The sequence below is a fragment of the Micromonospora parva genome (genome assembly GCF_040649675.1).
Lineage (GTDB): Bacteria > Actinomycetota > Actinomycetes > Mycobacteriales > Micromonosporaceae > Micromonospora > Micromonospora parva.
Genome location: NZ_JBEZFX010000012.1, coordinates 56,052 through 170,184 on the forward strand (window position 1 = coordinate 56,052; position 114,133 = coordinate 170,184).

Annotated in this window: 105 protein-coding genes and 1 riboswitch (2 of these 106 only partly in view); of the genes, 48 read left to right on the forward strand and 57 right to left on the reverse strand. The window is 72.3% G+C overall.

All coding sequences use genetic code 11. The annotated features are described in order from the left end of the window. The 8 genes from AB0C03_RS26700 to AB0C03_RS26735 form a co-directional block, all read right to left on the reverse strand. Positions 1 to 140 carry the 5' end (the start) of a CE1 family esterase gene (locus tag AB0C03_RS26700; protein WP_030329401.1) on the reverse strand. The gene continues 1,150 nt to the left of window position 1, outside the view, so the window shows 140 of its 1,290 coding nt (coding positions 1-140); it begins with the start codon at positions 138 to 140; its stop codon lies off the left edge, out of view. Positions 141 to 465: 325 nt separating this feature from the next. Continuing rightward, the gene (locus tag AB0C03_RS26705) at positions 466 to 1,611 is read right to left on the reverse strand and encodes an alanine racemase (protein ID WP_030329403.1); all 1,146 of its coding nucleotides are present in this window, start codon (positions 1,609 to 1,611) and stop codon (positions 466 to 468) included. Next, positions 1,608 to 3,206: an IucA/IucC family protein gene (locus AB0C03_RS26710; protein WP_357639606.1), complete on the reverse strand. Its 1,599-nt coding sequence runs from the start codon at positions 3,204 to 3,206 to the stop codon at positions 1,608 to 1,610. Before AB0C03_RS26710 ends, AB0C03_RS26705 begins: the two co-directional genes overlap by 4 nt. Continuing rightward, the gene (locus AB0C03_RS26715) at positions 3,203 to 4,831 is read right to left on the reverse strand and encodes an IucA/IucC family siderophore biosynthesis protein (RefSeq protein ID WP_357639609.1); all 1,629 of its coding nucleotides are present in this window, start codon (positions 4,829 to 4,831) and stop codon (positions 3,203 to 3,205) included. Before AB0C03_RS26715 ends, AB0C03_RS26710 begins: the two co-directional genes overlap by 4 nt. Continuing rightward, on the reverse strand, positions 4,828 to 5,997 hold the full coding sequence (locus AB0C03_RS26720; RefSeq protein WP_357639766.1) for an ATP-grasp domain-containing protein: 1,170 nt from the start codon (positions 5,995 to 5,997) through the stop codon (positions 4,828 to 4,830). The genes AB0C03_RS26715 and AB0C03_RS26720 overlap by 4 nt, the downstream gene beginning before the upstream one ends. A gap of 50 nt (positions 5,998 to 6,047) precedes the next feature. After that, on the reverse strand, positions 6,048 to 7,547 hold the full coding sequence (locus tag AB0C03_RS26725) for an MFS transporter (protein WP_357639612.1): 1,500 nt from the start codon (positions 7,545 to 7,547) through the stop codon (positions 6,048 to 6,050). Beyond that, positions 7,544 to 8,830 (reverse strand): MFS transporter, encoded by a 1,287-nt coding sequence (locus AB0C03_RS26730; RefSeq protein ID WP_357639615.1) that lies wholly within the window; start codon positions 8,828 to 8,830, stop codon positions 7,544 to 7,546. The genes AB0C03_RS26725 and AB0C03_RS26730 overlap by 4 nt, the downstream gene beginning before the upstream one ends. Further along, positions 8,827 to 9,537, reverse strand: coding sequence for a siderophore-interacting protein (locus tag AB0C03_RS26735; RefSeq protein WP_357639618.1), 711 nt, complete (start codon positions 9,535 to 9,537; stop codon positions 8,827 to 8,829). Before AB0C03_RS26735 ends, AB0C03_RS26730 begins: the two co-directional genes overlap by 4 nt. Positions 9,538 to 9,618: 81 nt before the next feature. Between AB0C03_RS26735 and AB0C03_RS26740 the strand changes: the two genes are divergently transcribed. Beyond that, entirely contained in the window at positions 9,619 to 10,179 is a 561-nt protein-coding gene (locus AB0C03_RS26740) for a GNAT family N-acetyltransferase (RefSeq protein WP_030329417.1), read from the forward strand. Positions 10,180 to 10,196: 17 nt separating this feature from the next. Here AB0C03_RS26740 and AB0C03_RS26745 read toward each other — a convergent pair whose 3' ends face one another. Next, positions 10,197 to 10,847: a DUF305 domain-containing protein gene (locus tag AB0C03_RS26745; protein WP_357639621.1), complete on the reverse strand. Its 651-nt coding sequence runs from the start codon at positions 10,845 to 10,847 to the stop codon at positions 10,197 to 10,199. A gap of 29 nt (positions 10,848 to 10,876) precedes the next feature. Continuing rightward, the gene (locus AB0C03_RS26750; RefSeq protein ID WP_357639624.1) at positions 10,877 to 12,748 is read right to left on the reverse strand and encodes a sigma-70 family RNA polymerase sigma factor; all 1,872 of its coding nucleotides are present in this window, start codon (positions 12,746 to 12,748) and stop codon (positions 10,877 to 10,879) included. 320 nt (positions 12,749 to 13,068) lie between these two features. On the opposite strand from AB0C03_RS26750, the gene AB0C03_RS26755 reads away from it, so the two are divergent. Both AB0C03_RS26755 and AB0C03_RS26760 read left to right on the forward strand, forming a co-directional pair. Next, entirely contained in the window at positions 13,069 to 13,254 is a 186-nt protein-coding gene (locus AB0C03_RS26755; protein WP_210857400.1) for a hypothetical protein, read from the forward strand. 232 nt (positions 13,255 to 13,486) lie between these two features. Then, on the forward strand, positions 13,487 to 14,284 hold the full coding sequence (locus AB0C03_RS26760; protein ID WP_051708235.1) for a SigB/SigF/SigG family RNA polymerase sigma factor: 798 nt from the start codon (positions 13,487 to 13,489) through the stop codon (positions 14,282 to 14,284). Between the two features lie 6 nt (positions 14,285 to 14,290). On the opposite strand, the gene AB0C03_RS26765 is transcribed toward AB0C03_RS26760, so the two are convergent. After that, positions 14,291 to 15,358: a DUF2855 family protein gene (locus tag AB0C03_RS26765; protein ID WP_357639627.1), complete on the reverse strand. Its 1,068-nt coding sequence runs from the start codon at positions 15,356 to 15,358 to the stop codon at positions 14,291 to 14,293. Between the two features lie 67 nt (positions 15,359 to 15,425). Further along, complete coding sequence (locus AB0C03_RS26770; protein ID WP_307857938.1) at positions 15,426 to 16,640, reverse strand: PP2C family protein-serine/threonine phosphatase; 1,215 nt, start codon at positions 16,638 to 16,640, stop codon at positions 15,426 to 15,428. A gap of 269 nt (positions 16,641 to 16,909) precedes the next feature. Here AB0C03_RS26770 and AB0C03_RS26775 point away from each other — a divergent pair, with 269 nt between their 5' ends. Next, positions 16,910 to 17,929 carry an ice-binding family protein gene (locus AB0C03_RS26775; protein WP_245233542.1) on the forward strand — a complete coding sequence of 340 codons (1,020 nt, stop codon included), beginning with the start codon at positions 16,910 to 16,912 and terminating at the stop codon, positions 17,927 to 17,929. Positions 17,930 to 17,984: 55 nt separating this feature from the next. Here AB0C03_RS26775 and AB0C03_RS26780 read toward each other — a convergent pair whose 3' ends face one another. From AB0C03_RS26780 to AB0C03_RS26800, 5 genes are all read right to left on the reverse strand, one after another. Beyond that, a complete protein-coding gene (locus AB0C03_RS26780) occupies positions 17,985 to 19,475 on the reverse strand; it encodes a glycoside hydrolase family 130 protein (protein WP_357639631.1) in 1,491 nt (496 codons plus the stop codon). After that, the gene (locus tag AB0C03_RS26785) at positions 19,472 to 20,476 is read right to left on the reverse strand and encodes a glycosyltransferase (RefSeq protein WP_357639634.1); all 1,005 of its coding nucleotides are present in this window, start codon (positions 20,474 to 20,476) and stop codon (positions 19,472 to 19,474) included. The genes AB0C03_RS26780 and AB0C03_RS26785 overlap by 4 nt, the downstream gene beginning before the upstream one ends. 44 nt (positions 20,477 to 20,520) lie before the next feature. Next, the gene (locus AB0C03_RS26790; protein WP_030329436.1) at positions 20,521 to 21,657 is read right to left on the reverse strand and encodes a glycosyltransferase; all 1,137 of its coding nucleotides are present in this window, start codon (positions 21,655 to 21,657) and stop codon (positions 20,521 to 20,523) included. Between the two features lie 116 nt (positions 21,658 to 21,773). After that, a complete protein-coding gene (locus tag AB0C03_RS26795) occupies positions 21,774 to 22,778 on the reverse strand; it encodes a glycosyltransferase family 4 protein (protein WP_030329437.1) in 1,005 nt (334 codons plus the stop codon). After that, positions 22,775 to 22,948, reverse strand: a complete 174-nt coding sequence (locus AB0C03_RS26800) for a hypothetical protein (RefSeq protein ID WP_167337273.1) — start codon at positions 22,946 to 22,948, stop codon at positions 22,775 to 22,777. Before AB0C03_RS26800 ends, AB0C03_RS26795 begins: the two co-directional genes overlap by 4 nt. Before the next feature lie 418 nt (positions 22,949 to 23,366). Here AB0C03_RS26800 and AB0C03_RS26805 point away from each other — a divergent pair, with 418 nt between their 5' ends. Beyond that, a complete protein-coding gene (locus AB0C03_RS26805) occupies positions 23,367 to 24,548 on the forward strand; it encodes a low temperature requirement protein A (protein WP_030329438.1) in 1,182 nt (393 codons plus the stop codon). Positions 24,549 to 24,555: 7 nt separating this feature from the next. Here AB0C03_RS26805 and AB0C03_RS26810 read toward each other — a convergent pair whose 3' ends face one another. The 3 genes from AB0C03_RS26810 to AB0C03_RS26820 form a co-directional block, all read right to left on the reverse strand. Beyond that, positions 24,556 to 25,587: a medium chain dehydrogenase/reductase family protein gene (locus AB0C03_RS26810; protein WP_357639638.1), complete on the reverse strand. Its 1,032-nt coding sequence runs from the start codon at positions 25,585 to 25,587 to the stop codon at positions 24,556 to 24,558. Between the two features lie 86 nt (positions 25,588 to 25,673). Continuing rightward, positions 25,674 to 26,216, reverse strand: a complete 543-nt coding sequence (locus tag AB0C03_RS26815; protein WP_357639641.1) for a TetR/AcrR family transcriptional regulator — start codon at positions 26,214 to 26,216, stop codon at positions 25,674 to 25,676. Positions 26,217 to 26,268: 52 nt separating this feature from the next. Next, positions 26,269 to 26,601: a nuclear transport factor 2 family protein gene (locus AB0C03_RS26820; RefSeq protein WP_210866923.1), complete on the reverse strand. Its 333-nt coding sequence runs from the start codon at positions 26,599 to 26,601 to the stop codon at positions 26,269 to 26,271. A gap of 145 nt (positions 26,602 to 26,746) precedes the next feature. On the opposite strand from AB0C03_RS26820, the gene AB0C03_RS26825 reads away from it, so the two are divergent. Further along, positions 26,747 to 27,217, forward strand: a complete 471-nt coding sequence (locus tag AB0C03_RS26825; RefSeq protein ID WP_209444498.1) for a winged helix-turn-helix transcriptional regulator — start codon at positions 26,747 to 26,749, stop codon at positions 27,215 to 27,217. 35 nt (positions 27,218 to 27,252) lie between these two features. On the opposite strand, the gene AB0C03_RS26830 is transcribed toward AB0C03_RS26825, so the two are convergent. After that, complete coding sequence (locus AB0C03_RS26830; RefSeq protein WP_210866924.1) at positions 27,253 to 28,815, reverse strand: MFS transporter; 1,563 nt, start codon at positions 28,813 to 28,815, stop codon at positions 27,253 to 27,255. A 103-nt stretch (positions 28,816 to 28,918) separates the two neighbouring features. Between AB0C03_RS26830 and AB0C03_RS26835 the strand changes: the two genes are divergently transcribed. The 4 genes from AB0C03_RS26835 (at position 28,919) to AB0C03_RS26850 (ending at position 36,964) form a co-directional block, all read left to right on the forward strand. Beyond that, entirely contained in the window at positions 28,919 to 29,398 is a 480-nt protein-coding gene (locus tag AB0C03_RS26835) for a winged helix-turn-helix transcriptional regulator (protein ID WP_030329449.1), read from the forward strand. A 210-nt stretch (positions 29,399 to 29,608) separates the two neighbouring features. Continuing rightward, complete coding sequence (locus tag AB0C03_RS26840) at positions 29,609 to 30,859, forward strand: HNH endonuclease signature motif containing protein (RefSeq protein ID WP_030329451.1); 1,251 nt, start codon at positions 29,609 to 29,611, stop codon at positions 30,857 to 30,859. Between the two features lie 495 nt (positions 30,860 to 31,354). Beyond that, a complete protein-coding gene (locus tag AB0C03_RS26845) occupies positions 31,355 to 34,381 on the forward strand; it encodes a S8 family serine peptidase (protein WP_357639647.1) in 3,027 nt (1,008 codons plus the stop codon). A 99-nt stretch (positions 34,382 to 34,480) separates the two neighbouring features. After that, on the forward strand, positions 34,481 to 36,964 hold the full coding sequence (locus tag AB0C03_RS26850; RefSeq protein WP_357639650.1) for an ATP-binding protein: 2,484 nt from the start codon (positions 34,481 to 34,483) through the stop codon (positions 36,962 to 36,964). A gap of 38 nt (positions 36,965 to 37,002) precedes the next feature. Here the strand turns inward: AB0C03_RS26850 and AB0C03_RS26855 are convergent, their stop codons facing one another. The 5 genes from AB0C03_RS26855 to AB0C03_RS26875 are packed head-to-tail and all read right to left on the reverse strand — an operon-like array spanning position 37,003 to position 44,382. Next, positions 37,003 to 39,216, reverse strand: coding sequence for a DUF8189 domain-containing protein (locus AB0C03_RS26855; RefSeq protein ID WP_357639652.1), 2,214 nt, complete (start codon positions 39,214 to 39,216; stop codon positions 37,003 to 37,005). Positions 39,217 to 39,262: 46 nt separating this feature from the next. Continuing rightward, positions 39,263 to 41,350, reverse strand: a complete 2,088-nt coding sequence (locus AB0C03_RS26860) for an alpha-galactosidase (RefSeq protein ID WP_357639655.1) — start codon at positions 41,348 to 41,350, stop codon at positions 39,263 to 39,265. Further along, positions 41,347 to 42,168, reverse strand: coding sequence for a carbohydrate ABC transporter permease (locus tag AB0C03_RS26865; RefSeq protein WP_030329461.1), 822 nt, complete (start codon positions 42,166 to 42,168; stop codon positions 41,347 to 41,349). The genes AB0C03_RS26860 and AB0C03_RS26865 overlap by 4 nt, the downstream gene beginning before the upstream one ends. Next, positions 42,168 to 43,085, reverse strand: coding sequence for a carbohydrate ABC transporter permease (locus AB0C03_RS26870; protein ID WP_051708219.1), 918 nt, complete (start codon positions 43,083 to 43,085; stop codon positions 42,168 to 42,170). The genes AB0C03_RS26865 and AB0C03_RS26870 overlap by 1 nt, the downstream gene beginning before the upstream one ends. 1 nt (position 43,086) lies before the next feature. Then, positions 43,087 to 44,382, reverse strand: a complete 1,296-nt coding sequence (locus AB0C03_RS26875) for an ABC transporter substrate-binding protein (protein WP_030329465.1) — start codon at positions 44,380 to 44,382, stop codon at positions 43,087 to 43,089. Between the two features lie 160 nt (positions 44,383 to 44,542). On the opposite strand from AB0C03_RS26875, the gene AB0C03_RS26880 reads away from it, so the two are divergent. From AB0C03_RS26880 to AB0C03_RS26915, 8 genes are all read left to right on the forward strand, one after another. Further along, on the forward strand, positions 44,543 to 45,289 hold the full coding sequence (locus AB0C03_RS26880; protein WP_357639660.1) for an SDR family NAD(P)-dependent oxidoreductase: 747 nt from the start codon (positions 44,543 to 44,545) through the stop codon (positions 45,287 to 45,289). A gap of 35 nt (positions 45,290 to 45,324) precedes the next feature. Beyond that, positions 45,325 to 46,035 (forward strand): FadR/GntR family transcriptional regulator, encoded by a 711-nt coding sequence (locus tag AB0C03_RS26885; protein WP_030329469.1) that lies wholly within the window; start codon positions 45,325 to 45,327, stop codon positions 46,033 to 46,035. Further along, entirely contained in the window at positions 46,032 to 47,177 is a 1,146-nt protein-coding gene (gene dgoD / locus AB0C03_RS26890) for a galactonate dehydratase (protein ID WP_357639663.1), read from the forward strand. Before AB0C03_RS26885 ends, dgoD begins: the two co-directional genes overlap by 4 nt. Further along, a complete protein-coding gene (locus tag AB0C03_RS26895) occupies positions 47,171 to 48,010 on the forward strand; it encodes an aldose epimerase family protein (RefSeq protein ID WP_357639666.1) in 840 nt (279 codons plus the stop codon). The genes dgoD and AB0C03_RS26895 overlap by 7 nt, the downstream gene beginning before the upstream one ends. Before the next feature lie 10 nt (positions 48,011 to 48,020). Beyond that, on the forward strand, positions 48,021 to 48,641 hold the full coding sequence (locus AB0C03_RS26900; protein WP_210866934.1) for a bifunctional 4-hydroxy-2-oxoglutarate aldolase/2-dehydro-3-deoxy-phosphogluconate aldolase: 621 nt from the start codon (positions 48,021 to 48,023) through the stop codon (positions 48,639 to 48,641). Next, entirely contained in the window at positions 48,638 to 49,579 is a 942-nt protein-coding gene (locus AB0C03_RS26905) for a sugar kinase (RefSeq protein WP_357639668.1), read from the forward strand. The genes AB0C03_RS26900 and AB0C03_RS26905 overlap by 4 nt, the downstream gene beginning before the upstream one ends. Before the next feature lie 20 nt (positions 49,580 to 49,599). Next, the gene (locus AB0C03_RS26910) at positions 49,600 to 50,481 is read left to right on the forward strand and encodes an SMP-30/gluconolactonase/LRE family protein (RefSeq protein WP_030329479.1); all 882 of its coding nucleotides are present in this window, start codon (positions 49,600 to 49,602) and stop codon (positions 50,479 to 50,481) included. Positions 50,482 to 50,580: 99 nt separating this feature from the next. Then, on the forward strand, positions 50,581 to 51,684 hold the full coding sequence (locus AB0C03_RS26915) for an L-dopachrome tautomerase-related protein (protein ID WP_030329481.1): 1,104 nt from the start codon (positions 50,581 to 50,583) through the stop codon (positions 51,682 to 51,684). A 117-nt stretch (positions 51,685 to 51,801) separates the two neighbouring features. Here the strand turns inward: AB0C03_RS26915 and AB0C03_RS26920 are convergent, their stop codons facing one another. Next, positions 51,802 to 52,557 (reverse strand): dienelactone hydrolase family protein, encoded by a 756-nt coding sequence (locus tag AB0C03_RS26920; RefSeq protein ID WP_030329483.1) that lies wholly within the window; start codon positions 52,555 to 52,557, stop codon positions 51,802 to 51,804. Between the two features lie 164 nt (positions 52,558 to 52,721). On the opposite strand from AB0C03_RS26920, the gene AB0C03_RS26925 reads away from it, so the two are divergent. From AB0C03_RS26925 to AB0C03_RS26935, 3 genes are all read left to right on the forward strand, one after another. Beyond that, positions 52,722 to 53,132, forward strand: coding sequence for a hypothetical protein (locus tag AB0C03_RS26925; protein ID WP_156057350.1), 411 nt, complete (start codon positions 52,722 to 52,724; stop codon positions 53,130 to 53,132). Further along, positions 53,129 to 53,269 (forward strand): hypothetical protein, encoded by a 141-nt coding sequence (locus AB0C03_RS26930; RefSeq protein ID WP_156057352.1) that lies wholly within the window; start codon positions 53,129 to 53,131, stop codon positions 53,267 to 53,269. Before AB0C03_RS26925 ends, AB0C03_RS26930 begins: the two co-directional genes overlap by 4 nt. Before the next feature lie 74 nt (positions 53,270 to 53,343). Next, positions 53,344 to 53,712 (forward strand): SAV_915 family protein, encoded by a 369-nt coding sequence (locus AB0C03_RS26935; RefSeq protein ID WP_209444499.1) that lies wholly within the window; start codon positions 53,344 to 53,346, stop codon positions 53,710 to 53,712. On the opposite strand, the gene AB0C03_RS26940 is transcribed toward AB0C03_RS26935, so the two are convergent. The 8 genes from AB0C03_RS26940 to AB0C03_RS26975 form a co-directional block, all read right to left on the reverse strand. Then, positions 53,613 to 55,622, reverse strand: coding sequence for an FAD-dependent oxidoreductase (locus AB0C03_RS26940; RefSeq protein ID WP_357639674.1), 2,010 nt, complete (start codon positions 55,620 to 55,622; stop codon positions 53,613 to 53,615). The two genes, AB0C03_RS26935 and AB0C03_RS26940, sit on opposite strands and share 100 nt — an antisense overlap. A gap of 99 nt (positions 55,623 to 55,721) precedes the next feature. Then, the gene (locus AB0C03_RS26945) at positions 55,722 to 56,402 is read right to left on the reverse strand and encodes a response regulator (RefSeq protein ID WP_030329491.1); all 681 of its coding nucleotides are present in this window, start codon (positions 56,400 to 56,402) and stop codon (positions 55,722 to 55,724) included. Next, positions 56,399 to 58,951, reverse strand: coding sequence for a sensor histidine kinase (locus AB0C03_RS26950; protein ID WP_030329492.1), 2,553 nt, complete (start codon positions 58,949 to 58,951; stop codon positions 56,399 to 56,401). Before AB0C03_RS26950 ends, AB0C03_RS26945 begins: the two co-directional genes overlap by 4 nt. A gap of 73 nt (positions 58,952 to 59,024) precedes the next feature. Beyond that, a complete protein-coding gene (locus AB0C03_RS26955) occupies positions 59,025 to 59,906 on the reverse strand; it encodes a potassium-transporting ATPase subunit C (protein ID WP_030329494.1) in 882 nt (293 codons plus the stop codon). Continuing rightward, positions 59,906 to 62,101, reverse strand: coding sequence for a potassium-transporting ATPase subunit KdpB (gene kdpB / locus AB0C03_RS26960; protein WP_357639678.1), 2,196 nt, complete (start codon positions 62,099 to 62,101; stop codon positions 59,906 to 59,908). The genes AB0C03_RS26955 and kdpB overlap by 1 nt, the downstream gene beginning before the upstream one ends. Before the next feature lie 20 nt (positions 62,102 to 62,121). After that, positions 62,122 to 63,777 carry a potassium-transporting ATPase subunit KdpA gene (gene kdpA / locus AB0C03_RS26965; protein WP_030329498.1) on the reverse strand — a complete coding sequence of 552 codons (1,656 nt, stop codon included), beginning with the start codon at positions 63,775 to 63,777 and terminating at the stop codon, positions 62,122 to 62,124. Continuing rightward, entirely contained in the window at positions 63,777 to 63,866 is a 90-nt protein-coding gene (kdpF, locus tag AB0C03_RS26970; RefSeq protein WP_036410889.1) for a K(+)-transporting ATPase subunit F, read from the reverse strand. Before kdpF ends, kdpA begins: the two co-directional genes overlap by 1 nt. A gap of 290 nt (positions 63,867 to 64,156) precedes the next feature. Beyond that, positions 64,157 to 65,197, reverse strand: coding sequence for a TRM11 family SAM-dependent methyltransferase (locus AB0C03_RS26975; RefSeq protein ID WP_357639681.1), 1,041 nt, complete (start codon positions 65,195 to 65,197; stop codon positions 64,157 to 64,159). A 72-nt stretch (positions 65,198 to 65,269) separates the two neighbouring features. Here AB0C03_RS26975 and AB0C03_RS26980 point away from each other — a divergent pair, with 72 nt between their 5' ends. Further along, the gene (locus AB0C03_RS26980) at positions 65,270 to 66,133 is read left to right on the forward strand and encodes a zf-HC2 domain-containing protein (protein WP_051708220.1); all 864 of its coding nucleotides are present in this window, start codon (positions 65,270 to 65,272) and stop codon (positions 66,131 to 66,133) included. Between the two features lie 9 nt (positions 66,134 to 66,142). On the opposite strand, the gene AB0C03_RS26985 is transcribed toward AB0C03_RS26980, so the two are convergent. The 4 genes from AB0C03_RS26985 to AB0C03_RS27000 all read right to left on the reverse strand — a co-directional run bounded on the left by AB0C03_RS26985 (position 66,143) and on the right by AB0C03_RS27000 (position 68,848). After that, positions 66,143 to 66,763, reverse strand: coding sequence for a CGNR zinc finger domain-containing protein (locus AB0C03_RS26985; RefSeq protein WP_030329503.1), 621 nt, complete (start codon positions 66,761 to 66,763; stop codon positions 66,143 to 66,145). A 7-nt stretch (positions 66,764 to 66,770) separates the two neighbouring features. Then, on the reverse strand, positions 66,771 to 67,619 hold the full coding sequence (locus AB0C03_RS26990; protein WP_030329505.1) for an MBL fold metallo-hydrolase: 849 nt from the start codon (positions 67,617 to 67,619) through the stop codon (positions 66,771 to 66,773). A gap of 77 nt (positions 67,620 to 67,696) precedes the next feature. Then, a complete protein-coding gene (locus tag AB0C03_RS26995; protein ID WP_030329507.1) occupies positions 67,697 to 68,353 on the reverse strand; it encodes a TetR/AcrR family transcriptional regulator in 657 nt (218 codons plus the stop codon). 96 nt (positions 68,354 to 68,449) lie between these two features. After that, positions 68,450 to 68,848 (reverse strand): VOC family protein, encoded by a 399-nt coding sequence (locus AB0C03_RS27000; protein WP_210864941.1) that lies wholly within the window; start codon positions 68,846 to 68,848, stop codon positions 68,450 to 68,452. Between the two features lie 100 nt (positions 68,849 to 68,948). Here AB0C03_RS27000 and AB0C03_RS27005 point away from each other — a divergent pair, with 100 nt between their 5' ends. From AB0C03_RS27005 to AB0C03_RS27030, 6 genes are all read left to right on the forward strand, one after another. Beyond that, positions 68,949 to 69,926 carry a helix-turn-helix transcriptional regulator gene (locus tag AB0C03_RS27005; RefSeq protein WP_357639688.1) on the forward strand — a complete coding sequence of 326 codons (978 nt, stop codon included), beginning with the start codon at positions 68,949 to 68,951 and terminating at the stop codon, positions 69,924 to 69,926. A gap of 179 nt (positions 69,927 to 70,105) precedes the next feature. After that, positions 70,106 to 71,272: an acyl-CoA dehydrogenase family protein gene (locus AB0C03_RS27010; RefSeq protein WP_030329512.1), complete on the forward strand. Its 1,167-nt coding sequence runs from the start codon at positions 70,106 to 70,108 to the stop codon at positions 71,270 to 71,272. Further along, positions 71,262 to 72,476, forward strand: coding sequence for an acetyl-CoA C-acetyltransferase (locus AB0C03_RS27015; RefSeq protein WP_210858283.1), 1,215 nt, complete (start codon positions 71,262 to 71,264; stop codon positions 72,474 to 72,476). Before AB0C03_RS27010 ends, AB0C03_RS27015 begins: the two co-directional genes overlap by 11 nt. Positions 72,477 to 72,490: 14 nt before the next feature. Further along, entirely contained in the window at positions 72,491 to 74,656 is a 2,166-nt protein-coding gene (locus AB0C03_RS27020) for a 3-hydroxyacyl-CoA dehydrogenase NAD-binding domain-containing protein (protein WP_210864945.1), read from the forward strand. Continuing rightward, positions 74,653 to 75,870, forward strand: a complete 1,218-nt coding sequence (locus tag AB0C03_RS27025; protein ID WP_307857757.1) for a CaiB/BaiF CoA transferase family protein — start codon at positions 74,653 to 74,655, stop codon at positions 75,868 to 75,870. Before AB0C03_RS27020 ends, AB0C03_RS27025 begins: the two co-directional genes overlap by 4 nt. A 165-nt stretch (positions 75,871 to 76,035) precedes the next feature. After that, the gene (locus AB0C03_RS27030) at positions 76,036 to 76,296 is read left to right on the forward strand and encodes a hypothetical protein (protein ID WP_209444500.1); all 261 of its coding nucleotides are present in this window, start codon (positions 76,036 to 76,038) and stop codon (positions 76,294 to 76,296) included. Between the two features lie 116 nt (positions 76,297 to 76,412). On the opposite strand, the gene AB0C03_RS27035 is transcribed toward AB0C03_RS27030, so the two are convergent. After that, on the reverse strand, positions 76,413 to 77,249 hold the full coding sequence (locus tag AB0C03_RS27035) for a cytochrome c oxidase assembly protein (RefSeq protein ID WP_307857758.1): 837 nt from the start codon (positions 77,247 to 77,249) through the stop codon (positions 76,413 to 76,415). Beyond that, positions 77,246 to 77,728 (reverse strand): DUF2243 domain-containing protein, encoded by a 483-nt coding sequence (locus AB0C03_RS27040; RefSeq protein ID WP_210864947.1) that lies wholly within the window; start codon positions 77,726 to 77,728, stop codon positions 77,246 to 77,248. The genes AB0C03_RS27035 and AB0C03_RS27040 overlap by 4 nt, the downstream gene beginning before the upstream one ends. A 316-nt stretch (positions 77,729 to 78,044) precedes the next feature. Between AB0C03_RS27040 and AB0C03_RS27045 the strand changes: the two genes are divergently transcribed. From AB0C03_RS27045 to AB0C03_RS27060, 4 genes are all read left to right on the forward strand, one after another. Next, entirely contained in the window at positions 78,045 to 79,304 is a 1,260-nt protein-coding gene (locus AB0C03_RS27045) for a DUF2786 domain-containing protein (RefSeq protein WP_036410967.1), read from the forward strand. Between the two features lie 147 nt (positions 79,305 to 79,451). Further along, positions 79,452 to 79,808 (forward strand): YciI family protein, encoded by a 357-nt coding sequence (locus tag AB0C03_RS27050; protein WP_245233552.1) that lies wholly within the window; start codon positions 79,452 to 79,454, stop codon positions 79,806 to 79,808. Continuing rightward, complete coding sequence (locus AB0C03_RS27055; RefSeq protein WP_030329526.1) at positions 79,805 to 81,058, forward strand: RNA polymerase sigma factor; 1,254 nt, start codon at positions 79,805 to 79,807, stop codon at positions 81,056 to 81,058. Before AB0C03_RS27050 ends, AB0C03_RS27055 begins: the two co-directional genes overlap by 4 nt. A gap of 92 nt (positions 81,059 to 81,150) precedes the next feature. Beyond that, positions 81,151 to 81,795: a class I SAM-dependent methyltransferase gene (locus tag AB0C03_RS27060; RefSeq protein ID WP_357639697.1), complete on the forward strand. Its 645-nt coding sequence runs from the start codon at positions 81,151 to 81,153 to the stop codon at positions 81,793 to 81,795. Between the two features lie 42 nt (positions 81,796 to 81,837). Here the strand turns inward: AB0C03_RS27060 and AB0C03_RS27065 are convergent, their stop codons facing one another. The 7 genes from AB0C03_RS27065 to AB0C03_RS27095 all read right to left on the reverse strand — a co-directional run bounded on the left by AB0C03_RS27065 (position 81,838) and on the right by AB0C03_RS27095 (position 87,875). Then, positions 81,838 to 83,298 (reverse strand): alpha/beta hydrolase, encoded by a 1,461-nt coding sequence (locus tag AB0C03_RS27065; RefSeq protein ID WP_030329530.1) that lies wholly within the window; start codon positions 83,296 to 83,298, stop codon positions 81,838 to 81,840. A gap of 123 nt (positions 83,299 to 83,421) precedes the next feature. Further along, positions 83,422 to 83,691, reverse strand: coding sequence for a hypothetical protein (locus tag AB0C03_RS27070; RefSeq protein ID WP_030329531.1), 270 nt, complete (start codon positions 83,689 to 83,691; stop codon positions 83,422 to 83,424). Continuing rightward, positions 83,688 to 84,035, reverse strand: coding sequence for an ArsR/SmtB family transcription factor (locus AB0C03_RS27075; protein WP_030329532.1), 348 nt, complete (start codon positions 84,033 to 84,035; stop codon positions 83,688 to 83,690). Before AB0C03_RS27075 ends, AB0C03_RS27070 begins: the two co-directional genes overlap by 4 nt. A gap of 162 nt (positions 84,036 to 84,197) precedes the next feature. After that, positions 84,198 to 84,371 carry a CsbD family protein gene (locus tag AB0C03_RS27080; RefSeq protein ID WP_036410891.1) on the reverse strand — a complete coding sequence of 58 codons (174 nt, stop codon included), beginning with the start codon at positions 84,369 to 84,371 and terminating at the stop codon, positions 84,198 to 84,200. A gap of 74 nt (positions 84,372 to 84,445) precedes the next feature. Then, positions 84,446 to 86,692 carry a heavy metal translocating P-type ATPase gene (locus tag AB0C03_RS27085; RefSeq protein WP_030329534.1) on the reverse strand — a complete coding sequence of 749 codons (2,247 nt, stop codon included), beginning with the start codon at positions 86,690 to 86,692 and terminating at the stop codon, positions 84,446 to 84,448. Between the two features lie 12 nt (positions 86,693 to 86,704). Further along, positions 86,705 to 87,652: a DUF8832 domain-containing protein gene (locus AB0C03_RS27090; RefSeq protein ID WP_210864950.1), complete on the reverse strand. Its 948-nt coding sequence runs from the start codon at positions 87,650 to 87,652 to the stop codon at positions 86,705 to 86,707. Between the two features lie 13 nt (positions 87,653 to 87,665). After that, positions 87,666 to 87,875: a heavy-metal-associated domain-containing protein gene (locus AB0C03_RS27095; RefSeq protein WP_030329539.1), complete on the reverse strand. Its 210-nt coding sequence runs from the start codon at positions 87,873 to 87,875 to the stop codon at positions 87,666 to 87,668. 95 nt (positions 87,876 to 87,970) lie between these two features. Between AB0C03_RS27095 and AB0C03_RS27100 the strand changes: the two genes are divergently transcribed. Then, a complete protein-coding gene (locus tag AB0C03_RS27100) occupies positions 87,971 to 88,267 on the forward strand; it encodes a metal-sensitive transcriptional regulator (RefSeq protein ID WP_030329541.1) in 297 nt (98 codons plus the stop codon). Positions 88,268 to 88,273: 6 nt separating this feature from the next. On the opposite strand, the gene AB0C03_RS27105 is transcribed toward AB0C03_RS27100, so the two are convergent. Then, on the reverse strand, positions 88,274 to 90,310 hold the full coding sequence (locus AB0C03_RS27105; RefSeq protein ID WP_357639704.1) for a copper-translocating P-type ATPase: 2,037 nt from the start codon (positions 90,308 to 90,310) through the stop codon (positions 88,274 to 88,276). A gap of 358 nt (positions 90,311 to 90,668) precedes the next feature. Here AB0C03_RS27105 and AB0C03_RS27110 point away from each other — a divergent pair, with 358 nt between their 5' ends. Both AB0C03_RS27110 and AB0C03_RS27115 read left to right on the forward strand, forming a co-directional pair. Continuing rightward, a complete protein-coding gene (locus AB0C03_RS27110) occupies positions 90,669 to 92,039 on the forward strand; it encodes a YibE/F family protein (RefSeq protein ID WP_357639707.1) in 1,371 nt (456 codons plus the stop codon). Between the two features lie 166 nt (positions 92,040 to 92,205). Then, a riboswitch (cyclic di-AMP (ydaO/yuaA leader) is annotated at positions 92,206 to 92,336 on the forward strand. A gap of 4 nt (positions 92,337 to 92,340) precedes the next feature. Beyond that, the gene (locus tag AB0C03_RS27115) at positions 92,341 to 93,360 is read left to right on the forward strand and encodes a coiled-coil domain-containing protein (RefSeq protein ID WP_030329547.1); all 1,020 of its coding nucleotides are present in this window, start codon (positions 92,341 to 92,343) and stop codon (positions 93,358 to 93,360) included. Positions 93,361 to 93,416: 56 nt separating this feature from the next. Here AB0C03_RS27115 and AB0C03_RS27120 read toward each other — a convergent pair whose 3' ends face one another. After that, positions 93,417 to 94,136 (reverse strand): carbonic anhydrase, encoded by a 720-nt coding sequence (locus AB0C03_RS27120; protein WP_210864952.1) that lies wholly within the window; start codon positions 94,134 to 94,136, stop codon positions 93,417 to 93,419. A 224-nt stretch (positions 94,137 to 94,360) separates the two neighbouring features. On the opposite strand from AB0C03_RS27120, the gene AB0C03_RS27125 reads away from it, so the two are divergent. Further along, a complete protein-coding gene (locus AB0C03_RS27125) occupies positions 94,361 to 94,696 on the forward strand; it encodes a helix-turn-helix transcriptional regulator (protein ID WP_357639710.1) in 336 nt (111 codons plus the stop codon). Positions 94,697 to 94,746: 50 nt separating this feature from the next. Then, entirely contained in the window at positions 94,747 to 95,976 is a 1,230-nt protein-coding gene (gene mycP, locus AB0C03_RS27130; protein ID WP_357639713.1) for a type VII secretion-associated serine protease mycosin, read from the forward strand. 87 nt (positions 95,977 to 96,063) lie between these two features. Here the strand turns inward: mycP and AB0C03_RS27135 are convergent, their stop codons facing one another. From AB0C03_RS27135 to AB0C03_RS27145, 3 genes are all read right to left on the reverse strand, one after another. Further along, on the reverse strand, positions 96,064 to 96,342 hold the full coding sequence (locus AB0C03_RS27135) for a WXG100 family type VII secretion target (protein WP_030329555.1): 279 nt from the start codon (positions 96,340 to 96,342) through the stop codon (positions 96,064 to 96,066). A gap of 25 nt (positions 96,343 to 96,367) precedes the next feature. After that, positions 96,368 to 96,676, reverse strand: a complete 309-nt coding sequence (locus tag AB0C03_RS27140; protein ID WP_030329557.1) for a WXG100 family type VII secretion target — start codon at positions 96,674 to 96,676, stop codon at positions 96,368 to 96,370. Positions 96,677 to 96,881: 205 nt separating this feature from the next. Next, on the reverse strand, positions 96,882 to 100,847 hold the full coding sequence (locus tag AB0C03_RS27145) for a type VII secretion protein EccC (protein WP_030329559.1): 3,966 nt from the start codon (positions 100,845 to 100,847) through the stop codon (positions 96,882 to 96,884). Between the two features lie 164 nt (positions 100,848 to 101,011). On the opposite strand from AB0C03_RS27145, the gene eccD reads away from it, so the two are divergent. Next, positions 101,012 to 102,409 (forward strand): type VII secretion integral membrane protein EccD, encoded by a 1,398-nt coding sequence (eccD, locus tag AB0C03_RS27150; RefSeq protein WP_030329561.1) that lies wholly within the window; start codon positions 101,012 to 101,014, stop codon positions 102,407 to 102,409. A 22-nt stretch (positions 102,410 to 102,431) separates the two neighbouring features. On the opposite strand, the gene AB0C03_RS27155 is transcribed toward eccD, so the two are convergent. Further along, entirely contained in the window at positions 102,432 to 103,619 is a 1,188-nt protein-coding gene (locus AB0C03_RS27155; RefSeq protein WP_210864953.1) for a type VII secretion protein EccE, read from the reverse strand. A 163-nt stretch (positions 103,620 to 103,782) separates the two neighbouring features. Between AB0C03_RS27155 and eccB the strand changes: the two genes are divergently transcribed. The 8 genes from eccB (at position 103,783) to AB0C03_RS27195 (ending at position 110,384) form a co-directional block, all read left to right on the forward strand. Beyond that, the gene (eccB, locus tag AB0C03_RS27160) at positions 103,783 to 105,405 is read left to right on the forward strand and encodes a type VII secretion protein EccB (protein ID WP_357639716.1); all 1,623 of its coding nucleotides are present in this window, start codon (positions 103,783 to 103,785) and stop codon (positions 105,403 to 105,405) included. Positions 105,406 to 105,451: 46 nt separating this feature from the next. Then, positions 105,452 to 105,862 carry a hypothetical protein gene (locus AB0C03_RS27165; protein WP_245233545.1) on the forward strand — a complete coding sequence of 137 codons (411 nt, stop codon included), beginning with the start codon at positions 105,452 to 105,454 and terminating at the stop codon, positions 105,860 to 105,862. Further along, on the forward strand, positions 105,855 to 107,150 hold the full coding sequence (locus tag AB0C03_RS27170) for a WXG100 family type VII secretion target (protein WP_357639718.1): 1,296 nt from the start codon (positions 105,855 to 105,857) through the stop codon (positions 107,148 to 107,150). Before AB0C03_RS27165 ends, AB0C03_RS27170 begins: the two co-directional genes overlap by 8 nt. A gap of 205 nt (positions 107,151 to 107,355) precedes the next feature. Further along, positions 107,356 to 107,730 (forward strand): hypothetical protein, encoded by a 375-nt coding sequence (locus AB0C03_RS27175; RefSeq protein WP_357639721.1) that lies wholly within the window; start codon positions 107,356 to 107,358, stop codon positions 107,728 to 107,730. Positions 107,731 to 107,884: 154 nt separating this feature from the next. After that, a complete protein-coding gene (locus AB0C03_RS27180; protein ID WP_357639724.1) occupies positions 107,885 to 108,703 on the forward strand; it encodes a hypothetical protein in 819 nt (272 codons plus the stop codon). A 33-nt stretch (positions 108,704 to 108,736) separates the two neighbouring features. After that, complete coding sequence (locus AB0C03_RS27185) at positions 108,737 to 109,078, forward strand: YkvA family protein (RefSeq protein ID WP_030329572.1); 342 nt, start codon at positions 108,737 to 108,739, stop codon at positions 109,076 to 109,078. Positions 109,079 to 109,108: 30 nt separating this feature from the next. After that, positions 109,109 to 109,516, forward strand: a complete 408-nt coding sequence (locus AB0C03_RS27190) for a pyridoxamine 5'-phosphate oxidase family protein (RefSeq protein WP_030329574.1) — start codon at positions 109,109 to 109,111, stop codon at positions 109,514 to 109,516. Positions 109,517 to 109,739: 223 nt separating this feature from the next. Further along, a complete protein-coding gene (locus AB0C03_RS27195; protein ID WP_030329576.1) occupies positions 109,740 to 110,384 on the forward strand; it encodes a C39 family peptidase in 645 nt (214 codons plus the stop codon). A gap of 10 nt (positions 110,385 to 110,394) precedes the next feature. Here the strand turns inward: AB0C03_RS27195 and AB0C03_RS27200 are convergent, their stop codons facing one another. Further along, positions 110,395 to 111,711 (reverse strand): FUSC family protein, encoded by a 1,317-nt coding sequence (locus AB0C03_RS27200; RefSeq protein WP_030329578.1) that lies wholly within the window; start codon positions 111,709 to 111,711, stop codon positions 110,395 to 110,397. 172 nt (positions 111,712 to 111,883) lie between these two features. On the opposite strand from AB0C03_RS27200, the gene AB0C03_RS27205 reads away from it, so the two are divergent. Then, positions 111,884 to 112,489 (forward strand): hemerythrin domain-containing protein, encoded by a 606-nt coding sequence (locus AB0C03_RS27205; RefSeq protein ID WP_030329580.1) that lies wholly within the window; start codon positions 111,884 to 111,886, stop codon positions 112,487 to 112,489. 61 nt (positions 112,490 to 112,550) lie between these two features. On the opposite strand, the gene AB0C03_RS27210 is transcribed toward AB0C03_RS27205, so the two are convergent. Continuing rightward, the gene (locus AB0C03_RS27210) at positions 112,551 to 112,721 is read right to left on the reverse strand and encodes an antitoxin (protein ID WP_247675748.1); all 171 of its coding nucleotides are present in this window, start codon (positions 112,719 to 112,721) and stop codon (positions 112,551 to 112,553) included. Positions 112,722 to 112,934: 213 nt separating this feature from the next. Here AB0C03_RS27210 and AB0C03_RS27215 point away from each other — a divergent pair, with 213 nt between their 5' ends. After that, positions 112,935 to 114,035 carry an AI-2E family transporter gene (locus tag AB0C03_RS27215; RefSeq protein ID WP_051708223.1) on the forward strand — a complete coding sequence of 367 codons (1,101 nt, stop codon included), beginning with the start codon at positions 112,935 to 112,937 and terminating at the stop codon, positions 114,033 to 114,035. On the opposite strand, the gene AB0C03_RS27220 is transcribed toward AB0C03_RS27215, so the two are convergent. Next, positions 114,036 to 114,133 carry the end of a dienelactone hydrolase family protein gene (locus AB0C03_RS27220; protein WP_030329583.1) on the reverse strand. It continues 556 nt past the right edge of the window, so the window shows 98 of its 654 coding nt (coding positions 557-654); its start codon lies off the right edge, out of view; its stop codon occupies positions 114,036 to 114,038.

The following is a 114,133-nucleotide window of genomic DNA, read 5'->3' on the forward strand; positions in this document are numbered from 1 at the left end:
CCGGCGGTCGCCGCGAGGGTGCCGTTGGTGGCGGCAACTGCCGTCGCACCGAGGCCGCCGCTCAACACGCCGCCGGTGGTGGCCGCGAGGAGAAGCGCCGCGGCCGCGATGGATGGGAGGAAGAACCTACGTCTCAGCATTGTCTGGGCTCCTTGCCGTTCGGCGTCTCGTGCTCGTGGCTCGGCGGCGGCACCGGGGGTGTGCGGCCGCCACCCGTCGAGGCCGGGGCTGCCTACGGTGGAGCGTCGGAAGCTGGGCATGCGGCCGGCGCGACATCGTCCGACGACCAACAGTGGTCGCCTGGCATCGACGGGGCCCGGACTGGTCACCGACCGGGAGGCGGGAGGGGAGTGCCCTCGGCGCGTCTTCGCCGGCTGGCTCGGGTGACCGGGAGCGTGCCCTTCACTCCCGGATGAAAGATAGCATGTTATCGATAACACACCGAGCGGTTCGTGGCGCTCGGGCTCACGTCCCGAACGGCCGGGACGCCCACTCGGCGGCCACTTCCCGCAGGTCACCGGTGCGGAAGAGCGGCGGCTCGTGCAGCAGGAAGTCACGGTGGCTGATGTTCCAGGCGTACGCGCCGGCCATGGCGAAGGCCAGCACGTCGCCCACGCCGATCGGCCCGGCGGTGCTGGAGAAGGACAGCACGTCCTTCGGGGTGCAGAGCTGCCCGACCACGGTGACCGGCCCGCCATCGGTACGGGGACCGGCGGCACCGAGCCGCGGGTGCACGGTGAACGGCTGCGCGTGCCCCTTCGCGGCCGGTGTCCGCAGGTGGTGCGTCCCGCCGGCCACCACCACGAACCACTCGCCGTAGGAGCGCTTCACGTCGATGACCTCGGTCAGGTACGCCCCGCAGTGGGCGGTGACCGACCGGCCCGGCTCGATGCGCAAGCGCACTCCCGGATAGCTGTCCAGGACGTCCGCCAGGGCCCGGCCGTAGCCCTCCCAGTCGAACCGCGCGTCGGGGTCGGTGTAGTCGACTGTCATGCCGCCGCCGACGTCGACCTCGGCGGCGTCGACCTCGGCCACCGCCCAGTCGACCACCGCGGCGGCAACCGTCGCGGCGAGCGGTGCGTCCAACCCACTGGCCAGGTGGGCGTGGATTCCGCGGACGTCGATGCCGGCGGGCGGGCGGCGGGCACACCCGACGGCGTCGGCCGGGTCCATGCCGAACGGGCTGGGCCCACCGCCCATGACCAGGCTCGCGCCCGGCGCGTCGACCGGCAGGTTCACCCGCAGCAGCACCTGAGCCGACCGGCCCGTGGCGGTGGCGAGCGCGCCGAGCCGGGCCAGCTCGGTGGGCGACTCGACGTGGATGCGGTGCACCCCGGCGTCGAGCGCGGCGGCGACGTCGGCGTCGGTCTTGCCCGGCCCGGCGTACGCGGCCGGCGCCCGTCCCGGCAGCACCTCGGCCAGCCTGCGCAGCTCGCCCCGGCTCGCGGCCTCGAACCCGTCGACGATCGGGGCGAGGGTTCGCAGCACACCGGGGTCCGGGTTGGCCTTGACCGCGTAGAGCAGCTCGACCGGCGGGGGCAGCGCCGCCCGGACGGCTCGGGCCTGCCCGGCCAGCGCGTCGAGGTCGTGGACGTAGACCGGTCGGGTCATCGTGGCCCACCCATCGGGTTCGGCACCGGCACGAACGGCGCGGCCCGGTCGGCGTCGCGCCGCCAGCGGACCAGCAGGTTCGCCTTGGCCAAGAACGGCTCCCCGTCGAGCAGAACGCGCAGCTCGGCGGGATCACCGAGGTCGGCGGCGACCGCCTCGACGACGCCCCGCAGCTCCTGCCACAGCCGCTTCTCGATTCCCGGCCGCGCGTCGGCGAGAGCCCCGCTGATCCCACCGAGATGATTGACGAACAGGCAGTAGACGATCCGGCGGTGGGCGGCGCGGGGACCGTAACGGACCTGCGCCGGGACGCCGTCCGGCCAGGTGGCCCACCGGTCGGCGTCCAGCTTCACCCCCTCCAGGTCGCGCAGCAGCATGCGTACCGGGCGACGGTCCCGGTCGAGCACCACGACCACGTTCTGCAGGTGCGCCTCGTGCACGACGCCGTGGCTGAGCCAGCTGCGCAGCACCGCCGGCACCAGCAGGCCGACGTACGCCCGCCACCAGGCGACCGGATCCGCTGTCACCAGCGGTGCGCCGGCGAGTGCCGCCGCCAGCACCGGGGTGTCGCCGGGACGCAGGTGCGGGCGCAGACCGCTGCGCAGGATCGTCCCGTACGCCTCGTCGGGGCCGGCGACGTCGACGGTGCGGTACGCGGGCTCGGCGAGCAGCCCCACCCCGTCCGGCAGCGGCACCCGGGCCAGCAGGTCGGTCAGCGCCACCGCCCCGGTGAGTTCGTAGCGGGCGTTCTTGCGCAGGCAGTTGGTGATCCGTACGTGCAGGCTGGTCTTCACGAACAGGTCGGCCCCGGGGGCGTAGAGGGTTCGGACGCTCGCCGTCGGCCGGACCGGCACACCGGCCGCCCCCAGGTCGCGCAGCAGTGGGTGGGTGGGCGGGACCAGCGACAGCTGCCAGGGGTGCACCGGCAGGGCGCGGTGCCCGCGCGGGGGCCGGGGCGGGTCGAGCGCGGCCACGAGCGTATCGAACGGTCCGGCGTCGGCGGTCAGGTCGTCCGGTACGGCGAGCCAGTGCAGCCGGAACGCCGTGCGCAGCTCCGGCGCGTATGCCCGCCAGCTGTCCGGGTCGCCGCTGCGCCACTTCGGGGTGGGGTGGTGCGGGTGGCCGAGGACCAGCGACTGCTCGGAGTCGACGTACGCGTCGATGGCGGGCTCACCGGTAGGGGTGGGGTCCGCGGCGGGTCGGTCGGCCAGCAGTCGGGCCACGGTGTCCCGGCTGGCCCGGACCTGTTCGACGAACTCGTCATTCGCCAGCCCGGTACGGATGGTCAGCTCCGCCGCGACGAGGGCGGCCAGCCCGTCCGCGTCCAGGTCCGCCCACCGTCCGCCGCCGATGTCCCGCTGCACCGGGCCGGTGTAGCGGTGCGCGCCGATCGCCGAGGCTCGGGCCACCGCGCAGCGCACTGTGACGTCGAGGTGGCGCAGCAGCAGCCGGACGGCACCGTCGACCACCGTCGGGGTGTCACCCGGCGGGGCCAGCTCGCGCAGCAGGCAACCGAAGACGGTGTGCGCGGCGGCCAGGTCGGCGAGCTGACCGGTGTCGGTGGCCGGCCGGGAGCGCAACTGGGCGCTCGTCATCGTGTCTCCCGCAGGTAGTTCGGGCCGGTACGCAGGTAGTACTTGTTGATGTCGGTGCAGCCCAGCCGTTGTTTGGGCAGCAGGGTGCCGGCGGTGAGCATCGCCTTGACGGGCAGATGGGTGGCGTTCAGGACCCGCTCGGTGAAGGTCCGCCCCGCCGGGCCGTCGCCCCACCGGTCGCGGGCGGCGGCGAGCCGGGGCACCAGCGCCTCGGCCGGTGTCGGCACGGACAGCCCTCGGGCGGCCAGGGCGAGCAGGGGCGCGGCAGCGGCCAGGTGCAGCGTGATGGTGATGAACACGTCGGCCAACTCGTGCGGGTCGCGCGCCCACATCCGGGCGTCGTGCAGGGTGAGACCGTTCGTGCCGTCGTGCCGCGCGTCCAGCCGGGCGCCGTCGTTGTCCTTGTACAGCAGGCCGACGGTGCCGTCCGGGTGTACCAGCAGGTGGATGTTCTGCGGGTGGGCCTCCAGCGCGATCCCGTGCCGGAGCCAGAGGAAGACGTGCCAGTCGAGCAGCAGGTCCAGATAGGACTCCAGCAGTGCGACGGGCCGCTGCGGGCTGATCCGGTCGAGGACCGTGTCGGCCACCGGGTCAGCGGCGGCGAGGGCCGCGACCGGCACCACCTGAACGCCGGCCAGGTCGCGCGGAAACCGGCGGAGCAGGAAACCGCGTCGCTCGTCGCCGTCGACGTGCGCCCACGTGCTCTCGTCGGCGTGCCGGATCCGGCCGACGAAGCGGGGTTCGGTGCTGGCGATCCGGTCGAGCAGTGCCGCGACGGCCCCGCCGTCGGCGAGCGAGCCCGGTTGCAGGGTGCGTCGGTTGCGCGCGCCGAGACTCGCTGTCGGCAGCGGCAGTTTGAGATGCAGGTACGGGTCGTGGTCGAGTGCCACCGTCCGCATGGAGAGGGTGGGTCGCACCGGGGTCACCGGCAGGTCGACCACCGGGAGCGCGTCGCGTGCCACGGTGAGCGGGTGCGCCGGCAGCAGCAGCTGATCCGGTCGCGGCGCGGGCGGCCACCAGGGCGGGAGTTGGCCGGTGAGCCGGACGTCCGTGGCGGGGGCGGCGTACCAGCGCAGCGCGAAGCGTGGAGCGTGCTCCGGGGCGTACCGGAGCAGTTCGTCGTCGCGCAGACCGTGCCGGCACCGGTCGGTGGGGTAGACGGGGTGGCCCTGGTGGGCGGCGAGCACGTCGTCCAGGAGCGCCGTCGGCAGGCCGGTCGGGGTGCTCGCCCGTTCGGCGGCCACCTCGGTGAACACCCGCTCCCGGTTCCGGGCGGCGAGCCGCCGGGCTCGCAGGTCGGCGCGGCACTCGACGGCGAAGTCCCGCCAGCCGGCCTCGGCCTCGGCGTTGCCGTGCGGGGCGAGCAGCGTCAACAACCCCTCCAGGGTCTCCGTACGCCGCGCGTCGCCACTGCCGTCCACCAGCAGGACCGTCGGCGCGGAGCTGCGCACTGCCTGCTGGAACCCGTCCGCCCGGACCGGTATGCGCAGCCGGCCGGCGGGGTGCGACACCTGCCACCAGTCGGGCCCGTCCGGGCGGCCGGCGGTGAGCAGACCGAGGTGATCCTCGCGCAGCAGGGCGTCGAGCACCCGGGTGAAGACCTCGCGCTCGCAGTCGTCGCTCACTCGACGATGGTCCACTGCAGGTCGCCGCGGAGGGCGGCCAGTGACTGCCGGACGGCGTTCTCGTCGGGGCCGATGCCGTGCAGCACGGCGAGGTAGTCGCGGTTGGTGCCGGTGTGCGCGGCGGTGCGGCCCACCTCGCGCAACGGGTGGCAGCCCAACCGGACGTCGCCGTGGACGGTGTCCAGCCGGCCCGGCGCGGCGACGAGACGGCCGGACCGGTCCGCGCAGACGTACTCGACCCGGGCGTGTCGGTCGACGGTGTCGGGCAGGCGCAGGGCGGACAGCGGCTCGCCCAGGTGCAGCCGGATGACGTACTCGAACAGCGGCACACCGAGCAGTTCGGCGAGGATCAGGTCCATCCGGTCACCGATGAGGCGGTAGTTCACCTCGATGAGCCGGACCCGGCCGTCGGAGATGACGTACTCGGTGTGGCAGGCGCCGAAGCCGACCCCGAGCGCGTCGAGTCGGGCCCGGAGCTGGGTGCGCGCCGGCTCTGCCGGGGGCGACCAGGCGAGGCTCTCCTCGGTGAAGGTCGGTGGCGGGCCGAGGGCGGTGCGCCACCCGCCGAGGGAGGCCAGCTCGGTGCCGTCGCCGAGGGTCTCGAAGGTCCGCAGTTCACCGTCGAGGTACTCCTCGACCACCAGCGCCACGTCGGGCCGCCGGTTGCGGATCTCGGCGACCCGGGCGACCAGCTCGGCGTGGTCGACCACCAGGTACGCGTCCTCACTGGCCACCCCCTCGCGGGGCTTGACCACCGCCGGGAACATCTCGTTCGGCACCTTTGGCGGGTCTGCGGGGTCGACGGTGACGACGCGTACCCGATCGAGGCCCGCGGCGGCGATCACCCGGCGGGCGGCGGCCTTGTCCTTGCAGAGACGGGCGGCGTCCGGGTCCTTGCCGGGCAGGCCGAGCTTTCGGGCGGCGATCGCGGTGGCCTCCTGGAGGTGGTCGCTGTTGGACAGCAGCGCCACCGGTCGGGTCGCTGCCGTCGCCGCGACCACGGCTGCCGCGTCGCGGACCGCGCACCGCGTCACCGGCACGTCCGCAGGCCATTCGGCGGGCCGGTCGGTCAGCACGGTGGCCGGCAGCCCGAGGGACGCCGCCGCCGGAAGGAACCCGTGCAGGACGGCGTCGGTGGGGTTGAGCGCGGTCAGGTAGAGCCGCATACCGCCTCCGTCGACTACCACGATGTCACGATTAGGGTAGCCTACCCTTATTAGGTGGAAATGGTGCGGTCTGCCCGGTGCAGCAGTCCGGCGGCGACCAGACCACCGATCAGCACCGCTGCCGCGCCCACCAGCTGTCCCGTCTCCAGCGCCGAGGCGAAGGCGACAGTCACTGCCTCCCGCTCGGCACCGTCGGGGGCGGCGGCGAGAGCCGCGGGGAACGATCCGGCGCCGGCCACCGCCGCCGGCAGCAGCGCCGCGAACCGGGCGTTCAGCACGGCACCCAGCACCGCGATGCCGAGGCTGCTGCCCACCTCGGTCATGGTGCCGTCGACCCCCGCGCCAGCGCCGGCCTTCGCCGCCGGGATCGCGCTCATCACGGCCTCGACGATGGCCGGGTTGGCCAGCGCGCAACCGGCGCCCATGACGAGCAGCCCCGCCAGCAGCACCGCGTACCCGTCGGACGGGAAGAGGGTGACCAGCGCCAGCCCGGCCGCGAGCAGCGTCATACCGACGGCGATGGCGACCGCCAGGCCGAGCCGACGGATCACGCCCGCGACGACACCACTGACGTTGAGCAGCACGATGGACAGCGCGAAGGGCGCCATCCGCAGACCGGCCTCCCAGGCCGGGTAACCCCGCACGAACTGGAGGTGCTGGGTGAGCAGAAAGAGCGCGCCGGTGGCACCGAACGTGATCAGCACGACTCCGGAGATCGCACCGACGAAGCGCTGGTCCCGGAAGAAGCCCATGTCCAGCATCGGATGTGGGATCCGTCGCTCCCACCGCACGAAGATCCCGAGTACCAGTACGCCGACGATCGCCACACCGATCACCTCGGTCGACGTCCACCCGCGCTCCGGCCCGGAGATGATCGCCCAGACGACAGCGGTCAGACCGGCGGTGGAGAGCACGGCGCCGGGCACGTCGAGTCGACCGCCGGCAGGCCCGCGGGACTCGGGGACCAGCGCGCGACCGACGAGCAGGCAGACCAGCACGATCGGCACGTTCATCAGGAAGATCGCGCCCCAGGGCAGATGGGCGAGGATGGTGCCGCCGATCGGTGGCCCGATGGCGAAACCCAACGCGCTGGTGGCAGCCCAGATGCCGATCGCCCGGGACCGCTCGGCGGCGTCGAAGACCTGCATCGCCACCGCGAGCGTCGAGGTGACCAGCAGCGCGCCGCCGACGCCCATGCCGGCCCGCGCGGCGATCAACTGTCCGCTGGTACTTGCGAGACCGGCGGCCAGCGAGCCGGCCCCGAACAGGACGAGCCCGGCGAGCAACATCCGGCGGCGACCGTACCGGTCCGCGGCGCTGCCGGCGGTGAGCAGCAACCCGGACAGCACCAACGCGTACGCGTTGATCATCCATTGCACCTCGGCGGTGCTGGCGCCCAGCTCGGTGGTGAGCACCGGCACCGCCACCGTCAGCACGGTGTTGTCCAGCACCACGACCAGCTGCGCGACGCACAGCACGGCCAGGATGAGCCATCGCTGTGGCAGTCGTACCGGTGTCGCGGTGTCGGTGGCCGGCTGGACGCTGGTCACGCCACCGCCTTGGCGCCGTCCGCTGCGGGCCGCTCGACAGCTGCGTCGGGGGTCGACCGGCCGACGGGCAGGCCGGCGGTCGGGCCGGGCCGGTGCGGGAATCGCCGCTGGTGGGCGAGGCCGAGGACGACCCCGGCGGCCACCAGCACGATGGCCGCGACGGCGACCGCCGGATAGCCGACCCGCTCGGCCGCCGCGAGACCGATGGATGACGCCACGAACGAGCAGACCAGGCCGAACGACGACAGGACGGTGAAGTCGGTGCCACCGGTGTCCGGTCGCGAGTAGTCCATGTTGACCGTGTAGAGCACGACGTTGGCGATGGTGTAGGCCACCATGAAGCAACAGAGCGCGGCGACCGTCCCACCCAGCGGCGCCTGGCCGTTCATCAGGGGCAGCAGCAGCAACGTCGACACCGTGAGCGCGAGGCCACCGGCCACGAGCACGCCACCGCGCCCGAACCGTCCGACCCCGAGCCCGGCGACCAGACCCGCGACGATGGCCGGGGCGCTGGTCACCACGCCGGTGACCACGCCGATCCGACCCAACGACCAGCCGGCGTCGACCAGAGCGGGGGTGACCAGGGCGTACGCCATTCCCGCGCCGACGTAGACCAGCGGCACCACGCCGAACGTCCACCACCGGCAGCCGGGCTGCCCGAACACCGACAGCAGCGCCCGGTAGGCAGTGCCGATCCGGGCCACCCGATCGGTACGGGGAGGCTCCCGGAACCGCCACACCACCACCAGGCCGACCGCCGTCATCGCGACCAGCAGCCCGATCGCCGACGCCCAACCGAACTGGTCGTAGACCAGGACGCAGGCCCCACCACCAAGCAGGTTGCCGAGGTAGCTCGCGGCGACCTGGATGCCGTTGCCGGTCCCCCGGGCCGACTCGGCGAGCATGCGCACCGCGACGGCGTCCACGGCGATGTCCTGGGTGGCCGAGAAGAACACGTACGCGGCGCAGATCGCGACGATCGGGCCGAGCGCGTCGGCCGGGCTGGCGAACGGCAGCAGCGCCAACAGGGCCAGCACCAGGGCGCTCTGCAGGACGAGCAGCCAGGAACGGTAGTGGCCGCGGTGCCGGGAGCCGTACCGGTCGAGGATCGGCGCCCAGAGGAACTTGATGGGCCAGATCAGGCCGACGATCTGCAACAGCGCCAGCGTGTCCAGCGAGGTGCCGCCGTCGCGCAGGATGGCGGTGAGCCCGACGGTGATGAAGCCGACGCCGAGGTACTGGGTGACGTACAGCGCGGTCAGGGTGCCGAGCCGGCCCCTCATGCCGCTTTCCAGTAGCCGAGGGAGGTCAGACGGTCCTTGTCGACGCCCAGCGTCTTGCGCAGGTGTCGGGTGATGCTCCTGGTGGTGGCCGCCTCGCAGGCCACCCAGTAGTGGCCCGTGTCGCCGGTCGGCAGGGCGGCGCAGACCGTGTCGACGAGATGTTGCCCCGCGTCGCGCCGAGGCACCCAGGTGACCTCGTGGTGCGCCCGGGCCCGCAGCGCGAGCGCCTTCTCGCCCTCGTGGGCGTACTCCAGCCAGACCGTGGCCGGGATGTCGGCACCGGCGTCGAGCAGGCTGTTCACCGCGGGCAGGGAGGCCGCGTCGCCGACGAGGTAGAGATGGTCGGGCGCGGGGTCGGGCAACTCGAACGCGCTGCCCTGGACGGTCGCGCTGATGGTGTCGCCGACAGTGGCCGTGGTGGCCCAGCGGGCCGCGCAGCCGTCATGGATGGCGAATTCGAGGGTGAAGCGGCCGGTGGCCGGGTCGGGGTCGACCAACGTGTAGGCGCGCTGGTGTGCCCGCCCGTCGTTGTCGAACCACAGCCGGATCCACATCGTCGGGTGCACCCCGCACGCCTCCAGCAGCCCGCCCCCGTCCAGGAGAAGCCGCTGGTAGTGCCCATCGATCGACTCGGTGCTCAGGACGGTCAACCGAAAGTCCCGACCTCCCATGGCCTTGAGGACCAGGGCCTCCCAGTTCCGCTTCACGCACCCCTCCAGGTAAGGTCATCCTTGGTTAGGGGAGGTTAACCTAAGTTGCGCCCCGGATGGAACAGAGGACAGCGCCCGATGACGTACCAGGAGAAGATCGCCGGCCTCGGCGAGCTGTCGTTGGTGACCGTGAACCCCGACCGGGACGCCGCCCTCCTGCACGGCTGGGTGACCCTTCCTCGCAACTCCTTCTGGGGCATGGGTTCCCACACCCTGGAAGAAGTGCGCGAGATCTACGCCTTTGTGGACAGCCTGCCCACTCACCACGCGTACCTGATCCTGATCGACGACGAGCCTGTGGGCCTCTTCCAGACCTATCAGCCCGAGGCGGACCCGGTCGGCGAGCGTTACCCCGTCCAGCCCGGCGACGTGGGAATGCACCTGCTGCTCAGCCCCGACCGACGCCTCGCCCGCAGCCTCACCAACGCGGTCGGCCCGGCCGTGGCCCGCTTCCTGTTCCGCGATCCGGCCGCGCAGCGGATCGTGGTCGAGCCGGACGTCCGCAACCACCTCGCCCTGCGCCGACTGGAGATCGAGGGCTTCACCCTCGACTCGGAGATCGACATGCCGGACAAGCGGGCCCAACTCGCGTTCCTGACGCGCGCCCGGTTCGCGGCGAGACACCAGACAACGGCCTGACCGCCGACGCCCACCGACTACTGGCTGGTGGCGGTGGGGGCGCCGAGCCGATTGTCCAGCGCGCTCAGCTCGGCGATGCGCGCCTGTTGAATCCGGCTGGCGAACGCCTTCAACTCCGGGCTCCCACCGGCGGTCTGCTCGCCCCGGCACAGCACCACTGTCTGCGCGAGGTGCGCCCGGATCAGCGCGGCGGCGCGGGACGGCACCTCGACGTCGGGGGCGGCACGCAGCTCGGCGAGGCTGGCCTCGGTGACCATGCCGGGCATCTGGTGCCCCTCGTGGATGTTCAGCTCCGGCACGTTGCCCGCGGCCAACAGCCCACGCAGGTCCCGCAGCTCGGCCTGATGAGCCGTCCGAAGCTCGCCGAGGAGGGCCCGCAACGACGGATCAGCGTCCGCCGGCCGGGTGCCGAGTTGGTCGATCAGCGCGAGCGCGCCCTCGTTCATCGGGATCAGCAGTTGGATGAAGGCGTCGTCGGTGCCGCTGAGCACCACCGGCACGGTCGGCACCGCAGCGGCCGGTGGGCTGGTTGCCGACGAGGCCACCGGGGCCGGTTCGGTTCGTCCCCAACCGTTGGTGAGCCCGACGGCCAGCGCGGTCGCGACCACTGTCACGACGACGCCGACCATCCGACCGGTCCGGACGCGAGACCCGGGACGCTCCGCCATGATCTGCTCGGCCCTCCGTTCGTCGGCGCTCAACGGGCGGCTTGGAACGCGCGGCCGACCGCTGTCGCCTCGGTCCCGTCGCGGAACAGCCCGGACCGGTCCTGGTCCGTGGCGGGGAGCCCGAACCAGGCGTAACGCTGCAGGTACGGGAGTTGCCCGAGCATGGCGGTGGCCGCGGTGAGGAAGGCCGCCTGCTGCTCCGGAGAGGGAAACTGCGAACCGCCCGCGCCGAAGCGGATCAGCGCGAACTCGGTCAGCCAGATCGGCTTCCGGTACCGCTGGTAGACAGCCTGTAGGTACTGCCGGAGTTGGGCCACGGCGGTGGCGGTGGTGAAGTCGGCACCGAACCAGTGCAGCGTGATGAAGTCGACCCGGTGGCCACGGGCCTGCGCGCCGGTCATGAACCTGTCCAGCCAACCCTGCGGGTCCGGCGCGCCCCAGGCGACCGCCGGGCTGCCCAGCCTGCTGCCCGTCGCCATCAACTGCGGCCACAGGTCCAACGCCTGATCGACGGTCATGTTCGCCTGCTCGGGCAGGTCCGGCTCGTTGAAGGTGAGCAGGTACGGCCCGGCGGCCCTGGCCCGCGCCAGCTCCGTGGCGGTGACGTTCTCCGCGCTGCGGATCATCGGCACGAACGTCGCACCGCGCGGAGTGCTGATTCCCGGGTGCTGGGTGCCCCAGGTGTAGTACCAGCCGGCCTTGGAGTTCGCCAACGCCTGACTCGCCCCGGCGAAGTTCCACACCCCGACGCCCTTGCGCGCGGAGCTGACCACCGGCGGCACCGGCACTTTCGACGCGGGCCGTGCGCTCGGCGGCGGTGCGACGCTCGGGGTGACGACTGCGGTGGGTGCCGCGGACGGCGGCGCGGCCCAGGAGGGTGCGGACGGATCGTCCGGCTGGATCACCACCGCCATGGTGATGGCCAGGACGGCGGCGGCCACCCCGGCGACGAGGGACGGCACCAGGCCACGGGGCCGGTTCGCCGCGAGGCCGACGACGCTCTGTCCACCGCCGCCATCGGTGGGCGGGGTCGGCCCGGCGGCGGGTCCGACCGCCGGGCTCGGCGGGGCGACGGCCGACGCGGCGGCCGCCGGGGCGGACACGTTCGGCAGGTGGGCGCCGAGACCCGCCGGCAGCGGCAGCAACGGCAGGCCGGCGAGCAGCCGGTCGATGGGCAGGAGCGTGCTTCCCAACCGGACACAGAACGCGCAGTCGCGGACGTGTCGAGCCAGTCGCTTGCGCCACAGCGAGCTGGGTGTGCCGTCCCACTCGGCGGTCACGGCGCCCAGTTCCGGGCAGCCGGGGCGGGCGCGGAGCGCGCGGACGACGGCGCGGGCGCTCTGGATCTGCTCCTTCATCCGGTGGATCCGCACCGCGACGTGCCCGGGTGACAAACCGAGGGCGTCGGCGACCTCGTTGCGGGTGATCTCGCCGGTCTCCTCCAGCCACCACAGCGAGAGCAGTTCCTGGTCGTCCGGGTCGAGCCAGCGGGTCGCCTCGGCCACCTCACGTCGTTGGTCGGTGAGGCCGAGCCGGAGAATCGTCATCCCCGCGAAGTCGGAGGCGGGGTCGGGCACGTTGTGGATCGCGTCGAGCCCGGCGTCGCGGTTGAGCGCGACGCGTCGGCGCGTCTCCCAGTCACGCACCTGCCGGATGGTGATCGCCACGAGCCAGGACCGGTAGGCCGCCGGGTCGTTGAGCGCGGGCAGGTACCGGATCACCCGTACCAACGTCTCCTGGACCACGTCGTCGACGTCGGCGTGCCCGCGCAGCGCACGCCCGACAATGTTGTAGACCAGCGGGAGCGAGGCCGTGACGACGTCGTCGAGAGCGCGCTGGTCGCCCTGCCGGGCCGCGACGACCAACCCGACATCGGGCAGTGCTCGACCGGCTGACGACATGCGTCTCACTCCTCGTGTGCTCGTCCGCGCGGTGCCCACGCTGGGTGCGCTGACCGCCCTCAGGATCGGAGACTCGCGGCAGCGGGTGGGATTACAGAATTCCCGGGCGGTCGGTCCGCCACAAGCGACGCGGGTTCGCCGGCGGCGCATACCGGGCGACGATGCCGGGTATGGTGCGGGGTGTCGGTGTCGCCGGGCGTTCGCCCGTGCACGGGACACCCGCATTCGGGCGCCAGCGTGTGCGCCGACGCGTCACCAGGTCGCACGGCCGATGTTGCCGAGGCCGAGACGCACCCCTCTCGTAGAGACAGGATCCCCGCATGACACCGAACGACAACGGTCGACCCGTCCTGTTCCTCGCCACCTCCAACGGCGAGGCGTTGGACGGACCGGCGGTGACCTTCGACAGCAGCGAGGAGGCGATGCGGCAGCTGCGCCACCCGTTCGCGGTGCGGTCGGCCTCGCCGGCACCGGCCGCCGTCGACGCCCCGGACCAGCGCGGCTGACCCGGCGGCGTTCTCCCGCGAACGCCAGGACTCATACTTTCGGTTGGGAAATGGTCGGCCTTTCGGGTAGTGTGCGAGGCATCACGTGAACGACATGACGCGGCGGCGAGGCCCGTGCTCGTGGCCTTGCGACAGCGCACCTTCGCCCGTATGTGCGCTCCGGCGGTAGCCGGTTCGGAGACCCTTCCGGTCGATCGACGGGCCTGCGGGAAGGACCACCCACGTGGCCACCATCGTCGACAACGCGACCAGCACCCGCACCGACCAGCGGAGCATCGACCAGAGCCCGGATGAGCTCCTCGCCGAGATGAAGGCGACCCCGGCCGACGACCCCCGCCGGCCAGCCCTGCGGGACCGCGCCATCGAGGCGTGGCTGCCGCTCGCCCGGCACCTGGCGCGCCGCTACGGCGGACGCGGCGCACCCGACGACGACCTGGCCCAGACCGCCTTCGTCGGGCTCATCAAGGCCGTCGACAACTTCGACCACAGCCGAGGTGTCGACTTCAGCGGGTACGCCATCCCCACCATCATCGGCGAGATCAAGCGGTACTTCCGGGACCGCACCTGGGCGGTCCGCGTGCCCCGCCGCCTCCAGGAGCTGCGCCTGTCGATCAGCGCGGCGAACAGCACCCTGATCCAGACCCTCGGCCGCTCGCCGACCGTCGCCGACATCGCGTCCTACCTCGACGTGTCCGAGGAGACCGTCCTGGAGGGGCTGGAGGGTGCGCGCGCCTACCGGGCCACGTCGTTGTCCACCCCGGTCGGGGCCGACGGCAGCCGGGAACTCGGGGACACCCTCGGCGACGACGACCGGGCCTTCGACCTTGTCGACCTCCGCATCGCCCTCGGGCCGGCCCTCGCCACGCTGCCGGAACGCGAACGACAGATCCTGAGCCTGCGCTTCCACGGCAACCTGACCCAGGCCCAGATCGCCGACCGGATCGGCGTATCGCAGATGCACGTGTCCCGGCTGATCACCCGCTCGCTGGCCGCGCTGCGCTGCCAACTGAGCGAGGACATCGCAGCCTGAGCCCGGTCAGAGCTGGACGACGTGGCCCACCCGTGGCGGCGTACGACCGGCCAGAACGTCGAGCCACGCGTGTTGCAGCGCCGTCGGCCCGGCACCGACCCGAACGTCGAGCCACCCGCTCACCACGGCGGCGAAGCGTTGCCACGCCGCGGTGAACCGCTCGTCGAGCCCGTCGCGGCCCCAGTCGTGGCTGCGCTTGCGCATCTGCACCGGCGCGAAGAACACCTCCTCGGCGGCGTCGGCGTTCGGCGTCTGGTTGGTGAGCCCGACAGCGATGTCCCGGACGAGCCGGTCACCGAGGCGCCGCCGCAGGGCGGCACGGGTCGAGGGCGCGCCGGACAGGTCGAGGTAAACGGTCGGGACCACGTCGAGGGCGTCGATGTCGTCGTACGACACGACCTCGTCGTAGCAGCCGAGCGACCTGGTGAAGGCCAGGTTGCCGGGTGAGGTGAGACCGACCAGGCGCGGTCCGCGGCGGTGCAGCTCGAACGCGGCGGCGTACGCGGTCTTGCTCGACGCCGACGACACCAGCAGCGCCTCGGCGCCGTAGAAGTCGTTGTCGACAACCTGGTCGGCCAGCATGAACGAGGTGAAGAAGAGCGGCCGGAACAGGATCAGCAGATCCTCCTGGTCGCGCTGGTACGCCGGGTCGCCGATGGTCGACCGGTACGCGTTGTACGGCGACGGCAGCTCGACCCGGTGCGGGCTCGCCTCGCGGAATCCGGACCCGTCCACCCGGTCCGGCCGCACCACGAGGTGACCGGCGGGCGGGAGGTAACCATAGATCCGTTGCCCCACCTCGACCCCCGCCACCGCCGAGTCGACCACCTCGGCGAAGCCCCAGAGCGGCGGCAGGCCCCATTGCGGTCCGAGCCCCTGGGCGGCCGGCGGGAAGAACTGCCAGTAGCGCATCGCGTCACCGAGCACCGCGTAGGTCACGTTGTTGGCGGTGAGGCCGACGCGGTCCACGCGCAGCAGCGCCTCGCCGTCGGCCACGGCGGGGATGGGGCCATCGACGAGCGTGGTCTTCCCGAGGTCGTCCCGAGCCACCGCGAAGGTCCATGAGTCAGCCATGAGGTGACGCTAGACAGCCCCGCAATCGGAGACAAGTGCACTGCGAGTGCAAAATCCCACTGCTCGCTCAGGAGCCGGCGGCGGCGAGGCCGCGCAGGTGCGCGAGCGGCAGGTGCGGTGGCCGCCACTCCACGAACAGGGCGGTAGCGTCATCCTCCAGCTGGTCGTCCTGGTAGCCGACGACCGCGCGGACCAGCCGACGCATCGTCTCCGGGCTGGGCAGCCCGTCGTTGAGGGCGCGGTTGACGAAGTCGACGAGCCGGTCCAGTCCGAACTGCTCACCCTGCGCGCTACGGGCGTCGGTGATGCCGTCGGTGTAGGCGAGCAGGCGGTCACCCGGGTGCAGATTCTCCACGTGCACTCGCGGTCGGCGAGCGGACAGGTGACCCAGCCCCAGCGGCAGAGCCGTCGGCCCCGGAAGTTCCCGGACGGCCTTGCCGTCACGCAGCAGCATGGCACCGGGATGCCCCGCGTTGATCATGCTGAGGTGGCCGGTCCGACGGTCCAACTCGATCAGCAACCCGGTGGCGAAGAAGTTCGGATGCTCGGACCGCACCCACCGGTCGATGCTGATCGCCGTGTCGACCAGGTCGAGGCCGCATCGACGGGCGTTGCGGTACGCGCTGACCACCAGCGAGGCGAGGGTGCTCGCCTTGATGCCGTGCCCGCAGGTGTCGAAGAGCCCGACGCTGAGCACGTCATCGTTCAACGCGTAGTCGAAGATGTCGCCGCCGACGTCGTAGCACGGTTCAAGGATGGCGGTGACCACCAGGTCGTCGGTGGCGAAGGTCAGCGGTGGCAGCAGACCCCACACGATCTCGGCCGCGACCTGCATCGGCATCCGCCGCCGCATCCGCTCGACCACGTCACCGTAGGACCGGCGGTTGACCAGGATCTGGGCGACGTTGACCGCCACCTCCCAGGCCGGGCCGTCCATCGTCTCGTCGGCGGCGGCCGGCGAGACGATCTCCAGTACGCCCATCCGCTCACACCCGAGCAGCAGTGGCACCCACACCCGGTCCGGACTGTCGGGCGCGCGTTGGATGTCGAGGGTGGTGAAGGCCCGGCCGGCGAGCGTCGTCTCGATCGGCAACTGGTCCCGGTCGAGACCCGCGCCGAGCAGCGGGACGAGGAGGGTCTGCTTGTAGTCGGCCAGATAGATCACGATCTCGCTGGCACTGATCATGGGCGCGGCCCGGGCCACCAGCCGCGACACCTCGTCCGGACCGCCCTGGGGCGCGTTGAGCTGCAACCAACGCACCACCTCGCCGACGTCGGCCACGCTCCACCTCCCCCTGTCCTCCCCGATCGCAGGAGCACGTAGTGCGAGCGGTGAGGCTACCTCGCCCCGCCGCGGTTCTCGTCGGCCGATCGTCCGCGCCTGACCGGTGGCCCACCTTTCACCCCACCCGCCCCATCCATCTCGCTGGTTTTGCGTTTTTTGCGAAGTACTCGTGCAAAAGTCCGATAAGCAAGACCCCTGTGGATGGTGCGGCCTCCAGCCGCCGCACAACTGGCGTCTGGTGAGATGCCTTCGCGAAAGGGCACGTCGTGACAACCAAACTATTCAGCCATCCGGGACGCGCGGCCATGTCCGCACTGGCGGCCGTCGCCGCCAGCGGCACCGCCGTCGCCGTACTCATCTTCAGTGGTACCGGGGCGAGGGCCGCCGAAGCACCGGTCGACCTCGGCACGGCGGCGAACTTCTCCGTGCTGGCCGGCACCACGGTCACCAACACCGGGCCAACATTCCTCGCCCAGAGCCTCGGCGTCAGCCCCGGTAACACCGCGCCCGGCTTCCCGCCCGGCATCGTCGGCGGTGAAATCCACCTCGGCGACGCCGTCGCCCTGCAGGCCAAGAACGACCTGACCACCGCCTACAACGACGCCGCCGGCCGGACTCCGTTCACCAACCTGCCGGCCGAGCTGGGCGGCACCACGCTGCTCCCCGGGGTCTATCGGATCGGTGCCGCGCAGCTCACCGGCACCCTGACGCTCGACAGTCAGGGTGACCCGGCGGCGGTGTTCATCTTCCAGATCGCCTCGACGCTCGTCACCGCGCCCAACAGCAGCGTCGTGTTCATCAACGGGTCCTCGCCCTGCAACGTCTACTGGCAGGTGGGCAGCTCGGCCACGCTCGACACCGGCACCCGGTTCATGGGCAACATCCTGGCCCAGACCTCGATCACCATGAACACCGGAGCCACCCTCCAGGGCCGGGCTCTGGCGCAGACCGGCGCCGTCACCCTCGACACCAACACCATCAACGCCCCCGTCTGCCTCCAGCCGACGGGAACGCCCACCCAGACACCAACCGGCACCCCGACCGGCCAGCCCACGGGCACGCCGACCGGCACACCGACCGGGCAGCCCACAGGTACGCCGACCGGGCAGCCCACGGTCACACCGACCGGGCAGCCCACGGCGCGGCCCACCCGCACAGCGCTGCCCGTGACCGGCAGCAGCGGCGGTGAAGCCCTGCTGCCCGTCCTGACCGGCATCGGCAGCGTCGCCGTCGCCACCGGCGCGGCCCTGCTGTTCCTCTACCGACGCCGCAGGTCTGAGTCCTGACCGATGCGCCCCGGCGGCGGTGACTCACCCGCCGCCGGGGCAGCACCACCGGTGCTCATCCGTGCCGGTTGCCTGATGGTGGGGCCTCGACCATCGCGCTGAGGAGCGCGGACAGCGGCACGGCGGCGAATCCCACCCGCGCGTCACTCGCGCCGTACGGCACCCACAGCTCACCGTCGTGCACGAGCGCGCCGCAGGAGTAGACGACGTTCGGCACGTACCCGTCCCGGTCGTCCTCGTCGGGTGCGAGAAGCGCGCCGGGCAGGTGGGCGACGACCCGCTCCGGGGTGTGCAGGTCGAGCAGGAGCGCACCGATGGCGTACCGACGCATCGGCCCGACACCGTGGGTGAGCACGAGCCAGCCGACGTCGGTCTCGATCGGTGATCCGCAGTTGCCGACCTGGATCAACTCCCAGCTCTCGCCCGGTGCGTGCAGCGGGGTCGGTGCCTGCCAGCGGTTCTCGCCGTCCAGAGCGGTCAGGCCGATGGTCTCGCCGTCGGCACGGCACAGTGCCAGGTGCCGACCGCCGACGGTGCGCGGGAACAGCGCCAGCCCCTTGTTCCGGGCACCCGGCCCGCGCATCGGAGTCATCTCGAACCGGCGCAGGTCGTCGCTGGCCAGCGCGCGGGTGGCGATGGTCCGGCCGTCGTAGGCGGTGTAGGTGGCCCGGTACACCGGCCCGGATTCGTCGACGAAGCGGACGAACCGGGCGTCCTCCATGCCGTTGCTCTCCGCCGGGGTGGCTGGCCACAGCACCCGTTGGTGCAGGACCGTGTCCGCGGGGAAGGCCGTGGCGTAGCTACCGGCGTTGGTACGACGCAAGTGTTCGACGGTCCCCAACCCGGTGCTGCGGGAGAGCAGGTCGGGTGGCAGGTTGCCGAGCACCCGCTCGAAGGCGGCCTCGTCGTACCACTCGGGCAACGCGTCCAGCACCGTGGCCGCGACCTCGTTGTCGCAGTCCTCCTCGGCCAGGCCGGCGACGAGCAGATCCCGGCGGTGCCGTACGCCCGTCCGCTGCCCGACTGCCAGAGGCCCGGACCGGTCGGCGATCGTGAGCTGTTTCCCCGGCCCGACGATCGCGGAGGCGAAACCGATCGAGGACACGTGGCCCTCCCCGATCTGGCGCAGGCTGATGGCGACGCGCAGTTGCCCCGGGCGGAGATTGGTCTGGTCCGGGTGGGCCACCATCGACGGGTTGCACAGGGCGGCGGCCTCGACGGCGTACTCGTGGCTGAAGTAGGCGCCGACCAGCAGCCGGCTGTTCGGCGAGAGATCCCGGGCCCGCGCGGCGCGGTGCCGGACCAGGTCGTAGTGGTGGTGGAAGGTGCCGGCCAGGTCGCGGTGCCGGGCGCCGAACCGGTCGAGGGTGTCCCGCAGCAGCCGGGCGGTCTCCTCGTCGTCGAGGTGCGCGACCCGGTCGATGAGCGCCTGCGCGCGGGTCCGTACCACTGCGGCATCCTCGCCCGGAACGAAGAGCTTGATGATGACGCGGCGTGGGTCCGGGGTGAGGGTGACGTCCTGCCGGACGGCCAGACTCCGGGTCACGACCACCGCCGGGCGTGCTGCAGGGTGGAGATGAGCGCGAGGGTCGATTCGGCACCCTGGTTGAGGTTGGGCCCGTGCGCGGTCAGCCCGTCGTAGCCACCGCCGGTCGCGGGATCCCACATCGGCGTGCCGAGGTCGTTGTCGCCGAGGAACCACCCGACCGCCTGCCGCACCCCGTCGTCCCACACCGGGTCGCCGGTGACCACGGCCGCCGTGGCGCAGGCATCGGCGAAGGCGGCGACCTCGATCGGCTGCTGGTCGTGGTGCAGCCGTACGGCGCCGCGCCGCCAGCCCCCGGCGGGTACGACAGACAGCCGGCCATCGCGGAGCTGGACATCGCGCAGCCAGGTCAACATGCGCAGGCCGTCGTCGAGGGGCGGGCCACCCTCGCGAAGCTGACTCGCGGCGATGACCACTTCGGCGAGGGCGGCGTTGGCGTACGTCAGCTCCTGCCGGGGCCACGGCCACCCGCGATCGGGGGCCGGCGGGCCGATCGTGCTGGCCGCGTCCGCCAGCAGGGACGCGGCGGCGACGTGGCCGGGGTGACGACGAAGCACCTCGGCCGCGCCCAGACCGGCGAAGGCCATCGTGTGCGGGGCCTTCGTCCGCCGGGTGGCGCCCCGGCTGAAGGCGACCAGCGCCTCCTCGCGTACCCATGCGGCGGGGCTGCGGGCGACGGCCGTGCCCAGGCCCCACAGAGCTCGACCCCACCAGTCGCCGAGCCCTGGTTCGTCGACCCAACGCCGGTCGTGCCCGAGCCGGTTGCGGAACGCGCCGCCGTCGTCCTGCGCGTGGGTCAGGAACGCGAGGTACCGCTCCGCCAGCCGGAGCAGTTCCTCGCTCGGCTCCGGCTCACGGCTGACGACCACCAGGCCACGCGCCACGTCGTCGGTGCAGTAACCATGCTCACGCCGGACGATGGCGTGCCGTGCGTGCTCGAACAGACCGGTGTCGTCGCTCAGCCGAGCCAGGTGCGCGAAGCTCGGCGCGGGTGCCGTCACCCAGCGCCCAACCGTCGAGGTCCGGGGGCGCCCGGTGGTCGCCGTCACGCCGGCACGGCGCTGACGGCGGGAGAGCGGGCCTCGACGAGCTCGTCGGCGAGGGCGCCGTAGCGGGCCGCTACCGCAGGCCAACGCAGGTGCGCGGCCAGCGGACGCACCCGCCCGGCCAACCGGGCGGCCAGGCCCGGTTCGATCAGGACCCGTCGGATCGCCTTGGCCAGTGCCGCCGGGTTCTGGTGGGGTACGACCAGACCGGGCCCACCGGTCAGCAGTTCGACGGCGTGCGGGAACGCCGTCGCCACGACGGGCACCCCGGCGGCCACCGCTTCGATGAGTACGCCGGAGGTGACCTGTTCGCGGGAGTCGTAGGGCAGGACGACCACGTCCGCGGAGCGGATCAGGCGGCCCAGCGCCTCCTGGTCGTGGTAGACGTCCTGGTAGTCGACGGCGTGCGCGACGCCCAGCTGGGCACCGAGCTGGTGCAGCCCCGCCCGGTACGCCTCACCGTGGTGCTCGATCACCTTCGGGTGGGTCCGCCCGGCCACCGTGTAGGTCGGAGTCGGTTCCAGGTCCTGCAACCGCGCGAGGGCCCGCAACGACCACTCGATGCCCTTGCCCGGCCCGAGCAGACCCCAGGTCAGCAGGTGCGGGCGGGTACGCCTGTCGACGGGTACACCGGCAAGCTCGGCCGCGCCGTGCGGAATCACCGTCACCTTGCCCGCCGGCACGGCGTACCCGACGAGCAGCCGGTCGCGGGCTGTGTCGGTCATCGTGACCACCGCTCCGGCGGTCGCCACGATCTGCTCCAACAGGGATTTCTGCCGAGCCGAGGGCTGACGGAGCACGGTGTGCAGAACCACGATGCTCGGCACGCTCAGCCGCCGCAGCAACGGCAGGACCTCCTCGCCGTCGGCGCCGGGGTAGATGCCGTACTCGTGCTGGACGATCGCCACGTCGTACGCGTTCAGCGCGGCCGCCGCCTCCCGCCAGCCGGCCGGGTCACGCGCCGACCAGGTGTGCACCACCCCGGGCGCGGGCCGCTGGTCGTCGCCGTGATCGGTGACGCGGACGATGCCACCAAGGGTGCCGTCGGCAGTCAGCTGAGCGGCGAGGGACGCGTTGAAGGTGGCCAGTCCGCACCGGGTCGGTGGGTGGGTGCTGAGGAATCCGTAGCTGGGCATGTACGTCGGGCCTTCCGGTAGTCGGCCACCGCAGGAGTACGCGGTGAGCCTCACGCGGGAACGGCGCACGCCGGTCAGCGTGTGTGACCGGCGGAACGGAGAGCGGTGCGGCTCAGTCAGGTGAGGAGGAGCTTGTCGTAGACGGCGAGATAGTCGGTGACCATCCGTTCCGCGCTGAAGCGCTCCAGAGCCCGCGCCCGACACTTCACCCGGTCGAGGTCGGCAGCCTGGCTGATCGCCTCGACGGCCTGGTCGACGGTGGAGACGAGGAGACCCGTCACTCCCTCGTCGACGACCTCGGGCATGGACCCCCGCCGATAGGCGACGACCGGCGTGCCACAGACCATCGATTCCACCACCGACAGCCCGAACGGCTCGTCGAAGGCGATCGGGTGCAACAGCGCGGTGCTGCCACCCAGCACCTCGGCACGCCGTCGCGGGCCCACCGACCCGAGGAAGACGACCTGGTCGCCGTCGATGTGCGGGGCGACCTCTTCGGCGAAGTACCGCTCGTCCTGCACGATCCCGCAAATCGTCAGGGTTCGGCCGGCGCGGCGGGCGATCTCGATCGCGGTGTGGGTGCCCTTGTCCCTGTGGATCCGGCCGAAGGCGGCCAGCCCAGGACCGGCCTCGCTGGTGAACGGCAGGCCGGCGACGTCGACGCCGTGATACACAGTGGCCACGTAGTCGAGCTCCGGCGCCCGGTCGGCGTCGGAGATCGACACGTACGACGAGCGGGCGCGGCCATAGGCGGGCAGGATCCCCGCCCCGGAGAAGCCGTGCACTGTGGTCAGCAGCGGCGCGCGGCAGTGTTCCGCGAACGCCAGCGGCAGCCAGTCCAGGTGACTGTGCACCACGTCGAACTGCGCCGAGCGGGCCATCGCGTGGGAGACGTGCATCGCCTCCCACACCCGACCGTCCAGGTCCGGGTCGTCCGCGTACCCCCGTGGGCAGACGCCGTCGAGCTGGGCGGAGGTGACGGAGTCCAGTGTCGCGAAGAGCGTCACGTCGATCCCGCGCCTGACCAGCCCCTCGGCGAGCAGGCCGGTCACCTGCTCCCACGGGCCGTAGTGGTGCGGGGGCGTACGCCAGGCGACCGGTCCGAGCAGCGCAATCCTCAAGGGGAGGACGCGTCGACGAGATCAGCTGGGTTGAGGTTCAGGGTGGCGAGCAGCCCGGTGTGCTTGGCCGGGTCGACGCGCTCCGGCAGCTCGCGCTCGACCCAGTCGGCCCGTGCCTGCTGCCCCCGGTCGCGAAGTGCGGTGACGATCCTGTCTCTGGCGATCCTCATCTGGTGCTCCCCTGGTTGAGGTGTTTAAAACGATCATTCGCACGGACAGTGGTGTGCACGCGCGGTCGGATCCGGACCACCAACCGTTCCAACCGCGACGACGGGCGGAACCGACGGCCGGGATGTGGTCGGCGATCGGTCAACACGACCAGCGAGTCGCGGCGACGGGGATGACGTTCGGTAACGCCCCTGATGGGCTGGTGGCGACGGCGTCTGACGGCCACCGGGGCCCCGGGCGACATGTCCACCGTACGCCTCGTGACGTGGGGCTGCACACGCACGGGCAGTCGGGGCGCTCGGAAGGTGCCACCCGGCGGGATGGATCCGGCACCTCAAGGAGGCTGTCCCAGCGGCTTTGCCCGAGTTACTGCCGGAATCTCACTAGCATGAGGGTCCGGAGCACGTAGGCGGGCACCTGATGACGACCGACCAAGCGGTAGGGCTGACCCGCGAGGATGAGGGGCCCCAGCGGGCGACCCTGCTGGAGCTCTTCCTCGATCTGGTGTTCGTCGCCGCGCTGGCCCTGACGTCACGGACACTGGCACAGCGTCTCGACTGGGTCGGCGTCTTCGAGACCGTGGTTCTGTTGACGGCCATCTGGTGGGTCTGGGCGGCTAGCGCGCTGGCTACCGAACTCCAACACCTCAACCGATCCTCGATCTTCGCTGTGACGCTCTGGGTCATGTTCGGGACGATCCTGATGGCCGGGGCGCTGCCCGGCGCCTTCGCCGAGCACGGCCTGATCTTCGCGGGCGCGTACGTGGCGGTCCAGGTGGGACGCGGCACCTTTCTCGTCGTCGCGCTGGGCGGCCGGATGGAGCAGCAACGCTCCAGTCGGTTCATGTTCTGGTTCGCGGTGTCCGCCGTACCGTGGCTCGTCGGCGCCTTCGTCAGCGGCCCGGCCCGGGGCCTGCTGTGGACCGCTGCGCTCGCCGTCGACTACGCGGCCGCCTGGCTTCGTTACCCCACTCCGCGGATCGGTCGCCTACCCACACCTCACTACGCGGTGGCGGCCGACCACTTGGCGGAGCGTTACCAGCAGATCTTCACGCTCGCTCTCGGCGATCTCATCCTCGTCATCACCCTGACCTACGCCACCCACGACCTGACCATCGAGCGGACGGCGGCACTCCTGGTCGGGTTCGCCGCGACCGTCCTCCTGTGGCAGATCTACGTCCACCGCGCCGGGTCCCTGCTGAAAGCCGCCATCGAGGCTTCCCGGGACCCGGGTGGGTTCGTACGGTCCGCGCCCAACACCCACCTACTCATGGTGGGCGGCGTCGTGGCCGCCTCCGCCAGCTTCGAAGCCATCATCAGCGAGCCTGCCGGGGAGACGTCGCCGTGGCTGGCCGGCGTCCTCCTCGGCGGGCTCGCGCTGTTCCTGCTTGGACGCGCTCGGTTCGAGTACGAGGTGTTCAGCCGCGTCTCACCGTCTCGACTGCTCGCGCTGCTTGCGCTGGCGGTCGTCGGACCCGTCCTGATACTCACCCCGGCACTGGTGGCCGGCCTCGCCGCGACCCTGGTGCTCGCCGGAGTAGCCGTCACCGACAGCATCCGGGCCCACGGAAGGCCGCCCGAACCACCGATGCCCTCGACGTAGTCGGTGATCATGGCTCCAGCACCACCTTGCCGGCCCGGCTGCGCGCCTCGGCGAACACCAGCGCGGCGGAGACCTCGTCGAGCGGGTAGCGGGCGGCGATCTGCGGCACGATCACTCCCCGTCGCAGCAGGTCGAGCACGGTGCCGAGGTCGGTGCGCAGGCGACGGCGGAACGCGGTACGGCGGGTGAGCTGACCGGCCCAGAAGTTGTAGAAGCCAGCCCGGTGACCGTTGGGCAGCGCGTTCCAGGTGTAGAGGCGGGACAACAGCTTCACGAAGATCCAGATGACCGACTGCCCGGTGCCCACGGCTGCCGCGTTGCCGTAGACGACCAGCTTGCCGCCCGGGGCGAGCAGGGCGTATGAGGTGCGGACGCCCGGGCCCGCGACCGGGTCGAAAACGGCGTCGACGCCACCCGGCGACAGCTCGCGAACGTGGGCGGCCATGTCCGGGTCGCGATAGTCGAGCGGTTCGACGCCGAGTTCACGCAGGCCGGCGTGGTGTCGTACGGCAGCGGTGCCGATGACCCGCAGCCCGAGGTGCCGGCCGAGCTGGACGAGCACGCTCCCGACGCCGCCGTTCGCGCCGTGCACGAGGATGGTCTGCCCGGCCGTCAGGTCGGCGTCGCGCAGCATCTGCCAGGCGGTCACCCCGTTGACGACGACGGTCTCGGCCGCGACGGGGTCCAGGCCGGTCGGTACGGGGGTCAGGGCGTCGAGGTCGACCAGCGCGTGGGTGGCCCAGCCACCGGTCTTGGTGACCGCCGCCACCCGCGCGCCGACCAGGGCGTGGTCACCGCCGGGACCGACCGCCCGGACGGTGCCGACGAGGTCGTAGCCGGGCACGAACGGGAACTTCGGCTGGCCGGGGTAGAGCGCGCGGCGCATCTGCTGCTCGGCGAACGAGATGCCGGTCGCCTCGACCTGGACGAGCGCCTGCCCCCGGCCGGGGACGGGCATCGGGCGTCGGCGCAGCTGGAGTCCGTCGGGCTCCACCACGCCGGGCAGCACCACTTCGGTGATCATCGCGTCGGTCGTCATCGGATTCTCCTTTGTTTGTAAGTGTGCACTCACACACTTGTCGAGGCCGAAGAGTGGGCCGCCGCAGCGACCCGACAGCGGGTTGGTCAGGGGTGGCGAATGCCGGCGGTCAGGGCACGAGCCCAGGGCTCCGGGACCTGCTCCAGGCCGGCGGTCACGATCAGATGGCACAACTGGCCGTACGCGAAGAACTGCTGCACCTGCGCGTCGCTGGCACCGGCCCGATCCTGCACGAAGGTGGCGACCCGCCGGTAGCCGGCCCGCACCGCCTCGGCGACCTCCGGGATGTCCGTGACCGCCTGCGCCTGCACCTGAAAGAGCAGCAGGTCGCGATCGGCGATCAGCTCCGCGTACGCACCGCCCATGGTGTCGAGGATCTCTTCCGGACTGTCGCCCGTGGCACGCTCGGCGCCCGCCTCGATCGCCTCGGCGATCCGGTCGAAACACGCTCCGGCCGCCGCCACGAACAACCCGAGCTTTCCGGCGAAGAGCCGGAAGACGTACGCCTCGGAGATGCCGGCGGCGGCGGCCACGGCGGTGACCGGGGTGGCGTGGAAGCCGGCGCGCGCGAACACCGACACCGCGGCGTTCAGGACGGTGACCCGGCGGGCCTCGGCGGTCGATCGCATGTTTGTAAGTGTGCACTCACAAACAAGTGTCGTCAAGTTCGCCGCTCAGCGGTCAGGGCGCGATGCGCAGCATCCGGATCGCGCTGTCGTCGTAGTCGCTGAAGCGGTACCGGAGGCCGGCGAACGGGCTGCCGGGGAAGTCGCCGGTGATCGTGGCGGTCACCACGGTGCCGGCGGGAGTCTCCTCGACGTCGGTGATCTCGTACGACACCAGCGGCACGGCACGGCGCCACTGACGGATGGCCTCGATGCCCCGGTACTCGTTCGACTCGTCCTCGACCACAGCGTCCTCGGCGAAGAGAGCGAAGTAGTCCGCGGAGTCGGGCTGGCCGGCGAGCGCGAAGTAGCGGCGAATGATGGCTGGTGCGCCCTGGGTGGCAGTCATGGTCTCCCGTCCCTCTCCGACGTCGCCGAGGGCCCGTCGTATGGTTACTTCTGAAACAGCACCTACTAGCTTCGACAGTAGCACCTACTCGGGAGAGGGCACGGTTGTGGCCGGAAAGATCCGCTTGGCGGACCGCGAATGTCCGTTGTCCAGTGCGCTGGGCCACGTGGGCGAGTGGTGGACGCTGCTGATCCTGCACGACGCCTTCGACGGCTACACCCGCTTCGATCAGTTCCAGGCCAACCTCGGCGTCTCGTCCAGCATCCTGACCAGCCGGCTCAAGACCCTCACCGGCCAGGGGCTGCTGGAACGTCGCCGCTACCAGACCAGACCGGACCGCTACGAGTACGTCCTCACCGACCTCGGCCGCAGCCTGCGGCCGGTCATCGTCGCCCTCGCGGCCTGGGGCAACTCACGCCTCGATCCGAGCGAGCGCAGCATGATCCTCGTCGACCGGGCCACCGGGGTGGAGGCCGACCCGGTGCTCGTCGACAGCAACACCGGTCGCCCGCTCGACGACGCCACCTTCGTGTTCGCCGCCGGCCCGGCCGCCAGCGAGACCATGCGCAAGCGCTACGAGCACATTCCCACCCGGACGGCCCCGCCGCAGCGGTGACCGGCGCGCACGACGGCGGGCCGACGCGCCCGGCCCTAGTGCTGGTGCGGCCGGTTGCGGATGAGGGTGAGCGCGAGCACGGCGGCGACGAGGAAGACGACGCCGTTGATCCGCAGCCCGGCCTGGACTCCGGAGGTCAGCGCCTCCGCGATCGCCGCCCGCACCGGGTCGGGTAGTGGCTGGTCGCCGTTGGCCCCGGAGGCCACCGCCGCCCGCACGGCGCTCCGGGTGGGTTCGTCGACCTGGTGTGCGGCGAGCCGGCCCGGCAGGTCGGCCACCATCGTGGTGGTGAGCAGCGTGCCGAGCAGGGACGAGCCGAGCACCGAGCCGACCTGGCGCGCCGCGTTGACCGCGCCGGAGGCCATCCCGGCCTGGGCGGGCGCGACGCTGGCCAGGGCCGCCGCGGTCGCCGGGGCCACCACCAGCGCGCTGGCCCCGCCGAACAACGCGAACAACGCCCAGCGGTGACCGAACGACGTGTCCGGCCCCTGGTTCGCCAGCGCGAAGCTGGCCACCGCACCGAGGACCAGGCCGAGGGTCAGTGGCGCCTTGAACCCGGTACGACGGATCGCCCGCCCGGCGCCGAAGGCGACCAGCACGTAAACACCGAAGAGCATCAGCATCCGCCAGCCGGTGTCCAGCGGGCTGAGCGCCTGGGCACGCTCGTGGAAGAGGACCAGCAGGATCGCCACGCCGGTGAAACCGAACAGCGACACCGCACCGACGACCATGACAGCGCTGAACGACGCGGACCGGAACAGCCGTACGTCGAGCATCGGCGCGCTGGTCCGCAGCTCGACCAGCACGAACGCGACAAGTGCGACGACCGCGACGACCCAGGCCGTCGACACCACGGGGCTGGTGTAGCCGACCTTGCCGCCCTGGATCAGCGCGTAGACGGCGGCCGCGATCGCGACGGTGCCCAGCAGCAGGCCGGGCACGTCGAGCCGGGCGGCGCTCGGCCGGGACTCGGCCACTCCGACGACGGCGACGACGAGGGTGACCAGGCCCAGCGCGATCGTCGACAGGTAGACGCTGTGCCACTGGTAGTGCTGCAGCAGGGCACCGGCGATCAGCGGGCCGATCGCGAGCCCGATGCCGGACGCCGCCGACCACGCGGTGATGACCTCGGTCCGGCGGTGCGGGTCGGTGAAGGTCGCACCGAGGATCGCCAGGCTGTTCGGCAGGATCAGGGCGCCACCAAGGCCGGCGACCAACTGCCCGGCGATCACCCAGCCGACGGTCGGAGCGCTGGCCACGACGGCCGCGCCGACGATCATCGCGACGACCCCGGCGGCGAACATTCGCCTGCGCCCGTACCGGCTGCCCAGGGTGGCCGCGGAGAGCACGACGCTCGCCACCATCAGGGTGTAGGCGCTGGGGATCCAGACCAGCGTGGTCGGGTCTACCCGCAGGTCCCGCTGGATCGTGGTCAGCGCGGAGACCGTCGCGGTGATCTGCAGGAACGTGATCATCGCGCCCAGGCACATGGCGATCAGGGTCACCGCGCGGGAGCCGCGCAGGGATGAGCGGGCGGTAGCTGCCGGCCCGGGTGCTGCCGCGCCGGGTGGGATCGGGGTTGCGGTGCTGGTGGTCACTGAAGATCCTTCAGGCTGATGGGCTGGCTTGCGTATGCTGAAGTCAGCGCGACCCAGTGAAGCACCTGGCTAGCCCTAACGCAAGTCAGGTACGCTGGACGGCATGAAGGACCTACGAGACGATCGCGATTCCTGGACGAGCGAGAACTGCTCGGTGGCCCGGGCGATGGACATCGTGGGCAGCAGGTCGACGGTCCTGATCATGCGCGAGGCCCTGCTCGGCACGCGCCGCTTCGACGACTTCGTCCGCCGGGTCGGCGTCGGCGAGCCCGCCATGGCCGCCCGACTCAAGGAGATGGTCGCCGCCGACCTGCTCGAACGAATCCCCTACCGCGAGCCCGGGCAGCGCACCCGCCACGAGTACCAACTCACCAGCAAGGGCCGCGCCCTCCTGCCGGTCATCACCGCACTGCGCAACTGGGGCGACACCTGGGCCGCCACCGACACCGGCCCGTCGGTCATCGCCACCCACCACGACTGCGGCGAACCGATCCGCGCGGTGCTCCGCTGCGCCGCCGGCCACGACATCGCGGACGGCGACATCGACATCACCGCCGGCCCTGGTCTCGTCCGGCGCGACTGACACGCGGGTCACGGCCGAACCGGCGCCGTCGCTCAGGGACCATGGGCGGGACCGGTGTCGCCTCCGGGACCATGGGCGGGACCGGCGTCGCCGCGACACCCGGTCGCGCGCCTGTCAGCCGCAGCAGCCCGGCCAGCCCGCCGTCGGTCGCTGCCCAGCCAATCGATCATGATGACTGAAATTGTCGTACACCTGTTCTAGTGTCGGGTCATGGTCGAGGAGTTGGCGCAGGCAGACGACGCGGTCGCCGCGTGCGTGGACGCCGCCGCCTGGGCCCTTTCCGAGCAGGATTTGATCGCCGCGCTCGACGCCGCGCACCGCTTGGAGCAACGTCTCGCCGCCGTGAAGCTGGCCCTGATCCGTGAGCTCGACGGCCGGGGCACGCCCCACGCGCAGGGTGCCTCCTCCACCACGGTGTGGCTGCGCGAGCGACTGCGACTCACCATCACGGTCGCCCGCCGCCTCGTCGACCTCGCCACCGCACTCGACACCGGCAACCCCGGGGTACGACAAGCGCTCACCGACGGACGCGTCACCCTCGACCAGGCCCGGGTCATCGCCGACACGGTCGACACCGTGCACACCACCGCCGGTGCAGAGGCCGGCGACAAGGCGGTTGGTGTGCTGGTCGGCTGGGCCGGGCAGTTCGACCCCACTCTGCTGCGCAAGCTCGGCACCCGCATCCTCGACCACGTCGCCCCCGACCTCGCCGACGCCGCCGCCCACGCCGCCCTCGACGCCGACGCCCGCCGCGCCACCCGCGACCGCCACGTCACCCTCTCCGAACAGACCGACGGCCGCCTGCGACTCACCGCCACCCTCGACACCGAAACCGCCGGCCTCCTGCGCGCCGCCATCGACCCCCTCAGTGCACCCTCCGGCCCCGACGACTCCCGTTCCGCCGGACAACGCCGCCACGACGCCCTCGCCGACATCTGCCGCCTCGCCCTGCGCACCGGCGACCTGCCCGAACACGGCGGCGACCCCGCCCACATCGTCGTCACCACCAGCTACGACGAGTTGACCCGGCAGCTGTCTCGCGGTGCGCTCGACACCGGCGCGCACCTCACCCCCGACACCGTGCGACGCCTCGCCTGCGACGCCACCATCCTGCCCGCCGTCCTCGACAGCACCGGCCAAGTCCTCGACCTCGGCCGACAACGCCGCCTCATCACCGGCCCCCTCCGACGCGCCCTCGTCCTACGCGACCACGGCTGCGCCTTCCCCGGCTGCGACCGCCCACCCCGCTGGTGCCACGCCCACCACATCCACCACTGGGCCGACGGCGGCACCACCAACCTCGACAATGCCGTCCTGCTCTGCGGCCACCACCACCGCCACATCCACCACAGCGACTGGACCGTGCGACTCGCCGCCGACGGCCACCCCGAATTCACCCCACCCGCCTGGCTCGACCCCGAACAACTCCCCCGCCGCAACCACTACCACCGACGAACATAAGAGCGGCCGACTGACCCGACCCTCCAAGCCGAACAACCATCGGCACGTGCTCCGGGCCAGAGGAGACGTGCTGTGGTGGCAAGGAACACGCGCTCGGTCCACGGCAGCGATGATGCGTCACCCGCTGGTTCAGGGTGTCGCCAGCCGCCAGGCGCGGACCAGTGTTGGCACGTCGGGGCCTGTCGCGTCGCTCGTTCCACGGTCCGGCGCTGGTCACTGTTGCCTCGCCAAGTCTGTGGTGGACTTCGGCACGGGCAACCGACCAAATGGCACAGATCACCCACGTCGACGTTCCTAAATGACGCGCAAAGTACCCGTTGTGTTACGAGCTTGTTTCCAAGATGACGGCCAGGTTACGAGTGCTTCTCGATGATCGGTGCCGATCCTAGGTTTCGGCCACCGTCATCAGTCGTGGCGGCCGGCACCGAACGTGGAGGCAACGACGTGCCACAACCGAACACCCATCGGACCGGACGGGCCAGGCACGGGGTCAGCATGCTGGCCGCCGTGGCGCTGACCGCGGCCGGCCTGACCAGCCTGCCCGCCAGCGCCACCGCCGCGCCGGCAAGCAGTGGACCGACCGCCCGCTACCTCGTCCAGCTCGCCGAGGAGCCACTCGCCACCTACACCGGCGGGGTTCCCGGGATCGCCGCCACCAAGCCGGTCGACGGGGCGAAGCTGAACCGTACGTCCGGGAACGCCAACGCGTACCGGGACCACCTGCGCCAGCAGCGCAAGTCGGTGCTGGACCGGGTCGGCGTGCCCGCCGAGCGCACCCGCGTCACCATGGAGACCGCGTTCAACGGCTTCGCCGCCGACCTGACCGGGCCGCAGGCCGCCCGGCTGCGCGCCACCAAGGGTGTCCGCGCGGTGTACGAGAGCCAGAAGGTGCACGCCGCCACCGCACACACCCCCGACTACCTGGGCCTGACCGGCAAGGGCGGGGTGTGGGACAAGGAGTTCGGCGGCGACCCCCACGCGGGTGAGGGCGTGATCATCGGGGTCATCGACAGCGGCTACTGGCCGCAGAGCGCGAGCTTCGCCCCGCTGCCCAGCCCGCGCCCCGACCAGGCCGTCATCGACGCCAAGTGGAAGGGCACCTGCGACGTTGGCGTCGAAGCACCGGTGACCTGCAACAACAAGGTGATCGGGGCACGCTGGTACAACGACAGTGGCATCGCCGACGCGTTCCCGGACGACTACTCCTCGCCGCGCGACCGCAACGGCCACGGCACCCACACCGCCAGCACCGCCGCCGGCATCCACGGCGTGCGGGCGACGTCGGGCAACCAGGACCTGGGCATGATCTCCGGCATGGCGCCGGCCGCGCGGTTGGCGATCTACAAGGCGCTGTACGACAACGGTGCGGGCGGAGCGACCGGCACCGACATCGACATCGTGCACGCCATCGACGACGCGGTCGCGGACGGCGTCGACGTGATCAACTACTCGATCGGTGACGACACCGAGCGCTTCGGTGCCGTCGACGCGACGTTCTTCAACGCGGCCGCCGCCGGGGTCTTCGTCGCCGCCGCCGCCGGCAACTCCGGCCCGTTCGCCAACACCGTCGACAACTCGACGCCGTGGCTGACCACTGTGGCCGCGAGCACCACCGACCGGCAGAACACCCGCACGCTCACCCTCGGCGACGGCACCACCATCGCCGGTGTGGGCATGGGCGAGACCGGCGTCGGGCCGGCCCGCCTGGTCTTCGCGAAGGACAGCGCGGTCGACCCGGACGGCGCCTACGGTGCCGGCCTCTGCGCCGACGACACGTTGGACCCGGCCAAGGTCAAGGGCGCGATCGTGCTCTGCCTGCGCGGCGAGATCCCGCGTACCGACAAGAGCATCGAGGTGGCGCGGGCCGGCGGGGTCGGCATGGTGCTGTACAACGAAGAGCTGAACTCCCTGAACGCCGACGTGCAGGCCGTGCCGACAGTGCACATCAACGAGGTCGACCTGGCCACTGTCACCGCGTACGTCGGCAAGGGCAACGCCACGGCGACCATCTCGCCGAGCAAGCTGGAGACGGTCGAGGCTCCCGCCGTCGCCGCGTTCTCCTCGGCGGGCCCGTCGAACCTGAACGCCGGTGAGCTGCTCAAGCCGGACATCAGCGCGCCCGGTCAGGACATCATCGCCGCGTTCTCCCCGTCCATCGGCGGCAACGACTTCGCCCTGGAGTCGGGCACCTCGATGGCCGCGCCGCACATCGCCGGCATCGCCGCGCTGCTGCTGGCCAAGAACCCCGACTGGTCGCCGGCGGCGGTCCGCTCGGCGCTGATGACCAGCGCGGTGGACACCACCGACAAGGGCAACCCCATCAAGATCGGCACGTACGACGCCACTCCCATGAACTACGGCGCCGGTCAGGTGAAGCCGGGCAGCGCCTTCGACCCGGGCCTGGTCTACGACTCCAACCAGCAGGACTGGATCAAGTACCTGTGCGGGGTGTCCGCCGACCGGGGCAGCGACTACGGGCTCGCCGACCTGGACGGCTGCGACACGATCGGTGCGATCGACACCGCCCAGCTCAACTACCCGTCGATCTCGTTGGGCCGGATGGTCGGCAAGCAGAGCGTGACCCGTACGGTCACCAACGTCAGCGACAAGACCAGCACCTACACCTCGTCGGTGCAGGCCCCGCCGGGCTACAAGGTCACTGTCACCCCGAAGAAGATGCAGATCCGTCCGGGCCAGAGCGCCCGCTTCACCGTCGAGGTCACCAACACCGGCGGCGCGTTCGACACCTGGGCCGACGGCTCGCTGACCTGGCGCGACCAGTTCAAGCACGCGGTACGTAGCCCGCTGGTCGTGCACAACTCCGGGCTGGTCGCCCCCGACGCCATCACCGGCACGGGCACCTCCGGCAGCGTCCGGATCGCCGCCGAGGCCGGCTACAAGGGTCAGCTGATCTCCCAGCTGTCCGGCCTGACCTCGGGTACCAGCACGTCAGTGACCCTGAAGGGCGACGGGCCGAGCTGGGACTGGAGCACGTCGAACAACCTGCCGGTGCCGCTGCCCGCGTCGATCAGCCGGACCACCCTGCACGTACCGGCCGGCACCCGCAGTCCGGAGATCCACGTGACGTCGGCACGGCCCACCTGCTCCCACATCGACTGGGAGGACGAGGAGGGCGTGATGGAGTGCACCGAGTTCAGCCTCAACGTCTACGACAAGTCCGGGAAGTTCGTCACCGCCACTGCCAGCACCCGGATCGGCGCGAAGGTCGCCCTGCCCGACGGTGCCGGTGACTACATCGTGGTCGTCGAGCAGGAGTTCACCGAGAACATCAAGGACGAGGCCAACGCGTACACCATCACCAGCTACCTGCCGGGCGCGCCGGGCACCTCCACCGGCCGGGTCACCATCGACCCGAAGCAGCGCAGCGTGCAGCCGGGCGCGACGGCGAACCTGACACTGCGCTGGTCCGGGCTCGCCCCGGGGCAGCGTTATGTCGGGGTGTTGGAGTTCCGCAACGGTGACGGCTCGCTGAAGGTCGTGCCGGTCACCGTCCAGTCCTGACCCCGCTCCCCCGACCCGGCGGATCGGCGTGTGACTCAGGTCACCGCCGGTCCGCCGGATGACCGGCGGGAACCGCAGAGATGATCTGCTCGCCCCACGGTGATCGACGGCGGCGAGAACAAGACCCGGGGCGGCGGGAGCCCAACTCCCGTCCGCCCCGAACGTCTGCGCGGACCCGTCGAATTCGTCGGCCGAACGGCGGAACTGGCCCAGTTACGCCGGCTCGTCGCCACCCCGCCCTGCCTGATCCTGCTCGAAGGTGAGCCCGGAATCGGCAAGAGTCGGCTCGTCGCCGAGCTGCTCGCCGAACTCCCCGGGCGGCACCTCGTCGGCGAGTGCGACGACGTGCCCGAACCCTTCCCGCTCGGCGTGCTGCTGGACGCGATCCGGGGCTGCACCGAGCGACCCGGTCCACTCAGCCCGGTGGCCGGCGCCCTCGCGCCGCTACTGCCCGAACTCGCCGACGTCCTGCCGGACGCGCCGCCCCCGTTGACCGACCCGGCGGCCGAGCGTCATCGCCTGTTCCGCGCCGTCGCGGCGGTGCTCGCCGCGCTGAGCCCCGCCACCCTCCTGCTCGAGGATCTGCACTGGGCGGACCCGGCGACCTGCGAACTCCTCGCGTACCTGAGCACCCACCCGGTGGACGGGCTGGCAGTGCTGCTGACCGCGCGGACGGCGACGCCGGGGAGCAGCACGCCGATCCACGACGCCCTGGCGCGGACTCCCCCGTGGAGCGTCACGCGCGTCGCGCTCAGCCCGCTGGACGCCGATGACGTACGCCGGCTGGCGGCGCGCACCCTGCGGCTCGACGACCCGCCGCAGCAACTGACCGCCGCCCTGCTCGACCGCACCGCCGGTATCCCGTTCGTGGTCGAGGAGGTGCTGCGTACGCTCGCCGAGCGGGGCGGCGACCCGTTGGCCGACGACAGTGTCCCGTTCGTCCTCCGTGACGTGCTGCTCTGGCGGCTGCGCCCGCTCGACGAGGCCACCCGGGAGGTGCTCGGCGCGGCGGCCGTGCTGGGCATGACGCCCGATCAGCGCATCCTCGCCGCGGTGCTCAGCCTGGACCGGGTGGCGATCGGCGCGGCGTTGACCGCCGCACACCGGGCGGGCCTGCTGCACGACGCCGGGGACGGCCTGCGGTTCCGCCACGACCTGGCCCGACAGGTGGTCTACGACCTGGTGCCCCGGGAGAGCCGGGAGTGGCTGCACCTGCGGGTCGCGCGGGTGTTGGAGCAGGAACTGCCGAGACCGGTGGCCCAGCTGGCGCACCACTACCGTCGGGCCGGCAGCGGGGCCGACTTCGTCCGCAACGCCGAGGCGGCCGCCGACCTGGCCACCGAACGCGGCGACGACGCGACCGCCGCCAGCTTCCTGCTCCAGACGATGGACATCGCCGAGCTTCCCCGACCGGTACGGGTTCGACTCGCCGCCAAGCTGGGCCGGTCGGCCATCGACGGGCTCAGCCAGGCCGAGGCGATCCCGGTGCTGGAACGGCTGCTCGCCGACCGACGGCTGCCACCGGGCGCCCGAGGAGAGCTGGGCCTGGTGCTGGGTCGGATGCTGCGCCAGCAGGGCGAGGCGCTGCGCGGGTACACCGAGATCGAGCGTGCGGTGCCGTACCTGCGCGCGCCGCGCCGCAAGGCCCCGGCGCTCGCGGTGCTGGCGGCCCCCGACACCGTCGTGGGCCGGCACGTCGACGACCACCTGGCCCGTTGTACGGAGGCGGAGACCGCAGCGGCGGCCAGCGGGGATCCCGGGTCACACCTCGCGGTCCGCATCGCCCGGGCCTCGCTGCTGCTGGAGTTGGGCGACCCGGCGGCCTGGGCGATCATCACGGAGCTGCGGGCGTCCGCGGAGTTGGCCGATCGGCCGCGCGAACACGCCCGCGCCTGCCTGAACTGGGCGCAGGGCGCGCTGCACGCCGGTCATCCCGAGCAGGCCGAAGCGTTGCTGGCGGCCGGCCGGGCGCTGGTCGACGAGACCGGGTACGAGCGGCTGACGTCCCTGGTGGAGGCGACCCAGTTGTCACTGGACCGAGCCACCGGCCGGCTGGACGGTCTCGTCGAGCGGCTCCGTCGGCTGGTCGCCAGCGCCGAGCGGATGCCGGTCACCCTGCTGGACGCGCGGGCCGAACTGGCCACCGTGCTGGCGCTCACCGCCACCGCGAACGGCGGCACCGCGAACGCCGGCAGCGCCGCCGGCCTGGGCGACAGGACCGGCGGGCTGGACGAGGTGGAGGTGGCCGAACGGGCGCTGCGGGAGGTGGTGGTCGACGCCCGCCGAGTCGGTGCGATCTGGCCGCTGGTGCAGACGCTGTCGGCGCTGGCCCGACTGACAGTGACCAGGCAGCCGGACGAGGCCGTCCGGCACGCGACGGAGGCGCTGTCGGTGGTACGCGGAAAGGGCATCCTGGCGTGGGCCGCCGACGCGGTGCTGGTGCTGGCCGAGGCCGCAGCGGCGCAGGGTGAACCGGCGCGGGCCGCGGCGGCGGTCGCCGAACTGGAAGCCGGGATCGCCGGCCGTGACACGCCGCCGGCCCGGGCCGCTCTGCACCGCTGCCGGGAACTCGTCCCGGCCTGAGCCGGGGCGGGCCGTCGGTCGACGGCCCGCCCCGTGGATCACAGGACGACCTGGTGCACCCGGTCGTCCACGCCGCGTACCGCCAGCCAGGCGCTGCCGTTGGCTCCGGCGGCGGCCCCGGGCGCACCCCGGAACGCGTCGGTGGCGAACTCACCACGTCGGAACCAGCCGCCCCAGGCACCGTCGGCCAGGTTGCGCTGCCAGAGCCGGTTGTCGGCGGCCAGCGCGAACAGGTAGACCCGGCCGGAGGTGGCGAGCAGGGTCGGGCTGCCGCTGGTGGTGCCGCCCAGGTTCGTCCAGGCCGACCACGTGGTGCCGGTCCGGCTGCTCCACCACACCTCGTCGGTGCGGCTGCGGACCGCCACGTGCAGCACGCCGGCGTCGTCGACGACCGCGCTCGGCCGACCGTAGAACGGCCGGTTCTCGGGAGCCCCCACACCGGTCCAGCCAGCGCTCGGCGTACGCGTCCAGAGCTTGCCGTCGGCACCACGGGCGACAAGCGTCCACTGCGTCGGGCTGGTCCACGCCACCGCCGGCGCGTCGGTCAGCGTGCCGCCGAGGTTGCGCCACGGCCCCCACGTACCGGCGACGTAACTGCGCTGCCAGGCGGCGTTGTCGATGCCCCGGACGAAGACGTCGATCCGCCCGTCGGCGGAGCCGTACGCCGCCGGCTGGCCGAGGATCCGGCCGCCGACCGGGCCGCCGAGGGAGGTCCACCGGCTTCCCCACGTCGTACCGGAACGGGTGTTGACCGCCAGGGCGCCCTGCGCGTCGCGGACGAAGGCGGTGGCGTGCGTGTCGTCCACCCGGACCAGCGCAGGGCTGGCGCTGGCGGTGCCGCCGAGGTCGGCGCCGGCGACCTGGTCGGTGCCGGTCAGGCCGAGCATTGCCACCCCGTGCGCCGGCACCTCGACGGTGTACGAGCCGGTGAACGGCTGCACGCCCGGAGTGCCCGGCTGGGCGTCCACCGTGGAGCGGGACCACAGGTCACGGACCCGGACCGACCCGCCGAGGGCGACGTCGGCGAAGTTCACGGTGATCTGCTGGGCGGTGTCGTGCCGGTTGAGCAGCGCGACGGCACGTTTGCCGGAGCCGGCGAGCACCTTGCTCCAGACCTGCGCGTCGGTGCCGGTGTCGGCGACCTTGACGCCCTGCCGCACCAGCGGGTCCTGGTCCACGGCGATGATCTCCGGGTTGGTCAGCGCCGAGATCATCTCCTGCGGCAGGCCACGCGGGTCGGAGCCGATCACCAGTGGCGCGGCCATGATGGCCCACATGCCGAGCTGCGTCTTGGACTCCTCCAGGCTCAACTCGTACCCGCCGTCGGGCAGCGGACGCATCGGCAGCAGGTAGTCCGGGTCGTTGTAGTGCCCCGGCCCGGTGGCCGCCGGGTGGTACGCGTTGACGTCCATGTTGCGCAGCACCCACGGGAACGCCCACTGCGGCGTCGGGTCGGTGAGCCCCACGTCTGTGTACGTCCGCCAGGAGTCGGCGATCGTGGGCGCATACGTGTAGCTCCAGGTGGAGAGCTGCTCCGGGGTGTACGGGCCGCCACCCCAGTCCGAGCTGACCGGGTTGCAGATGTTGAGCAGCATCGGGCGCGGTGACTGGCGTACCGCCTCGGCCAGCTCGCGGAAGGTGGCCTCCGGGTCGAGGCCGGCGGCGCGGCCGCAGAGCCAGTCGGCCTTGAGCGCGTCGAAGCCCCAGCCGGCGAACTGGGCGATGTCCGCCTGGTAGTGGCCGTTGCTGCCGAGCCCGCACTGCCCCGGCAGGTACGGGCCGGCGTCGGTGTAGATGCCGGCCTTCATTCCCCTGCTGTGGATGTACGCGGCCAGCGCCGCCATTCCGCCGGGGAAGCGGGCCGGGTCGGCGACGAGCTGTCCGGCCTCGTTGCGCGGGGTGGGCGCGGCCCAGTTGCCGTCGATCCAGACGTAGGTGTAGCCGGCATCGCGAAGGCCACTGTGGACCATGTAGTCGGTGACCGACCGTACTTCGGCCTCGGTGGGATCGCCACCGAGGCCGAAGTAGGTGTTCCAGCCCTGGTAGGGCGTGGGGGCGAGGCCACTGTTGAAGAAGGTCGGCGCGCCCTGGTCCTCCGCGCTGGTGGCCGCCGGGGCGTGACCGGGGCGGCCGGGCCCGTGGCCGGCCTTCGGGGGGTCGGCGTGGGGTGGGCCGGCCATCGCCGGCACGGGGCTGGCCAGGCCCAGGCCGAGCACGGCCAGGGCAGCGGTCAGCTGTCGGTTCAGGCGCATGGAGGTACTCCTGTCCCTCGGGGGTGGGGGTGGTGGTGCTCCGAGCTCAGTCGCGGGTCAGCACGATGAGGTCGGCGTCGTGGGTCGCGCTCCACCGCACGGGCAGGCCCGCCGCGGTGAGGTGGCTGCCGGAGTAGCGCCGGTCGCCGTGCGAGTAACGGGCTGCCGGGTCAAGGCCGCGCAGCGGCAACCGGACCGGGCGGGACGGGAGCAGCCCGGCGCCGTCGAGCCGGCCGGTGTGCCAGGCCAGGACGACCACCCGGCTCTCGTCCGGCGCTGTGTACTGCACCGCGCAGCGGGCCTGGTCGGGGCCGCCGATCAGGTGCACCTCGCCGTGCGTGACGACGTCCCGGATCTCCTTGTAGCGGGCGATCCAGCCGGCCGCCTCGGCCCGCTCCTCGGGAGTCCACGCCCGGATGTCCGCGCCGATGCCGAGCACACCGGCCATCGCCAGGACGAACCGGAACGCCAGCGTCCGCGGGCGCGGGTCGAACAGGCCGGGCGCGTCGGTGACCCAGGAGCTGAGCAGGTGCGGGGCGTTGGCGTGCAGGAAGCCGTACTGGATGGCCAGCCGGTCGAGTGGACCGGTGTTGTCGCTGGGCCAGAACACGTCGGCGCGGGCGGCCATCGCCAGGTCGGTACGCGCGCCGCCGCCGGCACACGCCTCGATCAGCACACCGGGATGGTCGCGGCGCAGCTGCTCGTAGATCCGGTGCAGGTTGGCGACGTGCGCGCCGTCCAGGTCGAGTGGGCCCAGCCCACCGGACCGACCCGGTTCGGTACGCGGCCGGTTGAAGTCCCACTTCAGGTAGTCGATGTCGTACCGACGCAACAGCCCGTCGACTGTGGAGTGGACGAACTCGGCGACCTCCGGCCGACCCAGGTCGAGCAGGTACTGGTTGCGGACCGGGGTGATCGGTCGGCCGTCGACGGAGTAGACCCACTCCGGGTGCTCGGCGTACAGGGACGACTTCGGGTTGACGCACTCCGGCTCGACCCAGAGGCCGAAGTTCAGCCCGAGGGCGCGGACATCGGCGATGAACGTGTCGAACCCGGCCGGGAACTTCGCCGGGTCGGGTGTCCAGTCGCCCAGCCCGGCGGTGTCGTCGTCGCGGCCCACGAACCAGCCGTCGTCCACGACGAAGGTCTCCACACCCAACTCGGCAGCGATCCGGGCGAGCGCGAGCTGGCTCTGCGCCTCGACGGCGAAGTAGGTCGCCTCCCAGGAGTTGTAGAGCACCGGACGCGGCCTGAGCCGTTCCCCGGCGAGCAGCCGCTGGTGGGTGTGCCAGACCCGGGCCAGCCCGTCCAGGCCGTCCGAGCTGTACGCCCCGGTCGCCACCGGCAGGGTCAGTCGCTCGCCGGGGGCCAGCTCCAACGGGCCGTCGACCAGCTGACGGCCGACCCGGACCCGGGTCAGGCCGCCGGTGTCCCGCTCCGCGCTGATCTCCCACGAACCGGTCCAGGCCAGCGCCATCCCCCAGGCCGGGCCGGCCGGCTCGGCGGTGTCGCGCACCGCCAGCCAGGGCACGTGCAGATGCCCGGGTACGCCCTGGGAGCTGCCGATGCTGAAGGTGCCGTGGCCCAGCTCGACGTGGGAGAGCTGGAACTCCTGCGCCCACTGCCCCCACTGGTGGCTGAGCAGCGCGCCGTGCGGCGTGGGTACGCAGAACCCGCCCGAACCGGCCCGGATGACCCGCAGCGCGTCGCTGCCGTCGTTGGTCAGCTCGACCCACCGCTGCACCACGTCGGTGCCGACCGGCATCCGGTAGTGCACAGTGGCGCGCAGCCCGGTGACTGGGTCGGCGAACTCGACGGCCAGCTCCCGCTGGTCGGCGTCGATCCGCGCGTCGGTGTGCGCGAAACCCACCCGCCGCTGCCCGTTCGAGGTCTCGATCACCAGGTCGGGGCCGGTGAACGGGCGGTCGGCGTCGGTCGCGTACTCGATGGGGGCCGCGTCCCCGGCGGTGAGGAACGGGACCGGGCCGTCGTAGCCGACCGGCGAGGGCCCGTCGGAGACGCCGTGCGGCCCCCACGCGACAAGTTCCAGCCAGCGACCGTGCGCTGGCACCCGCACCGTGTACTCGGTGTGCGTGCCGCGCAGCGTCCAGCGCTGCCCGGCCTCGGCGGTCACTTGACCGCTCCGATCGCCAGGCCGGAGACGAAGTGCCGCTGGAAGCGGAGGAACACCGCGACGGTGGGGACGGCAGCGATGACGGTACCGGCGGCGATGACGTTCCAGGACGACACGAACTGCCCCTGGAGCGCGAGCAGCGCCGGGGTGACCGGCATGTTGTCGTCGGTCCGCAGCACGGTGATCGCCCAGAGCAGGTCGTTGAAGATCCAGGTGAAGGAGAGCGCCCCGAGAGCCGCCAGCGCGGGGCGGGTCAGCGGCAGCATCACCCTGGTGAAGATCTGCGCGGTGCCGGCCCCGTCGATGGTGGCCGCCTCCTGGATCTCGCCCGGCAGGTCCCGCATGAAGCCGTGCAGGACGAACGTGTAGAAGCCGAGCCCGAAGCCGACCTGCACCGCGATCAACGCCCAGATCGTGTCGTACAGGCCGGTCAGTTCGCTGAACTTGGCCACCGGGATGAGCAGGATCTGCGGTGGCAGCAGGTTGCCGGCGAGCATCAGCAGCAGGATCGTCCGCCGGCCGGGGATCCGGAATCGGCTCAGCGCGAACGCGGCCATCGCGGCCAGCCCGAGGCTCAACGCCACCGACGGGATGGTGACGATCATGCTGTTGATCAGGGCGCGCAGTTCGCCGCCGTCGGTCCACGCCTGCCGGTAGGTGTCCAGCGTGAACGAGCGGGGCAGGCTGCCCACGCCGTGCGCGGCGATGTCGTCGAACGACCGGGTGGACATCACCACCACCCAGAGCACCGGACCCAGCCAGAGCAGCGAGAGCAGGATCATGCCGGTGTGGAAGGCCCCGGTACGGAGCTTGTTCATCACGCTTCCTCCCGGAACGCGCGGACCAGGTAGCCGAGGATGACGGCCAGCGCGAGCACGAAGATCACGACCGCGATCGCCGAGGCGTAGCCCAGCCGCAGGCTCTGGAACGCGGTCGAGTACATGTAGGTGCTGAGCAGCTCCGACGAGTGGTACGGCCCGCCCTTGGTCAGCGACCAGACGATGTCGAACGAGCGCAGCGAGTCGATCACGATGACCGACAGCACCACCGCGTTGACCCCCTTGAGCTGGGGAATGGTGACGTGCCGCAGCCGCTGCCAGGAGTTCGCGCCGTCCATCCGGGCCGCCTCGTGCAGCGCCGGGTCGATCGCCTTCAGCCCGGCGAGGAACAGCACCATCACGTACCCGATCTGGCGCCACAGCGCGGGCAGGATCACCGCGTACAGGGCGGTCTGCGGGTCGGCGAGCCAGGGCCTGATCAGGCTCTCCAGGCCGACCGCCCGCAGCAGCGTGTCGGCGATGCCGTCGGGCTGGTAGAAGACCCGCCAGACCAGCGCGGTCACCACCAGCGAGAACACCACAGGGGTGAACAGCGCGGCCCGGTAGAACCCGACACCGCGCCGCTCCTTCTGCAGGACGAGCGCCATCCCGAAGCCACCCAGCACGGAGAGGCCGCCGAAGAGCACCAGCCAGATCACCGTGTTGACCAGCGCGCCCCGGAAGGTGGCGTCGCCGGCCAGCTCGACGTAGTTGTCGGTGCCGACGAAGGTCGGCGGTGTCATCCCGTCCCAGCGGGTCAGGGAGAACCAGAAACCCTGGAGCGCCGGCCAGAACACCCAGATGCTCTCGACCGCGAACGGCACCAGGACGAACGCCACCAGCAGCGGCGACAGTCGGGCCGACCGTCGCCGCCGCCGGGTGGGGGTGACCGAAGTCGTGGAGATCGTTGCTGTCACGTCAGCCCTTGAAGACCTTCTCGGCGCCGGCCTGCCACTCCCGCAGGATCGCGTCGATCTGGTCCGGCTTGTCGATGAACTTGGTCAGCGCGGTGTCGGCGGTCGGCTGGAGCGCGTCGCTGGAGTCGCGGTTGAAGAACTGGGTCAGCTCCTTGGCCTCGTCGAGCATCGCCTTGCCCTTGACCACCAGCGGGGAGTCCGACGCCTTGGCCTTCGGGTTGGCCGGCAGCACGATCCCGGAGCTGGCCTTGACGTACGCCTCCTGGGCCTCGACCCCGGCCAGGTAGCTGAGCAGTGCCTTGGTGCCGGTCGGGTTGGCGGTCTTCGCGCTGGCGAAGAAGCCGTCGGTCGGTGCCTCCTCGGCCAGCGGCACCGCCGGGTCGATGATCGGGAACCGGAAGAAGTCCAGGTCACCGAGCGCGTCCTTCGGGGCGGCGTCGGCGAAGAACGTACCGATCAGGAACATTCCGGTCTTGCCGGCCAGCAGCGCGGTGGTCGCCTCCTGGAACGGGTACGCCTTGCCCTTGGGGTCGAAGTAGGGCAGGGCCTCGCGCCAGCGGGTGAAGACCGCCTTGACCTTCGGGTCGTCGAAGCGCTGCTTGCCGGCGAGCAGCTCGCGGTGGAACGGCGCGCCGTTGATCCGGATGTTGAGGTAGTCGAACCAGGCCGAGGCCACCCACGGGGTGTCGCCGAGGCCGATGCCGATGGGCGGGATGCCCTTGCTCTTCAGCGTCTCGCAGAGGGCGAGGAACTCGGTCCAGTTCTTCGGCTCCTGCACGCCCCACTTGGCGAAGTTGGACTTGCGGTAGAAGAAGCCCCACCAGTAGTTGTTCATCGGCACGAAGATCTGCTTGCCGCTGGCGTCGGTGGAGAGCGTACGCAGCGACTGCGGGTAGTCGCCCAGTGACTTCCAGACATCGGAGACGTCCAGCAGCAGGTTCTTGCTGGCGTAGTCGTTGGCGACCGAGCCCGCGTACCAGGTGTAGAGGTCCGGCGGGTTGGCCGAGGTCAGGTAGGTCGGCAGCTGGGTCCGGAAGGTCTCCGAGGCGATCGTGTTGAGGCTCGCCGTGCCCTTGCCCTGCCCGTTGAAGGTCTCGATCAGCTTCTCCATCGCGGCCTTGGCCTGCGGCGAGGAGAGGTTCGACTGGATGGTGACCGCGCCCGAGCCGCTGCTCGTCGTCGGCCCGCTGGCGGAGCTGGCGCACGCGCTGAGGAACGAGCTGGCGCCGAGCGCGCCCAGGCCGGCGAGCCCGAGGTGGCCAAGGAATCGCCGGCGACCGGGGTCGAAGTCGCTCACGGAGGTATCCCTTCCTTTACGACACGTAGCGTTACGGCGCGATGTGTCGTCCATGTGAATGCTGTGACGAGAAGGTTGCATCGACCCTCGCCGGCTGTCAAGATATCTTCGTAATTAATGATTAGACGAGACCACGGTGAGGGGTCAGGTGGATCAGCCTATGCGCCGGCTTGATGGCAAGAACGCGCTGGTCACCGGCGCTATGGGCGGGATCGGTGCGGCCATCGCCCGACGGCTCGCCGCCGAAGGAGCAGCCGTCGCGCTGCTCGACGTCCACGATCCGACCCCGCTGGCCGACGAGCTGACCGCCGCCGGTCACCGAGCACTGTCCGTAATGGGCAGTGTCAGCGAGGAGAACGACTGGGCAACTGCGGTGGCGGCGACACGAGCGAGCCTCGGCCCGGTCGACATCCTGGTCAGCACCGCGTACGCCGTGCGGGTCGCCCCGGCCCACGAAACCAGCCGACAGTCCTGGGACCACCAGCTCGGCGTCAGCCTCACCGGCTCGTTCCTCGGCGTCCGCGCCTGCCTGGACGACCTGCGGGCCCGCTCCGGCGCGGTGGTGCTGATCTCCTCGGTGCACGCGCTGGTCGGGTTGCCCGGCCGGCCCGCGTACGCCGCCGCCAAGGGTGGCCTGGTCGCGCTCGGCCGCCAACTCGCCGTGGAGTACGGCCCGCAGGTCCGGGTCAACACCGTGCTGCCCGGGCCGATCCTCACCGCCGCCTGGGCCGACGTGTCCGAAGAGGACCGGCAGCGCAGCGTGGCGGAGACCGTCGCGAAGCGTTTCGGCACACCGGACGAGGTGGCCGCGACGGTCGCCTTCCTCGCCTCGCCGGACGCCGCCTACATCACCGGCGCGAGCCTCGTGGTGGACGGTGGCTGGACAGCGGTGAAAGCCTCGGCCTGAGAGATCGATACCGACCAGCGAAAAGGCCAGGAGCATTGGCACAGTACGCACGCCGCGGCGTCCACGGGCAGACCGTCGAAGCGATCGCCCGTCGCATCCTCACCGGCGAGATCCCCGCCGGCGCGACCCTGAACATCGTCGCGTTGCAGGAGGAGTTCGACGTCAGCCTCACCGCGCTCCGCGAGGCGCTGAAGGTCCTCTCGGCCAAGGGCATCGTCGACGCCCGACAGAAGCGCGGCACCTTCGTCCGACCCCGGGCGGACTGGAACCTGCTCGACGGCGACGTGATCCGGTGGCAGTTCGCCGAGGGCACCGACCAGCGGTTGCTCGACCAACTGCACGAGGTACGCGCCATCATCGAGCCGGCCGCCGCCCGGCTGGCCGCCACCCGCGCCACCACTGACGACCTGACCGCCCTCGACCGGGCACTGGACGAGATGGCCCAGGCCAACGGCGATCCCGCCGCCGCCATCGCCGCCGACCTCGCCTTCCACCGCGCGCTGCTCACCGCCACCCACAACGAGCTGCTGGAACGGATGGAGGTGGTGATGGAGACCGGGCTCGCCGAACGGGACCGGCTGGTGCACGGCGGCACCCCGCACGACGACCCGGTGCCCAGCCACCGCGCGGTGGTCGACGCGCTGCGCGACCGGGACGAGACAGCGGCCGAGACCGCGATGCGTCAGTTGCTGGACAAGGCGGTCCGCGACGTCGAGAAGGTACGGGGACGAAGGGGCAGTCAGTGAAGATCGAGCGGATCGAGACCTTCCTGGTCGCGCCACGGTGGTTGTTCTGCCGGGTGGAGACCGACGACGGGTTGGTCGGGTGGGGTGAGCCGGTGGTCGAGGGCCGCGCCGAGGTGGTGCGCAGCGCGGTCGAGGTGCTCTCCGAATATCTGATCGGCGCGGACCCCCTGCGCGTCGAGCAGCACTGGCAGGTGCTCACCAAGGGCGGTTTCTACCGGGGCGGACCGATCCTCTCCAGCGCGGTCGCCGGTCTCGACCAGGCGCTCTGGGACATCGCCGGGCAGGCGTACGGGGCACCGGTGCACGCGCTGCTCGGCGGGCACGTGCGCGACCGGGTACGGATCTACTCGTGGATCGGCGGGGACGAACCCGGCGAAGTGGCCGACGCCGCCGCCGCGCAGGTCGCCGCCGGCCTCACCGGAGTCAAGATGAACGCCTGCGGGCGGCTCTCGCCGATCCCCACCTCGGCCGAGGTGGACGCCGTCGTCGGCCGGGTGGCCGCCGCCCGCGAGGTGCTCGGCCCCGACCGGGACATCGCCGTGGACTTCCACGGTCGCGCCGGGATGGCCGCCGTCCGTCGGATCCTGCCCGAACTGGCCGCCCTGCGCCCGTTCTTCGTGGAGGAGCCGGTCCTGCCCGACCAGGCTCACCACCTGCGCGACATCGTCGCCAGCACGCCGATCCCGGTGGCCACCGGCGAGCGGCTCTACGGTCGGTCCGAGTTCCTCGGCCCGTTGCAGGCCGGGGTCGCCGTGGTCCAGCCGGACCTGTCGCACGCCGGTGGGATCTCCGAGGTCCGCCGGATCGCCGCGCTGGCCGAGACGTACGGCGCGCTGCTCGCCCCGCACTGCCCGCTCGGCCCGATCTCCCTGGCGGCCAGTCTCCAGGTGGCCTTCGCGACGCCGAACTTCCTGATCCAGGAGCAGAGCATCGGCATCCACTACAACGCCGGCTCGGAGTTGCTGGACTACCTGATCGACAGGGAGCCCTTCCGGTTCGTGGACGGGCACATCGCCCGCCTCGACCGGCCCGGGTTGGGCATCACCGTCGACGAGGCGGCGGTCCGCAAGGCCGCCCAGACCCCGCACGCCTGGCGCAACCCGGTCTGGCAGCACGCCGACGGGTCGTTCGCCGAGTGGTGACCGGTGCACGGCCGGTGCCGTTGCGGGTGGCGTACGACGCGGCGCACGGCGGCCGGTGGACGAGCCTGCACGGCGGTGACCGGGAGTGGCTCTGGCGCGGCCCGGAACCCGGCCGGCACGAGGTACGCCCCGGTGCGGCGTTCGTCGACGCCGGTGGGCTGGAGGAGTGCCTCCCCACCGTGCGCGGCGAGCCCGACCACGGGGAGGTGTGGTCGCGGCCGTGGCGCGAAGCGGCCCCCGGCGCCGTGGTCGTCGAACGGCCCACGTTCACACTGCGCCGAAGGATCACCGACGACGGTGGCGTGGTGGTGGCCGACTACCGGCTGGCCGCCGACCCCGGGTACCGGTTCGTCTGGGCCGCGCACGCCCTGCTCGGCCTCTCCCCCGACGCCCGCCTGGACGCGCCCGCCGGCACCCCGACCCGGCTGCACCCGGAGGCCGCCGCGCTCCTGCCGCCGGGCGGTTGGCCCGTCGGCGACCCGTGGTTGACCGGGCCGTGGCCGGCCCCGGCCGGGCTGACGCTGGACACCTTCGGCCCGGACGACGGCACGGCGCTCGGCGCGGTGCTGCTCGACTGCCCACGGGTCCAGGTGATCGACGGCACCGACCGGCTGACCCTGGAGCTGGAGTGCGCCGACCAGCCCCGCAGCACGGCCCTCTGGCGCAACCTGGGCGGCTGGCCGGCCGACACCCCCTACCGCAGCCTCGGCGTCGAACCGATGCTCGGCGCCGCCTTCGACCTGGCCGACGCCGGCCCGTCCGACGCGGCGGTGGTTCCCGCCGCCGGCGAGGTCACCTGGCGACTCACCATCTCCGCCCACCGCACCCACTGAGGACACCGTGATGAACCTGCTCGACGAGCTGCGTACCCATCGGCTGCTGGCCATCGTGCGCGGCCCGGACCCGGCCGCCGCGCTGACCGCCGTGCTCACCCTGGCCGAGAGCGGCGTCGCCCTGGTCGAGGTCTCGCTGACCAGCACCGACGCGCTCGGCGTCATCCGCCGTGCCCGGGCCGCCCTCGGGCCCGGCTTCGGCCTCGGCGCGGGCACCGTGCTCAGCGCCGAGGACGCCCGCGCGGCGGCCGACGCGGGCGCCGGCTTCCTGGTCACCCCGGCGATCGCCGCGAGCCTCGCCGAGGGTGGCCGGCTCGGCCTGCCGGTGCTCGCCGGCGCCCTCACCCCGACCGAGGTGGTGCAGGCCACCGACGGCGGGGCCACCGCGATCAAGCTCTTCCCGGCCTCCCTCGGCGGGCCCGACTACCTCGGCGCGCTGCGCGACCCGTTCCCCGGCACCGCGTTCGTGCCGGTCGGTGGGGTCGACGCGGACGGCGCCCGGCGCTACCTCGACCGGGGCGCGACAGCTGTCGGCGTCGGTTCCCCGCTGCTCGGCGACTCCGTCCGAGGCGGCGACACCACGGCGTTGCGGGAGCGGGCCGCCGCCTTCCTCGCGGCGGTCCGGCCATGACCGACCTGGTCACGCTCGGCGAGACGATGGCGGCGTTCCGCACCACCGGCCCGCTGCGACTGGGCGGCACCGCCGGCATCTCCGTCGCCGGGTCCGAGTCGAACGTGGCGATCGGCCTGGCCCGGCTCGGCCACCGGCCGGCCTGGATCGGGGTCACCGGGGCCGACGAGCCCGGCGAGCTGGTCCGCCGTACGCTGCGCGCCGAGGGCGTCGACCTGACCTGGTCCCGGGTCGACCCGACCGCCCCCACCGGGCTGATCCTCTTCGAGAACCGGGTCGCCGACATCAACCGGGTCACCTACCACCGCGCCGGCTCGGCCGGCTCCCGACTGGGCCCGGCCGACGTGACAGGGGCCTTCGACGCCCCCGGGCCACCACCCCGACTGCTGCACGTCACCGGCATCACCTGCGCGCTGGGCGTCGAGCCGTACCAGGCGGTGGTGGCGGCCCTGCGGCGCGCCCGCGCGGCCGGCAGCACGATCTGCCTGGACGTCAACCACCGCAACCGGCTCTGGTCGGTCGCCGAGGCCGCCGCCGCGCTGCGCCCGCTGCTGCCCTCGATCGACCTGGTGATCGCCTCCGACGACGAGTTGGCGGTGCTGACCGACGCCACCGACCCGGCTTCGGCGCTCCTCTCGGCCGGCGTCACCGAGGTCGTGGTCAAGCACGGCGGCGACGGGGCGACCAGCCACAGCGCTACCGGCGTCATCCACCGTCCAGCCCGGACGGTGCCGGTGGTGGACACCGTCGGCGCGGGTGACGCCTTCGTCGCCGGGCTGCTCTCCGGCTGGCTCGACGGCCTCGACGCGCCGGCCCGACTGGACCGGGCCGTCATCACCGGCGCGTTCGCGGTCGCCACCCGGGGCGACTGGGAGGGTCTGCCCGACCGGGCCGAGCTGACGCTGCTCGACCACGGCCCCGGCGGTACGGTCCGCTGACGACCTTTGGGAGGAACACCATGGAGCTGACCGAGCCGACCGTCTGGAGCACCGACCGGCTGGAGTTGGGTGAGGGCCTGCGTTGGGTCGACGACCGGCTGGTCCTCGTCGACCTGCTGGCCGGGCGACTGCTGGAGACCGACGGCGACGCCCCGACCCCGCTGCGGGAGCTGCGCCGCCTCGACGTGCCACTCGGCGCGGTCGCCCCGGTGCTCGACCGACCCGGCGAATGGCTGGCCGCCGCCGGGACCGGCGTCAGGGTGCTGCCCGCCATCGGCGACCCCCGACCGGTCGCCGACCTGGTCGGCGACGCACCCGAGCCGACCCGGATGAACGACGCGGTCGCCGACCCGCACGGCCGCTTCTGGGCCGGCAGCATGACGTACGCGATGGCGCCCGGCGGGGGCACGCTGTTCCGCCTCACCCCGGGCGCCGAGCCGGTGCCCGCGGTGACCGGGCTGACCATCCCGAACGGGCCCGCGTTCGACGCGAGCGGCACCACCATGTACCTGGCCGACACCCCACTCGGCCAGATCGACCGGTTCACCGTCGACCCCGGCACCGGGGCCCTGCACGGACGGGAGCCGTTCCTGCGGCTGTCCCCCGCCGACGGCGGCCCGGACGGCATGACACTCGACGCGGCCGACCACCTCTGGATCGCGCTGTGGGGCGGCTCCGCGGTCCGCCGATACCGGCCCGACGGCACCCTGGACCGGGAGATCCGACTGCCGGCCAAGCAGCCGGCCGGAATCTGCCTGGGCGGCCCCGACCTGCGGCGACTCTTCATCGGCACTGCCCGGGTGGGGCTGGACGTGGCGGGCCCGCAGGACGGCGCGCTGCTCGCGGTGGACGTCGAGGTCCCCGGCCTGCCCGCCGCGCGCGCCGCCGCACCGATCGGCTGACCGGAGGCATACCGGACGCCACGGCGGGAACAACCGCACCGCAGGCGGTAACAGCCGACAGGTGGGGAGCGAGCCGATGATCAGCACAGGGTGGGCGGCATGAACGGGCCGGTCGGCGACGAGCCGATGGGGGAACTGGAGCTGGTGCACACCTTCACCGGCCCGATGCCGACCGGGGTGAGCGTCTCGCACCGGGGCCGGATCTTCGTCAACTTCCCGAAGTGGGGCGACGAGGTGCCGGCCACCGTCGTCGAGCTGCGCGACGGTCAGGAGACGCCCTACCCCGACCAGGCGTGGAACGACCCGTCCGGCGACGACGACGCGGGCGCGTTCGTCTCGGTGCAGAGCATCGTGGTGGACCCGGCCGACCGGCTCTGGGTGCTGGACACCGGCAGTCCGATGTTGCAACCCACCAAGCCGGGCGGCCCGAAGCTGGTCCGGGTCGACCTGGAGACCGACACCGTCGCCCAGGTGATCACCTTCCCGGCGGACGTGGCGCTGCCGACGACGTACCTCAACGACGTCCGCTTCGACCTGCGGCGGGGCGAGGCGGGCGTCGCGTACATCACCGACTCCGCGTTCGCCGGGCCGAACGGAATCATCGTGGTGGACCTGGCCAGCGGTGCCGCCTGGCGGCGGCTGCACGACCACCCGTCCACCAAGGCGGAGCCGCTGACGTCGTTCCGGCCGATTGTCGAGGGCCGGCCGTTCCTGGAACGACCGGCCGACGGGCCGCCGAAGCCGGTGGGCATGGGCTCCGACGGCATCGCCATCTCCGCCGACGGCACCCGGCTCTACTACTGCCCGTTGGCGTCCCGGCGCCTCTACAGCGTCTCCACCGACGCGCTGGCCGACCCGGGGGTCACCCAGGAGGCCGTCGCCGCGACGGTTGTCGACGAGGGCGACCGGGGCACCGCCTCGGATGGGTTGGAGAGCGACGACGCGGGGCGGCTCTACATCACCTCGTACGAGCACAACGCCGTGCTGCGTCGACTGCCCGACGGCGGGTACGAGACGCTGGTGCACGACCCGCGACTGCTCTGGCCGGACACCATGTCGGTGGCCACCGACGGATACCTCTACGTCACGGCCAACCAACTGCACCGGCAGCCGCAGTACCAGCGCGGCAAGGACCTGCGGCGCAAGCCGTACGCGCTGTTCCGCACCCGCATCGACGCCGGCCCGGTGCTGCTGCGCCCCTGACCGCGCCAGGGCCCGGCTCCCTCCGCGATCTTGCACTTTCTGTCCCGACAGAAGGGGCATCTACTCCCAAATCAACAACCGGAACTGCAAGATCGACGCATTCTTGGACTCAGGCCGTCAGCTCGTCGGCAGGGTGCGGTCCAGCAGGTCGAAGAGGGCGGCCCAGTGGCGCTCGGTGGCCTGCTCGTCGTACGCCGGGGTGTCGGCCATGGTGTAGCCGTGGTGGGCGCCCGCGTACACCTCTGAGCGGTAGCGCACCCCTGCGGCGTCGAGCGCCTTCTCCAGCGTGGCGATCTGCTCCGGCGTCATCGACTGGTCGGCGTCGGCGTGCCCGAAGTACACCTCACCGGTGATCGAGCCGACGGCGAGGTGCGGGCTGTCCGGCGCGTCGGTGACGATCCGCCCGCCGTGGAAGCTGGCGACCGCCGCGATGCGGTCCGGGTGCGCCTCGATGGCGCGCAACGCGTTCGTGCCGCCCATGCAGTAACCGGTGATCACCACCGGGCCCGGCCGGACGTCGTCGCGTGCGGCCAGGAAGTCCAGGTAGGCGGCGGTGTCCCGGCTGACCACCTCGGGGGTCAGCGCGCCGATCAGCGGCATGATCTGCTCGAAGAGCGCACCGCGCTGGTCCGCGTCGCCGAGCCGGGACAGGTCGAACAGCGGTGCCCGACCGCCCCGGTAGAACAGGTGGGGCGTCAGCACCAGGTAGCCCCGGGCGGCGATCCGCTCGGCCATCTCCACCAGGCGCGGGCGCGGCCCGAAGGCGTCCATGAAGAGCAGCACCGCCGGGAACGGGCCGTCGCCGTCCGGTCGGGTGAGGGACGCGTCCGCCACTCCGTCACTGGTTGCGATGTCCACCGTCGTCGTCAGCACAGTGCCTCCTCGTACGCCGATCTTGGTCCGTTCCGAACGTTACTCGCCGTGTCGGCGTGCCTGGCCGGCAGCCGCGTGAACACGGCGTCAAGAAATGGCGGTGACCCGTCGAAACGGCGTATCGACTGGTGCTCCGCCGCCGCCCGGTGGTGACGATGGGTGCCATGAGTCCTTGGCGGATGACACGCTGGGAACGCGGAGAGCTGCCACCCGACGCCGGCACCGACAACGTGCCCGGCGCGCCCACAACCAGGGCGGACGGGTCGGAACGGCGGCACGAGGCACTGGTCAGCGTCCGGCTCGGCCCGTCCGCGCCCGGCAGCCACCTGGTGGAGTATCTGCGGCACGAGCCGTGCGCCGTCGCCGCGTGGTGGATCGCGGCCGACGTCGACGCCGTCATCCGGCTTGCCGCCGACAGCATCACGGTGCTGCACCGCGCGGTGGCCGACCTGCGGCTACGCGCCGGAGTGGAGGTGGCGGAGGCGAACTACATCCTGCGCGCGCTCGACCTGACCACACCGGCCGACCCGGGTGCCCCGACGGACGCCCAGGCCTGGGCGGGGTCCGCCGCATGAGCCGCCGCACCGGTGCCCACCGGGTCGTGGTGGGCGTCGACCGCTCGTTCGCCGGGATGCAGGCGCTGCGCCGGGCGACGCAGCTGGCCGCGACCATCCGCCGCTTCGCCCGCGACCTCGAACGACTCAGCCGATGACCGCCACCGCGGCGGCACGTGTGGAAAGGACCGACCCGACAATGGACGAGGGCCCGATAATCTACGCCGTTCCGGTGCGTGACCTCCCGGGACGAATGGTGCGGACGGTACGGACCGGCCGCTCCCCGCAGGGGCAGCGGATGGGCATCGCCTTCACCCGGCCCGAGCTGCTGGTCACCGCGATGGGCGCGGACCAGCAGTGGGAGGAGCTGTGCGAGTCGGCGCTGCGCGGCATGCTGCGCCCGCTCGGCATCGACGTGATCCAGGTCGACCCGTTGCTGGTGGCACCACCGCTGGGCCCGACGACCGCCGCCCGCCCGACGACCGCCGCCGGCCCGATCGGTCAGGCGCGGACGAAGCGCACCGCGTCGGCGATGACGTGGCCGTCGGTGTCCTCGGTACGGATCAGCACGCTCCCGTCGGTGCCCGCCGTGAACGGGTAGGTGCCCAGCGGCACCCACTGGCCCCCGGACTGCCGCTGGTCGACGGTCCGGGTGGCCACCCCGCCGGAGTACGCGATGTCGACCGGCACGTTGCTCGCCCGGTTGGGGTCGGCGGTCCAGCGCAGCTGCACGGTCCACGACCCGGAGGCGGGCAGCGTCGGGCGGAACCGCAGTCGGTTGACGCCCTTGGCGGTGTTGCCGTCGTGCTCGTAGTCCGGGCCGTAGTAGCCACCGATGCTGGTGCTGCGCAGCCACGTCCCGGCCCGGGTGATCCCGCCGGCCGCCGCGTTGTCCAGGATCACCTCGCTGGTCGATCCCCATTCCAGCACCGCGCCGTCCTGGCGCAGCCGGGCCTGGAGGGCGGGCACCGACACCGCCTGCACGGCGAGGTTCCCGGCGAGCGCCAACGACGCCGCCGTGGCGGCGGCCTGCCCGAGGATCATGAACACCGGCTCCATCCGGATCGAGCCGTACGCGATGTGGCTCGCCGACAGGCAGACCGGCACCAGCAGGTTGGCGCACTGGGCCTGGTGCGGCACGATCGCCCGGTAGCTGACCGGGTACGGCGACGGCACCCCGATCTGCACGTCCCCCTCGTTGCGCACCCGGCCGTCGACAACCACCCGCTGACAGTTGTGCGAGTCCATCGTGTAGCTGGCCAGGCCCACCGAGTCGGTGGCCCGTACCCGGCCCCGGCAGTCAGCCTCGGTCATCACGTACGCGGAGACCATCCGGCGGGCCTCCCGGATGTAGAGCAGCGGCGGCCAGCCGCCCGTGCCGGTGAACTCGTCGGCCGGCAGCCCCCACCGGGCGGTCGACTCACGCACCGATGCCGGCAACCGGGGATCGTTGGCCAGGAACCACATCATCCCCTGCTGGTAGCTGCGGTGCTCGGCGATGATGCTCTCCCGCGCCGCCCAGGTCGCCGTCGGGTACGCGTGGTTGAAGCCGATGTGGTCGGTGGACACCGCGCCGTTGTTGTTGGAGTCGGTCTTTCCGCCGCCGATCGAGTGGGTGGTGAAGTACGGCCCGGTGAAGCCGGCCTGGATGTGGCGCAGCTGCAGCTCGTACCGGATCGGGTCGTAGTCGGACGGCCTGCCGAACGGGATCCGGTTGGCCGCCTGGGTGAGGCACATCCGGAAGCAGTACGCCTGGATCCGGTCGTCGCCGCTGCCCTGCGGGGCGAGCGGGGTGGTGGAGATGCCCGGCAGCAGGCCGCTGGCGGGCGAGCCGGCCGTCACGTACGGGTCGACCGGGTAGACGAACTGGTGGGTGTTGCGGGACTGCACCCCGTTGATCGTCTCGCCGTAGGTGTCGTTGGACTCCCGCCCGACGGTGAACCCCACCCCGGCCATGGCCAGCAGGTCGCCCTCGTAGCTGGCGTCCACGAACACCCCGCCGGAGTAGATCGACCCGTCCTCGGTGCGCAGCTCCGTGATCCGGTTGCCGCTGCGGCCGAGGCTGGACAGCCGCGCGCCGACGACCACGGGGACGCCGGCCTCGGCCAGCATCTCGGCGAAGACGGCTGCGGCGACGCGCGGTTCGAAGGTCATCCGCAGCGGCGACGTCGGCGTGAGGGTGCCGCCGTGGTACTTGACGTACACCCGGCGGTAGAACTCGGCGGCCAGCCCGCCGATGGACGCCTGGACCCCGGTGTCGGTGGCGCCCAGCCCGGCGGTGCTCAGCCCACCGACGTGGCTGGTGGGCTCCACCACCACGGCGGTGTGGCCGAGCCGACGCATGGTGATCGCGGCGGCCAGCCCACCGGAGGTGGCGCCGTAGACGACCAGGTCGGCGGTGGTGACGGCGGCGCGGGCGGGACCGGCCCGGAACGGGTCGGAGAGACCGGCCAGGACGAGGCCGGCGCCGCCGGCGGTCAGCAGACGGCGGCGGGACAGGGGCACTGACACGGCGAACTCCCGAGGGGTAACCGGAGGGGACGGTTACAGAAGCACGCCGCTGCCGCTGCTAGCGAAATTCTTCAATCTCTGCCGGCGGGTGTCAACGGTTCAAGGGCGGTAGCGGTAGCCCATTCCCGGCTCGGTGATGAGGTGCCGGGGGCGGGCCGGGTCGTCCTCCAGCTTGCGCCGCAGCTGGGCCAGGTACTGCCGCAGGTAGTTGGTCTCGTTCTGGTACTCCGGCCCCCACACGTCCTGCAGGAGCTGCCGTTGGCTGACCAGCTTGCCGGGGTGCCGCAGCAGCTTCTCCAGCACGCTCCACTGGGTGGGGGTCAGCTTGACCTCGGTGCCGTCGTCCCTGCGCACGCTGTGGTCGGCCAGGTCGACGGTGTGCTGACCGATCCGCAACGCCGGCACCGCCTCGCTGGGCGCGCCGAGGCGGCGGGTCACCGCGCGGATGCGGGCCAGCAACTCCTCGACCCCGAACGGCTTGGTGACGTAGTCGTCCGCACCCGCGTCCAGCGCCGCCACCTTGTCCTCGCTGCCGGCCCGGCCGGAGAGCACGATGATCGGCACGGAGGTCCACCCGCGCAGGCCCCGGATCACCTCCACACCGTCGATGTCGGGCAGGCCGAGGTCGAGCACCACCAGGTCGGGTGGGTGGCTGGCGGCGGCCTTCAACGCGGCGGCCCCGGTGCCGGCGACGTCCACGTCGTACCGGCGGGCCCGCAGGTTGATCCGCAGGGCGCGCAGGATCTGCGGTTCGTCGTCGACGACCAGGATGCGCGTCATTCCGGTGGCCCCTCCGAACTGGTCTGCGCGGCAGCCGGCAGCCGCAGCACCATGGTGAGCCCACCACCGGGGGTGGTCTCCGGGGTGATGCTGCCACCCATCGCCTCGGCCAACCCCCGGGACAGGGCGAGACCGAGACCGACACCGGTCTGGTTGTCCCGGTCACCGAGGCGCTGGAACGGCAGGAAGACGTGCTCCCACTGGTCCTCCGGGATGCCTGGCCCCCGGTCGATCACCCGCAGCTCCACCTGACCGGCGTGCGCGCTGGCGGTGATCACCGGCGGCTGGTCGGGTGGGCTGTAGCGCAGCGCGTTGGCGACCACGTTGACCAGCACCCGTTCCAGCAGGCCCGGGTCGGCGGTGGCCGCCGGCAGGTCGGCCGGGATGTCCGTGCCGACGGTCGCGGCCGCCGGGCCAAGTTCGTCAAGCGCCAGGGGTACGGCGTCCTCCAGGCCGACGGCGGTCGCCGAGATGCCCAGCACACCCGCCTGGAGCCGGCTCATGTCCAGCAGGTTCGCGACCAGCCGGGCGAGCCGGTCCAGCGACTCCTCGGCGGTCTCCAGCAACTCCTCGCGGTCGGCCTCGTCGAACTCGATGTCGTGGCTGCGCAGGCTGGTCACTGCCGCCTTCGCGGACGCCAGCGGCGTACGCAGGTCGTGGCTGACCGCGGCGAGCAGCGCGGTGCGCATCCGGTCGGCGGCGGCGAGCGGCCGGGCGGTCGCGGCCTCCTCGGCGAGCCGTTCCTGGCGCAGCGCGACGGCGGCCTGGGCGGCGAACGCCTCGACGATCCGCCGGTCGGCGGCCTCCAACCGCCGGCCGCTGAGCACCACGGTGATCCGGTCGTCGACGGGTACCGCCGTCTCGCCGCCGTCGGGGGTGCAGGCCGGCTGCTCACCGACGCTGGCCACCACACACCAGGCGTGCTCTTCGCGGGCCCGCTCCGGACGCCCGCTCGCCTCCTCGGCCAGCTCCAGCACGCTCACCGCGCGCAGCCCGAAGGTCTCCCGGAGCTGGTCCAGGAGGGCGGGCAGGGGACGTTCGCCGCGCAGCACACCACCGGCGACGGCGGCGAGGGTCTGCGCGTCCGCGGCGGCCCGCGCGGCCTCCCGGGTACGCCGGGCGGCCACGTCGACGATCCAGCTCACCGCCAGGGCCACCCCGACGAAGACGGCCAGGGCGAGCAGGTTGTCCGCCTCGGCGATGGTCAGCGTCTTGAAGGGCGGGGTGAAGAACCAGTTGAGCAGCAGGCTTCCGCCGAGCGCGGCGACCAGGGCCGGCCACACCCCGCCGACCAGCGCGACCCCGACCACCCCGGCGAGGAACAGCAGGATGTCGTTTGTCAGCGTCAGGTCGGGCAGGGTCCGCAGCAGCACCGTGAGCAGCGGCATGCCCAGCACCGCGAGGCCGAAGCCGAGCAGTCGGCGGCGGCGGGACAACGCCGCCGGCACTGCCGCCGCCCGGCGGCCCTTGCCGGCCTGCTTGTGGGTGACCAGGTGCACGTCGATCGAGCCGGACAGGGCGGTGGTGGTCACTCCGACGCCCCGGGCGAAGATCTGCGCGAGGCGGCCCCGCCGGCTGGCGCCGAGCACCAGTTGGGTGGCGTTCACACCCTGGGCGAAGTCCAGCAACGCGGCCGGCACGTCGGTGCCGAGCACCTGGTGGTACGTGCCGCCCAGGCTCTCCACGAGCACCCGCTGGCGGGCCAGCTGGGCCGGGTCGGCGCCGGCCAGACCGTCGCTGCGGGCCACGTGCACGGCGAGCAGGTCGGCGCCCTTGCTGCGGGCCGCGACCCGGGCGGCCCGCCGGATCAGCGTCTCCCCCTCGGGCCCGCCGGTCAGCGCGACCACCACCCGTTCCCGGGCCTCCCAGGTCGCGGCGATGCCCTGCTGGCTGCGGTAGCGGTCGAGCTGCTCGTCGACCTTGTCGGCCAGCCAGAGCAGCGCCAACTCGCGCAGTGCGGTGAGGTTGCCGACCCGGAAGTAGTTGCCCAACGCGGCGTCGATCTTGTCGGGTCGGTAGATGTTGCCGTGCGCCATCCGGCGGCGCAGCGCCTCCGGGGTCATGTCGACCAGCTCGACCTGTTCGGCGGCGCGGACGATCTCGTCCGGCACGGTCTCCCGCTGGGTGGTGCCGGTGATCTGCGCGACGACGTCGTTGACCGACTCCAGGTGCTGCACGTTGACGGTGGACAGCACGTCGATCCCCGCGTCGAGCAGCTCCTGGACGTCCTGCCAGCGCTTGTCGTGCCGGGACCCGGGCACGTTGGTGTGCGCCAACTCGTCGACCACGGCGACCTCGGGCCGGCGAGCCAGCACCGCGTCCAGGTCCATCTCGGTGAACTCGGCGCCCCGGTAGGTCATCGCCCGACGGGGCACCTGCTCCAGGTCGCCGAGCATCGCGGCGGTGTGCTGCCGACCGTGGGTCTCCACGAAGCCGATCACCACGTCGGTGCCGCGCGCGGCCCGCCGCTGGGCCTCCTCCAACATGGCGTACGTCTTGCCGACGCCGGGGGCGGCGCCGAGATAGATGCGCAGTTCTCCGCGTGGCACGGGGACCATCCTCCCTGGTCAGGTCGGCCGGTGGGGCCGCGCCCGATCGGCGCGGCCCCACCGGCGCGGGTGCTCAGCGTGCGGGGAACTGCTTGTCGAGGGCGAGGTTCAGCTCCAACACGTTCACGCCGGGCTCCCCCATGAAGCCGAGCGCCCGGCCGCTGGTGTGCTCCTCGACCAGCTTGCGAACCGCCGCCGGGTCCGCGCCGCGCTCCCGCGCGACCCGGTTCACCTGCAACTCCGCGTACGCCGGGCTGATCTGCGGGTCGAGGCCGCTGGCGCTGGCGGTGACCGCGTCGGCGGGCACCGCCGGGTCGGCGGGCGCGTCGCCCCGGATCGGGGTGACCACCCCGCCGGCGGCCACGTAGTCCTCGCCGGGCTGGGCCGGCTCCACCGTCACCCCCTGGTACTCGGTGACGAACGGAGTCGCCGGGGCGGCCTGGTTGACGCTGACCACCCGGGTCACCGGGCCGGTCAGACCGTCCGCGCGGAAGACCGCGAGCACGGCACCCACCCCGTCGTCGGTGCAGTACGGGCGGCTGCCGTCGACGCCGTTGAGTTCACCGACGGCCTTGCTGCGCCCGCAGACCTGGGTGAGCAGGCTCTCGCTGGACTCCTCCGGGTCGGTGGCGATGGTGTCGACGACGCTCTCCGGGCCCAGGTTGCTGGCCGAGGTGGAGGTCGGGTCGTAGCCGTCACCGGCGGCCGACGGGCGGGACTGGAAGTAGCGCGGGACGGGGTTGCCGTCGGCGTCGGTGAAGGACTGGCCGATCAGCGCGCTGCCGACAGTCGTTCCGTTCGAGACGATCAGCGAGCCGTCGGCCTTGTGGTTGAGGCCGGGCAGCTGGCCGAGCGCCACCAGGGCCAACGGGTAGACCAGGCCGAGCAGCACCGTGAAGACGAGCACGGCGCGCAACGCGGCGAGGTGTTGGGCGATCCAGGTGGGTAGGCGCATCACGAAATCCCCGGGAAGAACTGGATGAGCAGGTCGATGAGCTTGATCCCGATGAACGGCACGATGATGCCGCCCAGCCCGTAGACCAGGAGGTTGCGGCTGAGCAGCTTCGACGCGGCGGCCGGCCGGTACCGCACGCCCCGCAGGGCGAGCGGGATCAGCGCGATGATCACCAGGGCGTTGAAGATGACGGCGGACAGGATCGCCGACTCCGGGCTGGACAGCCGCATGATGTTCAGCGCGTCCAGGCTCGGGTAGAGGCCGGCGAACATGGCCGGGATGATCGCGAAGTACTTCGCGATGTCGTTGGAGATGCTGAACGTGGTGAGCGCGCCGCGGGTGATCAGCAACTGCTTGCCGATCTCGACGATCTCGATCAGCTTGGTCGGGTCGGAGTCGAGGTCGACCATGTTGCCGGCCTCCTTGGCGGCCGACGTGCCGGTGTTCATGGCCACCCCGACGTCGGCCTGGGCGAGGGCCGGCGCGTCGTTGGTGCCGTCACCGGTCATCGCGACCAAGCGGCCGCCCTCCTGCTCCCGCTTGATCAGCGCGAGCTTGTCCTCCGGTGTCGCCTCGGCCAGGAAGTCGTCCACCCCTGCCTCGTCGGCGATCGCCTTCGCGGTACGCGGGTTGTCGCCGGTGATCATCACGGTCCGGATGCCCATCCGGCGCATCTCGTCGAACCGCTCCCGCATGCCGGACTTGACCACGTCCTTGAGGTGGATGACGCCCAACGCGCGGGCGGGCTCACCGTCGACGTGCTCGGCGACCACCAGCGGGGTGCCGCCGGTGCCGCTGATCGCGTCCACGATCTCGCCGACCTGCTCGGTGGGGTGGCCGCCGTTCTCGCGTACCCACTTCATCACCGCTGCGGCGGCGCCCTTGCGGACCCGGCGGCCGGTGCCCGACGCGCCGCCGTCCACGCTGGCGTCCGGGGTGAGGTCGACGCCGCTCATCCGGGTCTGCGCGGTGAACGGCACGAAGGTGGCGTGCGGCATCACGCCGGGCTCCCGCTCGCGCAGCCCGAACTCGTTCTTCGCCAGCACCACCACCGAACGCCCCTCGGGGGTCTCGTCGGCCAGGCTGGACAGCTGCGCGGCGTCGGCAACTGTCGCGGCGTCGACCCCCTCGACCGGTACGAACTCGGCGGCCTGCCGGTTGCCCAGCGTGATGGTGCCGGTCTTGTCCAGCAGCAGGGTGTTGACGTCGCCGGCCGCCTCGACGGCCCGGCCGCTCATGGCCAGCACGTTGCGCTGGACGAGGCGGTCCATGCCGGCGATGCCGATGGCGGAGAGCAGTGCGCCGATGGTGGTGGGGATCAGGCAGACCAGCAGCGAGACCAGCACGACCCCGGTGACGCCGGAGCCGGTGATCGCACCGCTGTCCGGCGCTGCCGCCTGGTACGCCTTGGAGAAGATGGCGAGCGGCTGGAGGGTGACCACGGCCAGCAGGAAGATGATCGTGAGCGCGGCGAGCAGGATGTTCAGCGCGATCTCGTTCGGCGTCTTCTGCCGGTTGGCCCCCTCGACCAGGGCGATCATCCGGTCGATGAAGCTCTCCCCCGGCTTCTGGGTGATCTTCACGATGATCTGGTCGGAGAGCACCTTGGTGCCGCCGGTGACCGCGCTGCGGTCGCCGCCGGACTCCCGGATGACCGGGGCCGACTCGCCGGTGATCGCCGACTCGTCGACGCTGGCGATGCCCTCGACGATGTCACCGTCGCCGGGGATGATGCCGCCCGCCTCGACCAGCACGATGTCGTCCTGACGCAGGTCAGGCGCGGGCACCGCCTCGTCGCGGTAGGTGTTGGCCCGGGCGCCCGGCTTCCAGTCGATCAGTCGGGTGGCGATGGTGTCCTTCTTCGCCTGCCGCAGAGTCGCCGCCTGGGCCTTGCCCCGACCCTCGGCGACGGCCTCGGCCAGGTTGGCGAAGACCACTGTCAGCCAGAGCCAGATGGTGATCGCCCAGGCGAACACCGACGGGTCGGTTACCGCCAGGACGGTGGTGAAGGCCGCTCCGACCTCGACGATCAGCATCACCGGGTTGCGCCACAACGTGGTGGGGTTGAGCTTGCGTACCGCGTCCGGCAGGGACCGGACCAACTGCTTGGGGTCGAGCAGGCCCCCGCCGATCCGGTTGCCCTGGGTGGCGGGCGTGCCGGGGAGCTGCTCTGTCGGGGCGGACGTGACGGACATGTCCTCGTTCCTCATGGTGGTCAGAGCCCCTCTGCCAGCGGGCCGAGCGCGAGCGCGGGCAGGAAGGTCAGCGCGACGAGGACCACGGTGACGCCGACGACCATGCCGATGAACAGCGGTCGGTGGGTCGGCAGGGTGCCCTCGGACGCGGGGGTGGGTGCCTGGCGGGCCAGCGAACCGGCCAACGCGAGCACGAAGATGAGCGGCAGGAACCGGCCCAGCAGCATGCACAACCCGAGTGCGGTGTCCCACCAGGTGGTGTTGACGGTGATGCCGCCGAACGCGGAGCCGTTGTTGTTGCTGGCCGAGGTGAACGCGTACAGCACCTCGGAGAGGCCGTGCGGGCCGACGTTGAGCGCCGTGGAGTTGTTGCCGGTGGCGAACGCCGCCGCCGTGCCGACCAGCACCAGGATGGGTGTGATCAGGAAGTAGAGCGAGGCGAACTTGATCTCGCGCGACCCGATCTTCTTGCCCAGGTACTCCGGGGTGCGGCCGACCATCAGCCCGGCCACGAAGACCGTGATCACCGCGAGGATGAGCAGGCCGTAGAGACCGGAGCCGGTACCGCCCGGCGCGACCTCGCCGAGCATCATGTTGACCATCGTCATCATGCCGCCGAGTGAGGTGAACGAGTCGTGGAACGAGTTCACCGCACCGGTCGAGGTGAGCGTGGTGGCGGCGGCGAAGGTGGCCGAGTTCGACACGTCGAACCGCACCTCCTTGCCCTCCAGCGCCGCACCGACCGCCTGCGGCACCGTGCCGTGGCCGGCCAGCTCGAAGATGTTGGTGATGGCGACGCTGGCGACGGCGAGGATGCCCATCACCGCGGCGATGGCGTACCCCTGCCGGTTCTGCCCGACCATCCGGCCAAACACCCGGGGCAGGCTGAACGGGATCAGCAGGATCAGGAAGATCTCCAGCCAGTTCGTCCAGGCGGTCGGGTTCTCGAACGGGTGGGCGCTGTTGACGTTGTAGAAGCCGCCACCGTTGGTGCCCAGCTCCTTGATCACTTCCTGGCTGGCGACCGGACCGCCGGTGATGGTCTGGGTGCCGCCGGTCAACGTGGTCACGTCGGTGCCACCGGAGAGGTTCTGCACCGCCCCGCCGATCATCAGCGCGATCGCGCCGAGCACCGCGATCGGCAGCAGGATGCGCAGCACGATCCGGGTCAGGTCGACCCAGAAGTTGCCGAGCTGCCCGGTGCGGCTGCGGGCGAAGCCGCGCACCAGTGCGACAGCCACCGCGATGCCGACCGCCGCCGAGACGAAGTTCTGCACGGCCAGGCCGGCCATCTGCACCAGGTGACCCATCGTCGACTCACCCGAGTACGACTGCCAGTTGGTGTTCGTCACGAACGACACCGCCGTGTTCCACGCGCCGTGCGGCACCACCGGGTCGAAGCCCAGCGACAGCCACAGGTGGTTCTGCACCCGCTGGAACAGGTACAGGAACAGGAGCGAGACCGCGGAGAACGCCAGCACGCTGCGGGCGTACACGCCCCAGGTCTGCTCGGCGGCGGGGTTGACCCCGACCAGGCGGTAGATGCCCCGCTCGATGAGCGACTGCTTGGTGCCGGAGACCGCCCGGAACATGTAGTCGCCGAACGGCTTGTAGACGGCGACGATCGCCGCCACCAGCGTCAGCACGAAGATGACGCCCGCTGTTGTCATGGTCATCAGAAGCGCTCCGGGAACAGCAGGGCGAACACCAGGAACGCGCCCAGCACCACCGCGAGCACCAGACCGACGGCGTTTACCGCGTTCACAGCTTCTCCACCGCCCGGACCACAAGGGCGAGCGCTGCGAACAGCGCCACCGTCAGGACCACGAACACCACGTCAGACACGCTGACTCCTCATACCGGAAAGGTTCGTCGCGACCGCCTTCCGGTCGCGCCGGGCAATCAAAGCCCCACCACCCGCCGGCCGGCAGGGGTCATAACGCGACCATGACGGCGGCGAACCTTTTCTTGACGTGGTTTTCACACCTGCCCACTGAACAGGTGAAATGCGGCACAGACCGGACGGGTGAGGCCGGTAGGAGAGGTGCGGGCCGGTCAGGCCGGCTTACGGGCCACCAGCACGTCGCGCATGATCGACTGATCGACCCGGTGCCGCAGCGCGCGGTAGGGCTCCTCGTCCACGACGGTCAGGCCGGCGTCGGCCAGGGCCGCAGCCGCGTCGTCCCGGCTGGCGACGTGGGTGTTCCAGGAGACCCCCAACGCACCGCCGGGGCGCAACAACCCGGCCCAGACCGGGGCGGCGTCCGCGAGCAGCGCCAGCGGGTCGCGGGTCAATCCCTGCCCAGCGGTACGACTGCCGTGCTGCACGCCGTACGGCGCGTCGGCGACGACGAGGTCCACGGTCTGCGGGCGGAAGAACTCCGCCGACCGGGCGGTGTCGGCGTTCACCACGTCCAGCAGTTGGGTCTGGCCGGCCTTGTGCTCCTCGCGGGTCGGTGCCAGCTCGATGCGCACCCGGCGACCGACCACCTTGCGCTCCCGGCGCACCGGCCCCGACTCCAGCACCCGGTGCTTGATCCGCTTCTGCTTCAACCAGGTGGTGATGAACGCCCGGTACGCCTCGACGTCCTTCTGGTCGCGCTCGATCCCGGCCGCGTCGAAGCCGTACATCAGCGCCTGGTTGAGGGTGGTGCCCCGACCGCAGAGCGGGTCGAGCACCCGGAACCGGCGGCTGGTCATCTCGGTGGCCCAGTCCGAGGCGAGCAGTGTGACGTTGAGCAGCAGCTTGGTGAACTGCTCGTTGGTCTTGCCCGGGTACTTCTGGATGGTGAGCAGGTCGTCGTCGTAGCGGTCCAGCCGGCTCCACTCGATCGGCCGCAGCAGCTCGCCGACGATCTCGAACAACGCGTACCCGGCGGAGAGGTTGCCCAGCACTGCCAGGTCACGCTCCGTCAGCCCGTCACCGGTGAAGGTGATGTACGACGCCCCTCCGACGACAGCGGTGTCCAGCTCACCGATCCGACCGTCCAGCGCCGAGCGGCCGAAGATCTCCAGCTCCGCCTGGGTCAGGTCGACGGCGGCGCGGGCGTACACCCGGTTGGTGGCGGGCAGGATCAGCAGGCCGTAACGCGTCATGATCCGGCGAGTATTCCACAACCAGTCACTCTCGCCGGGAACCGGAGCGGCTGCCGGAGCGACTACCGGTACATGGGGTGTGAGCAGTGGCGGGAGGTCCTGTCCGCGCAACTGGACGGGGAGGAGACCGCCGCCGAACTGACGGCGGTGCAGGGGCACCTCGACGGGTGCGCCGATTGCCGGGCCTGGTTCACGGCGGCGGCCGCGCTGACCCGTCGGGTTCGTACCCGACTGGTGGTTGAGGTGCCCGACCGGACGGCGGCGATCCTGGCCGCCGTCGGTGGCAGCGCCGCTGGCGACGCGGCTGCCAGCGCCAGTGACACGCCGTCGGCCCGCCGGTCGCGCTGGCGGCCCCGCCTGCCCGGCCGCGCCGCGCTCGTCGTCGGCCTGCGGTCGGCGCTCGGCCTGCTCGGCGCGGTGCAGTTGGTGCTCGGCCTGGCCCAGGTGGGCCGGGGCGCCACCGCTGACCACCTGCACCCCACCGGCCAGCACCTGTGGCACGAGTCGGCGGCGTGGAACGTGGCGGTGGGCGCGGGGTTCCTGTTCGTGGCGCTGCGTCGCAGCCCGCCCGCCGGGCTGCTGCCGATGCTCAGCGCGTTCGTCGGCACGTTGCTGCTGCTGTCGGTCAACGACCTGGCCACCGGATCGGTGGGCGGGGAACGGCTGATCAGCCACGGCTTCCTGGTGGTCGGCTACCTGATCACCGTGCTGCTGTCCCGGCCCGGTCTGCGCCCTGGCGGACCGGCACCGCAGCGGCAGCCGACGCCGTCGCGCTGGCGGTTCGGCGCGGACGAGGTGGACCGGCCGCTGCGGGTGGTACGCCCCGATTCCTATCCGGCGCAGGCGGCCGACCGTTACCCCGCCCCGGCGGCGCGCACCGGTCAGGCCGCCCAGGCGGCGCGCACCGGTCGGACCGACGAACGCCGGGCTGCCTGATCGGTCGCGTCAGTCCGCCTGCCGCTGCCGGGCCCGGTGGGCGCGCAGGTTCGCCGGAAGGCCGCAGACGCGGACGGAGTGCCAGACCCCGCTGTTGTTACGGGAGCGGTCGTAGAACGCCACCTGGCACCGGGGGTTGCGGCAGGTCTTGACGCGCCGGCCGACGTCGGTGAGGTGCGCCGCGAACAGCTCCGCCAGGACGAGGGAGACAAGCAGTTCGGCCCCCGTCCCGGCGGGATCGAGGTGGACCGAGCCGTTGCCGTCGAGCCGCAGCGTGGCGCCCGTGGTGCGAGGGGCGGGCGCCGGCTCGGGCGGCCCGGCTTCCGGTGTGGCGTGCAGCCTGGCGTCGATCCCGTACCGCAGCTCGTCGCGGAAGGTCCGCAGCGCCCGTAGGCCCGCCGGGTCGAGCGTCACGTCGGGTGCCGGCCGCCCGGTGGCCGTCGACCACCGGGCGGCGACATCGTGCGCCCACTGCGTGGCGCTGTCGAGATCGTCGAGGAGATCCGGCTGACGCGGTGCGCCGGCCGGGAGCGTGTTGAGCAGGTCCTGGACGAGCCCGAGGCCGCCTGGTGCGGGCTCGAGGCCGTATCTCGCGGTCGCGGGCCACGGCGGAGGGGACACCGACGGCATTGTCACGTCACTTTCCGATCAGGCCGAGCGCCCCGTACCACAGCGGTCCCGGGTTCACCCAGTCCGGATAGAGCTCCATCATCGCGTCGAAGAACTCAAGGGCCGTCGACTTCTCCGCCAACAGCCGTTCCACGTTCAGCAGGTACCGCCGGGTCTCGTCGATGCTCGACGGGTCGTCGGGGCGGTTGCGGTTCTTGTGGCTGGCGACGACCGCCCGGGGCGCGAGGGCCTCGACGCGGTCGAGGGCCTTGAGCCACTCCCTCAGGCCACCGTTGACGGTTTCCAGCAGGTACTGGTGGACCCCGTTGTAGACGACGTCGCCGGCCACCACGAGACCGATCGACGGCACGTGCAGGACAGTGGTCTGGTCGCCGTCGGTGTGCCCGGTCTCGACCGGCTGGGCGACGTTGCCTTCGAGCAGGATTCCGCCGGGCGGCACCGGAATGGCATCGACGGGCGACTCCGGGATCAGCCCGGGGAAGACCTTGTCGAACACCTCTTGGCGCCCGACGGTGGCCTGCTGGTGCATGACCTCGATGGTCCCGGGCGTCGCGTAGGTGACGGCGTCGGGGAAGCGCTTGACCAGCTCGGGGGCACCGAACCAGTGATCGCCGTGCCCGTGGGTGGCGTAGATGGCCGTCAGCCGCCTGCCCGACCGCTCGATCCAGTCTCCCGCCGTCGCGATCTGCTCGTGGGTGAACGGCGGGTCCACCAGCAGCGCCTCCTCGGCCCCCGAGATCAGGGTGGTGGCTGTCGGATTGAAGTGGATGGGCGAGCCGTCCGGCATGCGCTGCTCTCCGGCCCGGACCGGGCCGTCCAAGACCAGGACCTCGTAGGACAGGGCAGACGGGGACATGTCTCCTCCTCGGTGACGCGGGTCGCGACAGTCGGCGTACCCCCACCGACGAAATAAGCATAAGCCGTATGCCTATTTCACCCAGCCGTTTGCCGAGTCTTCTGCGTCACGCCCTCCCCCGCGATGACCTGCGGGATGACCTGCTCCACGATCGTCAGCAGCGTGGTGGTGAGCAGCAGGTGCACCTGGGCGCGGGTGAGCGCGTCACGCTGGAGCCACTCCCGGGCGGTCGAGATGGCCAGCCCGCAGTACGCCCGGACCATCCCCCGCAGCTCCTCGTGGTTCTCGGCCTCCTCGGCCAGCCCGACGGCGACCAGCATCCGGTCCGCGGCGACCTCCTCGGCCTCGGCGAGCACCCGCTCCACATCGGCGTCGCCGCCCATCCCCCGGGCGGTGACCGCAGCCAGCCACGAGGTGCTGTGCCGGGACACCACGTCGAGGAACCAGGTGACGCTGGCCTCCACCCGGGTCCGCAGGTCACCCTTGGGCAGCCGCTCCACAGCCACCTCGGGGATGGTCACCATCACCCGGACGACCTCCAGGTAGAGGTCCTTCTTCGCGCCGAAGTAGTGGTTGACCAGCCCTCGGGCGACACCCGCCTCGCGGGCGACGTCGGTGGTCGACACCTCCGCGTACGGGCGTTCGCCGAACAGCCGGACCGCGCAGGCCAGGATCTGCCCACGCCGGGCGTCCGGCTCCAACCGGCGGCGGCGCGGAGCCGTCTCGACACTCATCTGCCCGACCCTATCGACAGCTCACGCCGCCGGCCTCGGCGTCGACGCCCTCCCGTCCCTCCTCGGAGCTGCCGGCCTCAAGGCCGCGCCGAGCGGTCAACGGCTGAACCTCTCGATCGCGGCCGGAGTCACCGGGGTGAAGAAGTTGACCAGGTTGCCGTCGGGGTCCCGGAAAAGCAGGGCTCGGTTACCCCAGGGCATGGTCGTGGGCCCGTTCACGAAGTCGTCCACCACGCTCTTCAGCTTCTCGTACAGCGCGTCGACGTCCTCCACGCGGAACTCGATGATCACGCTGCGGTTGTCGGCCGGACGGGCCGAGCCGGGCGCGAACAGTGCGACGGTGCGGGTGCTGCCGATCGCCAGCGTGCCGTGGGTGGTGCGCAATTCGGCGAAGTCCTCGTTGCCCCAGGTCGCCTGCACGCCGGTGATCTTCTCGTAGAAGCCGACCAGGCGGTTGATCTCGTCGGTGATGATGCGGATCGAGACGAAGTCCATGTCTTCTCCCTGCTCAAAGCGGTCGCTAACGGTCCGTCGAGATCACGCTAGAGCGAATACTGGACAGATTTGGGCCAGTATTCTTGATAAAGTTCGGACCGTGGCACGACCGACAGCCCAGGTGCTCGCACTGCTGGAGCTCCTGCAGTCCGGCGGCGTCCGGACGATGGCCGAGCTTGCCGAGCGCCTCGGTGTCGAACCGCGCACGGTGCGGCGCTACGTGAGCCACCTGGTCGACCTGGACCTGCCGGTCGAGTCGGTGCGCGGTCGCTACGGCGGGTATCGGCTCGCCGCCGGCTATCGCCTGCCGCCGCTGATGTTCAACGACGACGAGGCCCTCGCCGTCCTCCTCGGCCTGATCGCCGGCCGCCGTGCCGGGTTGGCGACGGCAACGGACACGGCGGGCGAGACAGCCGCCGCGAAGATCCGTCGCGTCCTGCCGCCACGGACGGCGGACCGACTGGACGCCGCACTCCAGTCCCTCGCCTTCACCGCCGAACCCGGTGACTTCCCCGCGCCGCAGACCGAGGTACTGCTCGCCGTCGCCGAGGCGGTCCGCCATCACCGGCCGATCTCGGTGCAGTACACCTCGGGCGACGGCCGGCGCAGCGTCCGCGTGCTGCATCCGTTCGGGCTGGTCAACCATGCCGGCCGGTGGTACGTCACCGGGGTCGATCCGGACATCGGCGAGGAACGAACCCTTCGACTCGACCGCATCGCGGACGCGAGACCGCTGCCGGGCTCGTTCGAGCCGCCCGCCGGAAACGATCCGGCCGGGCACCTTCTCAACTCGATGGCACGAGCGCCGTACCCGCACGCGGTGTCGCTGCGGATACAAGGAACAGTCGAGCAGATCCGCAGGCGGCTACCGGCCAGCATCGCCGAGGTGCGAGAGGGCGCGGACGAAGGCTGGCAGGACGTGGAGATCCGGGCCGAGAGCCTCGACTGGTTGCCCGGCGTGCTCGCCGCGCTCGACCTGCCGTTCGTCATCGAACGCCCGGACGAACTCCGCGACCGCGTCGTCGCACTCGCCGAGCGGCTCGCGGCCTCGGCACGACGTGAGTCGGCCCGCAGCTAGCCGTCCGACACCGGATGTTCGGCAATCTTGGACAGTTTCCGTCAGCTCGTAACGGAAACTGACCAAGATCTCCTCGTCTCCGTTGATCGTTTGTCGAGTCAAGTCCGCCGGTCGGTCCGTGTGCCGCCGCCGGTGATGGCTTATTGACATGCCGCCAACAGCGCGCGAGGGTGGTGCACATGCCGACTCCCCCGACCGACGGCTCCCCCTCACCCTGGCGCGAGCCGGAACACGACGACCTGGCCGAACTGGCCCGCACCTTCTTCACCAAGGAGGTGTTGCCGCACGCCGAACGCCTGCTGGCGCAGGGCCACCCGGACCGCGAGCACTACCGGCGCGCCGGCGAGCTGGGGCTGCTCGGCCTGTCCGTCCCCGAGGAGTACGGCGGCGGGGGCGGCGGATTCACCCACGAGGCAGTGCTGCTGCACGAGCAGGCGTACACCGGGGAGAGCAGCCTCGGGCTGGCCGTCCACAGTGGCATCGTCACCGGCTATCTCGTCGCGTACGGCAGCGAGGAGCAGAAGCGACGCTGGCTGCCCGGCCTGTGCAGCGGTGAGTTGGTCGGCGCGATCGCGATGACCGAGCCGGACGGCGGCTCCGATCTGCAGGCCATGCGTACCCGGGCGGTCCGCGACGGCGACGACTACCTGGTCACCGGCGCGAAGACGTTCATCACCAACGGCGGCCTGGCCGACCTGATCATCGTGGCCGTGAAGACCGACCCCGAGCAGCGGGCGGCTGGCGTCTCGCTGCTGGTCTGCGAGGTGGGCGGCGACCCGCAGGGGTTCCGCCGAGGGCGACTGCTGTCCAAGATCGGGCTGCACGCGAACGACACCGCCGAGTTGTTCTTCGACGAGCTGCGGGTGCCGGCGGCCAACCTGCTCGGCGGCACCGAAGGGCTGGGCTTCGTCCAGCTCATGCAGCAACTCCCGCAGGAACGACTGGTCATCGGCGTCGGCGCGGTCGCCGCCATGGAACGCGCTGTCGCGCTGACCGTCGCGTACGCCAAGGAGCGCACCGCCTTCGGCAAGCCCCTGATGGGTCACCAGAACACCAGGATGGTGCTCGCCGAGTGCGCCACCCGCGCCCGGGTCAGCCGGGTCTTCCTGGACGACTGCATCGTCCGGCACGACCGGGGTGACCTGGACGTGTCCACTGCGGCCATGGCGAAGTCATGGCTCACCGACGGGCAGTGCGAGGTCGTCGACAGGTGCCTGCAGATCTTCGGTGGCTACGGCTACACCACCGAGTACCCGATCGCCCGGATGTACGCCGACGCCCGCGTCCAGAAGATCTACGGCGGCACCAACGAGATCATGAAGGAGTTGATCGCCCGTGCCCTCTGAGGCGTACGTCTATGACGCGGTCCGCACCCCGCGCGGACGCGGCCGGGACACCGGCGCGCTGCACGGGGTCAAACCGATCTCCCTGGTGGTCGGCCTGATCGACGCGTTGCGCGAGCGCAACCCCGGCCTGGACGTCGGTCGGCTGGAGGACCTGCTGCTCGGCATCGTGACCCCGGTCGGCGAGCAGGGCGGCGACCTGGCGCGGGCCGCCGCGCTGCTGGCCGGGCTACCCGACCAGGTGGGCGGGGTGCAGCTCAACCGGTTCTGCGCCTCCGGTTTGGAGGCGGTCAACTCCGCCGCCGCCCGGATCCGCTCCGGCTGGGAGCACCTGCTGCTGGCCGGCGGGGTGGAGTCGATGTCCCGGGTGCCGATGGGCTCCGACGGGGCGGCCTGGGCCACCGATCCGCAGACCGCGCTGGCCACGTCGTTCGTGCCGCAGGGCGTCAGCGCCGACCTGATCGCCACCCTGGAGGGCTTCACCCGCGACGACGTGGACGGCTACGCGCTGCGGTCGCAGGAGCGGGCCGCCAAGGCGATGGCCGGCGGATACTTCGCCCGCTCGCTGGTGCCGGTCCGCGACGGCAACGGCCTGGACATCCTCACCGTCGACGAGCACCCACGCCCGGAGACCACCCGGGAGGCGCTGGCCCGGCTCACCCCGTCCTTCGCCACCATGGGTGAGGCGGCCGGCTTCGACGCCGTCGCGTTGCAGAAGTTCCACTGGTTGGAGGCGATCGAGCACGTCCACCACGCCGGCAACTCGTCCGGCATCGTGGACGGCGCCGCGCTGGTGCTGATCGGGTCGGAGCAGGTGGGTCAGGATCTCGGCCTCACCCCGCGCGCCCGGATCGTCGGCGCGGCGGTCACCGGTGCCGACCCGACGCTGATGTTGACCGGCCCGATCCCGGCCACCCACAAGGCGCTCGCCGTGGCCGGGCTGACAGTCGACGACATCGACCTGTTCGAGATCAACGAGGCGTTCGCCGCGGTGGTCCTCAAGTACGTCCGCGACCTGGGCCTCGACCCGGACCAGGTGAACGTCAACGGCGGCGCGATCGCCCTCGGCCATCCGCTCGGCGCGACCGGAGCGATGCTGCTCGGCACCGCGTTGGACGAGTTGGAGCGCCGCGACCTGCGCCGCGCCGTGGTGACCCTCTGCATCGGCGGCGGCATGGGCGTCGCCACCGTTCTCGAACGCTGCTGACCCGGAGGACGACAATGACAAACACCATCCGGTACGACAGCGGCGCCGACGGCATCGTCACGCTCACCCTGGACGACCCCACCCAGTCCGCCAACACCATGAACCGGGCGTACGTCGCCTCGATGAGCGCGGCGCTCGACCGGTTGGAAGCCGAGCCCGATCTCGTCGGGGTCATCGTGACCAGTGCGAAGCCGACATTCTTCGCCGGCGGCGACCTGCCGGAGATGATCCGGGCCACCCGCGCCGACGCGCCAGCGCTGGCCGACCTGCTCGGCACCATCAAACGGGACCTGCGCCGCCTGGAGACGCTGGGCCGGCCGGTGGTCGCCGCTGTCAACGGCTCCGCGCTCGGCGGTGGCCTGGAGATCGCGCTCGCCTGCCACCACCGGATCGCGCTGGACGCGCCCGACAGCCGGCTCGGGCTGCCCGAGGTGACCCTGGGCCTGCTGCCCGGGGCCGGCGGCGTCACCCGGACGGTACGGATGCTCGGCCTGGCCGGTGCGCTGACCACCGTGCTGCTCACCGGCCGGCGGATGCGCCCGGCCGACGCCCTGGCCGCCGGGATCGTCGACGAGGTGGTGGCCACGCCGACGGAGCTGCTGGAGCGCGCACGGGCCTGGATCGCGGCCAACCCGCAGCCGAAGCAGCCGTGGGACCGCCCGGACTACCGGATGCCGGGCGGCACACCGTCCAGCCGGTCACTGGCCGCGCAGTTGCCGGCCTTCCCGGCGACCCTGCGCAAGCAGCTCAAGGGGGCCCGGCTACCGGCGCCCGAGGCGATCCTGGCCGCCGCCGTCGAGGGCGCACAGGTCGACCTGGAGACCGCCCTGACCGTGGAGACCCGGCACCTGATCGGCCTGCTCACCGGGCAGGTCGCCAAGAACATGATCGGTGCCTTCTTCTTCGACCTGAAGGCCGTCAACGGTGGCGCCGCCCGACCGGCCGACGTGGACGCCCCGCCGGTACGCCGGGTGGCGGTGCTCGGGGCCGGCATGATGGGCGCGGGCATCGCGTACGCCTGCGCCACCGCCGGGCTGGACGTCGTGGTCCGGGACGTCACGCCGGAGGCCGCCGGGCGGGCCCGCGAGCACGCCGAACGGCTGCTGGCCCGCAAGGTCCGTAAGGGCCGCGCCACAGAGGCGGAGGCCCGCGCCGTGCTGGGCCGGATCACCACCACCGACCAGGTGGACGCCCTCGCCGGCTGCGACGCGGTGATCGAGGCGGTCTTCGAGGACCCGGCGTTGAAACAGCAGGTCTTCGTCGAGGTGCTGCCCGTGCTGGCACCCGGCGCGCTGCTCGCCTCCAACACCTCCACCCTGCCGATCACCGGGCTGGCCGAGGGAGTGGACCGGCCGGCGGACTTCATCGGCATGCACTTCTTCTCCCCGGTCGACCGGATGCCGCTGCTGGAGATCGTGGTGGGCGAACGGACCGGGGACGTGGCGCTGGCCCGGGCGTTCGACCTGGGCCGGCGGATCGGCAAGACCCCGATCGTGGTCAACGACGGCCGAGGCTTCTTCACCAGCCGGGTGATCGGCCGGTTCATGGACGAGGCGATCGGGATGGTCGCCGACGGTGTCCCCGCCGCGTCGGTGGAGCAGGCCGCCCTTCAGGCCGGCTACCCGACCGGGCCGCTGGCTCTGGCCGACGAGGTCAGCCTCACGCTGATCCAGCGGATCCGCCGCCAGTTCGAGGCGGCCAGCGACGAGTTCCGCCCGCTGCCGGCGCACCGCCTGGTGGACGAACTGGTCGACGCGTACGACCGGCCGGGGCGCGCCGCCGGACGCGGCTTCTATTCCTACGACGACGGCACCCGGGGACGGCTGTGGCCCGGTCTCGCCGACCTGATCACCGACGCGGGCCGGGCGGTGCCGTTCACCGACCTTCAGGAACGGATGCTCTTCGCCGAGGCGCTGGACGCGCTGCGCTGCCTCGACGAGGGAGTGTTGCGGACCGAGACCGACGCCAACATCGGCTCGATCTTCGGCATCGGCTTCCCGGCCTGGACGGGAGGGGTGATCCGCTACGTGCGGCAGTACGCGGGCGGCCCCGCCGGCTTCGCGGCCCGCGCCACCGAGTTGGCCGACCGCTACGGCGACCGGTTCACGCCCCCGACCGACCTGGTCGCCCGCCTCGCCGCCCCGACCGACCACCCCGCCGAACCGGTGGGCGTCGCGTGACGGCCTCCTGGCCGAGCCCCGGCGGTTCGGCTCCGACCGACGACCCGGGAGCCGCCGGGCACGACGGCCCGCGCACCGCGCCGGACGGCCCGACGCGCGGCGGTCCGCTCGCCGGGGTACGGGTGGTCGAGCTGGCCAGCCTCGCGCCGGCGCCGTTCGGGTGCATGGTGCTCGCCGACCTCGGCGCGGACGTGGTGCGGGTGGACCGGCCCGGCGCACCGGGTGCGGGCCGGCTGGCCGCACCGACCGGCGGCCCGTTGCAGCGCGGGCGGCGGGTCACCGCACTGGACCTGAAGTCCCCGACCGGGGTGGCGGACCTGCTGAACCTCGTCGAACGCGCGGACGTGCTGGTCGAGGCGTACCGGCCCGGGGTGGCCGAGCGGCTCGGCTTCGGCCCGCAGGTGTGCCAGGCCCGCAACCCCCGCCTGGTGTACGCGCGGATGACCGGCTGGGGGCAGGACGGCCCACTGGCCGCCCGAGCCGGGCACGACATCGACTACATCGCTGTCGCCGGGGCGTTGGAGCCGCTGGGCCGGGCCGGCGAACGCCCGTACGCGCCGATGAACCTGCTCGGCGACTTCGGCGGCGGCGGCATGCTGCTCGCCGTCGGTGTGCTGGCCGCGCTGCTGGAGCGGGAGCGCTCCGGCTTCGGCCAGGTGGTCGACGCGGCGATGGTGGACGGTTCGGCGCTGCTCACCTCGTTCCTGCACGGGCTGCTCGGCACCGGCCTGTGGGCCGCGCCGCGCGGGCGCAACATGTTCGACGGCGGGGCGCCGTTCTACGACACGTACACCACCGCCGACGGCGGATTCATGGCTGTCGGCGCGATGGAACCGGCCTTCTACGCCGTACTCCTCACCGGCCTCGACCTCGCCGACGACCCGGACCTGCCGGCCCAGTACGACCCGAGCGGCTGGGACGAGCTGCGCCGCCGGTTCACCGCACGGTTCGCCGAGCGGACCCGGGACGAGTGGACGGCGGTCTTCGCCGACCTGGATGCGTGCGTCGCGCCGGTGCTCGCCCCCGGTGAGGCGCACCAGCATCCACACAACGCCGCCCGGGGCACGTTCGTCGAGGTGGACGGCGAGATCCAACCGGCACCGGCACCCCGCTTCGACCGCACACCACCGAAACGGCCCACCCCAGCACCCGACCCACAGCGCGACGCGATGCCGGTCAAGGAAATCCTGACCACCTGGCCACACCACACCTGACAGCCAGGTGGTCGGTGAACCATTTCAACCCGTCGACAGGGGGCGCGTCGAGCCAAACACAGTGTGTAGCGACGTCTTATCCTTTGTGGGTGCTGCTCACCTATCTGGACGAGTCGCACACCGTTGAGTACGGCCCTCGACGAGGTCGCCGTCTACAACGGCGCAATGAAGACCATCGGCGCCCACGATGTGACGATCATCTTGCGCGGGGTCGACCGCTACGGCCTCGCGCCGTCGCACGCCTCGCGGCTGGTGCAGGCCGTGGATCTGGTGACCTTCCTGTATCGCCGGATGGTCAACGGCACAGGTCACGATCCAGGCGAGGCGGCGGCGAACGAAAAGCTCTGGTCCTGGGTCGAGCAGCGGCGGTACCACTCCTGGTGCTGGTCGCCCACAGCCCGCCAGATGCACGAAGGGCCCGCGTGAGCGGGCCCTTAAGGCGGTTGCGGGAACCCTCAAGCGAGAGCCTCCTGCACCACCCAGGTTAGCAGCGGGTTGTGCGCCACACACATACCACCACGGTGTTGATCAGGAGTGTGGTGTCAGGGCTCCGCCCGTGGCGACGCCAACCTCTTGATCGACGCGGGCGGCGACGGGCGGGTCCGGGGGCGACGGCAGTGGTACCAGGTGGCGAAGAGGGCCACGGCCAGGAGGAGTTCGGCCAGGTCACCGCCGTAATACATGAGTTGGGCCGCCGAGCGGAACGCTTCCGGGTCCCGGTCGGTGAGGCCGGGCGGCAGGGTTTCGGCCTGGGCGTACAGGTACTTGGCCAGCACGGCGTGGCCGGCCGCGGCGGTCAGGAGCGCGCCGACCCGGACCGCCAGCGCCGGGCGCTGCGGCGCCGGGTCCGGCCCGGCCAACGACCAGGCGAAGAGGTACCCGGCGGCCACGTAGTGCAGGTGCACGCCATGGTGCAGGGCGGGGTGGCGTTCGGCCGCCGCGTACAGCGGGGTGAGCAGCACCAGCGCCAACCCGCCGGTGCTCAGCAGCGCGGCGGTGACCGGGTGGGCGAGCAGGTGCAGCGGGCGGGCACGCAGCAGCCGGCCCACCAGCCGGCGCATCGGCGCAGGCGCGACGTGCAGCAACAGCGTCACCGGGGCGCCGAGCACCAGCCCGAGCGGTGCCAGCATGCCGAGGAGCAGGTGTTGCGCCATGTGCCCGCGCGGGTCACCGGAGGTCTGGGCGAGCGGGCCGACGGCGAGCGCCAGCAGGGCGCAGCCGACCAGCCAGGCGACGGTGCGCCGGTGGTCCCAACCCCGTGGGTCGCGGACGGCGGCCAACAGGTAGCCGCCCGCCAGCACGGCGACCGGGAACAACGGGAGCCAGGCCGGCCCGGCCGCACCGTGCCCGGCGTGCGCCAGCGGCACTGTCACCGTCACCGCGGCTCGCCACCGGCCCGACGGGACCGGGCCCACCAGACGACAGCGACGCCGGCCAGCAGCAACACCGCGCCGGCCAGGTTCCAGACCACGTCGTACGGCACCAGGTGGACGCCGTAGCGGATCTGGTGCAGCCGGAGCACCTTGTGGTCGACGATCCCGTCGAAGAGTTGGAATCCGCCGGCGCCGAGCAGGAAACCACCCCAGGCCAGCCGGCTCGACAGGGCGCCCCGCCGACGCAGGTCGGCGAACCAGAAGAACCCACCGACCAGGGCGATCACCTCGGCGGCGTGCAGCAGCCCGTCGGAGAGCAGCGCCACCGAGGGGGTGGAGCGATCGTAGAAGTGGTGCCAGGCGAGCAGCTGGTGGAAGACGATCTCGTCCACCGCCGCCATGATTGCGATGCCGATCAGGACGCCGACGAGAATGGAGGAACGCACGTCGGCGGTGCGTGCGCTTGGCAGGGGGAGATCGGCCACCACCACACCTCGCATCCGCGTCAGGCCGGCCTCAAATTACCCCGGACCAGACGAACCATGCCGGCGAAGCCGAGGACGGGCGACCGCGCGAGGAGTGATCAACACGGGTTTGGTGAAACTGGGGTGTCCGGCCGAGTGGCACACCGCGACTTCCAGGAAGCCGTGTTGATCAAGGTCGGGCGGACGGTCGGATGGCCGATGACCTCCCCGTTTCGCGACTCCCGGGCCACGGACGGCATGATCATGGAGCCTGGAGAGGCAGCGACGGCCGGAGCCCGAGGTGCAGCGACAGCGTGATCCCGAGAAGGAGGTGCCCGTGCCGGACGCTGACGAACTCGTCGCCAGTGCGCTCGCGGCGGTACGCGGCACTGACGTTCGGCACGCCGAACGGCAGCTGGACCACCTGATGGTCGGCACCGGCGTCGCGGACGGCACCACGGCTGTGGACGAGGCACTGCTGCGTCGCCTGGTCCGTGCTCTCGGCCAGCTGTGGCTGCGCGGGTGGCAGCCGGTCGACGTGGACCGGATCACCGGTCGGCGGCTCGACGCCCGGGCGGCCCGGCTGGTCCGCCACGCGATGGCGGTTCAGCGCCGCGACCAGGCCGAGCCGGTCCCGGCCTGGTGGGACGACCAGCTACGCGCGTTGGCGGCAACCACTGGTGACGACCGCAGCGTGCTGACCAGCTGGGCGGCCCGGGAGGGGCTGGACCGGGCGGACGCGCTCCGGACCGCAGTGGACACCCTCGCGCTGGTGGAGAGCCTGCCGCCGATCGCCGTGCTGCGCCCACCGCCGGGCACCAGCGGCGCGGCGCTGTCGCGCGCCGCCGGCCCGGCTCGCAGCGGGTCACCGATGCTCGATCGGGTACGCGCGCTGCTGGCCAAGGCCGAGTCGACCACCTTTCCGGCGGAGGCGGAGGCGTTGACCGGTAAGGCCCAGGAGCTGATCGCCCGGCACAGCATCGACGAGGCGCTGCTGGCCGCCGGGGCGGAGAGCGGCGACCTGCCCGGCGGGGTGCGGCTGAGCACCGACACCCCGTACGCGGGCGCGAAGGCGCTGCTGGTGCAGGAGGTGGCGGCGGCGAACCGGTGCGAGGCGGTCTGGTCCGACGATCTCGGCTTCGCGACCGTGCTGGGCTGGCCCGCCGACCTGGTGGCGGTGGAGTTGCTCTACACGTCGCTGCTGGTCCAGGCCACTGCGGCGATGCTGCGCGGGCGCGCCGAGCGGCGGCCGGGGTCGGGGCGGCGGACGAAGGTCTGGGACGAGTCCTTCCTCAACGCGTTCGCGCTGCGGATCGGCGAGCGGCTGCGGACGGCCACCGAGGCGGCCACGGATGCGGCAACCGACGCGGACCAGGCAACGGCCGGGGCGGAACGGTTGTTGCCGGTGCTCGCGGCGCGGGGCGAGGCGGTCCGGGAGCGGCTGGACACGCTCTTCCCCGGGGTCACCCGGCGCCGGCTCAGCGTGCGCGACGCCGAGGGCTGGTCGTCCGGCACCTCGGCCGCCGACCGGGCGTCACTGGACGTCGGCGGCGGTCGGAAACCCCGGCAGGTGCCCGGTCGACCCGATCCGCGCTGAACGCTGCGGCGTGGGACCGCCCTCGGCGCCGGTTTCTGCGCTTTTCTTCGGTACGCGGTAGGGATCGGGGGAACGGCTCCGACCCTCCGGTGAGCCGCGCCCCGATCGGGGTGCGACCTGAGCCTGAGGAGCATCGCCGTGAAGTACATGCTGCTGATCTGGAACCGGCCCGGCTTCACCGAGGGGCTGAGCGAGCAGGATCGCACCGCCCTCTTCGGTGAGGTCGACGAGATCATGAAGGAGCTGACCGAGACCGGCGAGCTGATCGGCGGCCAGGCGTTGGCCAATCCGTCGCAGACGTTGACGGTCCGACTCGTCGATGGCAGCCCCGAGGTTCTCGACGGTCCGTTCATGGAGAGCAAGGAGCAGTTCGCGGGCTACCTGGCAGTGGACTGTGACAGCCCGCAGCGGGCTGCCGAGATCGCCGCCCGCTGGCCGGACGTCCGGTACGGCGGCGCGATGGAGGTCCGCCCGATCATGGATGAGGCCGGGACGGAGATGTGACCGGGGACCGGACGGTCGAGGACCTGCTGCGCACCTTCGCGCCGCAGGTCCTCGGCCTGCTGGTCCGTCGGCACGGGCAGTTCGACAGGTGCGAGGACGCGGTCCAGGAGGCGTTGCTCGCCGCCGCGACGCAGTGGCCCGCGCAGGGCGTACCGGACAATCCGCGCGCCTGGTTGCTCACCGTGGCCACCCGCCGGCTCACCGACGAGTGGCGCAGCGAGAGCGCGCGCCGGGACCGCGAGGTGGCGGTGGCGCGACGCGAGCCGGCGTACGCCGGGGTGGCGCCGGCGGCCGACGCGGAGCCCAACGTTCCGGCCGACGATGACACCCTCACGCTGCTGTTCCTCTGCTGCCACCCGGCGTTGCCCGGGTCGGCGCAGGTGGCGCTCACCCTGCGGGCGGTCGGTGGTCTCAGCACCGCCCAGATCGCCCGGGCGCACCTGGTGCCCGAGGCGACGATGAGCCAACGCATCCGGCGGGCCAAGCAGCGGATCGAGGCCGCCGGGGCCCGGTTCACCCTGCCCGGGCCGGCGGAGCGGGCCGAGCGGCTGGGGGCGGTGCTGCGGGTGCTCTACCTGATCTTCAATGAGGGCTACACCGCGTCCAGTGGCCCGGACCTGCGCCGGGCCGAGTTGACCGGCGAGGCGATCCGGCTGGCCCGCATCCTGCGCGGGCTGCTGCCCGACGACGGTGAGGTGACCGGGCTGCTGGCGCTGATGCTGCTGACCGACGCGCACCGGGCGGCGCGGGTGGGGCCGGACGGAGAGTTGGTGCCGCTGGCCGAGCAGGACCGCTCCCGGTGGGACGCCGCCGCCATCGCGGAGGGGGTCGCGCTGATCACCGAGGCGTTGACCTGGTCGCCACCGGGCCCGTACCAGCTCCAGGCGGCGATCGCCGCGGTGCACGCCGAAGCCCCGACAGCGGCCGAGACGGACTGGCGGCAGATCGTGGCGCTCTACCGGTTGCTGGCCCGGGTCGCGCCGAACCCGATGGTCACCCTGAACCAGGCGGTGGCGGTGGCCATGGTCGACGGGCCCCGGGCCGGGCTCGCCCTGCTCACGCCGTTGGACGCCGACGACCGCACGGCCGGACACCACCGGCTGGCCGCCGTCCGGGCTCACCTGTTGGAGCTGGCCGGGGAGGTCGGTGCGGCGCGGGAGGCGTACCTGGCCGCGGCGCGTGGCACCACGAGCCGACCGGAGCAGCGGTACCTGGAGGTGCGGGCGGCCCGGCTGACCGGCCAGGAGTGACCGGCGACATCTTGCCATTTCGGCAATTAACTTTGCACATTGCCCCGGTGCCCGGTCACAGTCGTGGGCGACGCGCGAAGGAGCAGGCACCGATGACCGAACAGCACGAGTTCGACAGGGACTACTGGGAGCGGCACTGGCAGCAGGCGCACCCCGGCCGTCCCGGCGCGATGAGCACCAGCCCCGCACACCCGTACCTGGCCCGGGAGACCGGCGGCCTGTCGCCGGGCTCGGCGCTGGACGCCGGGTGCGGCGCCGGTGCCGAGGCGATCTGGCTCGCCTCCCACGGCTGGCAGGTCACCGCCGTCGACATCGCCCCCGTCGCCCTCGCCCGAGCCGCCGAACGCGCGGCCGAGAGCGGGGTGTCCGAGCGGGTGCGATGGGTGGCGGCGGACCTGACGGCCTGGGCCCCGGAAACGCCGTTCGACCTGGTCACCACGCACTACGCGCACCCCGCGATGCCGCAGCTGGACTTCTACCAGCGCATCGCCGGGTGGGTGGCGCCCGGCGGCACCCTGCTGATCGTCGGGCACCTGCACAGCTCCGAAGCCACCGGCCACGGCCATGGGCATGGGCACCACCCGCCCGACGAGGCGTCGGTCACCCTCGCGGACATCACCGCCGGCCTGGACGACGCCACCTGGGAGATCGTCACCGCCGAGGATCACCGCCGCATGATGCCGGGTCGGGAAGCCCCGCTGGCCGACGTGGTCGTCCGCGCCATCCGACGACGCTGAGCCGGGCCGGGTGGCGCGGGACCACCCGGCCCGGCGGCGCGATCACACCTCGGGTTCGACGGCCGGGCAGCTGGCGCCCCGAGCGGGCACCGCCTGATCGATCAGGTAGGCGTCGACGGCTCGTGCCACGCACGGGCTGCTGGTGTAGCTGCCGTGTCCCCACCCGTCATAGGTGAGCAGCGCGCCGTGTCGGCCCAACTGTCGGGCCACGTTGCGCGCCCAGCCGTAGCCGCTGGCCGGGTCGTGCACGGTGGCGGCGAGCAGCAGCGGCACCTCGGTGTGGACCCGGAGCCGATGCTGCGGGTTGGCGACCGGCGTCGGTGTGCCCAGGCAGGTGACCAGGGCGAACAGCGCCGGCGGGTAGCGCAGGTCCGGCGCGAGCCGGGCCGCCCGTCCCAGGTGCCCGACGTACTCCCGGTAGTCCCGGACCGGCAGGTTCCAGTCCTGACAGAAAACCGCGAAGGGGTACGGAGCCACGGCCTCGTCCGCCAGCGGGCGGACGCTGGATGTGGTGGCGGCGCCTTCCAGTCGGACGATCCACTCGGCCAGCTCCGGCCACCGCCAGGTGTCGTAGAGCTTCTTGTGGGCGAGGCGGCTCAACTCGAACGGGGCGAGCGCCGCCCCGGCCCGGTCCGGGTCGGGCAGTGAGCCCCGCTCCGCCCGGGCGTGCAGCCCGGCCCAGCTGGCGCGCACGTCGCGACCGTGCAGGACGCAGTCGACCGAGCGGGCGCACCAGGCCAGGAACTCGTCGAACGCGCCCTCCGCGGTGACAGCCTGGGTGTCCAGGAAGGCGCGGGTGCCGAGGCTGTGATCCATCGACGCCTCCAGCACCATGGCCCGGACCCGGTCGGGGTACAGCTCGGCGTACCGCTGCCCGAGCACTGTGCCGTACGAACTGCCGTGGAAGGTCAGCTGCCGCTCGCCGAGCGCGGCGCGGACCGCGTCCAGGTCACGGGCGGCGCTGGTGCTGTCGACGTGGTCGTAGAGCGCCCCGGTGCGGGCCCGACAGTCGGCGCGCAGCAGCGTGTTGTTGGCCAGGACGGCATCGAACTGGGCCTGGTCGGCGATCAGCTGCGGTTGCCGGGCGAGCAGGTCCCGGGCACAGATCACCGGGTGACTGCCGCCGGTGCCGCGTGGGTCGAAGCTGACGATGTCGAACCGGGCACGCAGGTCGGCACTGAACCGGGAGCTGCCGTTCACCACCCGGTCGACCCCGCTGTCGCCCGGACCTCCGGGGCCGAAGACCAGCGCGCCCTGCCGGGTGGACGGGTCGGCGACCCGGCGGGCCAACGACAGGTCGAAGCGCTCACCCCGGGGCCGGTCCCAGTCCACCGGCAGCGACAGGGTGCCGCACTCGGCGCTGGCGTCCGTGGCGCAGGGCCGCCAGTCGATCGTCGGGGCGGACTGTTGTCGGGCGGCGGCCGGGCTCGCCGGGGTCAGGCCGGCGGCGGTGAGGGCCAGGGCGACCGCCCAGCCCACTGCGGATTTGCGTACGCGCAGCATGAGGTGCTGTCCTCTCCTCAAAGGAGCGTTGCCGGTGAAACTCGCCCACTGGGCGAGGTGATGCTGCTTCCACCCGGGCCGTCGAGTAGCCGCTCGACGGCCCGGGGCCTCTCGCCCGCCGGGTCAGTCGACCTCGCGCAGGACGCGTTCCAGCGTGGTCATCCGGGTCTCCATCCCGCCGAGCCGGCCATCCATCGCCGCGAGCAGTCGGGTGTTCTCCGCCTGGGCCTGCGCGGCCGTCTCGGCGAGCCGGCGGTAGTCGTCCGCGCGGGCCGCCTCGTACCGGGCCCGCCGGGTCTTGGCGATCTGGACGACGGTCACGGTGACCACGCTGATCAGGAAGCCGAAGATGCCGATCGCGCCGACCACCTCGGTCCAGTCGTGCTCGCTCATCGCGGGGCTCCTGGCTGCTCGCCCGAGTCGGGCACGGTCAGCGTCTCGACGGCCGCCGCGATGACCGCGGGGGTGAGTGTGAGCACGAACGGCTCCACCTCGTAGTAGTTCATGGCCTTCCCGTCCTCCGACAACTCCAGGCGAGCGGTGACCAACCCGGCCGCCGCCAGCTTCCGTAGGTGGACCTGCAACAGCGCCCGGCTGATGCCCAGTTGCCGGGCCAGCCCGCTGACGTACGCACGCTCGCGGGCCAGCGCGGCGACGACCCGCAGTCGGTGCGGGTTGGCCAGGGTGGCCAGCACCCGGACCAGGTCGTCGCCGGTCGGCGGTGGAGCGGTGCTCATAACCAGCCCTTGCACATGCCAAGGAAAGTTAGCAGGTGCCGGCGCGCGGCAGGGTGGGACGAAAGCGGAATCAGGGGGATCTCAGGGTCACGAAAAGGCCCGGACACACAGCACGCCGGGCCGGTGATGATCACCGGCCCGGCGTGCGGGTTACGTCGTACGTCAGCTCTTGAAGGCGTCCTTGATCTTCTCGCCCGCCTGCTTGAGCTTGGCGGTGGACTGGTCAGCGCGACCCTCCGCCTCCAGCTGCTCGTTGTCGGTGGCCCGACCGGCGCCTTCCTTCAGCTTGCCGGTCGCGTCCTCGGTGGCGTTGTTGATCTTGTCGTCGAATCCCATTGCCAACCTCCATTGCCAGCGTCGCTACAACCACAGAGGTACCCCCACTGTCACCGGCTCAACCGTCACCGTCGTCACAGATCGGCAGCGGCCGGACGAAAGCGACGCAGCCGCAGGCTGTTGGCCACCACGAAGACCGACGAGAGCGCCATCGTGGCACCGGCGATCATCGGGTTGAGCAGCCCGGCGGCGGCCAACGGGAGGGCCGCCACGTTGTAGCCGAACGCCCAGAACAGGTTGCCCCGGATGATGCCGAGCGTGCGTCGGGACAACCGGATGGCGTCCACCGCGGCGTCCAGGTCGCCCCGGACCAGGGTGAGGTCAGCCGCCTCGATCGCCACGTCGGTGCCGGTGCCCATGGCCAGCCCCAGATCGGCCTGGGCCAGTGCCGGGGCGTCGTTCACCCCGTCACCCACCATCGCCACCGACCGCCCCTCGGCCTGGAGCCGTTTGACCACGTCGACCTTCCCGGCCGGCAGCACCTCGGCGATCACCTCGTCGACACCCACCTCGGCGGCGACAGCACGAGCCACTGTGGTGTTGTCCCCGGTGAGCAGGACCGGGGTCAGCCCCAGCCCGCGCAGCCGGGCCACCGCCGCCCGGCTGCTCGGCCGAACCACGTCGGCGACCGCGAGCACGCCGCGCGCCCGCCCGTCCCAGCCGGCGACGATCGCCGTCCGGCCGGCGGCCTCCGCGTCACGCACTGCCCACTCGACCTCCGGTGGTACGTCGAACCCGCGCTCGCGCAGCAGCCGCACCCGGCCGACCAGCACGGCCCGGCCGTCGACAGTGCCGGTCACCCCCAACCCTTCGAGGTTGCCGAAGCCGGTCACCGGGGGCAGCACGCCCGCATCGGTGGCCGCGACGGCGACCGCACGGGCGATCGGGTGCTCGGAGGCGGCCTCCACCGCCCCGGCGAGCCGGAGCAGCTCGGCCCGGTCCACACCGCTGGCCGGCACCACGTCCACCAGCGTCATCCGTCCGGTCGTCACGGTGCCGGTCTTGTCGAGCACCACGGTGTCCACCCGGCGGGTCGACTCCAGCACCTCCGGTCCCTTGATCAGCACGCCGAGTTGGGCGCCCCGGCCGGTGCCGACCAGCAGCGCGGTCGGTGTGGCCAGGCCGAGCGCGCACGGACAGGCGATGATCAACACGGCCACGGCGGCGGTGAACGCGGCGGTCGGGCCCGCCCCGGTGCCGAGCCACCAGCCCAGCGTGCCGACGGCGAGGGTGATGACGATCGGCACGAACACTCCGGAGATCCGGTCCGCCAACCGCTGCACCGCCGCCTTGCCGCTCTGCGCCTGCTCCACCAGGTCAGCCATCCGGGCCAGCTGGGTGTCCGCGCCGACCCGGGTGGCAGTGACGATCAGCCGCCCGCCCGCGTTGATCGTCGCGCCCACCACGCCGTCGCCCGGGGCCACCTCGACCGGCACCGACTCACCGGTGAGCATGCTGGCGTCGACAGCCGAGGTGCCCTCGTCGACCACCCCGTCGGTGGCGATCTTCTCGCCGGGGCGGACCACGAACCGGTCGCCGACGACGAGCCGGTCCACCGGGATCAGGGTCTCCACGCCGTCGCGCAGCACCGCCACGTCCTTGGCGCCGAGGTCGAGCAGGGCCCGCAGGGCGGCACCGGCGGTGCGCTTGGACCGGGCCTCGAAGTAGCGGCCGGCCAGGATGAACACGGTGACCCCGGCGGCCGCCTCCAGGTAGATGTTGCCGGCGCCGTCGGTGCGGGTGATGTCGAAGCGGAACGGGTGCGTCATCCCGGGCATCCCCGCGTCACCGAGGAAGAGCGCCCACAGCGACCACCCGAACGCGGCCAACGTGCCGAGCGACACCAGTGTGTCCATCGTGGCCGCGCCGTGCCGCAGGTTCGTCCAGGCGGCCCGGTGGAACGGCAACCCGCCCCAGACCACCACCGGGGCGGCCAGGGTCAGCGACAGCCACTGCCAGTAGTCGAACTGCCAGGCCGGGACCATGGCCAGCAGGACCACCGGCACGCTCAGGGCCACCGAGACCCAGAGCCGGGTACGCGGGCCCCGCAACGGGTCGACCGGAGGCTCCGCGCTGGGCGGGGCCGGCAGCGCCGCCGCGTAACCGGTCTTCTGGACGGTCTCGATCAGGTCGTCCGGCGTGACGTCGTCGGCGTACCGGACTGTCGCCTTCTCGGTGGCGTAGTTGACGGTGGCGCTCACCCCGTCCATCCGGTTGAGCTTCTTCTCGATCCGGGCGGCGCACGCGGCGCAGGTCATCCCACTGATCGCGAGTTCGATCCGGTTCGGCGCCTCGGGCAGCGGTCTGCTGGTGGTGGTCATCGTCTGGTCCCGTCAGTTGTGTCCGTGCCCGGGGGTGCCGTGGTCGGCCGTGCCGGTCGGCGTGGGCCCGCTCGGGCCGCTGACGTCTCCGGCCGGGGCAGCGCCGGCGACGACGGTGAACTCGGCGGTGCGCACCTGCCCGCCGTGCTTGAAGTCGAGGTAGAGCCGGTAGCTGCCGGCCGAGGGCACCTCGGCGAGGAAGGTGACGGCCGGGCCGGGCTGGGTACGCCCGTCGCCTGGCGTCCCGTCCGGGTGCACGTGCAGGTACGCCAGGTCACCCCGGCGCAGCGCCACCAGGTGCCCGTACGCGCCCAGGTAGGGCTCCAGGTCGGTGACCGGCTGCCCGTCCCGGCTGATGCTCAGGGTCAGCGACGACGTGCGGCCCGGCTGCGGCGCACCGGTCAGGGTGACCGTGTAGCCGTCGACGGTGGTGCTGGTCGCCGGGGCGGGCAACGGCCGTTCGGTCAGCTCGCCGGGGACTGTCACGTCGACGCCGAGGGTCAGCGGCTCACCCCCGGTCGGGGTGAAGTCGGCGAACGCCCGCCACTGCCCGGGGCCGGCCACCGGGGTGTCGACCCGCCAGGTGCCGTCCGGGGCCAGCTCGGGGTGGACGTGGCGGAAGCCGGAGAGGTCCCGTCGGGCGACGATCAGGTGCATCTGCTTGTCGTGCGCCACCTCGTACCGGGTGACCGGTCGGCCGTCCGGGCCGGCGATCCGGAAGGCGAACTCGCCGGCCGGGGCGTCGACCGGTTCGAGGGTGTAGCCGTTCTCGGAGACGAGCAGCCCGCCGGGGAGCTGGTCGGCCGCCCCGCCGTGCTCGTCCGCCGGCGGGGCGGCGGCAGTGTCGTGCCGGCTCTCGGCGACCGGGGCGGGGTCGACGACCCGGCCGATCCCGTAGGTGGCGCCGAAGACCGCCGTCAGGCCGACGGCGAACCCGGCCAGTTTCGTCACGGTACGCACGCCGGCCCTCCGATCACGCGTCGACGAGGTCGTAACCGGCCTCGTCGACGGCGGCCCGGACGACGGCGGTGTCCAGCGGCTGATCGCTGCTGACGGTGACCCGGCCGGAGGCGAGGTCGACCTGGACGTCTGACACGCCAGCGATGGCACCGACCTCGGCGCTCACCGCGCTGACGCAGTGCCCACAGGTCATGCCCTGCACCTGGTACGTCGTGTTGACCATCGGATCGTCTCCTTTACGGTACCGGTACCCGGTGGGGGTATCCAACCGGAACACGACCGTACCATACCCCCCAGGGGTACGCTATCCTGGTCGGCATGACCGCACCCACCCCGATCCGCGGATACACCGCCAGCAAGGACCAGCTGCTCGCGCGGCTCCGCCGCGTCGAGGGCCAGGTCCGGGGCATCGAGAAGATGGTCGACGACGACCGCTACTGCATCGACGTGCTCACCCAGATCTCCGCGATCCAGGCCGCCCTCGACAAGGTGGCCCTCGGGCTGCTCGACGGGCACGCCCGGCACTGCATGCACGAGGGCGCCGCCGAGGGCAGGGCCGACGAGATGGCCACCGAGATGATGGCGGCGGTCGGCCGGCTCATGAAGCGCGGCTGACGGGCGTCAGTCCGGCACGGGATAGAGACGGACCCGCCGCAGCAACTGCGCGTTGAGCGCCACCACGATGGTGGACGCCGACATCAGCACCGCGGCCACCGCCGGGCTCAACGTCACGCCGGCCCCGGCCAGCACCCCGGCGGCCAGCGGCAGCGCCACCACGTTGTAGCCGGCCGCCCAGGCCAGGTTCTGTCGCATCTTCCGGTACGACGCGCGGGACAGCCGGACCACCGCACCCACCCCGCGCGGGTCCGAGGACGCCAGCACCACCCCGGCGGACTCGATCGCCACATCGGTGCCCGCGCCGATGGCGATGCCCACGTCCGCTCGGGCCAGCGCCGGCGCGTCGTTCACCCCGTCGCCCACCATCGCCACCACCAACCCCCGCCGCTGCAGGTCGGCCACCCGATCGTCCTTCTCCGCCGGCAGCACCTCGGCGAAGACCTCGTCGACGCCGGGCCGGAACCCGAGGTCGGCGGCGACCGCCTCGGCCACCGACCGCGCGTCACCGGTGATCATGGCGATGGTGCGGACACCCTCGGCCCGCAGCTCGTCGACGGCGCGCCGGGCCTCCGGACGCACCTCGTCGGTCAGCGCGAACGCACCGAGCACGGCGTCCGGCAGCCGCACCAGGTGCAGCACCGCGGCACCCCGCGCCGACCACCGCCCGGTCGCCACCTCCAGCTCGGCCGGCAACGACACGTCCAGCTCCCGCAGCAGCGTCGGCCCGCCCACCGCGTACCGCGTACCGTCGATGGTCGCCTGCACCCCGCGGCCCGGCAGCGACCGGAATTCGGCGGCACGGGCCGGGCCGGTCGACCCGGCCGCCGCCACTATCGCCCGGGCCAACGGATGTTCGCTCTCCGACTCGACGCCGGCCGCGATCCGCAACACCTCGTCCCGCTCGACGCCAGGCACCGTCACCAGGTCGGTCACCCCGTGCTCGCCCCGGGTCAGGGTGCCGGTCTTGTCGAAGAGCACCGCGCCGACGGTCCGCATCCGTTCCAACGCCAGTCGGTCCTTGACCAGGATCCCGGACCGCGCGGCGAGCGCGGTGGAGAGCGCGACGACCAGGGGGATGGCGAGACCCAGCGCGTGCGGGCAGGCGATCACCAGGACGGTGACCGCACGGACCACCGCCTCGTCCGGCTGACCGAGCGCGGTCCAGACCAGCACGGTCAGCACGGCGGTGCCGGTGGCCAGGTAGAACAGCGCGGCGGCGAACCGGTCGGCCAGCAACTGGGCGCGCCCACCCGAGCCCTGCGCCTGCGCGACCATCCGCTGGATGCCGGCGAGGGCCGTCTGCTCACCCACCGCCTCGACGCGTACCCGGATCGCCGAGTCGGTGGCGACGGTGCCGGCCACCACCCGGTCGCCCGTCGACCGGGCGACCGGTCGCGACTCGCCGGTGATCATCGACTCGTCCAGCTCGGCGCCGCCCTCGACGACCCGACCGTCCGCCGGCACCCGACCTCCCGGCCGGACCAGCACCACGTCGCCGATCCGCAGACCGGCCACCGGCACCGCCTCGACCCGACCGTCGGCCGCCACCCGTTCGGCCTCGTCCGGTAGCAGCGCGGCCAACGCCGCCAGCGCCCCCCGGGCCTGCCCGATGGCCTTCATCTCCTGCCAGTGCCCGAGCAGCATGATGGTGACCAGCGCGGCCAACTCCCACCAGAAGTCCAGGTCGAACGCGCCGACGCTGGTCGCCAGGGACGCGGTGTAGGCGACGGTGATCGCCATCGCGACCAGCAGCATCATCCCCGGTGCCCGGTCCCGCACCTCCCGGACCGCGCCGACCAGGAACGGCCAACCGCCCCACCAGAACACCACCGAGCCGAGCACCGGGCCCACCCAGGACCGGCCGGGGACGTCGTCCAAGGCCAGGCCCAGCTGGTCCGACACGAGATGACTCGTCAGCACCACCGGGACGGTCAACACCAGGCAGACCCAGAACCGGCGGCGGAACATCGCCGGATCGTGCCCGGCGTGCTTGTCGTGCCCGGAATGATCGGAATGCCCGGCGGGCCTCTCGTGCGGCATCGGTCCGGCGTGCCGATGGTCGGGGTCGGACGGCGACGGAGCGGGCATAGCTCCAACATGCCGGTCCGAGGGCCGCCACGCGAGCGATTCGGCCACCGACACTCCGCCACGACCTGCGACCCCGCCACGGGCTGGCTAGCATCTCCCCCGATGGCCCTCCGTATGCCGCCGCACAGTCGGGCACTGTCGCCGCCACGACGTGACGTCGGCTCCGACCGGCCGGGCCGAGCACTGACCGTCCGTGATCAAGCGGTCGTCAGGCAGCGAATCGTCCCGCCGACCGCCGCGTTTCCACCGAAACGGTGAACCGCCCGGCTCGCTGACCCGTACCCCGCACCGGATCGTTGGGAGTCTCGCCTTGGGTACCGACCACACCCGCCCGGCTCTGTCCGCCCCACCGAGGGTGCGACGGATCCTCGTCGTGACGGTGGTACCCCTCTTCGTCGCCACCGTGCTCGCCGCGGTGCTGCTCTGGCCGCGCGGCGGGTCACCGCAGACCGACGGCGGCGCTGACGTGCCGCGCTACCCCGGCACTGTCACCCGGGTGGTGAACGAGCCGTGCCCGCCGGCGGCGTCGGTCCCCGAGGGCACCCCGAGGGTCGGCAACGGACGGTGCGGCACCGTCGACGTCCGGGTGGACGACGGGCCGACCGCCGGCCAGCAGGTACGGACGCCGGTGCCGGACGGGCCCGGCGCACCCCGGGTCGAGGTCGGCGACGAGGTCATCCTGGTCGAGCTGACCGATCCCACCGATCCCAGCACCAGCAACTGGAACATCGCCGAACACCAACGCGGCACCCCGATGATCTGGCTGGCGGTGGTCTTCGCGGCCGCGATCGTCGCGTTCGGTCGGTGGCGGGGTCTGGCCGCGCTCGCCGGACTGGCCGCCAGCTTCGCCATCCTGCTCACCTTCGTGCTCCCGGGTATCGGTGCCGGCAGGTCACCCCTGCTGGTGGCGGTGGTCGGCGCGGCCCTGATCATGTTCGTGGTGCTCTATCTGACGCACGGGGTCACCGCACAGACCTCGGTCGCCGTGCTCGGCACCCTGGGCAGCCTGGTGCTGACCGGCGTACTCGCCACCATCGCCACGGCCGCCACCCACCTCACCGGCTTCGGCAGCGAAGACGCCACCACCCTGTCGATGTTCCAGGGCGACGTCGACCTGCACGGACTGCTGCTCGCCGGGATCATCATCGGATCGCTCGGGGTGCTCGACGACGTGACGGTCACCCAGGCGGCCACCGTCACCGAACTGGCCAACGCCAACCCCGGCCTCACCCGGTTGCAGCTGTACCGGGCGGCCACCCGCGTCGGCCGCGCGCACATCGCCTCCACTGTCAACACCATCGTGCTGGCGTACGCGGGCGCGTCGCTGCCCCTGCTGCTCCTGCTCACCGCCGACGCGCGACCGATCGGGCAGATCCTCACCAGTGAGTTCCTCGCCCAGGAGATCGTCCGCAGCGCGGTCGCCACCCTCGGTCTGATCGCCGCCGTGCCGCTGACCACCGGGCTGGCCGCGGTGGTGACCGCCGCCGGGCGTACCGACGCCGTGCCGCCGGCCGACGCTCCCGCCGCGCGCCCCCAGCCGGACCGCAGCGAGGCACTCGCCGCCCTCAGCTCACCGCGAACGGCCGGCTCCAACGAGCCGGACCGGCAGCGGGCCGCACCCCCACCCGAGGCCGCCGACCGGTGGCCGGAGTCGAACAGGAGCACGGATACGGCATGGTGACACTCCTCAGCGTGACCAGATCGGGCAACCACCCTGAGAACCACGTCACTGGTCACTCAACGCTATGGCGAAATGACGCTTTTGGTCGGCATCCAGGCGTAGCTCAGCCGGTCGACTCTCGGGTAACCTCGCTGCCGGTCACCGATGAAGGCGCGAAGCGGCGCCTGCGGTGCCACCGCCCAATCGCCAACCGGCGAGCCGGGGACCCAGGTACGTGGGGTGAATCCGCGTCAGCGGTAGGGGCCGCTTCCGCCCCGAACCCGTCAGCTAACCCGGTCGGCGGTCGACGGAAGGGAACATTGTGACGGCACCCCTACGCCGCTGGTTGACACCCGTGGTGGCCGTGATCGCCGCACTGACCGTGTTCGCCGGGCCACTCCCGGCGCACGCCGCCCCGACGAACCCCACACCGTCCGGGCACGAGGAGGACGGCGAGCCCAAGCTGCTCAACGACGTCATCGAGCAGGCCAACCGCGACTACTCCGCCGCCAAGTCCAAGCTGGACAAATCCAAGAAGCGGCAGAGCGAGTTGGCGGCCGAGGTCGACCGGGCCAACGCCGACCTGGCCGCACTGGCCCCGCAGGTCGGGCAGATCGCCGCCCAGGCCTACCGGACCGGCCGGATCGGCGCGATCGCGATGCTGCTGGAGAGCGACGCCCCCGACTCGTTCGTCCAGCGCGCCGCGGTGCTCGACGAGATGAACATGGTCAACGAGAAGAAGCTCTCCGAGGTCAACGAGGTGAAGGCCCGCGCCGAGCAGGCCAAGCTGGCCCTCGACACCGAGGTCCGCGAGCAGCAGAAGCAGACCGCCCTGATGGCGAAGCGGAAGAGCGAGGCCGACAAGGCGCTCTCCCTCGTCGGCGGCAAGGGCTTCACCGGCGGCCTGGTGGACGCCACCTCCCCGGTCGCGAAGATCGGCCCGGGTCGCACCGCCGACGGCGACTGGAAGCCCCAGTCGTGCAGCGAGAACGACCCCACCACGTCCGGCTGCGTCACCCCCCGCACGCTGCACGCGTACAAGGAGGTCAAGCGGGCCGGCTTCAACCGGTTCGTCGGCTGCTACCGCCCCGGCGGGCCGTGGGAGCACCCGAAGGGCCGCGCCTGCGACTGGTCGCTGCAGAAGAGCGGCTTCTCCCCGTGGCACAACAACGACACCCGGACGTACGGCAACAACGTCGCCGCGTTCCTCATCCGTAACGCCGACCGGCTCGGCATCTACTACGTGATCTGGAACCGGCAGATCTGGTTCCCGGCCACCGGCTGGAGTTCGTACAGCGGGCCGTCGAACCACACCGACCACGTCCACATGTCGCTGCTCTGACCCGTACGACCCCGGTTGAGGGCCGTTCCGCGTGACGCGGAGCGGCCCTCGTCATGTCACACGGTGGCAGGGGCAGCCGGGTCGGCCGGGGTGTCCAGCGTCGCGAAGCCAGCCGGCACGGCGGCAACCGGGCGCACCGCCCCGGCGGCCAGCCGGTAGGACATCCCCACCACCGCGCACCGCCCCCGGGCCACCTCGTCGGCCAGCACCGGGGACTGCCCGAGCAACGTCTCGACGGTCTGTGCGATGTGGATGTCGACGATGCCGTCGATGTCGTCCACGCCCTCGGCCTCGGCCCGGCGCAGGCTGGGCAGCACGGCGTCGACCACCGCGCCCAGGTGGCCGCTCGGCGCGGTGCCGGTCGCGGCGGACTCCCGGGCGGCCTGCACCGCACCGCACAGGTCGTGACCGAGCACCACCACCAGCGGAGTGCCGAGCACTGTCACCGCGTACTCGACGCTGCCGAGCACCTCCGGGCCGGCGGTGTGCCCGGCCGTGCGGACCACGAACAGGTCACCCAACCCGCGGTCGAAGATGATCTCGGCGGCCAGCCGGGAGTCGGAGCAGCCGACGATCACCGCGAACGGGTGCTGCCCGTCGGCGACGGCGGCCCGGTGCCCGGCGTCCTGGTTGGGATGGTGTGGCGCGCCGCCCACGAAGCGTCGATTGCCGGCGACCAGTTCGGCGTACGCCCGGCTCGGCTCACTGAGCACTGGCGCTCGATCGGTGGTCCGCTGCGTACCCGGCTGACCACCGGCGTTCCCGGCATGACTCATCCCGCACCTCGTCTCGACGCATCTCACCTGGTCAGACCGACTTTCCGCCGACCGGGCGGCGGGCGCTCAGTCGCGCTCCACCGTCACACGCACGCTAAGATGCGTCAAGGTATGCGTGATTTAGATTTCATACGTTGACCCCGGTCGCCCCCTGGGCAACCCTCCCAGGGCGGGGCGGACAAGACTCTCCGCGAGCAGGCGGACATCCGGAAGGGCGGTCAACGATGGCGAGCACTGTGACGGGCGACACCGACGGCGGGCGGAACTGGACGTTCCTCACCAATCACGGGCACGTCCTGCTGGCCATCGCCCGCAATCCGACCGCCCGGCTACGCGACGTCGCGGCCGAGGTCGGGGTCACCGAACGCGCCGCGCAGGCGATCGTGGCCGACCTGGAGGCGGGCGGCTACCTGCACCGCACCCGCGTCGGACGACGCAACGAGTACACCCTCAACCCGGCCGGCCGGTTCCGGCACCCGGCCGAGGCCGACCGACAGGTCGGCGACCTGCTCGCGCTGTTCGCCGACACCCCCACCGCGAAAGCGCACCCCCGGGCCTGACCTCGTCACCGGGGGGCGCTGCCCGACGGCAGCGGCGGTAACCTTTGCGGGTGCGCGAATGCCCGCCGTTGAGCGCGACCTCGTCCCGACGTGCCCTTCGCGGCGTCCTCAGTGGAACGCTGGCGGCAGTGCTCGGCGCTGGCCTGGTGGCACCCTCCCCCGCGGCGGCGGCACCGCCGCTGTGCGGTCCCCCCGGCTCCGACGGCCTGACCCAGATGCCGTGGGCGCTCCGCCGCCTGGAGCCGTCCTCGGCGTGGCCGCTGTCCCGGGGCGCCGGGGTCACGGTGGCCGTGATCGACTCCGGAGTCTCCGCCGCCCACCCGCTCCTCAAGGGGCAGGTGCTCGAGGGTCGCGACTTCAACGGCCTACCGGCCCGGCAGGGCCAGTGCGACGAGGCCGGGCACGGCACGCTGATCGCCGGCATCATCGCGGGCCGGGAGGGCACTGTCGTCCCCTTCACCGGCATCGCCCCGGCCGCCCGCATCCTGCCGATCCGGGTGCTGCCACAGCTCGGGGCGGTAAGCGATCCGCAACTCCCCGCCCAGATCGCGGCAGCCATCGACTGGGCGGTCGCGCAGGGCGCCGACGTGATCAACCTGTCCCTCACGACGATTCCCCGCCCCGAGCTGACGGCGGCCGTCGAGCGGGCGCTGGACAAGGGCGTGGTGCTGGTCGCCGCCGCCGGCAACCGGTCGGAGGATTCCCAGAACCTGCCGGGCTACCCGGCCGCGTATCCCGGAGTGATCGCCGTCGGTGGCGTGGACGAGCAGGGCAGCCACGTCGGCACCTCGATCAGCGGCGACTACGTCGACATCGCCGCACCGGGAATGAACATCGTCGGGCCGGCGCCCGGAAACAGCGGCTACCGCACCGTGCCGGAGGGCGGGACCAGCTACGCGGCCGCGTACGTCTCGGGAGTGGCCGCGCTGGTCCGGGCCGCCTACCCGAGTCTCAACCCGCAGCAGGTCGCGGATCGGCTGAAGCGCACCGCGGACAACCCACCCGAGGGTCAGAACGCCGACATCGGCCACGGAATGGTCAACCCGTACCGGGCGGTGTCGAGCCTGCTCGGCACCCGGACGAACCCGCCCGTCGGCGCGCTGCCGGCGCCGGCCGTGCGGGACGACCCGCTGAGCTGGCAGCGTCCCACCGCGATCTGGGCGGCGGTCATCGGCGCGCTGCTCGCCGGGCTGCTGCTGGTCGCCCGGCCGATCATGACCCGGGGCCGCCGACGCGACTGGCGCCCCGGCCGACGCACCGACGCACCGACCGCCGGTTGAGCGGCGCACCGCGACGCGGTGCCGACGCCCACACACAAAGCGGCTCCGGGCCGGGCGAACCGGACCGGAGCCGCTTGTGCGAATGCCTCAGCTCCACACCTTGGAGTTGCTCATCTCCGTGGTGAGGTAGTTCTCCCGGGCGATGCCCACGGCACCACCGATCTCGTTCAGGATCCGGTTGATGTCCCGGACCGCGGCGTCCCACTTCGCCTGGTGCTGCTCGTAGGCAACCCGGTCCTCGCCGTCCCAGTGCAGCTTGGTCAGCATCGACCGCAGCGTGTCGAGCTTTTCCTCGAGGGTCTTCGAGATGGCCTGCATCTGCTGGTTGCTGCTCTCGAGGACCGCATAGTCAACTTTGATCGTCACGATTTCCTCCTCTGCCGGCTACGGATCACGGGTTGAGAGCAGAGTGGAACTTGTCCAGCATCTGCTGCTGCTCCTCGTCGTTGACCTGGTGCGTCGTACCCGACTTGTCGAGCAGGTCAGCGATGCTGTCCATCGCCGTCAGCAGTTTGACGGTGTCCTCGTTCCAGCGCGTCATCAGCGACTGGAAGCCCGTGGACGCCTGACCCTTCCACGCGATGGCCAGGTCGTCGACGACGTTCCACAGCTTCTTCAGCTCACCGTCGACCTCGCTGCGCGTGGACCGCACGTCACTCGCGGCGGTATGCAGAGTCGCAGCTTCGACCTCGAACGCCATGCTTCACACCCTTCCGTCTGTTGTGGTGGCGGCTTCGCCGCATCCCTCCCCCGCGGCAAGGCAGCAACACCCCACCGACGGACACTCCTGTGAAGACCGTAGCGGAACCTGTCCAGCCCTCGCAGCCCTGGCCGGTGCCGTTCGATGGATGGTGGTGAATCGGGCCGGGACAGCCCACCACCCCCCACCGAACGGCCGACCGCGCTCAGGCTGGCTCAGACCAGGCGGTCTGGATCAACTGCTGGCCGTCGCGACGACGGACCAGGGTGCCCCGGCCGGGCGGTTGCGGGCTCGGCCGCAACGTGCCGAAGACCGCCCCCTCCTCCCGGTTGCCGGACATCAGCAGGCCCGGCGAGTCCAGCTCACGCAGCCGTTGCAGCACCGGCTCGTAGAGCGCCCTGGACACACCGCCGACCCGGCGCGTGATGATCAGGTGCAGACCGATGTCACGGGCCTGCGGCAACAACTCCTGCAGGGCACTGAGCGGGTTGCTCCCGCCGGAGGCCACCAGGTCGTAGTCGTCCACCAGGATGTACAGATCCGGGCCCTTCCACCAGCTCCGGTCGCGCAGCTGGGCGGTCGTCACGTCCGGGCCGGGCAGCCGGTTGGACAGCGCGCTGCGGATCGACCCGAGCCCCTGGGCGAACGCCTGGTTCGACGGCGCGTAGTCGAGCAGGTGGTCACCCTCCACCGCCCCCAGCAGGCCGCGCCGGTAGTCGGCGATCACCAACCGGGCCTGCGCCGGGGTGTACCGCTCGGTGATCCCCCGGGCGATCAGGCGCAGCAGGTTGGTCTTGCCGCACTCCGCGTCGCCGAAGACCGTCAGGTGCGGCTCGTTGGCCAGGTCCAGGTAGACCGGCGCGAGCGCCGACTCGTTGACACCGACCGGGATCCCGGGCGCCGACCGGTCGATGATCCGGGCCAGTTCCGCCACCGGCAGGCGGCGGGGCAGCAACCGCACCTTCGGCGCGGGACGACCCGGCCAGTTCGCCGCCACGTGCCCGGCCAGGGACACCGAGGCCTCGCTCAGATCGTCGATGTCGCGACGCCCGTCGATCCGCGAGATGGCGGTGAGGAAGTGCAGCTTGTCGCGGGTCAGACCCCGACCGGGTGACTTCTCCGGCACGTTGTTCGCCGCGCGGCGGTCGATCTCGGACTCCGACGCGTCACCGAGGCGCAGCTCCAACTTGGTGCCGAGCAGGTCCCGCATGTTGATCCGGATCTCCGCCCACCGCACGGCGGTGAGCACCACGTGCACACCGAAGCCGAGGCCCCGGTTGGCCAACGTGGTGATGGTCTGCTCCAGCTCCTCGTACTCCTGGCGCAGCGTGTTCCAGCCGTCCACCACCAGGAACACGTCGCCGAACGGGTCGTCGGCGAACTCGCCAGCGGCCCGACGACGGCGGTAGCTCGCCACCGAGTCGATGCCGTGCTGGGCGAACCGGCCCTCCCGCTCGTCCAGCACCGCGACCACCTCGGCCACCGTCCGGCGGACCGCCTCGACGTCGCGTCGGCCGGCCACCCCGGCCATGTGCGGCAGCCGCTCCATGCTGCGCAGCGCGCCCCCGCCGAAGTCCAGGCAGAAGAACTGCACCTCGCGTGGCGTGTGCGTGAGGGCCAGCGAGGCGAGCAGCGTACGCAGCATCGTGCTCTTGCCACTGAGCGACCGACCGACGATGACCACGTTGCCGCCGGCCCCGGCCAGCTCGACCATCATCGGGTCCCGACGCTGCTCGTAGGGGCGGTCCACCACACCGACCGGCACGGTCAGCCGCCCGCGCCCGGGCCAGGACGCGGTGCACAGCCCGTAGGTCGGGTCGACCGCCAGCGGGCCGAGCAGCTCACCCAGACCCGGCGGGTCGGCCAGCGGCGGCAGCCACACCTGGTGGGCCGGGCGGCCCCGACCCTTGAGCTGGTCGATCAGCACGTCGAGCATCGCCACGGCCTTGCCGTCGGCCGGCTGCTCCGGCTCCGGGGCGGTGTCCACCGGCACCTGCGGGACCTGCACCGGAACGAAGTCGAGGCCGTACGGCACGATCCGCCGCTGCACCAGCGCCTGCGAAGCGGATGCCTGCTGCCCCGGGGCGCGGTACGCCCCCGACACGTACGCGGCCCGGAACCGCAGCATGGTGCTGGTGTCCGTCTTCAGGTAGCCGTGGCCCGGCGCGTTCGGCAGCTCGTACGCGTCCGGCACGCCGAGCACGATCCGGCTCTCCACAGCGGAGAACGTCCGCAGACCGATCCGGTACGACAGGTGCGTGTCGAGGCCCCGCAGCTTGCCCTCTTCGAGGCGCTGGCTGGCCAGCAGCAGGTGCACGCCGAGGGACCGCCCCAACCGGCCGATCATCACGAACAGGTCGATGAAGTCCGGTTTGGCGGCGAGCAGTTCGCTGAACTCGTCACAGATGATCAACAAGCTGGGCATCGGGTCCAGAGGCTCACCGGCCGACCGCGCCTTCTCGTACTCGAAACGGGAGACGTAGTTGCCGGCCGCCCGCAGCAGCTCCTGCCGGCGCACCATCTCGCCGGCGAGGGCGTCGCGCATCCGGTCGACAAGGGGCAGCTCGTCGGCCAGGTTGGTGATCACCGCGCTGGTGTGCGGCAGCGCCTCCAGCGAGGCGAAGGTCGCACCGCCCTTGAAGTCCACCAGGACGAAGTTCAGCTCCTCCGACGAGTGGGTCACCGCCAACGCGGCCACCACCGTCCGCAGCAGCTCGCTCTTGCCGGAACCGGTGGCCCCGATCACCAGACCGTGCGGGCCCATGCCCTCGTGCGCCGACTCCTTGAAGTCGAGCTCGACCACGTTGCCGTCCGGGCCGACACCGAGGGGGATGCGCAGCCGGTCACGGTGACCACGCGGACGCCAGGTGTTCTGCACGTCCACCGCGGCGGCGTCACCGACGCCGAGCAGGTCCGGCAGCTCCGTGCTGCGCGCCAACGGCTCGTCGCCACCGGTCTGCTGCTGCGAGAGCCGGAACGGGGCGATCTGTCGGGCCAGCCCTTCGGCGGCCTCGGCGCTGAGCCGGTCGGGCCGGCCCAACGTCGACGACGAGCTGCCCCGGACCAGGTCGAGTGAGCTTCCGTCGCCCACGTCGAGGCAGAGCAGCCAGCGGCCGGCGTCGCGCGGCACCGTCCCGGAGAGGTCGATCACCGTGGTGCCGAGCAACCCCGGGCCCACCAGCTGACAGGTCGGTGAGATCTCCCCGCCGTCGATCACCACGATCAGGTGCGGGGCAGTGGTCAGCGGCTTCGCCTCCGGCGCGAACCGGGGCCGCCCGGTCAGCTCGGCGCTGAGCGCCGCCTCGGCCTCGGCCAGGCTGGCGAAGACCAGCCGGCGGGCGCCGGCCGCGTCCGTACGACCGCTGTGGTGGGCGTGCGGCAGCCACTTGACCCAGCCCCAGGACGTCTGCCGGTCGGGGGCGGCAACCACCGCGATCACCAGGTCGTCCGGCGCGTGGAAGGTGGCCAGCTGCCCCAGCGCCGCCCGGGTCAGATCGAGCACGGGCTCGCGGTCGCCGCGCAGCACCACCCGGCTGAACGCGCGCACCGACAGCGCCGTGGGCAGGTCGGGCACTGTGGAGTGGGCGCGGACGAACCGGCGAAGCGCGATGGCGCTCATCGGCTCCAGGTCCTCCACCGGCTTCGTCTCCGGCGGGACGATCTCCACGGCGAGCCGCTGCGGGCCGAGGGCGATCCGGGTCTCCCCGAAGTCGTCCTCGGTGATCCGCCGCTCCCAGAGTCGCCGGGACGCGGCGATCGACCAGAGCGCGTCGGGCTCCGGGTGCCGCCAGGCCATCGCCGCCCGCTGCTGCTCGGCGGCCCGCCGGGTGCGCTTGCGCATCTGCGCCAGGTAGCGCATGTAGTCGCGGCGGTCGGCGTTCAGCTCGGCCTTGTCCTTGCCACCGTTGTTCGCCAGCGAGCCGATCGCCATGCCGAGCATCGAGACACCGAACAGACCACCGGCGACGTACGTCATCATGCCGCCGCCCTTGCCGGCGTAGAGGAACGCCATGGCACCGACCCCGCAGAACATCGGCAGGATCATGAGCAGCTGCCCCATCCCCCGGGGCGTCGGCTCGGGCAGCTCGGGAGGTGACTCCAGCAGCACCTCGCCGCGCGGCAGGGCCGGCCCCGGCTGACGCGGGAGCCGACGGAACACCACAGTGCTCACGGCTGTTTCCTCCCCAGAAGCGGCCCTGATGACGTGCCGCCGCGGAACACCGCCCGCGGGTGGGCATCGTACGTGCCCGTCATCGTAGGTAATCTGCCGTGTGCGCGGTGGACCCGGACCGCAGCATCACAGCCAGCCGATCACAGACGCACCTGGAGGCCACTGTGGCGACGAAGACGGCGACCGGCGGTCTGAGCCGGATCACCATCGTGGCTCCGCGTACCCGGATGGACCTGGCGCTGCCGTCGGACGTGCCGATGGCCGACCTGCTGCCCACCCTGCTGCGCTACGCGGGCGAGGACATGGCCGACGAGGGTGCGCGGCACGGCGGCTGGGCACTGTCCCGGTTGGGCGGTGCGCCCCTCGACGGTGGTCGTACCGCGGCGCAGCTCAGCGTCCGCGACGGTGAGGTGCTCTACTTCAACCCCCGCTCCGACGCCGCACCGGAGATCGTCTTCGACGACGTGGTGGACGCGGTCGCCACCGCGACCAACCAGCGCCCCGGCGCCTGGCAGGTCGGCGCGACCCGTTCCTTCGCGGTGATCTTCGCGGCGGCGGCGCTCGGCGCCGGCGCGGTGGCCGCCCTGTTCGCCGGCCCGCCGCACCTGCCCGGCGCGGTGGCCGCGCTGCTGGTCGCGGTGGCGCTGCTGGTGGGCGCCGCGGTGCTGTCCCGGGCCGCCGGGGACAGCGGCACCGGCGCGGTGCTGGCCATGATCGGCCTGGTGCACGCGGCCACCGGTGGCCTGCTGCTGCTCGCCGGCGACCGATCGCTGACCGAGCTGGACAGTCCGCACGTCCTGCTCGCGGCAACCGCGGCGGTGGTGGCCGGCGCGGTGGCCGTGCTGGCGGTCGGCGACCGGTACCCGCTGTTCTTCGCCACGATCGGGGTCGCGGCCGCGACCGGCCTGGGCGCGGTGCTCTGCCTGGTCCTCGACCTCGACGCGGCGGCCTCCGCCGCGGTGATCGCCGCGGTGGCGTTCGGCGTCGTGCCGGCGCTGCCGATGATGGCCTACCGGCTGGCCCGGCTGCCGGTGCCGTCCATTCCGACCGGCCCGGAGGACCTGAAGACCGACAGCGAGTCGGTGGACGGTCGGCAGGTGCTCCAGCAGAGTGAGCGCGCCGACGAGTTCCTGACCGGCCTGCTGTGGACGGTCGCCGTGCTGGTGCTGGGCGCGCAGATCGTGCTGGCCCTGGACGGGCGGCTGCCGGCGGTGTTGCTGTGCCTGGTGCTGGCCCTGCTGGCGCTGCTGCGGGCTCGCCCCCTGCTGGGCCGGGCCCAGCGCACCCCGGTGCTGCTGGCCGGCACCGTGGGTCTGGGTCTGGCCGCCGCGACCACCTTCGCCGGTGGGTCGCTGCCGGTCCGGCTCGGCCTGATCCTGGGCGGGCTGGTGCTGGCCGCGGTGATCAGCCTGATCTACGGTCTGAGCGTCGCCGGCAAGCGCATCTCCCCGGTCTGGGGCCGCCTGCTCGACATCGTCGAGATCCTGCTCATCATCTCGCTGGTGCCGCTCGCCTTCTGGGTCTGCGGCCTCTACGGCTGGATCGTCAACCTCCGACCCTGACCGTGTCTCGCCGCCGCACCGGTCAGCGCGACCGCGGACCGGTCAGGACGCCCAGCGCCGACGCGACCGGAGCGGTGGCGTAGACGCCCGGGGCATGCTGACCGTCCATCGGCCGGGTGGACCCGCCCGCGCGGTCGGCGACCTCGCGGACCACCTTGACCAGCGCCTCGACATGGTTGTCCATCGCCGCGACCCGCACCAGCGGCGCCGCCACCCGACCGTCCGCCGAGACGGTCACGGCCACCGTGTGCGACGGCGCCGAGGTGGCGGTGATCGCGTCCACGAGAGGGCCGAGCGGAGCGTCGGAGCGGCCTCGCAGCGCCATGCAGCGGTGCGTCCAGCCGCCGCCGCGCAGCCCACGCCAGCTCTCCGCCGGCACCTCGGGCACCAGGTCCAGACCGGCGGCCGAGACGATCGCCGCGCGCAGCTCCTCCCGGCCCAACGGGCGGTGGGCCAGCCCCGCCGAGGTCAGCGCCTTGCCGAGCCGGCCGATCCCGGCGGCCACCGTCCGGTGTACGCCGGTCAGCCCGCCGCCCCGACTCACCGCCTCGACCCGGGCGTCGCGGACGGTGAGCCGCAGCGCCACCCAGACGGTCCGGTGCGCCGCCGGCGGCGCACCGGGTGCCGGATACCAGACCAGCGTGTGCGCGACGACCTGGGCCCGGGAGACCGGGGCGTTGAAGTCCGCGAGCACGCCCAGCGCGCGGTCCACAGCGGACGCGTCGACGGAGCCGACCGCCGCGCCGGTGGCGGACTGCAGGGCGACGGCGGCGAACCAGCCCTGGTCGTCGCGCCCGATGCCGAGCCGGGTGCCACGGTCGGTCAGCTCGATGATGCTCAGCTCGGGGGCGAGCGCCGCCAACCGCGGGTCGCTCGCCGTGCCGTCGGCCAGCGCGGCCGACGCCCGCTCGCCGCGACGCCGCAGCCGACGCCGCAGGAGCAGGTCCTCGAACCACCAGCGGCCACCGCGACGGGCGAAGACCGCCAGGACGACCAGCAGCGCCACCGCGCCCACCGCGGCGAGCAGCCAGCTGGGCCCCGCCGTGGCGGCCCAGACGCCGATCACGCACAACTCCAGTACGACGAGCTGCCCGACCAGCACGGGACCGACCCGTCCACGGCCGGGTCGTTCGGCCGGCGGCGTCAGCCGGGTCGGAACGTCGACAGGGTCCGTGACCGCTCGGGCGGGTGGCGCCTGAACCTGCGTCATCGCTGACTGTCCCTCCTGCACGGTACGACTCTGCGCCGGGTCTCCTCCGGAGCCGGCCACGAGCGGTGGTCCCAAGGAAGCACCGTCGGCCCCTTATCGTAGGGAAGCCCGCGACGGCACCCTGCCCCTGATCGTCGTGGAAACACCCCGCCGGAGGTAAGTCATGCGGACCCGCCGCGATCAGGTGCAGGCGTACCGCTTCGTCACCCGCCGCATCGTCTCCGCCTTGCTGTCGGGCGACCCGGAGACCACCAACCTGCCGATGCGACGGCTCGGCATGGCCGTCTTCGGCAGTGTCCTCGCCGCGGCCATCGTGCTCGGCGGGGTGGGCGCGTACGGCCAGTTGACCGGCGGTGCGGCGCCGCTGGACGACAAGACCCTGGTCATCGAACGGGAGACCGGCGCGACGTACGTGTTCATCGAGGGGAAGCTGCACCCGACGCTGAACTACACGTCGGCGCGCCTCATCGTGAACGACGCGGCCGCCGAGGTGCGGACGATGTCCCAGGCGTCGCTGCGGGACCGGCCCCGGGGCGTGACCGTCGGCATCGTCGGCGCACCGGACGCCCTGCCCGACCGCAAGTCGCTGACCGGGCTGCCGTGGTCGGTCTGTGACGTGCCCGACCCGGTCGACCGGCAGCGCTCCAGCACCCGGCTGGTGATCGACCGGGCGCTGCCCGGCGGCACGCCGCTGGGCGACCGGGGGGTGCTGGTCTCGGTGGACGACCAGCGCTACCTCATCACCAACAACAGGCGGCTCCAGCTGCTCGACCCGGCCCGCACGATGACGGCGCTGCGGATGGCCGGCACCGAGCGACTCCAGATCGGGCAGCAACTGCTCAACGCCGTGCCGGCCGGGCCACCGCTGCGCAGGATGTCGCTGGCCGGTGAGGGCGGGCCCAGCAACCGCACGGTGGCCGGAAAGTCGTACAACGTCGGTTCGGTGTTCAAGGCTGCCGGGCGACACTACGTGCTGACCCGGGACGCGCTCGTGCCGATCAGCGAGATCACCGCGTTGCTCCAGACCAGCGGCAGCGGTCGGATCACCGACATCACGCCGAACGACGCCAGCGAGGCGTTCGAGGAGCAGCGGATCGAGGAGGAGGGGTTGCCGCCGACGGTGCCCGCCCTCTACCCGGCCCAGCCCGGTCAGACGACGGTGTGCGCGACGTATCGCAAGGGCAGCGCGGGTGGTCCGCCGACCACCACCCTGGAGGTGTTCGACCGGGTGCCGGATGAGCTGACCGACAGTGATCCGGGGCTGGTGCCGGTGCGGCAGACCGGGCGCGACGCCGTACGCACCGCCGAGGCGGTGCTGCTGCCCGGCGGCAAGGGTGTCATCGCGCAGGCCTCACCGGGTGCCGGGACCAGCGGCTCCGGTGCCGCCGGTGCGACGATCTACCTGATCAGCCCGCAGGGCATCCGGTATCCGCTCGGCTCGGCGGAGACGCTGGAGGTGCTCGGCTACGGCGGGGTCACCCCGCTGGCGGTGCCCGGTTCCCTGCTCGCGCTGATCCCGACCGGGCCCACCCTGAAGCGCGAGGACGCGTTCGCCGTCTTCGCTCCCGACGGGCCGGCGCCGGCCGCGCCACCGTCGGCCGCACCGAAGTCGGCCTCGCCATCGGCGGCACCGCCCTCGGGCTCGCCGTCAGCCACGCCATCGTCCCGGTCGCCGTCCGCTGGTCCACCGTCGGGCTCGACACCGTCGGCTCCGGCGAGCGGCGCACCGGCGAGCGGCGGGGCCGGCGGCGGGGGGTCGGCGGAATCGACCGACGCCGACGGCTGAGCAGCTTGGACGGGTCGCCCGGAGTCGCACGGGTGGACTAACCTTGATGTCGCTGACGGTTGTCAACCAGAACGACGGGGATGTTGCCATGGCCGGGCGTACGGAAGTCGACCTGTTGTCCCTTGAGGACTTCCACGATCACCTGGCGTCTCGGTTGAGCCAGGCCGAGTCGGTGCTGCGCAAGCTCAACACCGAGATGCAGTGCCGCCCTCCGGCGCTGGGCTCGTTCTTCGACGCCACCGACAAGGCGCGTCGCTACAGCGAGGTCCACCAGTCCTACGTGGAGCAGGCCGAGCGCATCCGACAGGCGGTGCTGGCGGCTCAGCAGGCGACGAGCACGATCCTGAGCAACTACCGCACCGCCGAGGCGCGTAACGCGGCCAACGCCGACGACGTCACCGCCGCGCTGAACCCGGTCGACCGGGCGTTCCAGCCGAAGGAGGACGGGCGTGTCTGAGTACACCCAGCGCTACCAGGGCAGCAGCCACCAGCAGCTGTACGACGGCCTGATGGCGGGCAAGCCGGAGCAGGTCGAGGGCGTGGCCGCCCAGTGGGCCGAGCTCAAGGGCATCCTCGACGGCCTCGGCCGGGAGCTGAGCGGCGACCTCGACAAGCTCGCCAACACCTGGACGGGTTCGGCGGGTCGGGAGTTCCACCGGCGCCTCAGCCTGATCGTCGCCCACACCGATGCGTTGGGCGAGGGGATGGCCGGCGTCAAGCAGGGGTTGACCATGATGGCCGACCACCTGCGGGCCGCTCACAAGCAGGCCGAGAGCCCGGAGGAGACCGACGACAACGACAAGGCGATCGGCGGTGCGATCAAGGGTGGCGCGGTCTTCGGTCTTACCGGTCTGATCGTCGGGGGCATCGCCGGCCACCAGCAGGACAAGGCCGAGCAGGAGAAGGCCCACCAGCGGATGGTGAACCTGGTGGCCGATCTGGCCAGCAGTTACGACATCTCCACCTACGACCGGGTGGTCGAGCCGCCTCCGCCGGACCCGGACACGCCGACCACCGCCCGCAAGGATCCGACGACGCCGCAGAGCGTCTCGGCCATCGCCAGGGTGACGAGTGGCCCCAACACCGGCACTCACACCGCGCGCACGGGTGACGCGACCATCTCGACGCCGGACCGCGCCGCCGAACTGCCGGGCCACGGTTCCGGCACTGACGAGGTCGGCGCGGGCACCGGTGGCAGCCCGGCTGTGGGCACCGGCCCGGTCGGCGCCGGCAGCGTCATCCCCAGCGGCGGCACCTCTCTCGCCGGGGCGGACCCGGTGGTCGGCGGCGCGCTGTTGGGCGGGGGTGTCGCCGGGTTGGCGGGTCTGTCCACGCCGGCGGGCGCGCCCGCCGCGACGAGCACCGGCCCCGGCCTGCTGTACGGAGCGTCGGGCGGGGCACCGGCCGGCGGGGTGTTGCGCAGCGGCGCGCTCGCCGGCTCGGGCAACGCGGCCCCCGCGTCGGCTCGGCCGGCCGGTGGTGCGGCGTCCCCGGCGGAGAGTCGCGCCGCCAACGGCGTCGGGCGCAGCATTGACGGTCAGCGCGGCGGGGCCGGCGGCCGGGCGGCTGTGGCCGGCGGCAACGCCCGACCGGGGTCCGGCGGCGGCCGTCCCGGTGTGCTCGGTGGGCACGGTCGGGGGCAGGACGACGACTCCGACGAGCGGCTGACCTGGTTGACCGAGGACGAAATGGTGTGGCAGGGCGACGAGAAGCCCGCTCCCCCGGTGCTCGGCACCGGCAACTGACCACGGTCCGCCACCGGCGGGCCCGCACCACCGGCGACGCCACCCGGACCACGCGCGGTGCCCCCGATCGGACCTGATCCGGTCGGGGGCACCGCCGTTTCCGGCTCCGGTCGGCGGCGTCCACAGTGCCCATGGTGGTGGCTGTCACGCCAGCGTTGCCCGTCGCCGTGCTGCGGTTCGCCAGCGCTGGCGATAGGTTGGTCGGGTGTCGTCCGCAGCTGCTGTCCGCCCGGTTCGGTGGGCTGTGCTGCGGTCACTGCGGGAACTGACCCGCCTGGCGGTCACCGCGCTGGTGCTCGCGGTCGGCCTTGGTGCCGCTCTCTCCGCGTCCCCACCGCCCGCCCCCACGCAGCTGCGGCCCAGCGCCGTGAGCAGTCGGGTGACGAGTGTCCGCCCCGACGCCAGCCCGGCCGTCGAACGGGCCAGCCGGCCCGCTGTCGCCCCGCCGGTTGGCACGCGCGACACCGCCACTGCCGACACCGCCGCCGCGACCGGTCCGGTCGCGGCGCTCCTGGCGTACGTTCCGGCCATCGATCCCGGCCGTGACACTCCCGCGCGACGCGGCCCGCCCGCCCGCTGAGCCAGGCCCGGCGACCCCCGGGGCCCGATCCCGGCTGATCCCGTACGGCACCTGAGTTGGCCGTCGACGGGACGACCCCGCCACCGGGCCGACCGGTGCTGCCGCGCCCTCCTGCCGCCCGTCGATACCCGCCTTCGACCGCGAGGTGCTGATCATGCAAACCGTCCTCTCCGCCGTCCTGCCGGACCTCTCCCGGGCCGCCGTCATCTGGCTGAGCCTGCTCGGGGTGGTCGCTGTCGCCGTCTCCGCGCTGCTGCTGCGGCCGGGCCGGTTCCGCTTCGATCCGGGCGCCCGGATCCGCCGCGCCGCCATGCCGAGCCAACTGGAACAGGCGCAGGAGGAGCGGGAGCAGAGCCGCTACGCGCAGGAGGTCGCGGTGGCCGCGGAACGGGCGAGCACCACGGTGCGGCGTCGCCGGGCGGAGTGGGTGGCCGCGCAGGAGGAGGTCGAGGCGGCCTGGTCGGCGTACGAGGCGGCCGAGGCTGGCGTGCGGCGGCTCGACGCGGCGGCCGCGATGCCGCTGCCGCACACCGCACGGACTCCCGCCGAGTACGCCGACCGCGAACGCTACCTGCACCGGGCGGCCCTGGACGCGTACTGGCGGCGGGAGCTGTCGGTGGAGCAGCTCAGCGACGTCTTCGCGCATCGCGACGGCTGGGACCCGCGACTGCACCCGGTCGAGCAGGAGCTGGTGCTCCAGCGGGCGATCCGGGACAACCTGGCGGCCAGGCACGCCGCGGCCCGCGAGCGGGAGCAGGCCGCGTGGCGGGCGGCGGAGTTGGCGGTGGCCGCGGCTCGGAGTCTGCGCGAGGAGGCGCACGCGGCGACCGGACGGCGGGTCGCCGAGTCGGCGTCGGTGCTGCCGCTGAGCGAGGTTGCCCGACCGTTGGGCGCGCAGGCCCGGGAGAACGTGGAGCAGACCCGGGAGAACAAGGTGACCGCCCGCGGCCGCGCGACGGTGCCCGCGTTCTGAGCCCGGCGGGTTCATCTGGGTTAGCGTGACGGCATGTCCCGACAGGCGTGGGTCCTCGTGGTGGTCGCCGGCATCCTGGCGCTGGCCACACTGGTCGGTGCCGTGGTGCTGGCGGTGCGGGTGGTGCGTACCCGGCGGATGCTGACCGGGCTCGGCGCGGGCGGCAAGGTCGCCTTCTACGGGGCGCTGATCTACACGATCTTCCCGGTCGACGTGCTGCCGGACCCGATCTACCTGGATGACATGGGGGTGCTGGCCGCCGCGTTGATCTATCTGACCCGGCTGGTGCACCAGCGGCGGGCGGCTGGTCGCCAGCTGCCCGGTCAGCCGGACGCCCCACCGAACCCGGAGCGGGCCCGCCGCCGCGTGCGATGATCCAGGTCGGTTCGGGGACGGGGGACGGGCATGGCGGGCGATCATCGGTTGGACCTGCACGATGAGCGTGTTGCCGCCTTTTGCGCGGAACGGCACCTCGCGACGCTGACGACAGTGCGTGCGGACGGCACCCCGCACGTCGTACCGGTCGGGGTGACCCTCGACCCGGCGGCCGGGCTGGCCCGGGTGATCACCTCCGGCACCTCCCGCAAGGCCCGCCAGGTGGCGGCGGCCGGCCCGGAGGGCGCGGCGGTGGCAGTGTGCCACGTGGATGGCCGCCGCTGGTTGACCGTCGAGGGTCGCGCCGTGCTGCGGTCGGATCCGGCCGCCGTGGCGGAGGCGGAGCGGCGGTACGCCGAGCGGTACCGGACACCGCGCCCGAATCCGGAGCGGGTGGTCATCGAGATCACCGTGACCAGGCTGTTGGGCAGTCTCTGAGCGGAGCGTTCGTCCCCGATGACCGGTTCGGGCCGGCCGGGAGGTTGTGCCGTCCCCGGTGCCCACAGCCGGCGGAATTCTCGGTGAAGCAGAGCGGTTACGCAGTCGGTACGCCCTGGGCCGAGACCACCGATGGTCGGCCCCTGTGTTGCGCCGAGCGCCATTCCCGGTGCTGCCGCCGTCCGCCTGCCGGAGGCGCCAACCCCCGAACGGAGACTCGACAATGAACCCGATCGTCCAGAAGAGCGGCCTGTCCGTCGCCGGCCTGCTTGTCGCCGGTGGCTGCGCCCTCGGCCCGGCGGTGGCCGCGCAGGCCGCCCCGGCGCCGGCCGCCCCGGCGTCGTCGAGCCAGAACGACAGGCACGCCGAGCGGATCCTCGGCGTCGACTACCAGGCCCAGCCGAACTTCTACTACTGCGGCCCGGCCGCGACCCGGATCGCGCTGTCCGCCCAGGGCAAGGCGCTCTCCCAGGACGAGGTGGCCCGACTGCTCGGCACCACCGAGGCGGGCACCCCCTCGGCCCTGGACACCACCCGGGTGCTGAACGAACTGACCGGCGGCAAGTACCGGACCACCGAGATCCGTGATTCGGTGGCCCGCCCGGACCAGGTCGAGCAGTTGCGCCGGGACGTGCTGGCCGCCGTGGACGCCGGCCGGCCGGTGGTGGCGAACATCAAGGGCACGACAGTCGACACCGACGGCAACCCGCACTCGTACGAGGGCGGCCACTACCTGACCCTGGTTGGCTACCGCGACGGCGGTGACACCATCCGGGTCGCCGACCCGGCCGACCCGGCGGTGGGCGAGTACTGGATGAGCCTGCCCAAGGTCGCCAACTGGATCGCCGAGCGCGGCTACTCCTCCTGACCGTGACGGTTCACCGGGCCGGCCTCTCCCGTGCGGGGAGGCCGGCCCGGTTCTCGTTACGGCTCCGCGCGGCGAGGTGTGCGCGCCGACGGGCCCGGGCGGCCCGCGTCGGTCGGGTCCGGTGCAGCTCTCGCCGAACCGGCGGGTGGATCTCCGCCTCGCCGGCACCGGCCGCCCGGCGCACGATCCGGTTCGCGTCCACGGGTTCGCAACCGGCGGCCCGGAGCAGATCGCTGGCGGCGGTACGCAGTCCGGTGACGAGGGATTCGCCGAACGAGTGGACCCCGCTCTCCGAGGCCCGCCCGGCCAACTCGGCGCACTGCTCGACCAACTGGCGGGTGCACCGGGGGTCGTCACCGACCCTGCACTCCGTACGCATCACCACCACCGCCTGGCCCAACCGACGCATCGCCTCCGGCAGCTCCGCCGGGATCGGCTCGTCGTACTGCAGCGCCGTGGTCGACCAGCGGGCCATGGCACGGCTGTCCAGCAACAGCCGCTCCAGGTGAGCGGCGCTGCGGGCGTACCGGTGGTACTGCTGCCGGCGGTGCCAACGGACCGGAGCGATGGTGACCACCTCCTCGGCGCCGCTGAGCGCGTCGTGCAGCCGGCCCAGGTCGTCATCGGTGCCGCGCAGCCGCTCCAGGACGCCCAGGGTCCGGGCACCGTCGCGGTCGCGCAGCGCCTGCGCCAGCTCGGCGAGTTGTTCGCAGACGATCGTGAAGATCGGCGCCGCGGCCCGGTCCAGCACCCGCATCGGGTTGACCGGCAACAACAGGGCGACCACCACCAGGCCGACCGCCCCGCCGACGAGCGCGTCGAAGATCCGGGGCAGCTCCAGGCCACGTTCCATCGGTGCCAGCGTGGCGATCAGCACCGCGGTACCACCGGCCTGACCGACCAGCGGGCCACCCTTCCCGGCCACCAGCAACGCGGCGGCGATGGCCAGCGCGACGACCACGCCGGTCTGCCACGGCCCCGAGCCGAGCAGGAATCGCAGCGTGTCGCCGATGATGATGCCCAGGGCCACGCCGGCCAACAGCTCGAAGGTGCGCCGGGCCCGCTGCCCGATGGCGGTGGCGATCGTACCGACGGCGGCGGCGGGAGCGAAGACGTGCGATCCCTGGCCGAGCAGGCTGTCGGCGAGGAGGGCGGCGATCGCCGCGGCCAACCCGGACTGGACGGAGATCACCAGGGTGATCTCCCACTGCCGGGCTCGGATCTTGCCGGCCTGCCCACCACGGTGCCGAACCCGCCGAACCGTCCGCTCGGCGGTCTCGTCGAGCCGCGACCGTCGGAGGTCGGCGGGTGGGCGGTCGTCGGCCATGGCGGCGGTTACCCCGGCAACGGCGGGGCAATCTCGGCGGCTGGGCAAGCCGTCTCCCGGCGAGCCCCAACGACACCCCCGAACACATCGTCAACCATTGGTTTGCGCAGCCCCGTGGGGGTACCAGAGCCACACACCTCCCACCGATCCGCAACCGGTAAGGGGCCGTCACATGACCAATCCACCGACCGCCGACGACCACGACGCCGTCGACATCCTGGTCTCCGACCACCGGGAGATCGAGGCAGTCCTCGTCGAGTTGGCGACCCGGCAGGGCACCCCCGAGCACCGCCGGCACCTCGTCGACGTGGTGATCGCCGAACTCGTCCGCCACTCGGTGGCCGAGGAGGCGTACGTGTATCCGATCGCCCGCAAGGTACTGCCCGACGGCAACGAGATCGCCGACCGCGAGATCGCGGAGCACGCCGACGCCGAACGAACCATGAAGGAGTTGGAGTCCACCGACGCGTCCGCCCCCCGCTTCGACGAGCTGCTCACCCAGTTGACCGCCATCGTGCGCGGTCACGTGGCGGAGGAGGAGAAGGAGCTCTTTCCGCGGCTGCGCGCGGCGACCGCCCGGGAGGAGCTGGTCGAGGCGGCGGCCAAGGTGACGGCGATCAAGGAGATCGGGCCGACCCGGCCACATCCGGGAAGCCCGGACCATCCGCCGGCGAACAAGCTGATCGCACCCGGCATCGGCCTGGTCGACCGGCTACGCGACGCGTTGAGCGGCCGGCCCACCTCGATGGACGAGCTACACCACAAGCGACAGCGCTGACCCGCGCACCGGGTGGACCGGGCGCTCCCGGGTCGCCGACGCGGCCCGGGAGCAGCGCGGGTCAGCGGACCTGGTCACCCTCACCGGTACGCGCCTGGGCCTGGTCCACGCCCTTGTCGATCTGGTCGTCGTACTTGCCGCCGGTGCGCTTGTCGGCCATCTCGCCGGCCTTCTCCGCGCCCTGGTCGACCTGCTTGTCGTGCTTGTCCGCGAAGTCCTTGGCCTTGTCCATGAAGTCACCCACGGCGTTCCTCCTCAGTCCGGTCCGTCCCCTTCGCGTTCCCTCGACCCGACAGCGCAAACGCCGCCGTCGCGGGGGCGATTGGCGAACACCCACCCGCGTCACCCCGGCCGGCGTACGATCCGCGCGGGCGCCGGCCGGTCATTCGGGTGTCGCGGCACGACCGACCGGGTACCGACCTCGTCGAGATCGAGGAGGACCGACATGGCCGCAGAGGAACCCGGAGCGACAGGCGGCCCCGGGCCGCGCCAGACCTGGACGGCGTTGCCGTGGCTGGTCCGAACCGCGGTGTTGTGGAGCGCCTGCCTGGTGGTGGTCGCCGCCGGGCTCTATCTGCTGGGCAAGATCGCCGTCCTGTTGGCGCCGCTGGCCATCGCGCTGGCCGCCACCATCTTCCTCACCGCGCTGCTCGATCCGGTCCTGCTGCTGCTGCGCCGGTTGCGGCTGCCGGCGGCGCTCGCCGCGCTCTGCACGGTCCTGCTGCTGCTCGGCATCCTGGTCGGCGTCGGCGCACTGGTGTGGAACCTGACCGCCAGCCAGTTCGACCAGCTCAGCCAGGAGTTGACGCAGGGGGTGGATCGCAGCCGCGACTTCGTGACGTCCACGCTGCCGGTCAGCGAGGCACAGCTGGACCGGTTGGTGGACCAGGCCCGGCAGGGGCTCAGTGGCAGCTCTCCGGACCCGGTGGCCGGCGCCCGGACCGTCACCGAGGTGTTCGGCTCCGCGCTGCTGGCGCTGGTGCTGCTCTTCTTCCTGCTCAAGGATGGCCGGTCGATGTGGCACTGGGTGCTGTCGCGGGTGTCCGGCCCGAACCAGCCGGTGCTGGCCGAGGCCGGCCGGGCCGGTTGGCAGACGTTGGGCGCGTACAGCCGGGGCACCATGTTCATCGCCGCTGTCGACGCGCTGGGCATCGGGTTGGCTCTCGTGGTGCTCCAGGTGCCCCTCGCCCTGCCGCTGGCGTTGATCACGTTCCTCGGCGGGTTCGTGCCGATCATCGGGGCGACGGTGGCGGGCGCGGTGGCGGTGCTGGTGGCGCTGGCCGCGAACGGTCCCACCACCGCCCTGCTCACCCTCGCGGCGGTGATCGCCGTCCAGCAGATCGAGGGCAACCTGCTGGAACCACTGGTCATGAAACGGCAGGTCCGGCTGCATCCGGCGGTGATCCTGGTGGCGGTCACCGCGGGCACGCTGATCGCGGGGATCGCTGGCGCCTTCGTCAGCGTCCCGATCACCGCAGTCCTCTGGAGGGTCATCGACACCGTCCAACAGCGCCGCTCGGCCTCGGCCCTGCTACCCACGCAGTGATCATCGACTGAGGTGCGCGGTGAACCAGGCGGCGGCCTGGTCGGCGACCTGCTCAAGGGTGCCCGGCTCCTCGAAGAGATGGGTGGCGCCGGGGATCA

Bases quoted from the DNA above. Each gene is read 5' to 3' on its own strand.
- AB0C03_RS26765 (WP_357639627.1), bottom strand. From the start codon at position 15,358: ATGGCTGACTCATGGACCTTCGCGGTGGCTCGGGACGACCTCGGGAAG.
- AB0C03_RS27030 (WP_209444500.1), top strand. From the start codon at position 76,036: ATGAAGACCATCGGCGCCCACGATGTGACGATCATCTTGCGCGGGGTC.
- AB0C03_RS26805 (WP_030329438.1), top strand. From the start codon at position 23,367: ATGACGACCGACCAAGCGGTAGGGCTGACCCGCGAGGATGAGGGGCCC.
- AB0C03_RS27185 (WP_030329572.1), top strand. From the start codon at position 108,737: ATGTCCCGACAGGCGTGGGTCCTCGTGGTGGTCGCCGGCATCCTGGCG.
- AB0C03_RS27155 (WP_210864953.1), bottom strand. From the start codon at position 103,619: ATGACGCAGGTTCAGGCGCCACCCGCCCGAGCGGTCACGGACCCTGTC.
- AB0C03_RS26945 (WP_030329491.1), bottom strand. From the start codon at position 56,402: ATGACGCGCATCCTGGTCGTCGACGACGAACCGCAGATCCTGCGCGCC.
- AB0C03_RS26930 (WP_156057352.1), top strand. From the start codon at position 53,129: ATGAGCCGCCGCACCGGTGCCCACCGGGTCGTGGTGGGCGTCGACCGC.
- kdpA (WP_030329498.1), bottom strand. From the start codon at position 63,777: ATGACCATGACAACAGCGGGCGTCATCTTCGTGCTGACGCTGGTGGCG.
- AB0C03_RS26905 (WP_357639668.1), top strand. From the start codon at position 48,638: ATGACCGACCTGGTCACGCTCGGCGAGACGATGGCGGCGTTCCGCACC.
- AB0C03_RS26955 (WP_030329494.1), bottom strand. From the start codon at position 59,906: ATGCGCCTACCCACCTGGATCGCCCAACACCTCGCCGCGTTGCGCGCC.
- AB0C03_RS26745 (WP_357639621.1), bottom strand. From the start codon at position 10,847: ATGGCGGAGCGTCCCGGGTCTCGCGTCCGGACCGGTCGGATGGTCGGC.
- AB0C03_RS26730 (WP_357639615.1), bottom strand. From the start codon at position 8,830: ATGAGGGGCCGGCTCGGCACCCTGACCGCGCTGTACGTCACCCAGTAC.
- AB0C03_RS26995 (WP_030329507.1), bottom strand. From the start codon at position 68,353: ATGAGTGTCGAGACGGCTCCGCGCCGCCGCCGGTTGGAGCCGGACGCC.
- AB0C03_RS26845 (WP_357639647.1), top strand. From the start codon at position 31,355: ATGCTGGCCGCCGTGGCGCTGACCGCGGCCGGCCTGACCAGCCTGCCC.
- AB0C03_RS26910 (WP_030329479.1), top strand. From the start codon at position 49,600: ATGGAGCTGACCGAGCCGACCGTCTGGAGCACCGACCGGCTGGAGTTG.
- AB0C03_RS26710 (WP_357639606.1), bottom strand. From the start codon at position 3,206: ATGACGAGCGCCCAGTTGCGCTCCCGGCCGGCCACCGACACCGGTCAG.
- AB0C03_RS27120 (WP_210864952.1), bottom strand. From the start codon at position 94,136: ATGAGTCATGCCGGGAACGCCGGTGGTCAGCCGGGTACGCAGCGGACC.
- kdpB (WP_357639678.1), bottom strand. From the start codon at position 62,101: ATGTCCGTCACGTCCGCCCCGACAGAGCAGCTCCCCGGCACGCCCGCC.
- AB0C03_RS26810 (WP_357639638.1), bottom strand. From the start codon at position 25,587: ATGACGACCGACGCGATGATCACCGAAGTGGTGCTGCCCGGCGTGGTG.
- AB0C03_RS26990 (WP_030329505.1), bottom strand. From the start codon at position 67,619: ATGTCCCCGTCTGCCCTGTCCTACGAGGTCCTGGTCTTGGACGGCCCG.
- AB0C03_RS27180 (WP_357639724.1), top strand. From the start codon at position 107,885: ATGCAAACCGTCCTCTCCGCCGTCCTGCCGGACCTCTCCCGGGCCGCC.
- AB0C03_RS27085 (WP_030329534.1), bottom strand. From the start codon at position 86,692: ATGACCACCACCAGCAGACCGCTGCCCGAGGCGCCGAACCGGATCGAA.
- AB0C03_RS26790 (WP_030329436.1), bottom strand. From the start codon at position 21,657: ATGCCCAGCTACGGATTCCTCAGCACCCACCCACCGACCCGGTGCGGA.
- AB0C03_RS27195 (WP_030329576.1), top strand. From the start codon at position 109,740: ATGAACCCGATCGTCCAGAAGAGCGGCCTGTCCGTCGCCGGCCTGCTT.
- AB0C03_RS26720 (WP_357639766.1), bottom strand. From the start codon at position 5,997: ATGCGGCTCTACCTGACCGCGCTCAACCCCACCGACGCCGTCCTGCAC.
- AB0C03_RS26915 (WP_030329481.1), top strand. From the start codon at position 50,581: ATGAACGGGCCGGTCGGCGACGAGCCGATGGGGGAACTGGAGCTGGTG.
- AB0C03_RS26975 (WP_357639681.1), bottom strand. From the start codon at position 65,197: ATGACGCGTTACGGCCTGCTGATCCTGCCCGCCACCAACCGGGTGTAC.
- eccB (WP_357639716.1), top strand. From the start codon at position 103,783: ATGCGGACCCGCCGCGATCAGGTGCAGGCGTACCGCTTCGTCACCCGC.
- AB0C03_RS26815 (WP_357639641.1), bottom strand. From the start codon at position 26,216: ATGCGATCGACCGCCGAGGCCCGCCGGGTCACCGTCCTGAACGCCGCG.
- AB0C03_RS26755 (WP_210857400.1), top strand. From the start codon at position 13,069: ATGACACCGAACGACAACGGTCGACCCGTCCTGTTCCTCGCCACCTCC.
- AB0C03_RS27095 (WP_030329539.1), bottom strand. From the start codon at position 87,875: ATGGTCAACACGACGTACCAGGTGCAGGGCATGACCTGTGGGCACTGC.
- AB0C03_RS27165 (WP_245233545.1), top strand. From the start codon at position 105,452: ATGTCGCTGACGGTTGTCAACCAGAACGACGGGGATGTTGCCATGGCC.
- AB0C03_RS27060 (WP_357639697.1), top strand. From the start codon at position 81,151: ATGACCGAACAGCACGAGTTCGACAGGGACTACTGGGAGCGGCACTGG.
- AB0C03_RS27210 (WP_247675748.1), bottom strand. From the start codon at position 112,721: ATGGACAAGGCCAAGGACTTCGCGGACAAGCACGACAAGCAGGTCGAC.
- AB0C03_RS27010 (WP_030329512.1), top strand. From the start codon at position 70,106: ATGCCGACTCCCCCGACCGACGGCTCCCCCTCACCCTGGCGCGAGCCG.
- AB0C03_RS27100 (WP_030329541.1), top strand. From the start codon at position 87,971: ATGACCGCACCCACCCCGATCCGCGGATACACCGCCAGCAAGGACCAG.
- AB0C03_RS27125 (WP_357639710.1), top strand. From the start codon at position 94,361: ATGGCGAGCACTGTGACGGGCGACACCGACGGCGGGCGGAACTGGACG.
- AB0C03_RS27065 (WP_030329530.1), bottom strand. From the start codon at position 83,298: ATGCTGCGCGTACGCAAATCCGCAGTGGGCTGGGCGGTCGCCCTGGCC.
- AB0C03_RS27000 (WP_210864941.1), bottom strand. From the start codon at position 68,848: ATGGACTTCGTCTCGATCCGCATCATCACCGACGAGATCAACCGCCTG.
- AB0C03_RS27075 (WP_030329532.1), bottom strand. From the start codon at position 84,035: ATGAGCACCGCTCCACCGCCGACCGGCGACGACCTGGTCCGGGTGCTG.
- AB0C03_RS26980 (WP_051708220.1), top strand. From the start codon at position 65,270: ATGGGGTGTGAGCAGTGGCGGGAGGTCCTGTCCGCGCAACTGGACGGG.
- AB0C03_RS26750 (WP_357639624.1), bottom strand. From the start codon at position 12,748: ATGTCGTCAGCCGGTCGAGCACTGCCCGATGTCGGGTTGGTCGTCGCG.
- AB0C03_RS26865 (WP_030329461.1), bottom strand. From the start codon at position 42,168: ATGAACAAGCTCCGTACCGGGGCCTTCCACACCGGCATGATCCTGCTC.
- AB0C03_RS26820 (WP_210866923.1), bottom strand. From the start codon at position 26,601: ATGACTGCCACCCAGGGCGCACCAGCCATCATTCGCCGCTACTTCGCG.
- AB0C03_RS26985 (WP_030329503.1), bottom strand. From the start codon at position 66,763: ATGCCGTCGGTGTCCCCTCCGCCGTGGCCCGCGACCGCGAGATACGGC.
- AB0C03_RS27020 (WP_210864945.1), top strand. From the start codon at position 72,491: ATGACAAACACCATCCGGTACGACAGCGGCGCCGACGGCATCGTCACG.
- AB0C03_RS26740 (WP_030329417.1), top strand. From the start codon at position 9,619: ATGACGTACCAGGAGAAGATCGCCGGCCTCGGCGAGCTGTCGTTGGTG.
- AB0C03_RS27140 (WP_030329557.1), bottom strand. From the start codon at position 96,676: ATGGCGTTCGAGGTCGAAGCTGCGACTCTGCATACCGCCGCGAGTGAC.
- AB0C03_RS26800 (WP_167337273.1), bottom strand. From the start codon at position 22,948: ATGAGGATCGCCAGAGACAGGATCGTCACCGCACTTCGCGACCGGGGG.
- AB0C03_RS26855 (WP_357639652.1), bottom strand. From the start codon at position 39,216: ATGCGCCTGAACCGACAGCTGACCGCTGCCCTGGCCGTGCTCGGCCTG.
- AB0C03_RS27080 (WP_036410891.1), bottom strand. From the start codon at position 84,371: ATGGGATTCGACGACAAGATCAACAACGCCACCGAGGACGCGACCGGC.
- AB0C03_RS26880 (WP_357639660.1), top strand. From the start codon at position 44,543: ATGCGCCGGCTTGATGGCAAGAACGCGCTGGTCACCGGCGCTATGGGC.
- AB0C03_RS27215 (WP_051708223.1), top strand. From the start codon at position 112,935: ATGGCCGCAGAGGAACCCGGAGCGACAGGCGGCCCCGGGCCGCGCCAG.
- AB0C03_RS26835 (WP_030329449.1), top strand. From the start codon at position 28,919: ATGAAGGACCTACGAGACGATCGCGATTCCTGGACGAGCGAGAACTGC.
- AB0C03_RS26705 (WP_030329403.1), bottom strand. From the start codon at position 1,611: ATGACCCGACCGGTCTACGTCCACGACCTCGACGCGCTGGCCGGGCAG.
- AB0C03_RS26840 (WP_030329451.1), top strand. From the start codon at position 29,609: ATGGTCGAGGAGTTGGCGCAGGCAGACGACGCGGTCGCCGCGTGCGTG.
- AB0C03_RS27105 (WP_357639704.1), bottom strand. From the start codon at position 90,310: ATGCCGCACGAGAGGCCCGCCGGGCATTCCGATCATTCCGGGCACGAC.
- AB0C03_RS26900 (WP_210866934.1), top strand. From the start codon at position 48,021: ATGAACCTGCTCGACGAGCTGCGTACCCATCGGCTGCTGGCCATCGTG.
- AB0C03_RS26925 (WP_156057350.1), top strand. From the start codon at position 52,722: ATGAGTCCTTGGCGGATGACACGCTGGGAACGCGGAGAGCTGCCACCC.
- AB0C03_RS27200 (WP_030329578.1), bottom strand. From the start codon at position 111,711: ATGGCCGACGACCGCCCACCCGCCGACCTCCGACGGTCGCGGCTCGAC.
- AB0C03_RS27050 (WP_245233552.1), top strand. From the start codon at position 79,452: ATGCTGCTGATCTGGAACCGGCCCGGCTTCACCGAGGGGCTGAGCGAG.
- AB0C03_RS27205 (WP_030329580.1), top strand. From the start codon at position 111,884: ATGACCAATCCACCGACCGCCGACGACCACGACGCCGTCGACATCCTG.
- AB0C03_RS27070 (WP_030329531.1), bottom strand. From the start codon at position 83,691: ATGAGCGAGCACGACTGGACCGAGGTGGTCGGCGCGATCGGCATCTTC.
- AB0C03_RS27190 (WP_030329574.1), top strand. From the start codon at position 109,109: ATGGCGGGCGATCATCGGTTGGACCTGCACGATGAGCGTGTTGCCGCC.